Raw genomic sequence first — 115,343 nt, 5'->3', positions numbered from 1 at the left:
CAGTACAGCCTATTACTTCTAATGCTTTTTTAACTTTTTCTGCAGCAGCGGCAAGTCCAGCGTCTGTTGCTGCACCATTTTTAACTGCTTTATCTTTAGCTTCTTTTGCTTTTTTAGCAATATCAGCTGAGTTTGCTGCAAATGCAACAATTTCACCTGCGCTAGGCGCTGGAATTTTTGCAGCGTAAGCGGCTTCTAATGCAGCTTTAATATCGTCTTCACTACCTGTAGCAATCGCAACAAAAACATTTGAAGTGCTTGTCACAGCACTTTGTAACATTGTAGCAATTGCAGCAATACCTTCATCAGTGTTATTTTTGAACTGACCTGATTGAATGCCAGCTTTAATGCTGCTCATTACATCTGCAATTGAAGGCAAGCCTTGGATTGAAGATGAGAGCTGCGCAATAGCTAAAATACCTTCGCTTAGCTCTTCTTCACCGTCTACTTCACTTAAATCAACTGCGCCACCGTTAGATAAATCACCAATAATAGATGATAATAATAGTGCTGCATCAGGGCCTAGTACCTGTATAACAGTATCAAGGCTTGCAGATGCAATTGCACTTTCATCAATAGAAGCACCAGATTCAATAAGAATACTTGCTACTAGTGTTGTTAAGAAAGTTGCATTAGCTTTATAAGAGCTATCAACATTTTCTTCACCAGCTATGCCACTTGCGCCCGATGTATCAGCTTCTACCGCAGGGATGTATTTTACTACAGATAGTTCTAAGTCTGTTTTGTACCATTCACCAAATTCAATTTTAGTGTCACCGTCGTTTACGTCATCAGCCTCTGGAGCTTCATCGTAATCACCACAACCTACATAAGCATCACAGCGTAAAAAGCTATCATCGCCTTCAGCAGATGTTTTTACTGTAATATATACAGGACCAGTAAAGTCACTTTCTAAATAAATGCTGTAACGACCGCTTTCATCGGTAACTACGTCAGGGTTTGAAGCTTGCTTACTTGCTTCTACAGCTGCATCAGCAGCATCTTGAGATAAGCCTTCTTCTGAAAATGTTTCAGCTTCTGCTGAAGCCGCAGAGCGAAAAGCAACAGGAACACTTTGGCCTGAGTCATCTAAAGTAGTAACTGAAACAACTGCACCTTTCATTGCGCCTTTAACTGCTTTACCGGTAACTTCAACACTAAATTGAGCTTCTCCAGTTGCTGAGAAAGATTCAACAGGTGGCACATAGGTGTTTCTATCGTTATCAGTACCACATGCTGTTAAGCCTAAAGTAAGTGCAACTGAAGCTGCAATAGGTGTAAATTTGATCATACGCTTTGCCATTTATTTCTCCTTGATAGCCTGGAATGAGTATCAAAATTAGTTTAGTTGATAATGATATGCATACGCTTTATGTTTACAAAAACAATAAACAAACACACATTCATAACCTTTGTTACTAGAACTTTAAAAATACCATTAAGCTATGTAGTTTTGCTACATATTTATACATTTTAAGTAAGTATTTTTGATTTAACTGGTACATAACTTCTTTATCAGCACCTTTAGGATTCAAATACCTATGGGAACTCATAAAGAACCTACGTCCACTTAAACAATATATTCATATTATTAAACGAATATTACATTTAATTTAGTTTGTTAATAATATTCTTCAAGTAAATGCGGCAGATACACGAAAAAAAATGACACTTTAGCTTTTATTAGTAATAAAGAATTGGTTTTAGAAGATTTATGGATGGTGAAATATAAACAGTGCGTTTATATTTAGTATAATTACGGCTAAACAAGGCGCTTTATAATTGTACTTATATCTAACGATTTAGCTGCTAGATATAAGTAACCTAAGTTTAAAATGCAGTTACCCGGGAACTCTTACAACCCCTTCCATAAGTACACGAGCACTTCGGCTCATACTAGCTTTGGTAACTTGCCAATCTCCAGCTATTTTTTTAGCTTCTGCGCCTACTTTTAACGTGCCCGAGGGGTGACCAAAGTTAACTTCATTTAATGCACCGCCTCGAGCAGCTATATTTACAAGCGTACCTTCTATGGCAGCTGCCGTACCAATAGCAACTGCGGCTGTACCCATCATGGCGTGGTGAAGCTTACCCATTGACATAGCGCGTACTAACAAATTAATACTGTTTGCCCTAATATACTTATTACTTGACGATGTATAGTCTGCGGGACCTGCAACAAATGCTACTTTAGGTGTATGTTGGCGCGCTTGTGCTTCGTTAATATTAGTAATTAACCCCATTTTTACTGCGCCATAGGCACGAATAGTTTCGAGCTTTTCAAGTGCTGCTGTATCGTTATTTATGTCATCTTGTAGCTCAGTGCCGGTATAGCCAATATCGCAAGCATTAATAAATACAGTAGGAATACCTGCGTTGATCATGGTGGCTTTTAAAGTACCAACACCCGGTACTTCTAAGTCATCCACTACATTGCCTGTTGGAAATAACGCGCCATCACCGTCGGCAGGGTCTAAAAACTCAAGCTTTACCTCGGCGGCAGCAAAGGTAACACCGTCGAGCTCAAAATCACCGGTTTCTTGTACTTCACCATTGGTCATAGGCACATGAACTAAAATACTTTTTTTAATATTAGCTTGCCACACACGCACAATAGCAACGCCGTTGTCGGGCACTGTATTTTTATCAACTAAGCCATTCGTTATTGCAAATGCGCCTACAGCCGAAGTTAAATTACCGCAGTTACCGCTCCAATCTACAAACGGCTTATCAATGGCAACTTGCCCAAATAAATAATCAACATCGTGGTTAGATTGCTCACTTTTACTTAAAATAACTGTTTTACTTGTGCTTGATGTAGCACCGCCCATTCCATCGGTTTGTTTGCCGTATGGGTCAGGGCTACCTATAACACGTAGTAATAAATTATCGCGCGCCTCACCTGCCACTTGGGCAGGTTTTGGTAAATCGGTTAATTTAAAAAAAACGCCTTTACTGGTGCCGCCACGCATGTAAGTTGCTGGTACTTTAATTTGTGGTTTAAACATAATGCACGCCCCTTATGCTGATTGCGTTGCTTCTAAAAAGTCTTGTGCAAAACGCTGTAATACACCGCCAGCAGCATAAATAGAAAGCTCCTCTTGCGTATCCAATCTGCATTTCATAGGTACCGTTAGTACCTCACCATTTTTACGCGTAATCACCAAATCAATGGTAGCGCCAGGTGTTGGCTCACCTTTTACATCAAAGCTTTCGCTGCCATCAATGTTAAGCGTTTTGCGGGTAGTGCCTGGTTTAAATTCAAGCGGTAAAACCCCCATACCAATTAAGTTAGTACGGTGTATGCGCTCAAAGCCTTCTGCGGCTATAACTTCAACGCCTGCAAGCCTTACACCTTTTGCAGCCCAATCGCGAGATGAGCCTTGGCCATAATCGGCACCCGCTACAATTATTAGCGGCTGTTTACGCTGCATATAAGCTTCAATTGCTTCCCACATACGGGTATTAGTACCTTGAGGCTCTAAACGCGCGTATGAACCTTGTTTAACTTCGCCGTTTTCATCAAGCACCATTTCGTTTAACAATTTAGGGTTTGCAAACGTGGCACGCTGCGCTGTTAAGTGATCGCCTCGGTGCGTTGCGTACGAGTTAAAGTCCTCTTCTGGGACATTCATTTTAGTTAAGTATTCACCTGCGGCACTGCTTGCCATAATTGCGTTTGATGGCGATAAATGATCCGTTGTAATATTATCGCCAAGTACAGCAAGAGCGCGCATGCCGGTCATGGTACGCTCACCTGCAAGTGCGCCTTCCCAGTATGGCGGGCGGCGAATATAAGTACTTTGCTCGCGCCACTCATAAAGTGGGTCATTGTCTTCACCGTAATCTACGGTTAAATCAAACATAGGCTCGTATACTTTTTTAAATTGCTCTGGCTTTACACTTTGTTTTATTACTTCATCTATTTCTTCATCGCTTGGCCATAAGTCTTTTAGCGTTATATCATTGCCGTTTTGATCTTGCCCTAAACTATCTTTTTCAATATCAAAACGAATAGTGCCAGCAATAGCATAAGCCACAACTAATGGCGGTGACGCTAAAAAGGCTTGCTTAGCATACGGATGTATACGCCCATCAAAGTTACGGTTGCCCGAAAGTACCGCTGTTGCGTATAAGTCGCGATCTATCACTTCTTGTTGAATTACAGGGTCAAGCGCGCCACTCATGCCGTTACAGGTAGTGCAAGCAAAACCCACAATACCAAAGCCAAGTTTTTCAAGTTCAGGGAGTAATTTTGCTTCTTCTAGGTATGATTGCACCGCTTTTGAACCCGGTGCTAATGACGTTTTAACCCAGGGTTTACGCATTAAACCTTTTGCATTTGCGTTACGCGCAAGTAAGCCGGCAGCAATTACGTTGCGCGGATTACTGGTGTTAGTACAACTGGTAATAGCAGCAATAATACAGGCGCCATCTGGCATTAAGCCTTCCTCGTTTTCAACCTTGCCTGATATACCTTCTTTTGCTAAATCGCTGGTTGATACACGGCGATGGGGATTTGAAGGCCCAGCAATATTACGTCCAACGCTAGATAAATCAAAGGTCAAAACACGCTCATACTTTGCGATTTTTAAACTATCGCTCCAAAGGCCTGCCGTTTTAGCGTAGTTTTCTACAAGCGCGATTTGCTCTTCATCACGCCCTGTTAAACGCAAATAATCGATTGTTTTATCGTCTATATAAAACATGGCCGCAGTTGCACCAAATTCTGGCGTCATATTTGAAATGGTAGCTCTGTCACCAAGTGTAAGCGCGTCAGCACCTTCACCATAAAATTCTAAATAGGTCGAAACCACACGCTGAGCGCGTAAAAATTCAGTAATGGCCAGTACTATATCGGTTGCAGTAATGCCAGGCTGACGAGTGCCTGTAAGCTCAACACCTACTATATCAGGCAGGCGCATGTACGAGGCACGGCCAAGCATTACGCTCTCAGCTTCAAGCCCACCTACGCCCACTGCAATTACGCCAAGTGCATCCACATGCGGGGTGTGGCTGTCGGTACCTACTAAGGTATCGGGAAATGCAATGCCATCGCGGTTTTGAATAACAGGCGACATTTTTTCAAGGTTAATTTGATGCATAATGCCGTTACCAGGCGGGATAACATCAATATTTTTAAAGGCGGTTTTAGTCCAGTTTATAAAATGAAAACGGTCATCGTTGCGTCTATCTTCTATTGCACGGTTTTTTTCAAATGCTTCAGGATCAAAGCCTGCGTGCTCAACTGCTAATGAGTGATCAACAATTAGCTGTGTTGGCACAACCGGGTTTACTTTTGCAGGATCACCACCTTTAGCGGCTATAGCGTCGCGCAGGCCTGCTAAATCAACTAATGCAGTTTGGCCTAAAATATCGTGGCACACCACGCGGGCCGGATACCACGGAAAATCTAAATCTTGTTTGCGCTCAATAAGCTGTTCAAGGGCATCGGTTAGCATATCAGGCTCACAGCGGCGTACTAAGTTTTCGGCAAGTACGCGCGATGTGTAAGGCAATGTGGCATAAGCGCCTGGCTTTATTGCATCTACCGCAGCTTGCGTGTCGTAGTAATCTACATTGGAGCCGGGCAATGGTTTTCGGTATTGGGTGTTATTAATTATGGTCATAATACATGTTCGCTAATAGGTGACGGGAAATAAAAAGGCAAGAGGTGAGCGTGTTGCTCACCCTATACCAATCCGCTTAATTAAGTATTGTTACGGATTGGTATTATGCGTAACTAATCAGCCTCTTGATTCAATTGGCGTGTAGCTGCGTGCGTCTGGTCCTGTGTAATCGGCACTTGGGCGAATAATACGGTTATTAGCACGTTGCTCTTTAACATGTGCAGTCCAGCCTGTAACACGGCTCATAACAAATATTGGCGTAAACAATTTGGTTGGAATATCCATAAAGTGATACGCCGATGCATGGAAAAAATCGGCATTACAAAACAGTTTTTTCTCGCGCCACATAACCTCTTCACAACGAACCGAAACCGGGTAAAGCACATCATCGCCCACCTCAGCCGCTAGTTTTTCAGAGAATTTTTTAATAATTACGTTACGCGGATCTGACTCGCGATAAATAGCGTGGCCAAAGCCCATTATTTTATCTTTACGCTCTAACATGCCCATAACTTCTTGCTCGGCGTGCTCTGCACTTGTAAAGTTTTGAATCATATCCATAGCGGCTTCGTTTGCACCACCATGAAGTGGCCCACGTAGCGTGCCAATAGCGCCCGTTACACACGAATGAATATCAGAAAGCGTTGATGCACACACGCGCCCCGTAAAGGTAGAAGCGTTAAACTCATGCTCTGCGTATAAAATTAGTGACACATTCATTACTTGAGCAAAAAGCTCGCTCGGTGCTTTGTCGTGTAATAAATTTAAAAAGTGCGCGCCTACTGAGTCGTCATCAGTTTGGGTTTCAATGCGAACGCCATCGTGTGTAAAGCGGTACCAATAACAAATAATGCTTGGGAACACTGCAACCATACGGTCAATCGCATCGTTTGCTTGGCTAAAATCAAGTTCCATTTCTAGGTTACCCAGCATAGAGCAACCGGTACGCATAACATCCATTGGGTGCGCGTCTTTAGGGATATTTTCAAGCACGGTTTTTAGTGCATCTGGCAGGCCGCGTAAGCTTTTTAATTTAGCTTTATACTCGGCTAGTTCATTGGCTGTTGGTAACTCGCCGCGTGAAAGTAAAAAAGACACTTCCTCAAACTGTGCTTTTTCGGCAAGTTCGCTAATATCGTAACCACAATACGTTAAACCAGAGCCAGTTTGCCCTACTGTACATAATGCTGTTTGCCCTGCAACTTGCCCGCGTAAACCTGCTCCGCCTAATGCTTTATCTACCATGATCTTCTCCTATCTAAATTTGTGTGTGGTATCTATTTTAATAGTTATTATTTGTCAGATTTTGATGAAAAAAGGTTATCAAGTGTGTTTTCGTATGTGTGATAATCTAAAAAGTCGTATAACTCGGCGCGTGTTTGCATGTTCTCAATTTGGCTTTGCTGAGAGCCTTCATTTAAAATCGCAGAGTACACATTAAGAGCGGCTTTATTCATAGCTCTAAACGCACTAAGTGGGTAAAGCACCATTTCAACACCTACCTCGCTTAACTGCTCTTTTGTGTAAATAGGCGTTTGGCCAAACTCTGTAATGTTAGCTAAAATTGGTACATTAATCGCTTTCGAAAATGCTTGGTAATCAGCAAGGTCGTGCACAGCTTCTGCAAAAATCGCGTCTGCGCCAGCTTCAACACACGCAGCTGCGCGGTCAATCGCAGCGCTTAACCCTTCTTTTTGAAACGCATCGGTGCGGGCCATAATATAGAAGTCGCTATCGGTTTTAGCATCAACTGCGGCTTTAATGCGGTCAACCATTTCACCTTGGCTTACAATTTCTTTATTAGGGCGATGACCACAACGCTTTTGCGCTACTTGGTCTTCAATATGAAAACCCGCCGCGCCTGCTTTGGTCATTTCTTTAACGGTACGAGCAATGTTAAACGCGCCGCCCCACCCTGTATCAGCATCTACTAGCAGTGGTAAATCGCTGGCACCGGTTATGCGGCGAATATCTTCAAGTACGTTATCAAGGCTGGTCATGCCTAAATCGGGCATACCGTAAGAGGCATTTGCCACACCTGCACCAGAGAGGTAAATTGCTTGGTGGCCCATTTTTTCAGCCATCATGGCTGTGTAGGCATTAATAGTACCTACTACTTGTAATGGGCGGTTATTCGCAATGGCCTGTTTAAATTTTAATCCTGCTGACATTACTTTCTCCTCACTTTGAACGGTTGCTATATGGAGTAACTTATAGTTTTAGTTTTGATCTTAATTTTGGCTGTTTTTGTTAGCGAAGCAGCTTATGCTCTCTACTTCGCTAATAAATCAAATTTGGTTTGAATATTGGCTTGCGAGGCACTTATGTGTCGCTTCATAAGCATTTCGGCAAGTTCACCATCATGGTTTTCTATTGCGTTAATAATGGCTAAGTGCTCGTCGAACGCTTTAGATACACGCGGCCCCACCATACCCATTTGCACACGGTACATACGAATTAATTGATAAAGTTCGTTACATAACAAATGAATTAAATGAGCGTTTTTACTACCTTTGATGATGCGATAGTGAAAGTCTAAATCGCCTGCTTCTTGATAATACGACTCGCCTTCTTTTACACGCTGAGTTTGCAAATGCTGATTAAGTAATTGCTTTAAACCTTTAACTTCCTCGGGCTCCATATTGTCGGCAGCAAGCCTACAAGCCAACCCTTCAAGGGAGCTACGAACCTGATACACTTCAATTAAACGTTCTGCTGTAAGCGCCACTACACGGCAGCCTACATTGGCTTTACGCTCAACTAAATAACAGCTTTCTAAACGATTTAATGCTTCTCTTAGCGTGGCACGGCTTACGCCGTAACGCTTTGCAAGCTCCGGCTCTGATATTTTGCTGCCTTGCTCTATGCTGCCCTCTACTATTTCGCGGCGCATATCTACAAACACTTGATCAGATGCTGTAGTAATAGGTGTATCGTTTAAAAAAGGTTGCGTCATGGCTTCATAAATAAATTGTCGACAATTGATGGGTTAACTATGTGCTTAATAAAAAAACATGTCAACCCCACCCAGGGTGAAAATGAGTAAAAAACACACTCATTGTCGACACTGTTAATCTAAAGTCTTATAAAATCGCTTTAAAATTAAACTAAAAATACAATATGTCGACATACCAAAAAATTATAAAGCCGCTATTTAACACTGAAATAGTGCGTTAAAAGTGCTAATATCGCGCTTTATTTTTTAATGTACGAGCCAACGCGTGAACGCCAACACTTTTATTCCTGAGCATTTTATTGACGACGTAAAAACCTATTTACCTGCGCACCTCAATTTAGACGACTTTATAAACGCGTGCCGTCGCCCTCTCAGAAAATCTATTCGTGTAAATACATTAAAAATTAGTGTTGCTGAATTTAAACACCGTGCAGAGAGAAAAAACTGGCAACTTACACCCATACCTTGGTGTAATGAGGGTTTTTGGCTAGAACGCCCAAGCGATGAAGAACAAAACTTAGCATTAGGCAATACCGACTTACATTTAAGCGGCGCCATGTACGTGCAAGAGGCAAGCTCAATGCTGCCGCCTATGGCACTAAAACAAAGTATTGAAAACTCAGATTTACAAGATAATTACGTACTTGATATGGCATCAGCGCCTGGCTCTAAAACTTCGCAACTTGCCGCAATAATGAATAACCAAGGCGTACTTGTTGCCAACGAACTTTCGTCATCACGCTTAAAAGTACTTAGCGCTACGCTTAAACGTATGGGCGTAGGTAACTGTGCGCTTTCGCATTTTGATGGCGTCATATTTGGTAACTATATGTTTGAATGCTTTGATAGCATTTTGCTTGATGCACCCTGCTCTGGCGAAGGTACCGTACGTAAAGATGCCGATGCACTTAAAAACTGGTCAATAGAATCAAATATAAAAATTGCTCAAGTTCAAAAAGATTTAATTAAAAGCGCTTTCTACGCATTAAAACCAGGCGGTACGCTGGTGTATTCGACCTGTACGCTTACCCCGCTCGAAAACCAACAAGTATGCGACTACCTACTGAATGAATTTGGTGACTATATTGAGCCGCAATCGCTAAGTGATTTATTTCAAGGGGCAGAAAAAGCCACAACCGCCAAGGGCTATTTACATGTGTGGCCGCAAACATTCGACAGTGAAGGTTTTTTTATCGCTAAGTTTAAAAAACTCGCAAGCAGCAATAACCCAACCCAAAGTGTTAAAAAAGGCGCCTTTCCATTTAACGAGTTTGATAAAAAACAAACCACTTCTTTTATGAGCGAGCTTAAAAAACAGTTTGGCTTAAAAACACTGCCAGGTAAGTTAATGCAGCGCGATAAAGAACTGTGGTTATTCCCTGATGGGTTTGAAGCCGTTCAAAACAAAATAAAATACGCACGTTTAGGTATTCAACTAGGTATTATTCATAAAAACGGAGTAAGGCTCACTCACGAGTTTGCTACCGTGTTTGGTAATGAATGCAAAAGCAATACATATGCTTTAACAAACGAGCAAGCAAACGACTACTTTAATGGTAAAGATATACGCCTAGAAGACGTTACAAAAGCCAGCGGCGAAGTAGTACTAACCTTATGTGGCTGCCCTATTGGACTGGGTAAATGGCAAAAAAATAAGATCAAAAACTCTTTGCCACGCGACCTTGTGCAAAATACTCTGTTAATAAGCTGGGTATAAACAAAAGTATAAAGATGCGCATAATTAATCTAATGATTTGTTATCAAATGTAACCGAATGGCAAAATTAGTTATGCAATTCTAAGTGGCTTGACTAAACTTTTAAGTACTTTCTTCTTCTCCCTAGGAATTACGAAAGTGTATTTAGTTAGCGCAAGGCTCAACTAAGAGCCATTTGTAGCCCAGAGCTTATACAATGGCTCTGGGCGTTTTTTTATAGTACTTTCTATAAAACCTAGCACTTACAATAATATAAATATCCATTGAACAGTTATTATTTAAGCTGAACTCCAGAAATAGACTTATCCTACCTTTATTTATTAACACCAAAATTTAAACTGGTAATAGAAACTTCAATATATTAGAAAGTACACTTTGATTTTACATAGCGACCAATTGAATATAGTATTATAACAGAGTAAAAAATTTAAAATTACAGTAAAGGATTAGTAATTACCTTAGCACTGTTGCCTTAATAATCAAAGGACTAACTTTTGAATAGAAGATTTGAAGCACTTGATGCATTTAGAGGGATTTGTGCGATCTCTGTAGTGATTTTTCATATGCATTTCGTTAACTCAATAACTGAATTAGATTTTTTTAGAGGTAGCGCAGTATTCGTAGAGTTCTTTTTTATTTTAAGTGGTTTTGTATTAGCACATGGTTACGGCGATAAAAAAGATTTAAATTTTAGAAGTTTTATGAAAGCCCGGTTCTTCCGTATCTACCCGTTACATATACTTATGCTAACAGTATTTATAATTTTAGAGCTAGGTAAATTATTTGCTTATAAGTTCGGGGATATTTCATTTAACAATCCACCTTTTACAAACGATACATCAATTAATGAAATTGTTCCTAACCTACTACTGATCCATTCATGGACTTCTTTTACAGACCCTCTCAGTTTCAATTACCCTTCGTGGAGTATAAGTATTGAGTTTTACAGTTATGCATTACTTTTTACTACTATAGCCTTTTTTAAAACTAGTAAATCTATTGTTTGGTTTTGCATCTCTGCTATTGCTTTTAGCTTAATATTTTTAAAATCAGACCTATTAGTAGAAAGTGTACTAAAAGGTTTATCTTGTTTTTTTGGTGGCACAGTAATTTATCTACTATTTAAAAAAATATCGTATTTTAGATTTCCTCTTGCATTAGCCACTCTAATAGAGGTATTACTAATAATTCTGATAATTTTCGTTGTAAGCGTTAACTTTAAATACAAGTCATTAATTGCGCCTTTTTTGTTTCTTTTAACTGTATTATTTTTTGCATTTGAAGCTGGTTTAATATCAAAGTTATTAAAAATAAAAATATTTCAAACCACTGGTAAGTTATCTTATTCAATATATATGACTCATGCTGCAATATTGTTTATCTTTAACTCTATTGGAATAGTTTTACAAAAAGTTACTGGTGAAAGCATAGCACCAATAATAAACTCACAACGCTACCTTGATTTTGGTGGGCAGCTCATAAATAACACTCTGATATTAATTACGCTTTCAATAATCATCTACACATCAAAAATAACTTATTATAAGATTGAATTAAAAGGTCTTGCTTTAAACAAAAAACCAGAAAAGCCATTTATCAAATTAACAGGTAGCACTTTGCGTTAATGAAAACAACAAGCCTTATAAATTTGGCAATTGTTGTTGACTAGCTATACGTAACCTACATTAAAAATGATAAACAATTATTATAAGATTGAGTGGTTTGATAGCATCAGTTAATACTTGCATAGGCGCTAATTTATATAAAACTCATTAACTTAAAATATAAACTCAACTTCTAGTTTACAATGTAAAAATTTTAAAACTTTATAAAAACACAAATATACTCCACTAATGCTATAAAGCCCTATCCTATTCAATGACTTTAACATAAGTAACAGCTAGCTATGTGTTTAAGTAATTTATAAGTGGGAAGCCGAGTGTGTAATTATATTAATTATTAAATAACGAACTAGTTAAACGTTTTGGGTTACCATAAAATAATTCAAGTGCTTTATCTTCGCCCAGTAATTCAGACACTATTTTTTTTGCTTTACTTAAAATTGGAGGTCTTCGTTTAAGTGAGTGTGCGTCAGAGGCAACGTAATTCACTAAATTTTTCTGCAACATATCAAAGCTAATTGTTTTTGCACTGTCTCCCCATCCCCCTTCCAAGCTTGATGCTGTTAACTGAAACTCACACCCTAATTGATTTAATCGCTCAATATAAAAAGGGTTTGCTTGTATATCTCGGTTACGTTCTGGGTGAGGTATTATTACTTTTATATTTTGCTTTGCAAGCCAGTTAATAAATTTATCATAGCCCTGTGGAACATGTGAATGTGGTAGCTCCAATAATATACAATTAAATGAATCAATTTTGCCGATGAACGGGAGCTTATTTGATAAAACTAATGTCATTAGCTCAATATCAAGCCTTACTTCTGCAGCAACAGCAAGATTTATAGTAATACCATTTGCCAAAGCTTGCGCTTTTAAGTTCTCTAAATCGTTGTACAAATGGGTGGTAGAATTATCAAAGCGTCCAATATGTATATGAGGAGTAGCTACCATATGAGTTATTCCATCAGCTTGAGCCATTTTTAAAAGAGCTAATGACTCTTTTATATCTTTAGCGCCATCATCTAGATTAGGCAAAATGTGTGAATGAATATCAAACATAAATTATTACCTACTAAGAATTTGATTGCTCTGGCTTTTGCGAATAATCATGATAATCGTAATAGCCATGACTGTGTTCATCTTTACGCTTATTCATGTCGACTTGATTAAGTACAATACCTGCAACATGCGCTTTAGATTCAAATAAACGTTCAACACCAGCTTTAATAAGTTTAATACGTGTAACATCTGATTTAACAACATAAATGACCGAATCAGCATTTTGTGCAACAACTAAAGCATCACTTACAGCTTGTGTAGGTGGAGTATCAATAACTATGTGATCATATTTTTCTTTCAAAATATCAAGTACCTCACTAAATTGAGTACTCGATAAAAGCTCTAATGGATTTCCTGGAATTTGACCACTTGGCATAACAGCAACTCCCGATTGACCATCAATATGAACGCATTCCGGTAGTTGTTCGGTACCTACTATTAAATTACTTAGTCCAGGATGAAATACCGGAATATCAAATCGTTTTGCAATACTTGGTTTACGCAGATCAGCGTCAATTAACAAAACTTTGCCCATTTGCGCTAATGACATTGCTAAATTAGCAGAAGTAGTTGTCTTACCCTCACCAGGGGAGCTGGAAGTAATCGCAATTACTTTATGTTCACGATCGAGTTGAGTTAACAACAAACTTGTACGAAAAGTTCGCACTGACTCAGCAAACCTTCTAAAGTTATCATCAAGGTATGCATGAATAGGAAAATGGCTTTTCCTTGGTATTTTTACATATGGTAATAATCCAAGCATACGCTGAGCAAGCTTACTCTCAACGTCACTTTTAGTTTTAACGGTATCATTTAATGCATCAAAAACGAAACTCATTACTGCTGCAAACCCAAAGCTAACGACAAAGGCCAGAATAATAATAAGTTTCTTGTTAGGCTTTGACGGACTATTAGGCGCATAGGCTTGATCGGTAAATCGTGCAGCGGCAGAACTAAAATCACTAGTTACTTCTGTTTCTTTAGAGCGAGACAAAAACGTGTTAAAGATATTTCTATTTGTTTCAACTTCACGTTTAAGCTGATTATATTGGGTTTCTTTGCGGGTAATCTCCTGATACTCAGCACGAATCTTAACTAAATCTCGCTCAAGCGCGCTAACAGTTCGCGTTATTCTATTAAGCTCTTTTTCAATACCTGTGATAAGACCTTTGATTTGCTTATTTAAGTTATCTTTCACCGTTTTAAGTTCAGCCTTTGCTGAAATTATTTTAGGGTGCTTCGGTCCGTACACTTCACCTAATTCACTTAATTTTCTCTCAACTACAATAACGTCACGTTTAACGTTTTGTATAACTTGGTGAGAAGTGATTTCAGGCATACTGCCTAACAATTCTAAGTTATTATTCCCGTACTCACTTATTACACGATTGATACTTTGCAAATTATTTTGTTCGTTACGTGCAACAATTAATTGCTGCGATATTTGCTCAAGCTCTTGTGTAGCAAGACCTGCAATACCTTCAATATCTACCAATTTTTGTTGCTCTCGATATGCTTGCAGGCGTACTTCAGAATCATCTAATTGGATGCGTAACTGAGACAATCGAGTATTCAGCCAACTACTAGCCTGTTGAGTGATGCCCATTTTAGCGCGCATTTGACTTTCTATGTAAACTTGTCCAACAGTGTTAGCCACGAGTGCTGCCAATTTAGGATCACTCGATTGAAAGCTTATTCTTACTAATTGCGTATTCCTAATTGGGGTTACATAAAGGCGAGATTTGAAAGCGCCTAATAAATTAAGCATTTCACGTTCAGATTGATCTTCTGGTGAATAAACAATGATTTCTTTTTTATTAAGAGAAGGTATATGTTCTTTCAGTTTATTTTTAACCATTGACTTTAACTGATTTAAAACAGAGGGCTTTCCTATAAAGTCGGGATGCGTTTTTAAGTCAAGTTTAGTAATTACTTCACGCGCAATACTGTCGGACTTCATTACCTCAAACTGTGTTAAATAATATTCTTTCTTGTTTGAATCTAAACCATATATTTCTTCAAAGCTCACAGCTTTGGCCTGCTCAGCCTCTATAAGTAAAGTTGCTGTAGCGATATATTTAGGTACTAACGTAAATGTCGCCATAATAGCAAGTAATGTAACTACTATAGAAAAAGCAAGAATTCGCCATTTAGCTCGCTTAATTACATTAAAATAGACGCCTAAATCAATAATATCTTCACTGTTTATTTTTTCATTTGTATGGTGCATTTACTACTGCCTTGTAAACTGCTTTAAAACAAGCGTTGTTCTATTTTTATGGTGTCGCCCGCTGCAATTTGGCTTTTTAAACTACCTTTATTTTGCTGCTGTTTAGTTTGTTCTTTAAAAATATAAATTTTGTCTATAGACGCACGTTCAGTTAACCCACCAGCAAGTGCAATAGCCTGATTTACCGTCATAGCAGGTTGATAAGGGTATGCACCTGGGTTTTTAACCTCTCCATGTATATAAAAAGGACGATATTCAATTACTTGAACATAAACATTAGGGTTGACTAAATAATCAGGGCGTAAACCATTAGCAATTACTTGCTCAACCTCTGAGGTGTTTAGACCTGAAAGTTTAACTTTACCCAAAAATGGATAGTTAACCTCTCCGCTGTTACCTAACAATGCAGTGACCTCCAAGTCAGGTTGGCCAAATACTTTAATTTCTACTTTATCACCTGCACCTAAAACGTAGCTTTGCTCTGATTGAGCAAAACAAACACTACTAATTATTAATAGTGTAAATATAAAAATAAGCCTCATTAACTAGCCTTTAAAGCAAATGTAAAGTTAATACCAACAACTGTGCGATCAAACTCGATTTCATTTTGAGTAGAGTTTTTATCAATAAAGTCTACATAAGTAGAAACCATACCGAAACTATTTGTTACATAATTGAGACCTAAACGTAAACTTTTAGTTTTATCTTTACGACCAAAATCACCCGTGTATTTTTCATCAGTATAATTAAGGCTGGCGAGCGAACTCAGATAATCATTCCAATTATGAGTCCAATTAACACCATATAAACTTTCTTTGATGTAATCGCCTTGAACCACAGGATCTTTTGCTGCTCGACTCGTTAAAACTTGTAAAGTAGAGTAGCTTAATGGCTTCCAATTAACTTTAGCCTCCCAGCTCAAACCACTAAAGCTTTTACGCGCTGGGTTATCAAAGTCTTTATTTTGATAACCCAGCTTAAAAGAACCTGAAGTTAGTGCCGTAGCTTCCCACTGCATACCTGCTAACATTTTTATGTCATCAGAGTCACGAGATACTCCGCTAATTTCTAGCACGTCATAACGATAGTACTCTTGTTGAATTTCAATAAATACACGTGATAAAGCTTGTGTATTATAATAACCAGTAATGCCGATTGACGATTTATCGTAGTCACGATATTGAGATACTTCTCTAAAATTTAAATATTTTTTATTTAAATAAACAGCATCAAGAGCTATTTGAGCTTTTGAGCTTTGAGCTCCATACTCATAGCGAGCTGTAAAATTTTGTAATTTATATTTAACAAGTTCATCAACGGTATCTCCCAACCCTTCAGTTAAGCCGCGACCTCTAGATTCGTATAGCCAATCAGCATCTCCAGTTACATCTAAACGATGCTGGCTCGTAAACTCTCTATGAATAGCAGTACCAATATTTACTTGAGTATAATTATCGACTGTATCTTTATTATGTAAGGCACTACTCGTACCTAAGTCTAATTTGTAGCTATTAGGTCCATCTTCAATTAATGCTTTGACATTTGGTGTAATAGCCCAAACTAATCGTGACTCCTCTTCATCGGGAGTGCTGAAAAAATTACTATTACTACTGAGACCGGTTTTTAAGGTTGGAGTGATTTCTACTCCACTTTTTGTTATAAAACTACCTGCACTTAAATTACTTGCTGCGGCAGGGGCTACTATAGCTATACTAAGAAACGCACCTAATGAAGTAATTATTTTAGTATGCATTTGCATTTTTGAACCCTTTAAAAATTGTCATGAAAATGATTTGTACATCAAACCAAAGTGACCAATGTTTAATATAATGTAAATCAAATTCTACGCGTTTTTCCATCTTGTTCAAAGTATCAGTTTCACCGCGCCAACCATTTATTTGTGCCCATCCAGTTATCCCTGGCTTTGCTTTATGGCGTAACATATAGAACTCTACCTTTTTACGGTACTCTTCATTATGTGCTACTGCATGTGGCCGAGGCCCAACTATAGACATATCACCCTTTAATACATTAATAAACTGAGGCAACTCATCAAGACTTGTTCGACGTAAGAAACCACCTAAAGGAGTAATTCGTGAGTCATTTTTTGTAGCTTGAGTTACTACTGAACTATTTTCAGTAACGCTCATTGAGCGAAATTTCCATACTTTAATTTTACGACCATCAAGGCCATAGCGGTCTTGCTTGAAAATCACCGGACCTTTTGAAGTAAATTTTACTGCAAATGCAATAGCAATAAGGATTGGGGAAATCAACGCCAAAATAATTGAGGAGACAACTATATCCTCCGTGCGCTTAATAAACTCGCGAGCTCCGATAAAAGGCGATTCAAAGACGCTCAATGTATCAAGCTCACCAACATGTTCGATACGTGCATGTATCAGACTTGACACTAAAAAATCGGGAATTATATGGACATCAACGGTTGTATCGCCAAGTTGCAGCAAAATATCTGCTATGCGTTTGTCTGCTTTCATTGGTAATGCTATATATAGAACACCAATATTACCATTTCGAGCGGCAGTAACTGCATCTTGTATCCTACCGGCTACATCATGTTTGACTGAATTTTCGAATAATCGCTCTGGTTTTCGGTCGTCATAGAAGCCTAAAAATTTAAAACCTAGCTCATCATTTTTATTGATTTCGTTGTATAAATGAACAGCGGACTCAGTTGCACCTACAATCGCTACATTTCGTAAATTAATACCTAACCGTCTTCTATTTCTTTTGAATAGATACGTGGCAAGACGCCAGCCGTACATATATGCAACGCTGAGCAAAAACCACAACCCTAAACCAATACGAGAAAGCGAATCAGAAAATTTAAAAACAAAAGATATCAAAAGTAAAAATGCAAATGAAATAAACAAAGCACCCCAAGCACACATGACCATTGTTCTAAATTTACCGGCCCGCCAAGATCTATAAGCAGATAATATTTCAGCACAATATAAAAAGCTTAATGCAACACTGAGAACTGCCACCATATAAATAGGAGTAAGCTCTAAGCTATAAAATAAAGCTGAACATTGAAAAGCCGTAAATAATGCAAAAATATCGAATAATCGGTAAAAGTTCGCATCAGAAGAACCTGTTGGTTTAAATGTCCTTGAAGATGTCATACTATTAATCCCTATAGTTATCTTACAGTGAAACACGCTTACTAAAAGCAATTTTAATAATATATTAATGTACAGGAAGGTTCAATAATATAATCCTTTATACCTTAAATATTAAGAATGAAAAATAAAACCTATAAATAAATATTGAAACAAATAAATTTAAACAAAAATAAACAAGCTAAACCAATATAAACTCTTTAAATTAAAAACCCAACCTGACACTCAGCCTAAAAAACATATTAACTCCAGTAAAAATAGAATTAAAATAGCACTAAGCTGATGGAAAAGTTAAAAATATGGCTCCCTGCATGGATAATAAACTTTATATAAATAGACTATGTTATACGAATAAAAACCTAAACCCACGCATGCTTATCATTACTAGAAGTTAGTATCTCCCCGTTACAAAGCATTAGCTTTTATAGGAAAAATATAACCCCATTAAGATTCAATTTTTTGATTTAATAAAATAATTTAAAAATCTAAATGGTAATAGAATTAAGGTACGTGGGCTTACTTTATAAATTCTATTTAACAAAACCTTATCTAAACCTTTACCAGTAATAAAGTGCTTTACCATTAAATAAGAAAATTGCTCCTCTAGCCTCGAGTAATTTGATTTAACTTTATTTTTTTCAATTGAATTTAATTCAAAAAAAGAATAAATTTTTCTATAAAATAAAGTTTCATAACCAATTCGCGTTGATGAAGCTAGTTTCCCCCAATCGAAAGAGTCGAAGAATATATTTACACCTCTCCCGCAATAAACCCCTTTATTAAAAGAAAAAACCACTTTACTAGAACTATGTGCAAGTTCGAGCCAAAGAAAATAGTCTTCCCCAGCACTTACTAAAGACTCATCAAAACGATGGTTTTTAAGCTTATCAAAGTTATAAACAACACTAGAGGTTTGGCTTATGTAATAGTTTAAAAATAGACTGAAGCAACTCTTCCCGGTTAACATTGCAAAATCATCTTCCAAATGAATATTATATTTACAGACAGCCTTATCTAGATCTTTAAAACAGCCTGTTTCGTTAAATAAGGAATGTTCAGAATCGAAACGACTATGATCAGAAAAATAAAAATCTACATCTTGAATAGATAGAGCTTTCATAGCATTTGAAATATGAAAGTCCATCCAACAATCGTCGGAGTCTAAAAAAGCTAAAAACTCTATATCCTGTCCATAAAGATAATCTAACGCTTTGTTTCTAGCAGCAGCTGGCCCCTGATTTTTTTGTAAAATTAATTTCAAAGTACAATTTTTAGGTAACTTTATCTCACTAATCTCAGACTTAGCGGAAATAGGAGATCCATCATCGACTATAGTTATTAGAAAATTTATCCCCTGAGCACTCTGTTTAAAAATTGAAGCAAGTGCATTCAATAAGAGCCCGCTCTTCTTTTGATAAAAAGGAATAACAACTCCGACATTAATGCTTTTCATAAAATATTCCGTTATAAATAAACTACATTATTAATTTATATGGCTCAGATTAAACTTTTAAATCGCAATATTCTGACAACTTACTAAGTGCCATATCTGCTTTTAAATTAAAAATTTTATCTTCACTTAATTGACCGCCATTTTTAGCTAACTTCAACAGTTTTTCACCCGCATTCTCAATATAGTATTTATCAGTAAAACTTAGCATCTTTGCGAATTGTCGACTACGTTTGCCAGTACCTAATTTACCAGTAACTTGAGACCATGAGTCTTTAATTGAAGAGCTTGGCATTTGACTAAATTCCAAATCAATATTTAGTGATTCAGCCCAATCAAACCACTTATTATGATGTATCGGTAATATTGGCTTTAGCGATACCCAAGGTACTCTCAAAGTATCAGCCAAAATTGTGCCATGCATTGCTTCTGTGATTAATAGTTCCGTCTTTTTTAACTCAGTTAAAGACTCTAAAACATCTGGATTAGTGGGATCTATAAAATTGATACCCGCGAGTTTACAAACCAACTCCCAATTACCACGCGGAATACTTTCATAATGGGGCATAAAGCTGATTTTATGTTGTTTTTCTTGGTTAGGTAGCTTCATAAAATGAGTTAAGATAGCAGCATCTGTTATTGCTAGGCTTGGATCTAAGTTTAATGCGGCTGCAGTTCTAGGACCTCTAACAAATGCTATATCCCAGCTATCATCATGCACATCAGGTTTCGGTGTATAACCACCATAGCCTGAGCCCATAACTATTTTTTTGGGTTTCTTTGGTAAGTAATCCCATAAAATAGAGCCAATACCTAAAAATAGTTTTGATTCGTCTTCGTCAAAAAAGCCAGGAGAAACTAATGAATCCCACATATATTTATTTAGCTCATCACCGAAGTTAGGCACGTGTCCCGAAAAATAGGTTAATTTCACTTTAAATTTCCTTATAATTTTGTTTATTTGCTAATTTTAAAATAATTTTGTTTTTTGGAAAAATACTTAAGGCGCTTGAGGTCAATTTCCCTCCATCAAAGAGGTACATTAATATGAAATAAATAATTATAAAAAATAACCCAGCAAAGACTACGTTTAAAATTATTAGCTCAAAATAAAAGATGTTACCTAAGCTTAGTGTTAGTAATATACTTATGACGGCACAGATAACAGGTGATATAAAACTTGAAAGATATTCACTAATAGTTATATTTAATAATTTACATGAACGCATCATAGAGGCAGTGCAATAAGTTAGCTTTGCAAGTATGAGGGCAGCTAAAAAACTTTCAACTCCCCAATATACACACAACGTTGTTATTGGCACTATAATAATTGATAACTTTAATTGTAAATGAAACCACCATTTCGCATTATTAGTTAGAAGAATAATATTTTTTTGTGGAATGCCTAATATTACTATCATATATGCAATGCAGAAAGCTTTAAATATTAGAACTGACTCTAGCCACTTTTCTGTAAATAAAATAATAAATATATCTGATGAGTACGCGAATAAAAAAATAAAAATTGGATATAGTAGAACAACTGAAAAGTATACAGAGTTTAAAAATCCCACTTTTAGATTGCCATTTTCTGCCTGAGTTTTAGCTAATATAGGAAAGCTAACCTCAGATACTGTACCAATAAAGACCTCATTAATTATAGTAGATAACCTTTTAGCGACACTATAAAAACCTAACTGCCTATTCCCTAAAACACTCCCTATAATAAGAGATTCATAATTACTTAAGGCAAAAGTAAGGCCATTAGTTAACGTTGTATATATTGAAAATGAGTTTAGCTTTACTATATGTTCAAATTTAAAAACAAAAGAAACTCTATCTCTTGTGGGTATGTATACAACTAAAAAATTGAAAATAGAAAGCACTACCTGAGACCAAATTAGCGCCCATATACCATAATCTAATGTGAGTAGTAATATTATTATAAAAGCAGAGATAATACCTGAAAAAAAAGTCCTCAAAGCTAAGTTTGCATACCTTTGTTCCTTTAAAAGCAGTATATTTAAAGTAGAGTACAATCCATCAAAGATTAATTTAGAGCAAAATACCGCCAATGCATAATTAAATGTTTCAGTTTGAAAATCGAAAGGTGATATCAAGCAAAATACTAGTATTGAAAATACGAGTAAAATTGAAACAAAAAAATTGAGCCAAAAAATACTACTAATCGTGGGAGTATCGCTAATTTGATATTTTATTATAGCTTCTCGCCAACCTACTGGCATTAAGCTACTCGATATATAAATTATTGACAAAGCGAATGCTATCAAACCAAAATCTTCTGGTGCTAAAATTCTAGCCGAATACGTAAATACAGCAAAGTTAATGATTGGTGGGAAAAATTTACTTATAAAAAGCCAGACTATCCCTTTAGATTTACTGTCATTCACTTGTTTAATCTTCTTCTAACGACGCGAATAAAAAATTGTGTCTTTAAATTTTTTAAAATAAAGATAAAAGCAGAAAGAGAATTTGTAATAGATTTTATAGTTGTTTTATAATTTTTATTTTTTATTGAAGAGTAAAAACATATCCATTGCACTTTAATATTAATGCTTTGTGCGTGTCTTAGTAATAACTTTCTTTCATGAGAAGTTAAACTTTCTATCTTAGCTAACTCATAGTCGCAATCTCTCAATTTAATCAGATCTTTTTTACTATGATTACCTGATAGTGAGTTTTGACGAACAACAGCTACATACCCAGAAGCTTCTATTAATTTTAATTTAGCTCCAAATATTAAACACCGACAATAGAGTTCATAATCTTCACCCAATCGCATATTTTCTTGATAAGTTAGGTTATTCTCTAATAAAAAATGACGTTTAATTATAGGTTTAATAAACCCAAGTTCTTTTCTAAACTCGCCTTTTTTAGTAATGTTCGACTCAATAAAATCTGATAAAGATATTAGCGTTGGAAATTTTTGTCTTTTTCCAAGCATTGCCGTTTTTCTGCTAGTTGGATCATTCTCATTTATACGAAATTTGTCATCTGCAATTAGCTCTATGCCTTCACTATGTGCTAATAACTTCTTAAAGCGACCTCTTTCAATATAGTCATCTGAATCAAGTACTGTTACCCATTTAGCTGTACACTTTGTGAGAGCAATATTTCTAGCTTTCGCTGGCCCACTGTTTATATCAGTAGAAAATACAGAGACTTTTGTGAATTGCTTTTGTAAGCCTGCCAACATTTGCATAGTACTATCGGAAGAGCAATCATCTACTACAATCACTTGACTAACAAACTCGTCATCTACTACAGATTCGACTGCTCTTACGATTGTTTTTTCTGCATTATAAGCAGCTATAATAACTGCTATAGTATTGTTATTGAACAAAATATATCCCTATCATTAGTCGTAACAAAGTTACGTTTCTCAACGTGTAGTCACCTAGTCGAATCAGCTTTTTTCCAAGTCACAGTTTTCTTGCCTGAAATGGACTGTAGAATACCAATACCAGCAGCAATATTAGCCATAGTAAAATATTCAGCTATTACCGCTAATTTTGAAACTACAGGTATTTTTGGGAATTTATTTAACCAAGATAAAATAGCCATTACATAAAAAATAACATGTAATATCAGAATTGAAGTGAAAAAATAACCGCTTTCAAAAATAGCTAGATAAAAATTAGACACTAAAGCAGATATCATAAAAAATAGACTATACCAGCGTAATACTTTATGTGAGTAGAGTTTCCATAAATTAAACAGAGACAGCTTATTTAAACATTCAGCCCGCAAATGTTTATAACTATTATATGAGCGGTTACTGATCCTGACTTTTCTAGGAAACTCTTCGGCAGTGGTCTCTGCACCTTTTTCATAGGCTGTAATTGAATCATCAAATTTCAGTTTATAGCCTTGATTTACCACCCCCATTGAAGAACAAAAATCATCCAGAACATGTACAGGTAATTCTCTTAACAGAGATCTTCTTATTGAAAAAATAGACCCATCGGCCCCCATCATCGAACCTGACAACGACTCCGACTTTTTAATCATTTCTTCATATTTCCAATACAACCCATTACTTTGCGCTGCCCCCTCAACATCATCATTGGTATAAATTAACTGCCCTGCTACACCACCAACGTCTTTATCTTCATAACATTTTGCAATTTGTAATAAAGCATCACTTTTTAAATAAACATTAGCGTCAGAAAAAACCAATATATCGCATTCAATATCAACTAAAGCCTTATTAATTGCATTAGTTTTGCCTAGACCATCACTCACTTCAAATAGCTCAACTCTACCAGGGTGTTTATCTATATATTGTTTAGTTATTTCTACTGTTTTATCTGAGGAAGTATCAGATATTACAAGAATTTTATAATTACTTGTGTCGTAATCTAAGGCGAGGTGATTTTCAATTTTTTTACTTATAACAGCTTCTTCGTTATGTGCTGGTACTACAATAACGATAGTTCTATCTGTATTTGAAAAATTAGCTTTAACATTATCTTTTTTAACTAAACCGCACATGTATATACTTAAAGGAAACAAAAAATATATATAAACCAAAAAAAATATTGAAATAAAAAATATTGTCATTACTAACCACCATCCATTGCTATGCCTTATCTAAGGACTTTAAAAATATTAGATTTTCACCAGCATTATAGTTACTGATAAACCCTTACATAATCTATTAAAAACTGCTGTGGGAATATGGCGTCATCAATTCCATGTTTTCCTCCCCAAGAACCACCAATTGCTAAATTAATAATTAAATACATTGGCTCATCAAAAGGCCAATAATCTGCACTGTCGCCTTCTTTTTCATAGCTAAAAACTAACTTATCGTCTATGTAGAACTTAATTATATTGGGATGCTTTTCAACAGCATATGTGTGGTAATCTGTTAATAAATTATCTAATTTAAATTCTTTATTTATACCTTTTTTATTTTGATGATTTCTCTTTGTTGTATGCAAAGCTACATGCACTTTATTTTTTTTGTAGCCAACATACTCCATGAGATCAATCTCTCCTTTAGCAGGCCACCCTTTCCCGCCTTTATCTGCACCGAGCAGCCAAATAGCGGGCCAAACACCTACGCCTTTAGGCAATTTAGCACGCACTTCAATTCTAGCATGTGTCCATGAGTTTAAGTTGCGTGTCGTTAGGCTCGCAGAAGTATAAGGTTGCTTCTTTGCTTCAAATAACTCTTGCCATAAACCTGAATCATTTCCAGCATCTTTTCGAGCCTCTATTATAAGGTTTCCATTTTTTACTCTAGAATTTTCTAGATTAGATACATTATAAAATTGCTTTTCTCCGTTACGAACATATCCTTTTTCGTATCCCCATTTACTTTTATCTGGAAGGCCTTCGTAATTAAATTCATCACTCCAAATTAGTTTTTTAAACTCTTGTGCATATAATGAATGTGAAAATATAAAAAAGAATAAAGCGAAAAAAAATTTTCCCTTCATGCGTAGCTCCTTACTTTACCGCCAGATAAAATTCCATAAAAAAAACCAAAACCATGAGACAAATCACATAAGCTGTCTAAATGTGTACGTTTAGGACTAATCAAGAATGGTAAAAATGATAGTAAGCCCTTAACTATATATGCAGTACCTTTAAAGGCGCATGTACTCAATACCTTAAAAAAAGACTTATTGCAGCTTTCAATTTTAAAGCCTGTGGCTCCCATCCTAAAACAACGTCGTAATGCCCACTTAGTAGTTAAGCGTTCTTGTACTATGTGCTCTTGAACTATCGCACTTTGCACCCAGCTAATTTTACCACCGGATGCTGTAAGTCTTAAGAAAAGCTCTTTATCTTCACCACCGTGGATTAGTGACTCATTAAATTTAAGATTAAATTTTTGCATTGTGTTGACGTCAATTAAAATATTATTAGTTGCCGCCCATTTAACAACTACACCTTCATTTACCTTACGCTCATGATATAAACTTGCTAAATTGAAATATTTAGCTGTATTAGCTGGAAAGATAGCTTTTTGAGGTCCCGCGACAACGTCAAAACCATTCATTTTAGAGCAAAGTGATTGAAGCCAGTTTTGCTGCGCGAAAGCATCGTCATCAATAAAAGCTAGATAATCGTAGCTTTTATTTGTAGCAAACGTTAGAGCATTATTCCGTGCATACGGTATACCTTTTTTTGTTTCGAGAGCATGGATGATCTTTACTTCACTTTCATTTGAAAACTTACTTAAACTATCACCAACTAGCTGATTATGTTTTAGATTATTTTCAACAACCAATATACTCAATTCGATATTATTATTGATCTTTTGCTCAATAATACTCAATAAGCACTGCTCAAAGGTCGTACTTCTACTTCCTGTTGTTAACACGGCAACTAGTACTTTCAAAGAAATCTCCATATTAATTTAATAGTCTTTTTCTAATTGGGAGCCATAACAAACTGCACGCTCTTGGGTTCGCTATTACTATACAGAGTGACTTTAAGACTTTTTTATTTTTAATTGACTCAACAAGTGAAATATAGCTTTTAGTTTTAGATAAGTTTCTACTTCTGAGTTTAAAAGCTTTATATTCCAAAGGTTGAAAAGGGTACATGTCTGCAAACTTTTTATCTCCCCATTGAAACTTATCGATATGCTCCTGATTAAGCTTCCCTGAAATAGAGTCCCCTCTGATGTTATATACATAACCACAAACTTCTACCACCTTAGCTTTCGCTTTCGCTGCTAAACAAGATGCTAAGAAATAGTAGTCTTCACCAATGCGAACCTCAGGCCAATACCGCACCTTATTAGTTATTAAAAAAGACTTTAAAAAAATAGGTTTTACATAACCGGTAGTTTTTTTACCCATAAAATCTGAATTGCCAGCAATAAACTCAGCAAGTGATAAATTGCCCTTTTTAAGTTCATTATTAGTATAAAATGGCTTAAGCTCGTTAGGATCCCCTAAACACATGTAAAAATCATCGATTAAAATATCAGCGGTTCCATCATCTGAATTAATCATTGTATTTAATCTGTTAGGTAAAAAGTAATCATCCGAGTCTAAAACAGCTATCCACTTCCCTTTTGCAGCTGAAAACCCAATATTTCGAGCAGCTCCTGGACCACCATTTTTACTAGAACGAATTAACCTGACACGTTCATCTTTATAGTTTTCAACTACGCTACAAGTGTTATCATTTGAAAAGTCATCTACCACTATTACCTCAAGGTTTATATCTTGCTGCAAAGCCGAGTCTATCGCCTTACTGATAAACTTCTCAGAATTCCATGCTGCGATAATAACTGAAACTTCTAATTCAACTTTCATATGATTCCTTGTTGATATAATCGACTAAACCCTCGATCATTTTAAAGTCCTTAGTACTGAGTTATCTCGTTTTTACCTAAAAGCTTTGCAAGTACTCCAAAATGTAGAGTTCCTCTTAGTAACCATTTATATTTTTTATCACTACCCAGTATTGATATAAGGCACATAAATAAGCAGAACGTAAACTTACAGATTGCTAAAGCACTATATTTTATTTTATTTTTAAAACTAAACTTATGTTTGAGTACCCGGGCACCACATGTTTGTCCAAATCTAAATTTTCGTTTTAATAGCCACATTAAATTTGCTCTCTCTAACGGCACAGCTTCTGTTACTAATGCATCCGACGCAAAAGTGATATTGCCGCCATTAGAATAAACCGATGAAAAATAACTACTATCCTCCCCCCCCGATTTACCCAAAGAAAGGTCAAAACGCAGCTCAGCACAGGCAGGGTGCTTTAAATGAATTAGTGCGTTTGCCGTTGATGTAGTTTGTATTACACCTTTTACATACACTGGATGTTGGGAATGAAAATCACATTCTTTCATCCAAGCTGGTGCATTTTCCTGATAAATAGCTTTAACTGGTCCGCAAACAACAGCAGCTTTTTCTAATTGTGCTTTTTTGTATAAATTTGAAAGCCAGTAAACTGAAGCTATTTCATCATCATCAATTGATGCCATCCAATCGCAATCCACATTATCTAAGCATGCATTCCTTGCAATTGAGATATTTTGAGAAGGTGCATGTACATACCTTAAATTCAAACCAAATTCTTCAGCCCAAGCTTCAATTGTATCTTTTGCTTTATTTGTTTTATCGTTATCAGCAACTAATACCTTTAACGTTATATCCTCTGATAAAGACTGTTTTGCTAAAGACTCTAGTGTATCCCTGAGGCTACTTCGCTGGTATGTACATATTGCAACACAAATTTCCATGTAGTAACCCTATCTAATTAAACTTTCCATTTGTGGCAGATGACCATTTGTTTAATGCAACCTCAACTCCGCCATCAAACTTTTTACCTTTTGATACTAACCAGCCTGGGTAAACATCAGTAGATTTCACTAATTTCATTACTCTATCGGGATGGATCCCAATATTGAACGCATTAAACAAGCGCAAAGTTTTTGCCACTCCAAGAACAAAAGCTTTTGGTAACATGACCGTTTTCACATTTTCAAAATGATTAGACTGAAAAGTTATTATGATATCTTCTAGAGTGTAGCCCTGGTGGTATGCACCATTAAACGTAATCAGTGTTTGGTTTTGTTCTTCAGCAAAATTAATAGCCTCAAGTAGATCATCTACGTATATGCACGCTTTAATGGTATTCTTTCTTCCTGGATAAATAAATATGCCTTTACTAAGTAATGTTGCCAACCTAGTAAAGTTACCACCTTCGCCAGGCCCAAATACAACTGCTGGTCTTACTATTACTAAACGTTTATTTTTTAAATCTTTATTAAGCCATTCTTTATGGATTTTCTCTGCAATCATCTTAGAATAGCCATAAGAGGACTCTGGTTGTAATACGGTTTCTTCAGTTTTTTGCTCTTCGCTGGGCCCATAGACTGAAATCGAACTAGTAAAAACTATATGCTCAATACCTGCTCTTTCTGCATATTTACATACTTCAATTGCACCACATACATTTGTTTCATAGTACTCATGGTGTTCATGCCCTGGAGTAGTATGAATAGCTGCAAAATTATAAATTTTTTCAACACCATCAAACTTCTCTAAAGAAGATAGATCCCTTACATCTGCTAAGATGTAATTTACACTTTCTCGTTTAACCTTAGGCTTTTTAATATCCACTGAAATAATTTTTTTACATCCTTGAGCTATAAGCTTGTCAATAAGGTGAGAACCTATAAAACCTGAGCCGCCAAAAATAACTACACCTTTAAGTACTTCATCACTCATAACTTTCATCTTCCTTTAAATAAACCCAGGATATACACATAAAAAAGTGGATAATCGTAAACTGTTCAAACCAAACAGCTTCTAAAAACGTTTGTAAAAACATGTAACTCAAAATCAATATTGCAAAGAAATGAGAACTACCTAAGTGAATGTGTTCTAAATCGAATATCCTACTTATAAATATTACAATTAAATATAAATATAGAAACAAACCTAATAAACCTAGCTCAACTGCCACATCTACGTACATGTTATGAAAATTAAACCCAGCTCCTGACGGGACGTGGTGCAAAGCCCAAATATCCTCAGCTATATTATTCCCAACGTAAAATAGACTTTGGAAGCCGACTCCTAAAATAGGGCTCTCTTTTATCAGAGATACACCTCTCTCCCATAAGTGGGTTCGACCAGTCAATGTAGGGTCTTTACCTACGCTATACATTAACTCATTAAAACTTCCGTTTATAAGTGAATAAACCAATAAGAACATGCAAAATATAAATACAAAAGTTATAAGCCAATTAAACTTTCCCCTAGTAAATTTATCTAGAGATAAGTTCTGATAAAAAATAATAACTAAACTTATAAATACACTACCTATGACAAAAATAATCGCGCCCAATGACTTTGCTTTAACTAACACTAAAGTTGACGTAAGTAGTAATACAGCCCCTAATAATCGACTAAAAATATCAATTTTATTATTCATCGTTAGTGTAAGTGCTAATGCAATACACATAGATGTATTTGCAGCTAGATAATTTTTACTACCAAAAATACCAATTAAACTTATTTCGCCTGTCATCCCATTTAAAGCAGTTCTGGATGAAAGCAAGCTCATCACCATTGCAATTAACATAATAAAAGCTGAGGCTCTTAAAAATAAATTAAGTGGTAAACGGCTAGCGATAACAACAGCATAAATAGTAGTCAGCAATAATTGTATATTTGCTCTTAATGCTGTAGCGGGAATATCAGACCAAACCACCGAAGCTAAACACAAACCCGGTATTAAAAATAATTCCCAGTTTATTCTGCACACTTTTAATGTATAGGTAATTCCAGATGCAGCATAAACTGTACCAGCTATTAAAAATGTTAAAGCAGCGAGAGCCCCAAACATCGTATTAAACAGTAATGAACCAACAGCTAATGATGCCCAAATTGAAGCGTATAAATAATCTTTTTTTATAAGCATTATAACCTTAGCTACAGCCATTCCATTTAAAAAATAACAATATTAAACAGTGAGTTAGATTAGTTTTCTTATTTGTTCTGTAAATTCTTTACCAAGGTGACTTGATTGCATAGCATATTCAACATTTGCAAGCATATAACCAAGTTTAGATCCGCAATCATGTGATTTGCCTTTTAAATGATATGCCTCTAGCGTTTCTAAATGACGAAGCTGCAGTAATGCATCAGTTAACTGAATCTCTCCACCAGCTCCGGGTGGGGTGTATTCTAATAAATCCCAAATTGCAGTTGAAACAACATAGCGCCCTGTAATCGCTAAATTGCTTGGTGCTTCATCATTATTTGGTTTTTCAACCATATTTTTAATAGCAGCACTTTCGCCTGCTTTAATTTTTTTACCCGCAAGGTCTACAACACCATATTGATGAACTTGCTCATGTGGTACAGCTTCGACCATTACTTGGTTGTGACCTGTTTTATCAAAGCGATCAATCATTTGACTTAAGTTGTCTTTTTTAGCGTCTGATTGGTATTTGTCGATAATTACATCTGGTAGCATAACTGCAAATGGATTTTCGCCAACTATAGGGCGAGCAGCTAATACAGCATGTCCAAGCCCTAAGGGAGCTGACTGCCTTACTGAAATTACAGTTACATCTTTCGGTACTATAGAACGCACTTCTTCTAAAAGACTACGTTTTACTCGTGCCTCAAGCGTAGCCTCTAGCTCGAAGCTAGTATCAAAATGGTTTTCAATCGAGTTTTTGGATGCATGTGTTACAAGTACAATTTCTTTTATTCCTGCAGCTACGGCTTCATTTACTACATATTGAATCAGCGGCTTGTCCACAAGAGGGAGCATTTCTTTAGGGATGGCTTTTGTCGCGGGCAGCATGCGTGTTCCAAGGCCTGCGACTGGCAATACTGCTTTTAATACTTTCACTTTAATTCCTTTTATTTTGCTTTATGAAAGCACAAAAAAGGAATTAAAAAATTTAAAATCCTTATATATGTACTTCACTTACCATGTGAATTTTTATTATACACACCACAAGAATCTACTCAATAAAAAAAAGCATCCTTTTTGATGTTTTTATGTTAATTTTTTGTTGCACCACATTGGGTTTTTTATGCACTGTATTAGTGCGATAAAGCTTGTACTTTAAAAGTTTATTTTACTGTACTAAAAACACTCATAATATCCGTAAAATAACTTAAGAAGGATACACGGTAAAATTTTTTAATCTGTAACTTTAAAGAAACAGCTCTTACAGTTACAAGGGAAGCTCTTTAGAACAAACTACTGCTCTTCTAAATCAAACTCAGTTAAATGGCCGTCGCCGTGGATTAGTTGGTAGCGGGCTAAATTTCCTTGCTCTAATGTAATTAAGCTAATGGCGGAGTCGCTTACTAAATACTTTTGCCCTTCGCCTTTAGTTTGGTGTTTATCTACTTCCATGTGCCAGCGTTTCGTAAAAAAGTTAAGCGGGCTTTTGGGGCTGTATAATATTGAATCGAGCTTATCAAGTACGTTAATTAGCTTACGCGGGAATTCGTTTTTGATACCGCTAGCGGTGAGTTGCCATATTCTGTTGGGATGGTCACCAAAACGCTTTTGCACTGAAAAGCAAAATGAATAATGCACATCGCCCGATAAAATAAGAGTTTCGTTTGGGGTATCGGTTCGTCTAAAGGTATCGAGTAGTTTTTTAGCTGAGCCCTCGTGAGCCATCCAGTTTTCTACATCAACCATAAGCGGTTGGCCGCACATATTAAACGCGGCTTGTATTGCCTCTATTGATTTAACACCAAAAACAGGGGCTGGTGATACGATAATCACTTTATCATGGCTTAGTAAGCTCTCTTCAAGCTCTGTGAGTCTTTCCCAGTCGAGCAACCCTGAAGGCTCATTAAAGTTACTCTCATTACGCCATCGGTGTGTGCGGGTATCTAGCACAACAACTTTAGGTATTGTTGTTAACTCGTAATGCCAATAATTAAAATTGTTTAAAGGTTTATCAAACGCTTGTAGCTGCCAAACATTATTAGCGGATTTACTTTGCTTAAAAGGCGTTAATAGCTCACCTGTTTTTATTAGTGCGTCATTCCCCATTCCTTGAAATAGCCAATAGCTAATTAAGCCATTATTAATAATTCGCTTACTGCACGGGTTTTGATTTATAGCTTGCTCCCACCCTGCAGTAAGGTTCCAATCGTCGGTTACATCATGATCGTCAAATATCATTAAAGTAGATACATTCGCAAATAAACGCTCTACTTCGTTTAGACCTTTCGCATAGTCAATCAGCGCTGTTTTTTCGGCATTAAAAATGGTCTGATTTTTTGAACTTTCACCTAAGTAACTCGCTTCTTTAATATTTACACATTGCCAAGCTAATGCACTAAAATTTAGTAAATATAGAGCAATGTACTCTTCAAAGTGAATTAGGTGGTTGTAGGCTTTTACACTAGAGAAATGCGGCTCGTCTTTTTTAAGCCAATAGCCAACACCTAGTTTAGGACGCTTTTGCCAAGGTGTTTTTGGTAAATATAAATGGCGATTATAAAGCTGATCGTTAATATCATCTGGCAGATTAAGCGCTAAGGTTTGCTCTTTATAAATACCCAAAGCTTCAATTAATTGGTGAATAACTAATAACATAGGGCCCGCTACGTCATCAGCATAAACCTGATCACCGCTTAATAATAAAAGTTGAGCGCCTTGGTTATTATTTTCGCGCCTTGTATTTTGCCACTCGCTTGCAGACACCAAACTATCTTTTGCTGGGTGGTGCGCATTACGGCACGAGCCATGTAGTATATTTGTAAGTTTATTAGGTATTACAAACGCAGGCGCAGATTGGCTTGAATAACACCAAGGGGATAAATCAACTAAGCTGCCATCTATAATAAGTTCATAGCTTAATAAGCTATCAAGAGGGAATATAGTACTTACCGGTTTTATAATTACAAAGTGTAAATATAAGTGCTGACCTAAGGCTACCGTTTGTTGATCGCTATAGCTTTCGAGTTCGAGGAGGTTTATTTGGCAGCTAGCGGGTTTAGAGGTGGCAAACTGAATACACACACCCGTTTGCTCTGCACGGCGCACCATTGGCCCCATTAGTAAAATAGGAAGTAGCGCCGTATCAGTAATCATGTAGTTAGCCTTTAGCTGCTAATTTAAATAAAGAATAGAAGTTATCGGTAGTTGCTTTAGCAAGCTCGTTAAAGTTAATGCCTTTAAGCTCGCTAATGTAATAGGCTACATCTTCAACATAGGCTGGCTGATTTGTTTTGCCTCGGTACGGGACTGGCGCTAAATACGGCGAATCGGTTTCGATAAGTAATCTATCAAGTGGGATTTGTTTTACTACTTCTTTCAGTTCAACTGCATTTTTAAAAGTAACAATACCCGATATTGAAATATAAAAGCCCATATCAATTGCTTTTTTTGCCATATCCCAATCTTCTGTAAAGCAATGCAGTACGCCACCGCAATTTTCTGCTTTATGTTCTCGCATTAAATTAATTGTATCTTCTCGCGCATCGCGAGTATGGATTATTAAAGGCTTTTGTAATTCGTTTGCTACTTCTATGTGGCCAACAAAACTTGCTTGTTGAACTGCATGCGTATCTTTTGAGTAGTAATAATCAAGCCCCGTTTCGCCAATAGCGACTACTTTTTGGTGCGAAGCTAAATCGATTAATTGCTGTTTGTTAAGCGCGTCTTTTTGATCAAGCGGGTGTACACCACATGAAGCTGAAACATCATCGTAGTGTTTTATTTTATCAAGCATGCTTGGGAATTGGTCAAGCGTTACACTCACGCATAAGAAGTGTTCAACTTGCTTTGCACGTGCTTTATCAAGTACTTGGTCAAGGTTTAAATCTAGTTTATCAAAATCAAGACGATCTAAATGGCAATGAGAATCTACAATCACTATATGGCCTGTATTGTTTTATGGTTTTAAGTTACTAATTAAAGAGCACTAATAGCTCAATAAAGTTGAAATGGCATAAACTTATATATGCTTAAAACTACATGGTATACGTAGGATTACCGGAGTTTAACATAGTCCCTAATAGCTTTTCGATTTTAGCATTTAAGTTTGTTTTATCATCTAAGAAACTAATGCCTATGCCTGGTGGATTAGAGCTCTGTGCACCTTGCGGGGTGATCCACGCGACCTTACCCGTTACTACATCGTCCTCTAGGGCATCGGGTAAAGTGACGCGAAGCGCCAAAGAATGCCCTACTTCGTAACGCATGTTAGTACGTACAAATAGGCCGCCTTTTTTTAAATAAGGCATGTAACAACTATACAACTCATCTAAATCATCTATATCTACTAAAAGCTCTTGCATAATAAATCCTATTGATTGCGTAACGTGTGTGCTAATCGCGATACAGCAAGCGGTAAATTAAGGCCCAGTACTTGAATATTATTTTGTAAAAATTCAGCTAATGCATGCTGTGCATTTTGGTAAGAGTCAAAGCTCATACCCTGTAAAAGCTGCTGCTTTAATTGCTCACTTAAAAACAACGTAAATATACGTACTAGCTCTGGCTGCTTATTTATTATATCGACTAACGCATTGAAATTATGGCTTTGTTTAAAGTCAGTTGCAAACTTATAAAGTGTATCAATATTATTTAGTTGTTCTTGCTCTTGCCACTTTTTTATTTGCAGTGGTTGGTTATAAAAAAGAGTGAGCCAACTAAAATGTTGGATTTCTAACGTTTGTAGCCATTGCTCTGCAAGTGCGGTATTTGTTACTTTTACCTCACTTTTAGCGCAGCGGCTTAAAATAGTGGCTGGAAGCTGTGCAGGCTGACTTGTTGTTAAGATTAAAAAGCGGCTATTGGTTGGTTCTTCAAGCGTTTTTAATAATGCATTAGCCGCAGCAACGGTCATTTTTTCACAGTTTTCTATAATGGCGACTTTGTTACCATTTTGCGCAGCTGAATGATTCATAAAATCACTGATACCGCGTATATCATCTACGCCAATACTTTGCCCATCAACTTGCGTTAACCGCTTATCAGGGTGATTACCCGCAAGCGTTAGTGAGCAGCTTTTACAGTGCCCGCAAGGCTTGAGCAAACCATTATCAGACGTTATTTCCTCATTAATATTTTGACATAAAAGTGCATTGGCAAGCTCATCACTAAGTGCGAATTTACCCACGCCTACAGGCCCACAAAATAATTGCGCATGATGAAATCGATTTGCACGAAAGCTTTGTACTAAGCGAACTTGAGTATCATGTAGCCATGGCAATGCCATATTATTTTAAGCCTTCAAAAAACGTGTGTAGTACGTTAGTTATATCGCGATGTACTTTATCAATACTTTGGTTTGCATCGACTGTTTTTATTGTATTATCGTCATTTGCAAGCTCAACATAACGCATACGCGTACGCTGAAAAAATTCAATGGCTTCTTGCTCTATTCTATCAAGCTCACCACGGCCTTTTGCTCGCTCAAGGCCAATAACTGGGTCTATATCAAGATAAATAGTTAAATCGGGTTTTAACCCTTTTAATACCATAGACGAAAGTGAGGCCAATGTATTAGAGCTAATACCACGCCCTCCACCTTGATATGCCTGAGACGATAAATCGTGGCGATCTGCAAGTACCCATTGGCCTTTATCAAGCGCTGGATTAATTACGTTATGCATTAACTGAGAGCGCGCCGCGTACATAATAAGTAGCTCAGTTTCAAAAGCGATTTCTTCTTCGTGTTCAGCTTTTACAAGCGTTCGTAATGATTCAGCTAAAGGCGTACCACCTGGTTCGCGGACATTGATAAAGTCTATTTTTTGCTTGTTTAAAAAGTCTTGGCATAGCGAAATCGCTGTGGATTTACCTGCGCCTTCAAGGCCTTCTATTACTATAAATTTTGGTTTCATAAAAAAGTTAGTTCTTTTTATTTAAAATATAAGTGTTAACTGCCACATTGTGCTGCTTTAATGTGGTTGAAAATTGATGACTACCATCGCCTTTTGAAACAAAGTATACATAGTCACTTTGCGGCGGGTTAACGGCGGCTAAAATAGCAGCTTTAGATGGCATTGCTATCGGTGTTGGTGGCAAGCCATTAATACGATATGTGTTGTATGGTGTGTAATCGCGTAAATCTTTACTTTTAATATCACCATCAAAATCTGCGCCTATTCCGTATATGACGGTAGGATCGGTTTGCAACCGCATATTCGTATTTAATCTATTTACAAAAGCTGAGGCTATTAACGGGCGCTCGCTGGCAAGGCCGGTTTCTTTTTCTATTATTGAAGCCATTATCAACGCTTTATAAGCTGTATCATAAGGTAAATCGTCACTGCGCTCGTGCCATGCATCTTCCAGCACTTGCTGCATTTTAACCGCTGCACGTTTTAATACACTGCTTGCTGTGTCGTTATTATGATAGTGATAGGTATCTGGGAATAACCAGCCTTCTAAGTACATATCGCTGTTGAGAATTTGCATACTTAGCGCATCGTCTTTTAAATCGTTTTGTAAGTTATTTGCTTTTTTTATAGCCTCAAGTACTTCACGTAAGTTTTGTCCTTCAATAATGGTAAAACTAAAACTTACTTGATCCCCTTTATTAATTTTTTTTATATTGGTGATCACACTATCTGAAGTGAGTTCATAAAGCCCTGCTTTTAAATCGGTAAGGGTGGGATCTAACTTAGCCACGACTTGATAGCGCCAACAGCTTTCTAGCCAGCCTTTAGCTTGCCATTGTTTACATAACTGGTTAAAACCTGTGCCTTTTTTTACTTCAAAATGAGTGTTCGTCGAGACTAACAAAGGGCTTGTTATAGTGGCTTGTAACTGCTGATATCCTACAATCGTGGTAATAATCGCTAGTAGTAATACCGATAAAGTAACTTTTAACACTTAGCCTCCTTGGCTAATAATTCTTTTAATAGCAACTGACTTTTTGATACATCAAATATACACGACCCAATGCTTTTAACCGGTATGGCCGCCATTAGGCTATTACATACAAAAACAGCGTCTGCTTGTATTAAATCCTCAACGCTAACCACTTTAAATTCAATAGCTAATTTATCACATAACGATTGCAGATAAACCCCTTTGATCCCGCACTCCTCAAGCTTTGGAGTAAAAACACGGCCCCCTTTAATCGCAAATATATTAGCCGCAGAGGCTTCAATAACATTATTGTTATAATCAAGTACTATAACGTCATCGCAGCTTTCATTCTGCATAGCTTTTTTTATTAAAATTTGCTCTAAACGATTAAGAGTTTTAAGGCCAGCAAGTAAAGGCTGAGCCGCTAATTTAATAGGGCTTATTGCTAGGCTTACACCATCTTGATGCAGGCTCAAATAATTTTGAGGATAGGCAGCAACATTGAGTAGAATCGTTAAATTACACTCAGTAGGTAAGCTATAACCCCGTCCGCCTTCTCCGCGAGTAACAACAATCTTAAGCACATTTAGTTTGTATGATTGAATACAATTGCCTATGCGCTCTTCTAGCTCAGTAAAATTAATATTTGGAAAGCCAAGCCTTTGCGCGCATTCAGTTAAACGTGCTTTATGATATGGCCAATACTGCACTTTTCCATCAACAACTTTAGCTGTAGTAAAAAAGCCATCACCATAATTTAAGCCTCTATCTTGGGTGCTTAAAGTGCTATTTTGATCTGTCGTTATTATTGTTTGCATTTAATTTGGCATATAAAAAAAGCCCAGTTAAACAACTGAGCTTTTATAATTTCGTTCGTTGTTAAAAAGATTATACCTTTTTAAATAGCAACGAGCCATTAGTACCACCAAAACCAAACGAGTTACATAAAGCAAAGTCCAACTTTGCATCACGTGCAGTATGAGCAATGTAATCTAAATCACAGCCTTCATCTGGGTTATCAAGGTTAATGGTTGGCGACACTTTTTGATCAGTTAACGATAAAATAGAAATAATCGATTCAACCGAGCCTGCAGCCCCTAGCAAGTGACCCATCATTGATTTAGATGAGCCTACCATTACATCTTTTGCGGCATTGCCAAAAATAGATTTAACAGCTGCAGTTTCTGCTTTATCGCCAGCATTGGTAGATGTACCGTGCGCGTTAATATAACCAACTTGCTCTGCATTTACTTGAGCATCGCTTAATGCATTTTGCATAGCAAGCGCAGCCCCTGCACCGTCTTCTGGTGGTGAAGTCATATGGTATGCGTCGCCGCTCATACCAAAGCCAACCAGCTCAGCATAAATTTTAGCGCCACGCGCTTTAGCGTGTTCGTACTCTTCAACTACAACAACACCTGCGCCGTCTGAAAGCACAAAACCATCTCGGTCTTTGTCCCACGGGCGAGAAGCTGCTTGTGGGTCGTCATTACGTGTAGATAACGCACGAGCTGCATTAAAGCCGCCCATACCAATTGGTGTACACGCTTTTTCTGCACCACCGGCAACCATTGCATCGGCATCACCGTATGCAATCATGCGCGCTGCATGGCCTATGTTATGCAACCCCGTAGTACAAGCAGTAACAATAGAGATGTTAGGACCACGAAGCCCATGCATCATTGATAAATGACCCGAAATCATATTTATTATGGTAGAAGGCACATAAAATGGAGAAAGCTTTCGAGGGCCACTATTAAGTAGCTTAATGTGGTTCTCTTCAATGAGTGTAAGACCACCAATACCTGAGCCAACTGCTACACCAATACGTGTTGCGTTTTGTTCAGTGATTTCAAGGCCTGAATCTTTAAAGGCTTGAACACCCGCCGCAATACCGTACTGAATAAACAAGTCCATTTTTTTAGTATCTTTCGCTGACATGTATGCAGTTGCATCAAAGTCATTAATTAAACCAGCGAATTTAGTACCAAATTTTGATGTATCAAAGTGTGTTATTGTTTGAATACCACTTTTACCATCTAATAAGCCTTGCCAGGTTGATTGAACATCATTACCTAGCGGCGTCAACATTCCTAAGCCAGTTACGACGACTCGACGTTTAGCCACGGTTTGCCTCCAATAAGGGATATTTTCACCAATTGATTAAAATATTATTATTTTAGTAAGCTTATTAACTTACTAAGTTTAAATCGAATTGGTATTACAAAGGGAATTCATACCCAAGCGACCTCAAAGTGCGAGTCTCAAACTCTACTAAATACGTGCTTTAAAAAACACATGCATTAACGATAAACAAGGGTGAGTTTGAATCATGAACTTTGAGGTGGTTTGGATATAAAAATTAAAGGCAGCGAATGCTGCCTTTAACTTGCGATTAATTACTCAGCGTGAGCTGTAACGTAATCGATAGCAGTTTGTACTGTAGTGATCTTCTCAGCTTCTTCATCTGGGATCTCAGTGTCAAACTCTTCTTCAAGAGCCATAACTAGTTCAACAGTATCAAGAGAATCTGCACCTAGGTCATCTACGAAAGAAGATTCGTTTTTAACTTCTTCTTCTTTAACACCTAGTTGTTCAATGATAATTTTCTTTACGCGTTCTTGGATATCGCTCATTCTTCTTTCCTTTATTAAAAACGCCAATGCGTTATTTTCAGATTGCGGCGTAGTTTACGCCGCATAATTCTCTGATTCAATGATTTGACCATAAATAATTGTCTGGTCAAACCTCTGAGTGTCTATTTTGTCTTTTATCGCTTATTTTCACAGCGATTTCAAGTATGTTTAAAGCAAGATCACAAAAAATTCAATCTTTTTAAGGTAACTTACTTAACTTAATTTAGTGGCAATGTAGGTATAATGGTTATTAAACCATGTACATCGCGCCATTTACGTGCAAAGTTTCGCCTGATACGTACGCAGCTGCGTCAGATGCTAAATAACACACAGCAGCTGCAATCTCATCTGGCTGACCTAAACGACCCGCAGGTACATTAGCAAGCGTAGCTGCTTTTTGATCGTCAGTTAAATCATCTGTCATATCGGTTTGAATAAAGCCAGGCGCAACCACATTTACTGTAATTCCGCGTGATGCAACTTCACGTGCAAGTGACTTAGAAAAACCAATTACGCCAGCCTTTGCCGCAGCGTAATTAGCTTGCCCAGCATTACCCATAGTGCCCACAACTGAGCCTATGTTAATGATACGGCCATTTTTCTTCTTCATCATTGGACGTAAAACTGCTTTTGACAAACGAAAGATAGAGCTTAAGTTAGTATCGATAATATCGTCCCACTCGTTCTCTTTCATACGCATTAATAAATTATCGCGAGTAATACCCGCGTTATTTACTAGTACATCAACATCACCAAAATCGGCCTTAATCGCGGCAAGTGTAGTCTCAATCGAAGCAGGTTCAGTTACGTTTAGCGCATAGCCTTTACCGTTATCAGCTAAATATTCACTAATTTTAGCTGCGCCTGATTCACTCGTCGCAGTACCCGCTACTTTTGCACCTTGCGCTACGAGTGTATTAGCTATTGCTTTACCAATACCACGACTAGCACCTGTAATAAGGACAACTTTGCCCTCTAAAGAAAATAAATTAGTCATTATATATACTCTTATTTAGCAGCATCGATTGATGCGGCATCATTTACTGAGCCACAAACCATTGCCTTATCAATTCGTTTTGCAAGACCAGTTAACACTTTACCTGGGCCAAATTCGTAGCTTTGCGTTATACCTTGTGCAACCAAAGCTTGTACTGTTTCAGTCCAGCGCACTGGGCTATATAATTGACGTACTAATGCATCTTTAATTGCATCCGCTGTACTTTCTGCTTTTACATCAACATTATTAATTACATCACACTTAGGTGTATTAAATGTTAAAGCAGCGAGATCATTAGCCAGTTTTTCTGCTGCTGGTTTCATTAGCTCACAATGCGACGGTACACTTACGCTCAGTGGTAATGCACGTTTTGCACCCGCGTCTTTACATGCTTGCGATGCTCTATCTACAGCCGCTTTGTGCCCTGCAATAACAACTTGACCTGGTGAGTTATAATTTACCGGAGAAACAACTTCGCCCTGCGCTGATTGGTCACATGCAGCTTTAATTTCGTCATCGCCCAAACCTATAATAGCGGCCATAGAGCCTACGCCCGCAGGTACTGCTTCTTGCATGTATAAACCACGGTTTTCAACAAGCTTTACCGCTTCGCTCAAGCTTACAACGTCGCTACATACTAAAGCTGAATATTCACCCAAGCTGTGCCCTGCCATTACAATTTCTGCATGTGGATTTTCTGCTAACCAATGACGGTAAATAGCCACACTTGCAGTTAATAATGCAGGTTGAGTACGGTGAGTTTGGTTAAGGCTTTTTTCTGGGCCATTAAGCACAAGTGCAGCAAGGTCATAACCTAATGCGTTCGACGCCTCTGCAAATGTTGCTTTTACAATATCTGAGCTTTCTAACAGCTCGCTCAACATGCCAACGCTTTGAGAACCTTGACCTGGAAATAGAAGTGCAATTTTTTGTGCCATACTTTGCTCTTTTTAATTAAACAAAAAATAATATGTAATTAATACGGCACCTGAAATTTAATTGGCCGCCGTATCATTAGAATGTGTTTTTTCGAAAATTGCGGCTATTTTATCTGGAAGTTGGCGTTCAACTTCTTTTACCGCTTCATCGATTGCTGCTTGAAATGCTTTAGCTGATGCATTTCCATGGCTTTTAACCACAATACCGCGCAATCCTACCAGAGAAGCACCGTTATACTGGTCGGGGTTCACCCTATTATAGAGTTTTTTTATAACGGGCTTAAGAATAAAGGCCATGCATTTGTAAACTAAGTGCTTTTCAAGGGCTTTTGTAAACTTATTCATAATAAGTTTAGCAATACCTTCACAGGTTTTTAATGCGACGTTGCCAACAAACCCTTCACATACTATTACATCAGCCTTGCCTGAAAAAATATCACTGCCTTCACTATAGCCAGTGTAATTTATATAAGGGCTTTGCTGCATAAGTTGCGCGGCTTGTTTAATACCTTCATGGCCTTTTATGTCTTCTGCACCAATGTTTAGTAAACTTACTTTGGGATTTTCGCAGCCAATAGCTTGCCCAGCAACCACTGAGCCCATAATGCCAAACTGATATAATACTTCAGCATCGCAGTGTACATTTGCGCCTAAATCGAGTAAATAAACAGGGTTTTCACGTTCGGTAGGCACCGCAGATATTAATGCAGGACGCTTAACGCCTGGCAGCATTTTTAGTACGTAATGTGCCATAAAAAATAATGCACCGGTATTACCCGAGCTAACACATGCTTGAGCCTCACCTGATTTAACTAAATCAAGGGCAACACGCATAGAAGAGTCTTTTTTTGAACGCACGGCAATTGCTGGTTCGCAGGCATTAGTAACTATTTCACTACAATGGCGAATAATAAGTCTTGGATGAGATAAAGAATCGAGGGATTCGAGTTCATTTTGTATTACTTGCTCGTTACCACACAATATAAGCGTTAAATTGGCATGAGCATTTACTGCGCAAACGGCAGCGGGGATAGATGAACGGGGGCCATAATCGCCCCCCATCATATCTAACGCTATGGTTAGATTAGTCAGCATAAAAGCAATCTCTTAGTTAGAAATTACTTGAACGCCTTTGTAGTAACCATCTGCAGTCACATGGTGACGACGATGAGTCTCACCAGATGTTTGGTCTACAGTTAAAGTTGGACCACTGATCGCATCGTGTGAACGGCGCATGCCGCGTCTTGCACGAGACTTTTTGCTTTTTTGTACAGCCATAGTCTTCTCCTAAGAATCTTTCTTAAGTTGTTTCAAAATATCAAATGGATTAGGTTTATCATCTTCCGCCTTTAACACACCAAAGCTGGCAGGCTTTGCTGAATAACTGCATGAAGCTTCGTTGTGAGTGGCAACTAATGGAATTGCTAAAATCAGTTCGTCTTCAATTAAATCAAAAACGTTAATTTCACCATTTTCATCAAGCGCTACTTCATCGTAGTCTTCTGGAAAAATATCTAAATCTGTATCTTCACCTACTGGCGAACAAACAAAATCTTGAACCAAATCCAACCCTAAATCACCATTACAACGTTGACAAGTGACAGTTACGTGTGTGGACAAATTGCCGCGAATCACAACTAAACCTTGGTCGTCGTTTTTGCAATGAATTTTTACCGCTATTTCACCTACTTCTTCCTGCACAACTTTCTCTAAACGAGTAAGTTTTTCAAGCGGTACAATTCCGTCATACGATAAACGGTGCTGCGCTGCTTTGCCTGGATGAAGAGTGATGGGAATTTTCACCTTTTGCATAGGGGCTGCATCATATAGATAGTTAGTTGGTTAGTCAAAGTAAAAAACCATTTTCAGGTAGTTTTTCACGTGTTTTACTTACGGATCTGATTTATCCTAACTCAAACTGATTTTCATTAGGAAAATAATCCATGAAGTACCCACTTATATTAGCGTCAAGCTCGCCTTTTAGGCAGTCTTTATTACAAAAATTTAATCTGCCATTTGAATCATTTTCGCCAGAGATTGACGAGTCACCACAAGCAAACGAAACACCTGAGCAGCTAGTAAAACGCTTGAGTGAGTTGAAAGCGCGTGCTGCAACACAACACTTTAACACAGGCCTTGCTATCGGCTCTGATCAGGTTGCTGTATTTAACAATCAAATTTTAGGTAAACCACATAATAAACAAAATGCTATTAAGCAGTTATCTTTATTTAGCGCCAATACTGTAACATTTTTAACTGGCCTTTGTGTTTACGATATTACCAGTAATAAAACAAAAACCTTAATAGAACCATTCGAAGTTGTTTTTAAAGCACTTACCCGTGAACAAATTGAAGCATACTGCGATGCTGAACAACCATATAACTGTGCGGGGAGTTTTAAAAGTGAAGGGCTAGGTATTTGTTTATTTGAAAAATTAAACGGGGACGATCCTAATAGCCTAATAGGCTTACCGCTAATTAAACTCAGCCAATTATTAGCTGAGTTTGGTATTGATGTATTAGCGGCTCAAACACCTCAAGCAAGTTAAATTACTAACCGAGTAATACTTGTTGCAACTGCTGGTAATTATCAACAGTTGCAACAGGTGTTAATTCACTTAACTGCTGGGCATTATGTACACCCATAGTAACCCCTATACGGTCCATATTTGCGGCTTTGCCCATTGCCATATCAATTTTTGTATCACCTATCATTACAGCATCATCGGCGCTTACGCCAATTTCTTGCAATAACTGATAAAGCATATCTGGCGATGGCTTAGACAGTGCGTCATCACTTGTACGCGTTGCACTAAAAAATTGCCTAAGCTGGCTTTGATCAAGTAAGCGCTCTAGTCCATCACGCCCTTTACCTGTGGCAACAGCTAACATTATTCCTTGCTCTTGTAAGGCGCTAAGTACACTTGCAACATCATCAAAAACGGGCGTTGGCGTCATATCAACACGGTATTGATGTTTATAACCTGCAATTAAAGCCTTTTGATGTTTTACCTGCTCAGGAAATAAAACGTCAATAGCACGCTCAAGTGACAAACCAATTATATTCTTAATTGCATCATCACTTGGCGGCGTTAAATTAAGCGACAAAGCACTTTGTCGAATACAGTTAACTATTTTTCCGACTGAATCCATTACAGTGCCATCCCAATCAAAAACAACCAGCTTATACTTTTTAATTGGCGCTGCTTTTATCACTGTTTTGCATCTCGTAATTTTAATAACGTATTTTTAAGTGTTTTATCCAGTGGGGCTTCTATACGCATGGTAGTTTCGTTTTTAGGGTGGTAAAAACTTAAATCGTGTGCGTGTAAAAATAAACGATTTAAGCCAACTTTACGCATAGATTCGTCAAACCCTTGGTCGCCATACTTATCATCACACGCTATAGGGTGACCTTTACATTGAGTATGCACACGAATTTGATGCGTTCTACCTGTAACTGGCGATGCCTGTACAAGTGAGCAATCGTTGAAACGCTCAAGCACTTTAAAGCGAGTATGCGAAGGTTTACCCTCAACATTATCTACTCGCACTACTCGCTCGCCCGATTTAAGCGTATTTTTACGCAAACCCTCTGTCACGTTTTTCGTTTTAGAATCCCACTGACCTTCTACAAGCGCCCAGTAGTTTTTTTCCATTGTTTTTTCGCGTAGCTGCTCATGTAATGCAGTTAATACAGAGCGGCGTTTAGCAATTAGTAAACAACCTGATGTATCACGGTCTAGCCTGTGTACAAGCTCTAAACTACGCTCATCAGGGCGAAGTGCGCGTAACGCTTCTATTAAGCCATAACTTAAACCACTGCCACCATGCACAGCCATGCCCGAAGGTTTGTTGATCACAATAAGGTATTTATCTTCAAATAAAATATCGTCCTCAAGGCGAGTAACTTTATCTAGTTTTGATGGTACAAACTCTTCTCGCTCAGACACTCTAATAGGTGGTATACGCACTACATCGTCTAGTTGTAACTTATAAACAGGTTTAATACGTTTTTTGTTTACACGTACCTCACCTTTACGAAGAATTTTATAAACTGCGCTTTTAGGCACCCCTTTTAAATGGGTAATAAGAAAGTTATCAATTCGTTGACCTAAATGGTCTTCGTTGATTGTGACAAAAGATACTTGTAAGCCGGTTTTTTCTGACATTGCCTAATCACTGATTTAAGTAAAATAATTTAGTTGCTAACACGGTAATAATAGTGGGATAATCAGCAGCGCAAATATTTAGTATTTGCAAATAACAACGGTGCTTTTTAACACATTAAAAGATTCGTGATGCACATTCTGGGTAGCCGATCATACAGATCCGAGTTAAGTTTTCCAAAGCTTTTATGCCTCCTCAGTTAACACGTGCGATCAATTAATAGCAATGCGCGTAATATATTGCTGCTTAAGCTTGAACATGAAGTAACTTTTAACGTACTAGAAAAAGCAATGAACAGATAATTTGTCTGATAGTGACGGCGTAAAAACGCGTCGTTCAGCACTGGCTCAATTATTGTAGTACCGTACAGCAGCTTATTTAGAACTAAAAAAATCTAATAAATAAGCGTTCATTAACATTGGCAGCGACTCTTGCTCGTAAACTGGCTATTAGCTAAGCATCAAATATGTTTAGCTCACCAAACTTATGAGCCCTACGCGCCTAATATGAATGACATTTAGTAAGATTGATATGACAGGCCGACTTCTGGGTAAAACGTGTAACGTAGCTGAAAAGCCGACAGTTTTAGCACCATAAAGAATTTAATAGTGTGATTACACGCTATTGTTTGCCAGCATTTAAAAATACTGCATACGAAATACAGAGCAGTTCCGTTAAAGACCCAGTCGTGAGGCTGTATATTCTAAAAATAGGAACAACTGAACAGGCGATAAAACATCGTCATGTCAGCGACAAAAATTAAGTAGAGTAACAATATGAAACGTATGCTAATCAATGCAACGCAGCAAGAAGAAATGCGCGTAGCACTGGTTGATGGCCAACGCCTTTATGATTTAGATATCGAAAGCCCAGGTCACGAACAGAAAAAAGCCAATATTTACAAAGGCAAAATCACTCGCATTGAACCATCTCTTGAAGCGGCATTTGTTGACTACGGTGCTGACCGCCATGGTTTCCTCCCTTTAAAAGAAATTGCCCGTACATACTTCCCACAAGGTTATACTTTCCATGGTCGTCCGAACATTCGTGACGTGATCAAAGAAGGTCAAGAAGTAATAGTACAAGTTGATAAAGAAGAACGCGGCCAAAAAGGCGCAGCGCTAACTACTTTTATCAGTGTTGCAGGTAGCTATTTAGTCCTTATGCCAAATAACCCTCGTGCTGGCGGTATTTCTCGTCGTATTGAAGGTGATGAGCGTACTGAACTAAAAGAAGCACTTAGCCGCCTAGAACTTCCTAAAGGTATGGGCTTAATAGTTCGTACAGCGGGTGTTGGCAAATCATTTGAAGAACTTAACTACGATTTAAAAGCATTGTTAGTGCATTGGGATGCAATTAAACAAGCAGCCGATAGTGCTAAAGCGCCGTTTTTAATTCACCAAGAAAGCAATGTAATTTTCCGTGCAATACGTGATTATTTACGTCGTGATATTGGCGAAATATTAATCGATAAACCACGTGTTTTTGAAGAAGCTAAAGCGCACATTGAGCGTTTTCGCCCTGACTTTATGAGCCGTGTTAAGCTTTATCAAGGTGACACGCCGTTATTTACGCATTACCAAATTGAAAGCCAAATTGAGTCTGCGTTCCAACGAGAAGTTCGTCTACCGTCTGGTGGTTCAATTGTAATTGACCCAACTGAAGCACTTACTTCAATCGATATCAACTCGTCTAAAGCAACAAAAGGCGGCGATATTGAAGAAACAGCACTAAATACCAACCTAGAAGCTGCAGACGAAATTGCACGCCAATTACGCTTACGTGACTTAGGTGGCTTAATCGTTATCGACTTCATTGATATGACACCTCCACGTCATCAACGCGAAGTTGAAAACCGATTAAAAGATGCTGCTCGACCAGATCGTGCTCGCGTACAAATAGGCAAAATCTCTCGCTTTGGTTTACTAGAAATGTCGCGCCAGCGTTTGCGTCCTTCATTAGGTGAAGCAAGCCAGGGCCCGTGTCCACGTTGTAGCGGCCAAGGTACTATTCGTTCTAACGAATCAATTGCACTTTCTATTCTTCGCTTAATTGAAGAAGAAGCAATTAAAGACAACACAGCACAAGTAAATGCACAAGTGCCTGTTGCTGTTGCTGCTTATTTGTTAAATGAGCAACGTCGCAGCGTTCACCGTATTGAAAAGCACCACAAATGTGATGTTGTGATTATTCCTAATCAACACATGGAAACACCACACTACGAAGTAATGCGTTTACGTAAAGACGAAACACTTGAAACAGTAAGTTACGAGCAAGTTGTTGCACCAGAGCCTGAAGCATTCGAAATGTCTAAGTCTCCTTCTGCACCAGTACGTGAAGAGCCTATGTTAAAAGGCGTTGTAATGCCTTCAACTCCGGCTCCACAAGCTGCGCCTGCAAAGGCAGTAGCACCTGCTGCGCCAGTACAAACTAAAGCTGAAGGTGGCTTATTGGCTGCTATCGGGAATTGGTTTAAGTCTTTATTTGCAAGTGAATCTGAAGAAGAGAAAAAAGCAGCAGTTGAAAAACAGCAGCAAGAAACTCGCAATAATAACAACCGTCGTGGTAACGATAATCGCCGCCGTAATAACAATCAACGTCGTCGTAATAACCCACGTTCAAAACCTCGCAACGAGCGCCAAAGTGCTGAAGAAGGAGTTAAAACAGACTCAACAGCAACTAATGAGACTCCAGAAAGAAACGAAAATCGCAACAAGCGACGTCGTAACCCTAACTCTCGTAAGCGCCCTGAGCATAAAAACGAAGATAAAGATCAAGCAAAAGCAGATACAACTGCAAAAGCTGATACTGATTCTAAGCCTGCACAAGCTGCAGAACTTAAAGAGCAAAAGCCGAAAGTTCGTCGCCAACGTCGTAACGTACGTAAAAAAGTACGTGTACAAGATGAAAGCGCAGAGCAAGCAACTACAACAACAGAGCAAACATCTGAGCAGTCTGTAGTAGCTGATAAGCCGCAAACTAAGGAGCAAACGCCAGTAGTTGAAAAACAAACTCAAGCGCCTGCTGAAACAGTTGAAGCTAAACCAGCTAAGGTTGAAGAGGCACCTGTTAAAGAAGAAAAAGTAGCAACTGTAGAATCTACTGATGAAGCTGTAAATGCTGATGATGAGCAAGGCCAAACACGTACACGTTCACGCCGTTCTCCTCGTCACCTTCGTGCATCGGGTCAACGCCGTCGTCGTCCTGAAGGCGAAGCAGAAGTTAAATCTGATGATGCGCCTGCATTTGTACCCGTTGCTGATCAAGCGGCTGCTGAGTATGAAGCAGAACTAAAAGCTAAATCAGAAGAAACCCCTGTTGATGCTTCACAGCAAGTTGAACAAGCTATTGCAGCTGAAGACTTAGCAAAGGTTGAGGCAGTACAAGATGAACAACCAGCTCAAGCTGAAGAGCCAGAAGTAACTGAGCAACCAGCTAAAGCTGAAGAGCCAGTAGCAACTGAGCAACCAGCTAAAGTTGAAGAGCCTGTAGCAACTGAGCAACCAGCTAAAGTTGAAGAGCCTGTAGCGACTGAGCAACCAGCTAAAGTTGAAGAGCCTGTAGCGACTGAGCAACCAGCTAAAGTTGAAGAGCCGGTAGCAAATGAGCAACCAGCTAAAGTTGAAGAGCCAGTAGCAACTGAGCAACCAGCTAAAGTTGAAGAGCCAGTAGCAACTGAGCAACCAGCTAAAGTTGAAGAGCCAGTAGCAACTGAGCAACCAACTAAAGTTGAAGAGCCTGTAGTATCTGAGAAACCAGCTAAAGTTGAAGAACCAGTAGCAACTGAGAAACCAGCTAAAGTTGAAGCCGTGGCTAACGCTAAAACAGTAATAGTTAAAGGTGCTGCAAGTGCACCGATGGCTCAACCTACTCCGGTTGCTGATAGCGAAGTTAAACACACATCTGTTGCAATGGCTCACGATAAACGTGACCTAGTGCCAGACAGTGGCTTACGTGCAGGGTCAGTTAAGCCTGCAGGTCGTGCGAGTTCTGCAATGACTAAAACAATGAGTGCTGATTAATAACTAACACTCATTAAAAAAGCCCCGCTATATACAAATAGCGGGGCTTTTTTGTTTACAGGCTTTAAATAATTATTAAAGTTTGTTCACGCCGGTAATAAGCGATCTACCCACAAAGAGGTTAAGAGGCGCTGCGCTTTTAGAGGGGGTAATAAAGCTAAATCTAGTTACCTTGAAAAGCTCAGCTTAAAGTCATGGCTTGTGTTTTCTCATATACTCCTCTTTCACTTCTCTTTGTGAAATAAGATCTTTAAGTAGTTTTTAAATTAAATAACAAAAGCGTTGCTTCTCGCGTAAGCAGGCTTCACGCCTTCAACCAAAATTAAATATCCAGTACAATTAACCTCAAGACGCACAACTTATTGGCGCAACGCTTTCAGAACGAGAATAAAACTAATTTATGCAGCCAATAAAAAAGCGCGATGTAAATATCGCGCTCTTAAATCGGCTTTTAATTAGATAAAATAAGTTTATCCGCTTTCATTTTCCATAAAGCGTTGTAACTGATCTTTTAAGTTCGGCGGAATGCCTTTTATAACCAGTGTATCTGTTGCTTCGTTATAAGTTACGCGCTCTCCTAAATGTTTACGCTCAAAGCTTACGCTTACCCCGCCGCCTAAGCCTGAAAACTTAACCATACTGGTAACTGTTTTTTTATCGACAGGAAATGACTCTTCTAAATCATAACTTTGCTCTTTGCAAAAACTATCAAATGGGCTGTCATCGCCTTTCGTAAGTGTAGCCGAAAGCTCGCTCACGTTTGCATCTTCACCGGTAGTTACACAGTCGTTACAGTAATCAAATACTTGTTTACGTAAATCATCTTTTTCTGATTTCTCGAATTGTTGCTCAGATAAATAATCTTCAACAGCGCTCAACATAACTTGGCTTTGCTGCTTAGGATCAATACCTTCTTCACAACCTAAAAAATCTAAAAAGAAATCTGCAACTTTGCGCCCAGCACGGCCTTTAATAAAGGAAATATAGCGATTATCTTCTGCTTGGGTATCCCAGGCTGTTAAATCAATTCGCGCAGCTAATTGCATACGCGATATATCTAAATGGCGAGATGCGGCTAAATCAAGCTCAGAAGTCATTGAGTAATGCTCTTTAATGTTGATCATCGCAATAAGCATGTAATCGGTAGCTACATATTGGTAATGACAAAATACTAAGTAACCTGTTTCACTAAACGCATACTTATCTAACTCTTCTTTTAAAACAGTAGAAGCTTGCTCCGTCATGTGCCAAAAACCTAGTTCATCATTGCGGTAGCTTTGCATTGCAGATGCTACAACACTGTTTTTTTCGCCACTAAAGGCGCAGTAACCTTTACCGGGTTTACCATTGTACGCATGATGTAATTGTTCGATAAAAACGGCTACTTTATCGTTAACAACCATCTCATCATTTCTAAGGTGAATTTGCGTATCGTCGTCTTTTTTGTCTACATAATGAACGACTAGTTTTTTAACGTCTGTTGTCATCTTTGTTTTTCACGCCTCTGGTGTTAAAATACGAAAATATAACTCTTTTATTGAACCAACTGATGCCAATCTTATCAAAATACTCTAATGAAGAAGTAGAACAAATCGTCGATCAGCTCATTGATGTGCTAACTAAACACAATGCGCCGGTTGATTTAAGTCTTATGTGTTTAGGAAATTCTATCACGCATATCTTAAAAGAGCATGTACCAACAGGGAAAAGACAAGCCGTTACCGAGAACTTTGCAAAAGCACTCGCGCAGTCGGTTAAATAAAATCTATGAATTTATCGCAGCACAATCAGTTTTCATCAAAAGCAAGTCAGTTATTAAGTTGGGGGCATTGGTTTACCTTTGCCAACATCGGCTTAGCGCTACTTATTAGCTTAAGCTACTTATTTGCAGACTCGCCACCATCAAGCTTTATAGGCATTACATATATGCTAGTGACATGGCTAAGCCATACTAGCTTTATCGCCTTTTTAGCGTTTGTGCTGACGGTATTTCCGCTTAGTTTAATATTCCCCTACCCTAAACATATACGCGGAATGGCAGCAGTTATAGCAACTGTTGGCGCATCGTTGCTTACTTTAGATGCCTATGTTTATGTTAATTTGGGCTATCATTTAAGTGGCTCCGCTTTACCCGAAATTATTTCTTTACTATGGCACCGCTTAACTAGCTCTCCAGCTTTAACTACCATTTTAGCCGGTGGCATTGTACTACTTATTTTAGGTTTTCAACTTGTAGTAAGTAATTATACGTGGCACCACCTAGCACGTTTAAAACAATATAAATTTGCGCGTTATGCCATATCTTCTTTAATCGTTTGTTTTGCACTTAGTCATAGTATTCATATTTGGGCTGATGCAAATTTAAAATTTGACGTTACAAAACAAGACAATGTGTTGCCTCTTTCTTATCCAACCACGGCTAAAAGTTTACTCGCTAAAAACGACTTACTCGATATAGAAAGCTATAAACAAGCACATAATGTTAAAATAAATAATCAAAATATTAGCTATCAAATGCCAGCCCCGCTGGAAAAATGCGAAGACTTTACGCAAGCCAATGTTGATATTTTTGTATTTGACACTAAAAAAGAATTAGCTGCATTTGTTGCTAACAATAACAACTTGCATAAAACAGAGCAGTTTTTACAACCAACAAATCACGACGACACTTTATTTAGCTTAGTGTATGGTTTACCCGCTTTTTATAAAGCGGCAATACTCAATGAGCAAATATTACCAGCATGGCAAAGCCAGCGCCGCAGTGTACAAGTTGAGGGCGTTAAAGAACTCAATTTTATTAATGATCAAGCTCACAGCACAAGCGCAATACGAATTATAAAAAGTAGCGATGTTAGTACTATAAAAGATGCTAACACCCATGTTTTTGCATTTAGTCTTGCTAATGAAAAAGCAGAGGTAGTTACCACCTCAGCGTTATACAGCTCTGACAAGCGCATTTCTAAAGTTGATGGGCTTATTCAACCCAGTGATTTAATTGCGACAAGTGTTGGTCAATATTTAAATTGTAAAGCAATCGCTAAACAAACAATGCTTGGCGTAAACCTATATAAGAAAAAAGACGATATGGGCGTAAATTACTCACAAGGTGTAGTTATCGCGTATAAAAAAGATAGAATTACTTTAATAGATTCAGACGGTAACTTTAAAAATATATCCGCTGCTGAAGGCTTTTCTATTGAGCAAGGGCTAGATATCCCATTTTTAGTGCAAAGCATTAAAAAGCTTAAAACCTTTACTCAATAACTTTAGTGCGACTGCTCTTACCTAGCTTGCTATAACAGTAAGCTAGGTTATAGTTTTATATTATTTAATTAACGTATAAAACTATCAGGGATTATCGCAATGCTTCGATTAATATATTGCTCTTTATTATTTACTAGCTTTTGCACCCTAGGCAATACAACCTACTATAAATGCGTAACCAAAAATGGAACTACGTTTTCTCAATTCCCCTGCGATGATAAAGCCACTACCTACAAAGTAAGTACTACCGGTAATCAATACTCTGGACCCAAGGTTAATTATACCAAGCAATTAAATGAGCTAGAACGCGAGAGGCTCCTAACAGGTTTAGAAGCCGAGGTAAGAAGTAATAACCATAAATTAGCAATACTTGATAGAGAAAAGCAGCGTGCTGAGTATAAACAACAAGAACGACTTAACCATATTTTAGCTGATGATGATAAAAAGCGAATTACTAAAGATATAACCAAAAAGCTAAAAGTGATCAATCAAAGCTATAAAAAAGATGTTGCAACGATTACAAAACATATAAAAAAGCTCGAAAAAAAGATAGCTCAATACCAATAAAGCGCGTAAACCGTTTGGGGTAATTTTCTATCTCAAGCAGCTATTTTCAATGCTGCCTAAAGAAGAAAAAGTTCAACACGTTCTAGTGTTTAATTTATTAAATACCATTTTACTAGAATGCCGCTTAGGTATAATTTATCTTGGTTTTAAACTTAAAATAACATACCATTAACACAATAGAGTATAAGCTCTACGATGTATTAAGGAGTTGTTATGCAACCACGAGATATTGCTGAACTGATTTTAACGGGCTTTAAAAAGCATTATCAGCTATTTCAAAAAATAACAGCTAAAGCACCGATGGCTTTTGCTCAACAAGATTGGCAAGCAATTAACGATATCGGCCGTTTACGTATAAGCTATTATGATGATCGTGTTAACGAAACCACACACACATTAAAACAGCAAAATCCAACCGAACAACTCGATGAAACACTTTGGCTAGAAGTAAAAAAAACATATCAGCAATTTTTATGTTTTCATCCTCAGGCAGAATTAGCCGAAACATTTTATAACTCTGTATTTTGCAGGCTGTACCATAGGCGCTACTTTCATAATGACTTTATTTTTGTTGAGGCCTCATTAAAGGATGCGCCATCAGTGCCTGTTGAAGCCGAATATAGGACTTATTTCCCAGTTGTTGACGGTTTAAAACCAACAATAAAACACATTATTAATCACTTTGATTTTAAAGCTCCATTTGTAAATTTAGAGCGTGATATACGTTTGCTCGTAAAAGCATTTTATAAACAAGCACCCGATACTCACCACCAACCTTGGCAAATGCGTTTTGATATATTACACACGCCTTTTTATCGTAATAAAGCGGCTTATATAGTTGGCCGTGTGGTGTCACAAAGTGGTGTTCAGCCTTTTATTATTGCCGTATTACATGATGAAGATAACGGTCTTTATTTAGATGCACTTTTAACTAAATCATCTCAAATGCGAGTTATTTTTGGCTTTGCCCGTGCTTATTTTATGGTAGAAACACATGCGCCTTCTGCATTGGTGCGATTTTTAAATCAGCTTATGCCTAATAAAACATTAGCCGAGCTTTACAACGCAATAGGCTTTCATAAACAAGGAAAAACTGAGTTTTATCGCGAATTTTTAAGTCACTTGTCACACTCAAATGACGAGTTTACTATTGCGCCCGGTACACCCGGCATGGTGATGATGGTATTTACCCTCCCCTCCTTTGGTTATGTATTTAAAGTAATAAAAGATAAATTTGGAGAGAGCAAACCTTTTGGTCGTGATACTGTTCTAAAGCGTTATCAGCTCGTAAAGAGTCATGACCGTGTGGGCAGAATGGCCGACACAATAGAGTATTCTAACGTCGTATTTCCTTTAGCACGTTTTGATAGTAATTTACTTGCGCAGTTACACAAAACAATAGGCTCATCTATGGTCATCGAAGGCGATTGGTTGATCATCAAGCACCTTTATATAGAAAGACGCATGACACCCCTTAATTTGTTTTTAGAAAGTGCCAGCGAAGAAAGTGCGGCCGATGCAATAGAAGAATACGGCCAAGCGTTAAAAGAAATGATTGCCGTAAATATTTTTCCAGGTGATATGCTTTTAAAAAACTTTGGCGTTAGTAAGCACAAACGCATTATATTTTATGATTACGATGAAGTTCAGTACCTAACAGATATGAACTTTAGAGCCCTACCAAAGGCCAAGAGCTACGACGATTACTTAACCGATGAGCAAAGCTATTCTGTTGCTCCGCAAGATGTATTTCCTGAGCAACTTTGTACATTTGTAATGCCAAACCCTATGTATAAAAAGTTTTTACTCAGCACTCACCCAGAACTAATAGATGTTAGTTATTGGAAGCAAGCACAACAAAATATAAAAAACGGGCAGGTAAGTCATATTTACCCCTACCCGACAGCACAGCGCTTTATTCACCACTGGTAAGCGCTAAAGGACACACACAATGAATATAAGTAAAATAGATTTAAATTTACTGGTTTACCTCGACACATTACTACGAGAATGCAACGTAACGCGTGCTGCAAATCAGCTAAGCATAACGCAACCCGCAATGAGTAATGGGCTTAAACGTCTGCGTAACTTATTTAACGACCCCATTTTAGTACGTACCAGCGATGGTATGGTACCCACTGAACGCGCTATTGAGCTTCAACCGGTTATTCGTGGCATATTAATGACCCTTGAAGAAACCCTCGCGCCTAATCGCGAGTTTGAAGCAATTCAAAGTAAGCGTGTATTTAGAATAATGGCCAGCGACTATGCAGCAAGCACCCTAGCCCCTAAACTGTTAAGTAAATTACATGAAGAAGCACCCGATACAACATTAGATATACTTACACCCAGTGACGTAACATTTCATGATGTTGAAAACGGTAAAGTGGATATGGCTATTAACCGCTTTGAAAATTTACCTCAATCTTTTCACCATAAACGTATATGGAAAGACAGCTTTTGTTGCCTGGTAAAAGCAGATAACCCAATTATTGAACACTTTAGTCTCGACAGCTATTTAAAAGCTCGCCATATATGGGTAAGTAAAACAGGTTTTGGCGTAGGTGTCGGTATGGACCCCAAAGATGTGCAAAAACTTGGCTGGGTTGATGAAGCACTGGCTCACTTTGGAAAACATCGCAACATTGCTACCTTTACACGTAATTACCATGTAGCTATTCACCTAGCGAAAGAGAAAAACTTAATTGCAACCTTACCTTCAAAAGCTGCCAATATTTATTTAGATGATCCGGGCCTTAAAATATTAGAGCCGCCGTTCCCTATTCCACCTTTTGAGCTGGATATGATCTGGAGCCCACTTTTACATCGTGACGCAAGCCATATTTGGCTACGCCAAAAAGTAGCCGAAGTAGCTGAAGAACTTAAATAACCTTATTACACTATATGATGTAAAAATTGCTAGGTTTAATATATCCGCACAAACCTAGCAAACTCAAAACTACATTTAAAGCACTATTTATCAAAAAGTTAAAATAAAAAATAAACATTGGAACGTGCTTTGCTTTTATTAAATGGAACTATACATTCATTTAATAAAAGAGGTCATTATGAACACCCATCAAGGAACAGAAGTAAATCATATTACTGACATCATTCAAGTTATGAACAGCGGCATCGATTTTTATCAAAAAGCACAAGAGAAAGTTGAAGACCCTGCAATTGGTGCACTTTTTCAACGTATGATAGATGCCCGAAAAGTGAGTGTAGAACGCTTACAACCTTATGCTATTAACGAAAAAGGTGAACGAGAAGACGGCTCATCTTTTGCTGTTGAAGCGAGACGTGCTTACACAGCGCTGCTTACTACATTTAGCTCAAATAACGATAGCACATACGTAAAAGAGCTTGAAGAAGTTGAGGATAAAACCCTTGAAGAAATTAAAGCCGCAATGGATAAGCCACAACCTGCGGACTGTGAAGCAGCTCTCGCTAAAACATTACTAACGATGCAAAGCTGTCATGCTGAAATGAGCCGCATGCAAAAGCACTAAAAGTAATAGCTTATACTACAACCCAGCTTTTTAGCTGGGTTTTTTATTGCTTTAAAATCATTTAACCTGTTTGAGTAACATGCCATAACATAATTCATACAAATATTTAATCTTATTAGAATATTTATTTAACTGTATTACTTTTCAGCTGTGCTAGTTTTGTTAATAGGATCCTAAAAACCTCGCTGTGGCGCCGCAGCTTTAATTAAAATAGTAAGGTCCAATATGAAAAATAAAACAGCTAAACTGCAAAATAACGCCGACGTAGACATGACCCCAATGCTTGATATTGTGTTCATACTGCTCATATTTTTTATTGTTACTACCTCATTTGTTAAACCCGTCGCCATTGAATTAAATCGACCATTAGACAAACCAAGTATTGAAAAACAAAGTAAAAATGCAGTTTTCAGTATTGATGCAAATAACGGCGTTTACTTTTCAGGGAGGTTAATTAACTTGGAGCACGTGTCGAACAACTTAGCCATGTTTGCAGCTAAATATAAAATAAGCTCTGTGCTTATAAAAGCAGATGAAAACAGCGAGCACAACACACTGATGACTGTGATGAACAGCATTAAAGAGTACGACAACTACGCTATTAGCTTGGTTTCGGATTAAAGCCTGTTAGCTAATCAGCGCCCAATGTGTTTTGGTTAGGAGTAATTGAACAGCGGTACAGAGTTTTATGTAAAGTAACGCAATGGGTTAATCACTTCTCAGCCTTAACTACAACCCAAAAAAAGGGCCTTGCGGCCCTTTGAGTTAAATAACGAAAGGGAGTGTTATTAATTAAAAGCGGTATTCTGCGCCTACATAGTAGTACGCACCGTTAAAACCAAATGGCGCTGAGCGACGTGAGTATTCAAATACACCTGAGCTGCTCACTATTGTGTTGCCGTTTGCATCTACAATAGTGCCTGAGCGAGAGTTACCAATTTCGTTTTTATCTGGGTATACGTCAAACAAGTTGTTTGCACCTATATTTACCGATAAATTTTCAGTAACAAAGTAATTAACTTTAACATCAGTTAATATTTCTGCGCTATAAGTTTGGCGACCACCGTCTTCTACTGTGTACTCACCAAAGCGATTGAGTGATAAGTTTACTGTCCAATCATCACGTTGATAAAGCGCACTTAAATTAATACGGTCTTCTGGTTGCCACTCTTCAATAATCGAAATTTCTTGATCAGAGAATACGTCTTCTACTGGCACTGTTTCAAGGCCTGAGCCAGATGGCGTAAATAACGATACAACATCAGTTTCAGTAAAGTTAGCAGCTAGCGTAAAATCAAGCGTGCCACCAAAACCTTCGGTGTTCCATGTTGCAACAAAATCGATACCCGATGTTTCTGTATCTGCCCCATTTAAGAAAAATTGGCCCGCACCCGCACCTGAGCTAAGTAGTGCAGCGTCTAAGCTTGAAGAAAGCCCTTTGCCTAAACGGTTACTAATTACAATACGGTCATCAATATCAATTGAGTAGTAATCTACAGTCACATTAATATTATCAGTTACGTTATAAACAATACCTAAACTGCGGTTTTGCGATTTTTCTTCTTTTAGTTTTGGAATACCTAAACTTTGTGCAAGTGTAGAGTCATTTCTAAATGTACCTACTTCCTCAGCAACTAAAGAACCATCTTCTGCAACTACAAACTGTGTACTGATATTATTAAAGTATAATTGCTGCATTGAAGGAGCTCTAAAACCGGAGCTTAATGCACCACGTAATGAAATATCGTCAGTAACAGCCCAATTACCTGCAAGTTTAAAGTTTACAGTGTCACCAAAGCCTTTGTAGTTATCGTAGCGAAGTGCACCCGATAAAATAACATCTTCGATTATGTAAGTTTCTGCATCTAGGTAAAACGAAATCACATCACGCGACTCATCAACTGACGATGCAGGAGAAGAACCACCAAATCCTTGGGTACCGCCAGATGCATCTTCAGAGCCCACACCACCACTTAAGCCGCTGTAAATACTTACGCCATTACTGGTGTCGTAATCGCGATACGCATATTCGCTGCCTTCTAAAATTCGATACTCATCAGTACGAATTTCAGCACCCATAGCGAGTGAGTAATCATCAAAGTTTTTAGTGAAATCAATATTGATTGTTTGCAGTGATAATTCCATGCCATAAGCGTACGCTTCACGAGGAATAGTGGTACGGATATCTGCAGCGCTTAAGCCTTGGTCATAACGTAAAAAGTTAGCGTAAGAGGCGTTAATTGTGTCGCTTGTTGTGTAGTCAATGCTATTTTCACCGTATGTGTACGATAAATCTAAACTAGCATCGTTATCAAATTCGGTTTTGTAACCAAAGTTGTATGACACATCATCAATCGTTGTATTAATTTTAGGTAAAAAGCCTAGCGGAATAGTTGCATCACCGTCTTGCAATACTGGGTTACCGCCAGCATTTGCATTATGACGGAAAAATGCAGCTGATTCGTTATCACGAGTTGAGTATGTGATAAAACCATAAAGCTCGCCATCACCTAATTCATAACCCGTATTAACGGTTAAGCCAAATTGCTGAGAGTCGGCATCACCAATTCTAAACGTGTCTCTATCAACCGTTAGTTCGCGCGGATCACCGGCAAGTAAAGTGCCATCACTTAACTCAGTACATCCGTAAAACTGACATGAGCCATGCAAACCTGCACGGTTTGTTGGCGAACGGTCGCGATAATTAATTGTTGTGTTTAAATAACCATCATCGCCTAATGCAAAGCCTTTGTTGAAATCAATATTAATTGTTTCGCCATCACCCTCTGAATATTCACCGTAATTAATCGCTGCTTTACCGCCTTCGCTCGCATCTTTAAGTACAATATTAATAACACCCGCAATAGCATCAGAGCCATATTGTGCTGCAGCGCCATCACGAAGTACTTCAATACGTTTAATAGCCGATGCTGGAATAGCGTTCATATCAGTACCCGCAGTACCACGCCCTACCGATGTATTAATATGAATGATACTTGCTTGATGGCGACGTTTACCGTTGATCAATACGAGAGTTTGATCAGGACCTAAACCACGTAATGTTGCAGGTCTTAATGCATCGGTACCGTCACTGATTGACGAACTTGAAAAGTTAAATGAAGGTGCAATAGATTGCAGCATACGGCCAACTTCTGTTTGACCTGTATTTTCAAGTGCTTCGGCACTTAAAATATCTACTGGAACAGGTAAATCCTCTACTGAACGGCCCGCTACGCGGCTACCAACAATAGCAATTTTTTCGATTTTTTCTTGAGCAACTTCTTCTGCTGCATTTACACCTTGCGAATTTGCTGCAAGTAAAGCTGGTAATACTGCTGCACTGACCGCTGAAAGCTTCATCATGTTGTTATCATTCCTGTTGATTTGTTTGAGTTTTATACTCAGTAAACCATTTTGATCAACAACCGCATCGAGCTCTGTCCCACCTAGTAATGCTTCGAGTGCATCTAGCTGAGTGTAAAATCCATAAACCGAATTTGCATTATATTGCTTCGCCAACTCAAAAGAGAAAACCACGGTTTGCTCTGTTTGTTTTGCGTATTCAATTAAGGCTTTGTCTGCTCGCTGCGCTTTTATATCAAATTGCACCATTTGCCCAGTAGTTTGAGTTGCAGCTTGTACACTTAAGCTAAAAATAGCCGGTGCAAGTACACTAAAACCACTCAATAGATGCGTTTGGTTACTGCGCAATTTATATAAACAGCTGACAAACAAAAATCCTCTATTACTTTGCTTCTTTTTTTTAATCTTTTTTTTACTTATCGTATTTATAGATGCAACTTTAGCTAACATTAATTTAATGTGCATAACGTCTACTTATGATTCTGTGTGGTGTTTTAGCGTTACTACATGCTCACCTAAACGCTCATGTTCAATCGAAAAGTTAGTGTGTAAACTTTCTAATAAACCTTCCACATCACCGGCTTTAAACACGCCAGCTACTTTTATACTCGCCAGTGCATCTGACGACAATTCAAAACGAGTCGATGTGTATCTACTTACTTCATTTAGTGCATCACTTAGCTGTTCACCATTAAAAATAAGCATGCCGTTTTGCCAAGCTAAATCACGTTGTACATCGCCCATTGAAAGCTGAGTGATAGGTTTAGTAACACTTTGCTCTATAACTGCTTTTTCGCCAGAGATAACAATATTGGCGTTAATTTGACGAATTTTTTGCGTGCTATTATCTGCAAGCTGATAATCTTTAAAGTCGTTAGCATCAACGGCTACGCTCGGATCAGTGATCATCACTTTACCTTCAGTCACTACCAGCTCTAAGTCTGATGACGTATTGCGCTGCACATTGAATACCGTGCCAAGGGCTGTAAAACTTTTATCACCTGCCATAACACTAAACGGACGTGTTGCGTCTTTTGCTACATTAAAACGCCCCTCCCCTCTGCTGAGTAACAACTGCCTGCGCCCTTTACTGTATGCAACCTCTAATAAACTATTGGTATTAAGCTGCACAATAGTGCCATCTGGCAGAACGTAAGTGGATTGTTCACCTACTTTTGTTTTGTAAATTTTAGTGTAATTAACTTTCGCAAGCTCTTGGTTATAGCCGTTTTCTAAATTAATTAATAAGTAGCTGCATACCATTAACGCAGCAAATAAACTCGCTGCAATTGAATAAGAAAACATCCACTTCTTTTTAGATTCTTTTGCACTATTGTGCTGTGGAAATAAATTACTTAACTCATTTAATACAGATAACTCATCCCATAATTGGGCTAGTTCATAAATAGCGTCTTGATGAGCCGTACTTTGCATCATCCATAATTTAAATTGCTCTTTTTCATCATCGGTCAAACCCCGATCGATGGCACTTATCCAGTCACATGATTTCTCTAAAATGAGATCTTTTGAATTAAATTGATGAACGTTACTCATTCTGCAACCCTCCCTACTGAAATAGGGTGAGCCTGTGCTTTTGGGTGTACTTCATTGCCTTGTTCATACTCACGCATATAAAGCATGGTTTGTAATAACCCTTTTGCAATGTGTTTTTCAACAGTACTTTGACTTAACTGCATTTGTTCTGCTATCTCTTTTTGGCTCATACCGTATACTTTTTTTAATATAAAGCATTTACGAATAGACGAGCTTAGTTGCTCGGTAGCTCTACAAAAAAGTAAAAAGCGCTCTTTAGATGTGTATTCATCTTCAAGCTGCATTGATTTGAGTAATACGGGTAATTCGTTATCATGTTCTAACGAATCATTAAATTTGTTATCCCATTTAGCAATATGGTTAAGTGCTAAGTGCTTTGCTGTTTTGAGCATATAACTGCGGGTAAACTGAATGTCTTGTTTTAAATCAGCTTCATAGCTTTTTATAAACGTTTCTTGCACAATGTCTTCTACATCGTCGGGCTGAACTATACGCGATACAAAGCGCTTTAGTTGCTTCGAAATATCAACAAATGTTGACGTGATTTTTACTTTTTTCGTCATCCTTAACACGCACCTGTTGTTATTTTTATTACCAACAGGTTACGAGTTTTTGGCATAAAAACAAGATTAAATGTTAATTTAGCGTTATTTAAATGGATAAGAAGATAAATGAGTAAATTTTTAGATTATATTCGACTTAGTTTTTTTGCTTGTGGGTTGCTGCTAGGGGTACAAATTCCGGCCTATGTAAGCGATTTTGGTCAAGCGCTCAATGCACAATTAATTGAAGCAAATAACGCAATTTCACCTTTTAAAAATGACGCTGCCACATACTTTAATAACGATTTAAATAAACTAATAAAACACTATAAAAATTTAGGCGATAAAATTGTAGGCAAAGGCGCTGAACATATTCATACCCTTAATATGCGTCAGCAATCGCTCCAGTTAGCGGTTGAGCAATTTAAGCAATCGCCTTATGTTTTTACTCTAACGAGCAACCTAAGCGATATTAAGCAACAGGTATGGCAGCGCTTTGAAGGCCAAATAGTGCTAAAAAAAGACTCTATAATAGCGGCAATTATTAGCGCCATTATAATTGCAGTGCTTGCTGAACTGCTTGGTTTTTTACTTATATCAGGGTTAAAACGCGGCTACAGTAGATTATTTGCAGCTCAAAAATAATGATTTCATAAATTCATAAAACACATCTGTTTTACGCGTTGTTAAACTGTTTTGCGGGCGTAAAAACCACACCGGAGCATCACTTTGCGCCATAACATGCGGCATAACTTCAACAAGCGCACCGCTTTTTAGCTCTTCGCTTATCGCTATTTTAGATTTGATAGCAATACCGTGCCCTGCAATAGCAGCCTGTGTCATGTTATCTGAGTTAGAAATAGTAAAACGCGTTTTTGCATTAAATGTATTTATACCACCGTGCTCATCAAATAACTTAAGTTGCCTTTGCCAAGGTAAGCATACCCAATAATGCTCTTCTAATTGAGCTAGTGTTGTAGGCATACCATGCTTTTTTATATAACTAGGCGCAGCACAAAGTAAACGGCTGTTATTAACTATCTTGCGAGAAAGCAGCCCTGAGTCTGTTAATGTGCCCACTCGTATCGCTACATCTTGCGCGTCATCCACTACATTCACAAAATGGTCAGTTATTAAAAAATCGAGCTTAAGCTGTGGATACTTACTCTCAAACTCAGTCAGTTTTGGCATTACATATTTTGAAAAAATCCAAGGCGGCATAGTAACGCGCAACAAACCACTTACCGATGAGCTACGTGCACCTATACTATGTTCGGCGTCATGTAATGCTTCAATTATGGCACCGACACGGCTGTAAAATAATTCACCAGCAGGCGATAACCTTACTCTTCTGCTATCTCTAAAAACTAAAACAGTGGCTAGTTCTCGTTCTAGTTTACTAAGCCTGTGACTTACAGTTGCGGGTGATAGTCGCTGCTCACGCGCTGCAGCCAATACCCCCTTGTTTTCGACCACCGCAATAAAGGTTTCTAAATCACTTAAATTGTACATTGGCTAGCTTAGATGTGTTTTCAATGTTTAATATTTTCGAATGAAGCTTTCAGTTTTGCAATGTTTATTTAAATAACTAGAACACACATAATCGCAATATGTTTTAATTTGAGATTTAGTAATGAGTTTAAAAGCACAAATAGATGCATACAATGTGCAAAAAGAAGCAAAATTACCTGCTGATGTACTCGCATTAATGGACACAACAAATGAAGAGCTTATAGCTCAGCACATTAAAGATAACGCCTTACAAATTGGTGCAAAGGTAGAAAACTTTAGCTTAGTAAATCATAACGGTGAAAGTATCAAGCTTAATGATTTATTAAATAAAGGCCCAGTAATAGTTAGCTTTTACCGTGGTGGTTGGTGTCCTTATTGTAATTTAGAGTTAAAAGCACTGAACGATTACTTAGCGCAATTTAAAACGCAAAGTGCCCAGTTAATTGCTATTTCACCACAGTTACCCGATGAAACACTCTCAACTACACAAAAAAATGAACTAGATTTCGATGTACTTTCAGATGTGAGTAATAAAGTAGCTGAACAATTTGGCTTATTGTTTACATTAGATGAGCGCATTCAAGCACTTTATACACAGTTTGGAATTGATTTTGAGCACTACTACGGTGATAAAAGCTTTAAATTACCACTACCCGCAACATACGTAATTAACCAAGAAGGCGTTATTACTTACGCATTCTTAAACGAAGACTACACCCTACGTGCAGAGCCTATTGATATTATGGCAGCACTTGAATCGGAGCAAAATTAATGTCTATTTTAAAATCGTTAAAAAACCTTACTCTTTCACTACTTGTCGGCTCAAGCTTAGTTTCTGGCTATGCGATGGCTGATGAAATGAAAACTCAAGAAAAACCTAAAGTACTTATTTTCGATGTTAACGAAACACTCCTTGATTTAACATCAATGCGTACCTCAATTGGTAAAGCGCTAGGTGGTCGAGAAGATTTACTACCTTTATGGTTCTCTACAATGTTGCACCACTCATTAGTAGATACAGTAAGCGGTAGTTACCACGATTTTGGACAAATTGGTGTGGCATCGCTAATGATGGTGGCACAAAATAACAATATAGACATAACAAGTGAACAAGCAAAAACAGCCATTGTCACCCCGCTTTTAACACTCCCACCACATAATGATGTTAAAGAAGGGCTGGCAAAACTTAAAGCACAAGGCTATAAGTTAGTAAGCCTTACTAATTCTTCAAACAAAGGTGTTAAGGCACAGTTTGAAAGCGCTGGTTTAATGTCTTACTTTGATGCGCGTTACAGCATTGAAGATATTAAAATATACAAACCAGATTTACGTGCTTACGAGTGGGTACTTAAAAAGTTAAATGTAGCGCCAAATGAAGCAATGATGGTAGCAGCACATGGTTGGGATGTAGCAGGCGCTAAAGAAGCCGGATTACAAACTACATTTATTGCACGCCCAGGTAAAGCGCTTTACCCACTTGCAAAAAAACCTGATCACGTTGTGAAAGATTTACATGAATTAGTCGCTCTACTTAAGTAAGCACGTTTATACGCTAATTAATCAATACCCAAGCGGCCGATGTTAGGATGACATTGGCCGCTTTTTTATGTTTGATAAATGCTTAATGGATATGGATAACGCCCAAGAACAGAACGCGAATGCTTTGCTCAGTTTTACTTATTTTATATGGGTGTAAGGCCGACAGATTAATAGACCTAGTAATTTCTCCCTTACAACGCTACTATTTAGCTAAACTAAACTTTGGTTGAAAAGTTACTAACATATTGAACTGTAATGATATTTAAATACACTTTCTCGATTCAGTAGGTTTTAGTAAAAACAAAGCAAATTTACCTGTAAATAGTAGCCGTAAATTCTATGTAGATAGCGCCGTAAATAGCTGCTTTGTATGGGTTTACTCGAGTTAGCTAATGCGTAGTGGAGATAGTTATGAAAAGCCAAAGATTAAGCGAATTTGAAGAGTATTTTCAAATAAATGAAAGTATAAGAGTGAATTTATTCGCGGTATCTGACAACCAAGTTCCTAAATCGCAACTTGAACTTGAAGACGACATTCCTCCTCTATTTAGGTTAGCTAATGAGGTCAGTGAGCTTGAGCAAAGTTCTTTACGCCCGCTTAGAAATTTAGGTGATGTTGCGCAAGAACTAGCCGCCTTTTTACAGGCGCAGTCTCGTAAAATTGATTTAATCATGAGCCATATTTTAGCCTCTGAGCAAGCACAAGATAGCGCCATTCAATGTGACAGCTATGGCGGTGGCGGTATTCGCTTTACCTCCCCAGACGTTTATTCAATTGGCCAAGCATTCAGAACGAAGCTATTTTTGCATCACGAAGCTTCTGCAGTATATTGTTATACCGAAGTAGTTGCTGTTGAGAAAAAAGATAATGAACATTATCAATACACTATGCTGTTTACATCAATCAGAACTACCGACCAAGAGCTTGTAGTAAGAGCAAGCTTACACGCCCAAACACGCCAACTAAAAAAACGCCAAGAACTTGAACAAGTTAATGCTGAACCTAACAGTGATAATTAGCTGACATATTTACGTAAAATGCTAAACTAACGGCACCTTAATTTGTATCAAAATTTCATGAACTTTAGACTTTTACCAGAATGGGCTGAGCAAGATGCTGTAATGCTAACTTGGCCGCATATAGACACCGACTGGGCTAATAATTTAGCGCGTGTAGAACCCGTTTATGTTGAGCTTGCAAAGCAAATAACACACAAGCAACAGCTTGTAATAGTAGCCCACAGTGAAGCATTAAAAATTAGTATAACAGCGCTGCTTAAAAACGCCGCTATTGATTTAAGCCGAGTTCATTTTGTAGTTACCCCTACAAACGATACATGGGCACGCGATCATGGCCCTTTAACGTGTGCATCAATAAACAATCCGCTTGAGCTAAATGTGGTTGATTTTACATTTAATGGTTGGGGCAATAAATTTGAAAGCGCGCTTGATAATCAAATTAATAAAAGCTTGGTAAAAGCGCTTGGCGATACAAATAACCAGTATCAAGCAATTGATATGGTGCTTGAAGGCGGTGGTATTGAAATAAACGAACACGGCGTTTTACTTACAACTAGCGAATGTTTACTCAATAAAAACCGTAACCCTGATTTATCAGCTGACGAAATAGAGAGCCTCTTAAAAAGCCATTTAGGCGCTATTGATTTTTTATGGCTAGAGCATGGCTATTTATCGGGTGACGACACCGACAGCCACATTGATACCTTAGTGCGTTTTGCGCCTAATAATACACTGGTATATGTAAAGTGTGATGATGAAAATGATGAACATTTTAGCGCCTTAAGCGCGATGGAAAAACAGCTAAAGAGCTTTAAAACAGCAAATAACACCCCATATACTTTAATTGCATTGCCTTGGCCAAAAGCAGCATACGACAATGAGAATACGCGTTTACCTGCAACCTACGCTAACTATTTAATTATAAATAACGCGGTTTTAGTACCTACTTATAACGATATAAATGACGAACTTGCCCTTTCGCAAATTCAAAAAGCGTATCCAACGCATGAAATTATCGGCATTAATTGCCAACCTATTATTGAACAATTTGGCAGTTTGCACTGTATTACCATGCAACTACCTCGTGGATTTTTAGCTGGAGCAGCACAATGACAAGCCCTGCAAAATTAAATGTAGCCTTAGTACAACAATCTAATAGCAATAACGCAGAGCAAAATATGGCAAAATCAATTGCCGGAATTCGCGATGCAGCCAAGCAAGGCGCACAGCTAGTTGTTTTACAGGAGCTGCACCGCAGCCTTTACTTTTGCCAAACTGAAGACGTAGACGTATTTGATTTAGCTGAAACAATTCCGGGCCCAAGTAGTAATACCTTAGGCGAGCTTGCCAAAGAGCTCGGAATAGTCATTGTTGCCTCTTTATTTGAAAAACGCGCGACAGGCTTATACCACAATACCGCTATAGTCCTTGAAAAAGACGGCAGCATTGCCGGTAAATACCGAAAAATGCATATTCCTGATGACCCTGGTTTTTACGAGAAATTTTATTTTACCCCAGGTGATTTAGGTTTTGAGCCGATTCAAACCTCTGTAGGTAAATTAGGCGTATTAGTTTGTTGGGATCAATGGTTCCCAGAAGCAGCGCGCTTAATGGCAATGGCTGGTGCTGAAATATTAATTTACCCAACTGCAATTGGCTGGGATCCACGTGATGATAACGATGAACAAGCCCGTCAAAAAGATGCATGGGTTATTGTTCAGCGTGCCCACGCTGTTGCCAATGGCGTGCCTGTGATTAGCTGTAACCGAGTAGGCCATGAGAGCGATCCAAGTGCGCAAAGCGAAGGTATTGCATTTTGGGGTAACTCATTTATTGCAGGCCCACAAGGTGAGATATTGGCAGAGGCCAATAACACTGATGAGCAAATTTTAGTGGTAGAACTTGATCAAAAAGCGTCTGAAAACGTAAGACGTATATGGCCGTATTTACGCGACCGTAGAATTGATCATTACCAAGACCTAACAAAAATTTACCGAGACTAAATAATATTATGGCGCTTGCACACAAGCGCCACATTGTAAATGGAGTAATAAATGGCGTTTGAGCAATGGGCAGCCTTGCCTTGGGTAAAATCTCAAAAAGATAAAATTCAATGGGGGCAGCTTAGTGGCAGTGGTTTAAGTATTGCCATTGCTGAGGGCGTAAAACAACAAGATGACTTGGTTTTAATTGTAACGCCTGATACGCCAAGTGCTTTACGCCTTGAAACCGAGCTTGAATACCTGTTACCCGATAATCCGGTAATGGTTTTTCCTGATTGGGAAACTCTGCCCTACGATCACTTCTCCCCTCATCAAGATATAATTTCAGCGCGTTTAGCCACACTTAACACCCTTAAAAACGAAAAACAAAGCGTTTTAATTGTGCCTGTATCTACATTAATGCTCCGTACTGCGCCTGCTTCATTTATTTACGGATCTACACTTAATTTTAAAGTAGGCGATAAGCTCGATACTCATAACTTACGTAGCAACTTAGAGCAAGCTGGTTATTTACACGTGCAACAAGTTATGGAGCACGGCGAGTATGCTATTCGCGGCTCTATAGTTGATTTATATCCTATGGGTAGCCCGCACCCATTTAGGCTCGACTTTTTTGATGACGAGCTTGATACCATTCGCTTATTTGATGTAGAAACCCAGCGTTCTGACGAAAAAGTAGATAAAATTGAATTACTTCCTGCTCACGAGTTTCCTACAAACGAAGCTGACGTAGAACGCTTTAGAATAAATTACCGAGAAAAGTTTGGCGCAAGCTCAGAGCAAGACTCTGTTTACATGCAAGTTAGTAAAGGCACTTGGCCGGCAGGTATTGAATACTACATGCCTTTGTTTTTTGAAAAACTCGCCACTATTTTTGATTACTTACCAGATACAACCACAGTAATGCAACTAGGCGATTTAGAGCATGCTGCAGATAACTTTTGGCACGACGTAAATGTACGCTACGAAAACCGCCGAGTAGATCCACTACGCCCATTATTAGAGCCAACAGAGTTATATCAGCCAATTAATGAGCTATTTTCTAACTTAGGTGAATTTTCTCGTATTCGCTTATCACTTGCCAAGCTTGGCACTAAAGCAGGCAATAAAAATCTAAGCGTTAGTGAATTACCAGCCATTCGTATAGATCATAAGCAACATGAACCATACGGTGCATTTATAAATTACGTTGCCCAGCAAAAAAAGAACAAAGGCCGTATTTTACTAAGCGTTGAATCAGACGGACGACGAGAATCGCTATTAAGTGTATTAAAACCAAGTGGCATTAAATTTAAAGAGTTTGACACGCTAGAGCAATTTACAAAAAGCGACAGCGACGTAGGTTTAATTGTAAGCCCGCTTGAGCAAAGTGTGGTCCTTGGCACTAAGCCAAGCCTTGCTATTATTACCGAGCAAGAATTATTAGGTATTAAAGTATCGCAGCGTAGGCGTCGTAAACACAAATACGAAGCAAGCCAAGATGCACTTATACGAAACTTAGCCGAGCTTAAAGAGGGTCAACCTATTGTTCACCTAGATCATGGTGTTGGCCGCTACCAAGGGCTGCAAACAATAGATGCCGCAGGTGTTATTACCGAGTTTGTAACTATCACCTACGCCAGTGAAGCTAAACTATATGTACCAGTATCAGCGCTGCATATGCTTAGCCGATACTCTGGTGGTGAAGAGGCCAGTGCCCCACTACATAAATTAGGATCAGACGCGTGGGAAAAAGCTAAAAAACGTGCGGCTGAAAAAGTGCGAGACGTAGCTGCAGAGCTTCTTGATATTTATGCTCAGCGACAAGCCAAACCAGGTAACAAATTTACGCTTGATGGACAAACATATCGTCAATTTAGCGACAGTTTCCCTTTTGAAGAAACCGACGATCAGCGTAACGCAATAGAAGCGGTACTTGGCGATATGCAATCAAAACAAGCCATGGACCGATTAGTATGTGGTGATGTGGGGTTTGGTAAAACAGAGGTAGCCATGCGCGCTGCTTTTGTAGCGGTTAACGATAACAAACAAGTTGCTGTATTAGTGCCTACCACCTTGCTAGCTCAACAGCACTATGAAAACTTTAAAGACCGTTTTGCTGACTTTCCAATTGAAGTGGGTGTGCTTTCACGCTTTAACTCAACCAAGCAGCAAAAAGACACTCTTGAAAAAATGGCTGATGGTAAGTTAGATATAGTTATTGGCACCCATAAACTCATCCAGCAAGACATTAATTTTAGCGACTTAGGTTTACTAATTGTAGATGAAGAGCATCGCTTTGGTGTTCGCCAAAAAGAAAAAATTAAAGCACTACGTGCTGATGTAGATATACTCACACTAACTGCAACGCCAATACCACGTACTTTGAATATGGCTATGAGTGGTATGCGTGATTTATCTATTATTGCGACCCCGCCAGCTAAGCGTTTAGCTGTTAAAACGTTTGTACGCCAACGAGATAGTGATTTAATTCGCGAGGCAGTACTTCGTGAAATTAAACGCGGTGGCCAAGTATACTTTTTACACAACAACGTAGAAACCATTGAACGTGTATCTCAAGAAATTAGTGAATGGGTGCCAGAAGCAAGTGTGACCTCAGCTCACGGGCAAATGCGCGAGCAAGAACTTGAGCAAATAATGGCTGATTTTTATCACCAAAAATACAACGTACTGGTGTGTACCACTATTATCGAAACCGGAATAGATGTACCCACTGCAAACACTATTATTATGGATAGAGCCGATAAGCTTGGTCTTGCTCAGTTACACCAATTACGAGGACGTGTAGGACGAAGCCATCACCAAGCGTATGCTTATTTGTTAACTGGCGATCCTAAATCTTTATCTAAAGATGCATCAAAACGCTTGCAAGCCATAGAGTCACTCGAAGATTTAGGCGCAGGCTTTGCTCTTGCAACTCATGATTTAGAGATACGCGGTGCCGGTGAGTTATTAGGTGACGATCAATCAGGGCAAATGCAAACAATTGGTTTTAGTTTGTACATGGAAATGCTTGAACAAGCCGTAAATGCGTTACGCGAAGGCAAAGAGCCAACCCTTGAAAACCTATTACAAAAACAAACAGAAGTAGATTTAAAACTCCCTGCATTACTACCTGATGACTACATTCACGATGTTAATGCGCGTCTTGGCATGTACAAGCGCGTAGCAAGTTGTGCTAGTCTTGCTGATATGGATGAATTACAGGTAGAGCTAATAGACCGCTTTGGCTTACTGCCTGACGCTGCTAAAAATCTATTTAGTTTGCAACAGCTTAAAATGCAGGCGAGTAATTTAGGTATAACAAAAATTGAAGCAAACCCTAAAGGGGGCTACTTTGAGTTTAGTCAAAACACGAAGGTTAACCCTAGCTTCATCATTGGCTTGATACAAAGTGCACCTAAGGTGTACAAAATGGATGGCGCAAATAAACTGCGCTTCGCAATTAGTGAAGCTAACGCTCGCGAACGCTTAAAAATGGTCACTGCAATGATTGCAGATTTCGAAAAAAAGGTTAGCCATTAATGTTGCTAAAAAAATCGCTTATTGTTCTATGTTGCTTATTTAGCAGCACTGTATTTGCAGAACGTTGGTTTGAAGTTGAAGTACTGGTATTTAAGCAGCGCCCTGCGCCATACTTACAAGAAGACTTTACGCTTAAACACGACACTATTGAAGATAAAAACAGCCTAGATTTAATGACACCTATTTATACAGAGCAAGCAATGCAAGCTTGTATAGATGGCGACGCGCGTTTTAAAAAGCACTCTTTTACTGATTCATTAGTTAACTCAAACCCGCAATCTGGTGTATGCGACGACAGCACTGATTACATGCAAAGCTACGATGAATTACCTGTAACGCCACAAGTAGCAGCACAGGATCATATGCAGCAAACCTATTTGTTAGCACCTGAACAATTACAGTTTAAAACTCAATTGCGTCAGCTCGACAGAAAAGGGTTAACACCTATTTTGCATACCGGATGGCGCTTTGAAGGCGCCAGTAAGTCACGTGCACCCAGCATGCATTTAATAGCTGGAAAACATATTAAAAGTGATAATAATGTTATTCCAAGCTATTCAAATCCTGACTTTGTAAGCTTATTAAATACGCAACCTGAGCTTTTCGACGACCCTGACAAGGCAAATGTTGAATGGGAGCTAGATGGTTTATTTAAAATACATTTACGACATTATTTATACATTACAGCTAATTTTGATATTAGCCAAAAGCTAGAAAACGGCAATATAGAATCAGCCCGCTTTTCGCAGTTTAGACGTGTAATAAGTGGCGAAGTACATTACTTTGATCACCCTCGAATGGGCATGATTGTCCAAATTAGAAAATTTAAACATTAATATTTAGCAGGATATAACAATGAAAAAATTCCTTATCATCGCAGCTACCTTGAGCCTTGCAGCGTGTTCTAAAGTAAATCTAGAAAGCTATGAAAAAATTAAAGTAGGCATGGACAAAACTGAAGTAGAAGCCATTTTAGGCAGTGCTGATAACTGTGTTGAAAAAACACTGCACACAAACTGTGTTTGGGGCGACGAATCTAAAAATATCGAAATTACACTTGTTTCAGACAAAGTGACGTTATATAGCAAACATGGTTTAGCTAACTAAGTAACGCTTAAATAATTAAAAAAGGGGGATAGATTTCATCTATCCCCCTTTTTTAATGTATGGCTATAAACCTACTTTTTAGAGTAAATAAGTTCTATATTTATGATTTTACTGCGGTTTAGCGTTATTTTATAGCGCTGGTAAAGCTTTTTATCTTCCTCAGTTAATACAAGTACCATATTTAACTGATAACGCCGCTCTACCCCTTGTTTAGATATTTTATTACTATCTAAATGGTATAACTTACCTTCACCACGTTTTAAATAACGCGCAAATGGCGCTAAATTAAACTGCAATGTTTGCTGTAGCGTATCGTACCCTGGTAAAAACTCTTTTGCGCTTACTCGTGTTTCGCTTGCAAAGTGCAACCACTGCGCCGCTTGCTTATTTTGCTGGCGACGCTTTGAAAATATTGATTTAACTTCTTGCGGAATTTTTTTAAATCGAACATATTCTAGCCAAATAAATTGGCTGGCTATTTTATCTTTGCTAATACTGTTTTTAAAACTAAAACGCCATTTAGGCCGACCGCGAACAATAGCCCGCCAAATTACCCGTGTTATATCTTCTTTAAATATTTCACGTAGCCCGTAAATAACCCCTAAAATTAATATTAGCGTGGCAGTTACCTCCGTAAAGGTTGAGCGTGCGTTTAGTATTACCACCATAACAAATGCCATGATAACCGCAGTCACCGTGCCTTTAACTAAACGTTTAAGGTAGCTATTAAGAAACCGTGTTTGCCGCTGTAAAATAACGCCATGCTCTATTAAACGTTGTAACAGGCGCATTTTATTGGTTATACGGTTTGCATCTTGTAATGTGGTTTCGGAGTTATAGTTTTTTTCTCCGCGGTAACTATTCTCGTTTTTACAAAATTGCAGTAGATCATTACGTTCTTTTGCAAAATCACTACTACGTGGACCTTCATCTAATAGCTTTAAAAATGACTGCTCAACATGCCAGCTTAAGTAGTTATCAGCATTAGTAAAAAATGGGATCAGTTTTTCATCATCAGGTGTGTAACGCCTAAGCTTTTTAAGTAATCCTTCACTTTGGCCAAATAACTCGATAGCTCGCTGGAAAAAATCTTCAACATCTTCAATTTTAAGTGCGTCTCGTATATCAGCATCAAGCGCTAGACGAACCTGATAGCAAAACAAATTAAGGTTTTGGCGGTAATCTTGTTGCTCACCTTTGTTTTTACTAACAAAACGGCTTCTTACTAAGGGTAAGTGAATGTTGTTAGCGTTATACGCTAAGTGCGATTTAAAGTGGTTATTAAAGTAAGATTCTTCAGTGAGAGTTTGTGGGTTAATACCCATTTCATTGGGTATAGAAAAATACAGATCAATACGCTGCTCAGCACGCGGGTTGAGCTCTGGTTCAATGACAAAAGATAAGTTTTCGTCTTGCTTTAACAATCAGTTCTCCTTCTAATAATGGTATTAAGTGTACTTGTCTCCTTTGTTTTGTTCAATAAAAAAGGCCCAGTAAAAACTGAGCCTTAATACGATTAATGTGCTAATTAAAACTTAACGTTTACACCAGCAAATACACGACGACCAAGTACATCGTATGTGTACGGGTCAGTGTTAGAATCGTTGTTACCTGAGTAGTATGGTGGTTGCTTATCAAATAAGTTATTTACACCAGCAGTTAACGATACCATTTCACTGATAAAGTAAGAACCACTTACATCATGGTAAACAACAGATGGTGTTGTTGGTGCATAACATGTAGATTCTTTACCTAGACAGCTGTAGCTATCCATTCCAGCAATGTAACGTGCTTTGTAATTAGCAGACCAAACATCACCTTTAACATCTAACTCAAAGTTTGCTTTAACGTCAGCATAACCACCAATACCAGAAGTGATTAAACCAGCGTAATCAATGCTTGATTCAATAACATCAACAGTGTATTCGTCAAGGTAAGTAACATCTAATGACGTGTTCCAAGCAAGACCAGCTAAATCAAATTTGTAATTTAAGTTTAAGTCATAACCTTTTGTTTGCTCATAACCTACGTTTTGTAGTTGGTTATTAAACGAGATACGACCAGTGCTTTGGTTAAAGTCAATATTTGCTGAACTACAAAGTGCTGTTGATTGATTAGCTAAAGAGCCATCTGATGCAAGACATGAGTCAACAATGTATTGGTTATTTACTGTAGCAATAGCGTTTTCAATTTCAATGTCGTAGTAATCTAACGTCATTGAGAAGCCATCAAACCACTCTGGTTCGTAAACTACACCAACAGTAACTGTATCAGCCAACTCAGGTGTTAATTGGTCATTACCGCCCACTGTAACTTCAGCTTGATCTTGTGCACCTGTAAAGCTAACTTGCTCGTAAGATGGAGAATCACCTGAATATAACTCAGCAACTGTAGGAGCACGGAAAGCTGTAGAGCGAACACCACGAAGCATTAGTTCGTCGTTTACGCGCCAAGTTAAACCAAGTTTCCACGTTTCATCAGAACCAAATGTGCTGTAGTCAAAAGCACGGATCGCAGCGCTTAATTCTACATTCTGTGCTAGGTAAGCATCAGCAACTAAAGGAATAGCAAGTTCAAGGTATGCTTCGTTTACATCAAAACGACCGCTTGTTGCATCAACACGTGGGTCATTCGCAAGACCTTGTGAAGTGATAGAATCTGGTGTGTACCATGCTTTTTCTTCACGACGCTCAAGACCTGCTGCAAAACCTACAAAGCCCGCTGGTACTTCCATTAACTCACCAGAAAGCGCAGCTGTAATCATAAACAATTGACTACCACCTGAGTTTTGCTCGGTGTAAACATAGTCACTAAAGCTGCTGCTTGACCATGAAGCTTGTGAAAGAGGGTTAAAGTTACCAGCTTCAATTTCGCTTTGAATTGAACCCATGTTGTGAAGGTTGCTTAAGCGATCCACTGAGTCATTACGACCAAAAATAACTGATGTATCCCACTCTAAGCCATTATCTAAATAACCTGCAGCACCGATAACAGAACGAACTGTATCAACTACTTGAGATGAATCACGTGTACCAGTGTCTACCATACGGCGGCCGTAAGAAACTTCATCACCGTAGTTAATGTTTTGGTCGATTAAAGAATCACCCATCCATTCAGCGTAGTCAAAGTCGAACCATACTGGTTGAGGCGCTAATTGCTGCTCTGACCAACGTTTTGAGTATGTAAACTCAGAGTATAAACGCGTGTCATCAGTTAAATCAAAGCTACCAATACCTGTAAGGTTTAAACGACGCATTGGCGTATATAAGTAGCTAGATTGCGAATAGTTGTAAGCGTCACTAGTACCAAAGTCGTGCCAGCCATCATCAGCTTGACCTTGCAAAGATTCATCACCTGACCAAACATGGCCATTAGGCGTATAAGAAGAACCAGAACAGTATGGAGCACTGCCATCGCCATCTTCAGTTAATGGACAATCAGAAAAACTACGATCTGCCTGAGAAGCATCGCCACGGTCTGTATACTGTAAACCGATTACAACGTTACCACGACCGAAGTTACCACCCATAGTGATATCAAAAGACGTTTCATCTGCATCACCTTCAGTAGTGATTGCTGATTTAACGTTAAGGTCTAAGCCTTCAAAGTCATCTTTTAAGATAATATTTACAACACCTGCAACAGCATCCGTACCATAAACAGCAGATGCGCCATCTTTAAGTACTTCAATGTGCTTGATCATAGATACCGGAATAGTATTCAAATCAACGGTAGAAGCAGCACCTGTACCTGAGTTGATCATACGACGGCCGTTTACAAGTACTAAAGTACGTTGTGAACCTAAACCACGTAAATCAATTGATGCATTACCACCAGACCCATTATTTATACCTGGGTTAGTCATTGCGCCGCCTGTAGCGGTCATTTTTTGTAGTACAGAGTCTACTGATACAGCGCCTGAAGCAGTGATATCGTCAGCACCGATAATAGTAACTGGGCTAGCGGTTTCCATATCTGCGCGCTTAATGCGAGAACCCGTTACTTGAATTTTTTCGATTGCTTGTGCTGAGTCTTCAGCAGCTAGAACTTGCACACTTGAGAACATTGGGAATGCTGCAATTACAGCTAAACCAAGAGTTGACTTTTTCATGAATAAACCCTACTTGTTGGAAATTTACCTTAATTGGTAATGCTCACTTTTTATTAGAATAGTGAGTCAGGAGGGCAACTTAGGCGCTTTTAACTGAACGAAAACTTAACAGTAGTTCGTTTTATATCACACAACAAAATAGAATAACCATTTTAGGTACATAGGTTACATTATGTTTCAGTGTTAATTAATAAATACACATTAAAAACAATACTATAAATAAATATAGAAACATTATAAATACAGCTGAAACCAAAGTGATTCACTTTGTAATCAAATGTAATTACTTGAGTTTTGTACCAAAAACAGACAAATTAACAACTTGATCACAGCACATTATTAAAAGCGTAAAACTAAATGTTAATTACTAACCATATTTATGCATAGTTACCGGCTAAATAGTCTTAATTAGTTACTTACAAAGGAATTTTGGATTTGTTTTTTGTTCAGCGGCAATTAAAAATTGAACTTTTTAGAGTTACTTTTACAGCGAGTGGGAATTGTAGAGGTTTAATCAGGCACTGAGCTTTAATGATCTGAATAGAATAAAGCTCGTACAGTACAGTGAAGATTAAATTTAGTAAGTGACATAAAAATAATAGTTGAGAGTATCAATTTGTGATGTGGTAGTGTTTTTTACTATTAGCTCTAAATTCCATAGCATTTTTTTTTCTGAGCAAATACCAACCATCGTATTGCTTTGCCATAAGTCATTATGCTTTTTAAAAAATTGCGGAATATAACCCATATACATAGTGATCCCTTTTAGCTTGGCATCTTCAATTTGTATATTTGCAGGTAAGTCACTAAAAATAGTGAATGGAGTTTCTGGTGAAAGGTTTTTCTCACTTAACCATACTTTAACACCGTTTGAAAAAGTACATGGTAAATTAGCTTCACATTTGGCGTTTTTAAGTAATTTGACGTCTGAATTTTTAGAAAAATCACACGCTGTTAATAAAAAAATCAACGCAGTAAATAAACTTAACCTATATATAAGCATAACAATGTCGCAGCAAAGAAAAGCAAATACTAATAATCACGACTATAAATAACAAGTGTGAGTGTTACTATTAGAGCAAATTAGGCACAAACTGTATCAAAAAATAAACAACAAGCTCACAAAGTTTGATTGATGTCATAATTTTATGTAATTGACCTATCTTTTTTAGGCCAAAAAATTTATCATTTCACCCGCAAAAAATAAGGGTTTCTCGAGTTTGTTTTCTGAAGCATTCAGGCTTTGAACGTTTTAGGTAACACGCTTGAGAAAAATAGTAGGCCCCACTTTTTTAAAGTGGGTAATTCATTTCTAAACGCATTTATTGCAGCGGAAGCCAGAAAATGAGCCAAACAGTAGCATCACAAACTGAGTATAACTATAAGGTTGTACGCCAATTCGCTATTATGACAGTGATTTGGGGCATCGTTGGCATGAGTATTGGGGTTCTGATTGCTGCCCAATTAGCTTGGCCAGCACTTAACTTTGATACACCATGGTTAACTTACTCTCGACTACGTCCGTTACACACGAACGCAGTAATTTTCGCATTTGGTACCAGTGCACTTTTTGCGACGTCTTATTACGTCGTTCAACGTACTTGTCAAACGCGTCTTTTCTCAGACAAACTTGCCGCCTTTTCGTTTTGGGGCTGGCAGCTCGTTATTGTACTAGCAGTAATTACATTACCACTTGGTATTACTAGCTCAAAAGAATACGCAGAACTTGAATGGCCAATCGATATTTTAATCGCTGTGGTTTGGATTGTTTACGCAATAGTATTTTTTGGTACTTTAATTAAGCGTAAAGTGTCGCACATCTACGTTGCTAACTGGTTTTACGCTGGCTTTATTATTACTGTTGCAGTGCTACACATTGTAAACAGCATGGCAGTACCAGTATCGTTAACTAAATCATATTCTATCTACGCAGGTGCTGTAGATGCAATGGTTCAGTGGTGGTACGGTCACAACGCTGTAGGTTTCCTACTAACTGCTGGTTTCTTAGGTATGATGTATTACTTTGTACCAAAACAAGCAGGCCGCCCAGTTTACTCATATCGCTTATCGGTAGTTCACTTTTGGGCACTTATCTCATTATACATTTGGGCAGGTCCTCACCACCTTCACTACACTGCACTTCCTGATTGGACGCAAAGTTTAGGTATGGTTATGTCTATTATCTTATTCGTTCCATCTTGGGGTGGTATGATTAACGGCATCATGACCCTGTCTGGCGCTTGGCATAAGCTTCGCACCGACCCAGTATTGCGTTTCTTAGTTGTTTCATTGTCTTTCTACGGTATGTCTACGTTTGAAGGCCCAATGATGGCAATTAAATCTGTAAATGCGTTATCTCACTACACAGATTGGACAATCGGCCACGTACACTCAGGTGCACTAGGTTGGGTTGCTATGATCTCAATTGGTGCTATTTACCACCTTATCCCTGCGTTATTCGCACAAGGTCGTATGTACAGCGTTAAATTGGTTAACACCCATTTCTGGTTACACACGGTAGGTGTTGTACTTTACATTGTTGCAATGTGGATTTCAGGTGTTATGCAAGGTCTAATGTGGCGTGCAGTTAACTCTGACGGTACATTAATGTACAGCTTCGTTCAGTCTTTAGAAGCGTCGCATCCTTTCTACATTATGCGCTTTGTAGGCGGTGTATTCATCGTAACAGGCATGTTAGTTATGGCTTATAACGTTTTCCGTACAATTTCAGCTGAAAAAGAATCACTGAAGTTAGACGCGCAAGCACAATTAGCATAACGGAGTGAGATGATGAGCAATAAAAATTCACAAAACAAACATGAAATAGTAGAAAAGAACGTTGGCCTAATGGCTATTCTGACTGTTTTTGCTATTAGTTTTGGTGCATTAGTTGAAATTACTCCGCTAATGTTCCAAGACGATACGACTAAACCTGTTGAAGGCCTGCGCCCACTTAACGCGCTTGAAATGGAAGGCCGAGACATTTATGTACGTGAAGGTTGTTACAACTGTCACTCACAAATGATCCGCCCTTTTCGCGATGAAGTTGAGCGTTATGGTCACTACTCTGTAGCTGGCGAGTCAGTATGGGATCACCCTTTTCAATGGGGTTCTAAACGTACTGGCCCTGACCTTGCTCGTGTAGGTAAACGTTACTCGGACGATTGGCATTATGCTCACTTAGTTGACCCACGTGCCGTGGTTCCTGAGTCGAACATGCCAGGTTTTCCTTGGTTAGCAGAGACAACGGTTGATACAAGCCTAACTCTGAAAAAACTACAAATTTTCCGTGATACTTTTGCTATCAACCCTGAAAACCCAAAACACCCGGGTTTAGGTTATGGCAGCGACGAAGAGCTTCAAGCAGATGTTGAAAAAGTTAACGCTATGAATAACGGCGAAGGCGCAACAGAAATGCAAGCCTTGATCGCGTATTTACAGCAACTTGGCACCCACTTGAAGTAAAAAATTATGGATTACGGAACATACAGAGGCATTTTGACTCTGGTAATTTTAGTATTGTTTATTGTGATTGTTGTATGGGCATACAGCAAACGTAGCAAAAATCGTTTTGATAACGCTGCTAATGCCATTTTTGAAGATGAAAAAAAACATAACAACACACTCTCTAACGAGGAAAAGGAGTCTGAAAAATGACTAGCTTTTGGAGTATTTGGGTTATTGTTTTAACCCTAGCCTGTTTAATTATCATCTTTAGCTTATTAGTTTGGAACCTTAAAAACTATGCTGGCGTTAAAGAAGGTGAAGATTGTGGGCATGAATATGACGGTATTACAGAGCTAAACAATCCACTACCAAAATGGTGGACGTACATGTTCTTTGCAACATTTGTTTGGTCTGTATATTACCTTGCAGCTTACCCAGGTTTAGGTAACTGGGAAGGTTTAGGTAAATGGACTAGCTCTAATCAGGGTATTACGTCTTTAGCTGAATCTAAAAAAGCAGTTGCGGATGCTAAAGAAGAAGGCCGTTTTGTTAAACTTGATAAAGAGTACGAAGCTGCACAAGAGCGTTTTGGTCCAATTTTCAACAAACTTGCACAAGTACCCGTTTTAGATTTAGTTAATTCTAAATTTGAAGGTGATGCAGCGCAGCAAGTTGCTCTTGAAAATGGTGATAAACACGAGCAAACAGATGGTCAATTAGCACTTGAGATTGGTCAGCGTTTATTTTCGCAAAACTGTGCTCAGTGTCATGGCTCTGATGCCCGTGGTGGAACTGGCTTCCCTAACCTAACTGATAAAGATTGGTTATACGGTGGTTCACCTGACAAAATTAAAGAAACACTTCTTTATGGTCGTATAGCTGCAATGCCTTCTTGGGGTGCTGCACTTGGTGAGCAAGGCGTAAAAGAAATGACGGCTCATGTTCTTAGCTTATCTGGTCGTACTGTTAACCAAAAAGATGCAGCCGCTGGCGCCGCTAAGTTTGCCATGTGTGCAGCGTGTCACGGTGCTGATGGTAAAGGGTCTGTTGCACATAACTTACCGTTTGGTGCACCTAACCTAACAGATAACATTTGGTTATATGGTGGCTCTCAACGCGCTGTTGAAGAAACGCTTAATCATGGCCGCGCCGGTGTTATGCCAGCATGGAAAGACATTTTAGGTGAAGATAAAATTCACTTGTTAACTGCGTATGTTTACAGCTTATCGCAAGATAAATAAACATTGAGTTAACCAATAATTAATCTTTTTATTTCAATAGATTAATCCAGATCAAAAAAGCCTCCAGTCGGAGGCTTTTTTTTAGTCTTTTACAAATATTTGCTATAAAATAACCCCACCTAAACTAATTTTAGAGCAACTATGCAACCTACTCCGTGGTATAAAAATTTTTGGCCTTGGTTTTTAATCTTTTTTCCTCTCGCGGCCATTATTGGGTGCATAACGTTAATTATTACTGCTGTGGGCAACGGCCCAGACATGGTGGTAGATGATTACTACAAAAAAGGTAAAGCTATTAATTTAGAGCTTACTAAGTTTGAAAAAGCCAAAGCACTCTTTTTACACGGCGAGCTTAATGTGACTGATGAACGCGTTAGTTTTAAATTTACTAAAGGCGATTATAGTAATGTACCTGCATTAAAATTATCATTTTATCATCGCACCATCAAAGCCCATGACTTTGCCGCCACATTAACTCCAAATGCTAATAAAGAATTTACAGCCCTACTCGAAAACTATACACCGGGCGCCTACTCTGTGTTTATAGAGCCTATAGATGGCAGCTGGAAGTTAAAAGAAAACATCACACTTCCTACAGAGCAGCCTCTGTTAGTTACGCCTAATTATAAGTAGTAGTAAATATGAGTACTTCTTGCTTTCATTGTCTTGAGAGTGTGCCTAAAGGGTTTAGTGCAACTGTTATTATAGATAACACGTCGCAGCCAATGTGTTGTATTGGCTGCCAAGCGGTTGCACAAAACATTGTTGATCAAGGCATGACCGACTACTACAAATACCGTACTGTTCGAGCCGGTAAAGTAGAGCAATTAGTACCAGAGCAACTCGCGTTTATAAAAAGCTACGACAATGAAGACATACAAGATGAGTTTATAGCCACAAACGACAACATCTCTGAAGTATTATTAAGTGTTGAAGGCATTACCTGTGCCGCGTGTGCCTGGCTTATCGAAAAGCAACTACTAAGCTTAAAAACAGTTAAGCGCGTTGACGTAAACACCTCAACTAACCGCGCTATGATCCAGTGGGATAAAACAAACACACCACTGAGTGAAATCATTACCGCTTTGGCTAAAATTGGCTACAAAGCCTACCCGTTCCAAGCTGATACAGAAGCCCAACAAAAGCAGCAAACAGCTAAAGCTTATATACGTCGTTTAGGTGTTGCTGGGCTGATGACCATGCAAGTAATGATGTTCGCATTTGCCATGTACTTTGGCATGTTCTCAGGGATGGATAGCAACTTTGAGCAATATTTTAGGTGGATAAGCTTAGTGCTTGCCTCGCCGGTTATTTTGTACAGCGCCCTGCCCTTTTTAACTAATGCCATTAATGGTTTGAAAGCCAAGCAACTCAACATGGATTTACCCGTATCGCTTGCTATTTTTGGGGCTTATGGTGCTAGTTGCTATGCTACGTTTATGCAAGTGGGCGAAGTTTATTTTGAATCAGTTTGTATGTTTACCTTTTTGCTATTGCTAGGTAAATACTTAGAATTTAGAGCCCGATTAAAAGCCAGTGAATTTACAGTTAACTTACAAAAACTACTCCCTCTTACTGCCCGCACACTCGATGAAAACGGCAATGAGCACATTATTGCTGCAAAAAAACTAAAACTAAACGATATAGTACTCATAAAAGCTGGCGAAACTATTCCAGCCGACGGTGAGTTAGTTAAAGGTAAAACAACAGTCGATGAGTCAATGATGACCGGCGAGCATCAACCTGTTACTAAATTTATTGGTCACAATGTTTACGCCGGTTGCGTTAATCACGATGGCGTAATAGAAATAAAAATTAATAAAATTGGCCAAAACACGCTTTTAAACCAAATTATTCGCTTGCAACACAATGCATTAACCAAGCGCCCTAAATTAGTGGAGATAACCGATAAAGTAGCTCAGTGGTTTATTGCATCTTTACTTATATTTGCCTCTATAACTGCTATTGGTTGGTATCAAATAGATCCTGAGCACGCCTTTTGGATCACTATTTCGGTACTGGTTGCCACTTGCCCATGTGCTTTGAGTTTAGCTATTCCAACCGCACTTACGTGCGCCGTTGCAACACTTACTCGAAAAGGCATATTGATAAAGCAAGCGCATGTACTTGAAACGCTCTCAAAACTAACATTATTTGCTTTTGATAAAACAGGCACGCTTACCCAAGGAAAATTTACACTCGACGCGGTAGATATACTTGATGAAAACTACAGCAAAGCTGACGTTTTAGAAATAGCGGCTCAGCTTGAGCGTTATTCTGAGCACCCTATAGCAAGTGCATTTAATGGATACCCCCCTGCTAAACATGATTTAAATAATATAGAGGTGCATCCTGGCCTCGGTATTAGCGCACAAAATGCAGCTAACCATTATGCTATTGGTAAAAGCGGCTGGTTTGAGAGTAAAAAAACCAACGCTCAAGCCAGTTTGTATATAAACAAACAAGTAGTTGCGCGTTTTTATTTTGTTGATAAAGTAAAAAGTGATGCAGCAAAACTTATTAGCTCTTTGCAGTCGCAAAATTTAAGCTGCCATATGCTAACGGGTGACGCTTCCGATGCAGGGCAAAAAATTGCTAAGCAGCTAAAACTTGAAAGTGTGCAAACAGGCCTCTCACCTAAAGATAAACAAACTGCTGTAGATCAATGGTCATCGCAAAATGAGGTTGTTGCAATGGTGGGTGATGGCATTAACGACAGCCCCGTATTTGCCAGTGCTCATTTATCTATTGCAATGGAAACCGGCGCTGATATTTCTAAAAATAGCGCTGATGTAGTGCTATTAAATAGTGATTTAGCGTCAATTGATCACCTATTAAATGTGGCTAAACAAACTAGGCGTATTATTAAGCAAAACCTTGCCCTGTCTTTATTGTATAATGCCTCTATCTTGCCGCTCGCAGCCCTTGGTCTTGTTGCTCCATGGATGGCCGTTATTGGAATGTCTGCCAGCTCAATTATTGTTATTAGCAATTCACTAAGGCTTTTAAAGTTATGAGCATAATTTATATTTTGATCCCGATTGCTATATTGTTCGTCATTATTGCCATTGGTGTATTTTTTTGGGCTGTTAAAAGCGAACAATTTTCTGATTTAAACAAACAAGGTCACAGTATTTTGTTTGAAGATGATAAAGAGCAGCACAACAAAAGTAATGATTGACCCTCTTTATATTAGCGCTTTTTTAATGGGCCTAATTGGCAGCGGCCACTGCCTTGCTATGTGCGGAGGTATTGCAAGCTCTTTACAATTAGCCAGCGACAAGCGTAAAACACTTACCTACTCATTCGCTTATAATATTGGGCGAGCATTAAGTTACATGGTTGCAGGCTCACTTGTTGCGGGTATAAGTAGCCAATTTGCTAAACAAAATACATCATTTTCTATAACGCTTTCATTTATTGCAGCAATTTTTATGCTTTTGGTAGGCGTTTATATAATGCGTTTAGGTCCTACATTGCAATGGTTAGAGAAAATCGGCAAAACGCTTATTTGGCAGCATATTGTTAAGCTTAATAAATATTTAATGCCCGTTGACTCAACAGTTAAAGCATTGGGTTATGGCGCGTTATGGGGCTGGCTTCCGTGTGGTTTGGTTTATTCAGCATTAACGTGGGCAATGACGAGCCCTACAGCCTTTGATGGCGCTATTGTAATGTTATGCTTTGCACTAGGTACATTTCCAGCCATGATCACTCTTGGCTTAGCGGCGCAAAAACTTAATAGCATAATAAACCATCCTTGGACCCGTATTGTATTAGGTAGTGTTATAATTTGGTATGGTATCTACTTATTGATTATTGCAACCGACAAGTTAGTACATTAATGTTTATAGTGTATTAACCTTTCGAGGTTTATTTGCCCCAGTATATAAAAACTAAAACGGATTAAATTATGGATTTCTCTCAAAGTCGCGCTAAAAGTAATTGTGCTATTAGCTGTAATAACTGCAGTATAAGCCAATTGTGTTTGCCGTTTTCGTTAAATGGCCAAGAAATGGATAAACTTGACGAAATTATTGAGCGAAAAAAACCACTGCATAAAGGCGACTATTTATTTGAGTCCGGCGCACCTTTGCTGGCTATTTACGCTGTACGCTCTGGCTCATTTAAGTCTTATACACTCTCAGAGCAAGGTGATGAGCAAATTACAGGCTTTCATTTAGCCGGCGATTTAGTCGGGTTTGATGCTATTAGCAAAATGGCCCACCAAAGCTTTTCTCAAGCACTTGAAACCTCTATGGTATGCGAAATTCCATTTGATACCCTTGACGAACTAGCCGGTAAATTACCTAAGCTTCGCCAGCAAATAATGCGTTTAATGAGCAGCGAAATTACCTACGATCAAGAAATGTTGTTACTGCTTAATAAAAAATCAGCAGAAGAGCGCTTAGCCAGCTTTATTTATAACCTTTCAGAGCGTTTTGGTGAACGTGGTTTCTCGCGTAAAGAGTTTAGATTTACCATGACCCGTGGAGAAATCGGTAATTACTTAGGTTTAACCGTTGAAACCATTAGCCGTTTATTAAGTCGTTTTCAAAAAGCCGATTTAATCAAAGTTGAAGGTAAATTTATTACTATTTTAGATAACAGTGCGCTGGCAAAAACTGCGGCAATAGTTAAGCCTTGCTAAGCCAGTACTCCCTGTAACTTTGATTTAGAACAACAATTTGTGTGCTACCCCTTTAACTGTTTTGTATTTACGTTACACTAAATATAGAACTTCAACTAAGGAGTAGCTCATGAACACCATAAAACGCATTTTAGCGGTTATCGATCCTACCAAAGACGACCAGCATGGCTTATCACGCTCAATTGAGCTTGCCAAAAAATCTGGCGCAAGTATTACCGCCTTTATGACGGTTTACGACTTCTCTTACGAAATGACTACCATGCTCTCTGGCGAAGAACGAGAAGCCATGCGAAGCGCTGTTATAAAAGACCGTGAACTTTGGCTAACCGACTTGGTCTCTGTGTATAATGATATCAATATAGAAACGCAAGTGGTTTGGCATAACCGTCCTTACGAAGCCATTATTAATACCGTTATGGAGCACAACTTCGACTTAGTCATTAAAGGCACACATCAGCACGGCGCGCTTAAATCAGTTATATTCACCCCTACCGATTGGCATTTAGTACGAAAGTGCCCTGCCCCGGTGTTGTTTGTAAAAGAAATGGCGTGGCCAGCTAATGGTAATATTTTAGCTGCTATTAACGCAGTAAGCGAAAACGATGAACACGTTGCACTTAACAAACGCATTATTAAAGATGCACAGTTTTTATGTGAACTGGCAAACGCAAAACTCAACTTAGTTAATGCATACCCAGCTACACCTGTAAATATTGCTATCGAAATTCCAGAGTTTAACCCAGGTGTGTATAACGAATCAGTAAAAAAACACCACATTGAATCTACAACACAGCTTGCTAACGACTTTAATTTAACGACAGAGCAATGTTTTATTGAAGAAGGCTTACCTGAGGATGTGATCCCCGATGTAGCTAAACGTTTAAATAGCGAATTAGTGGTTATTGGCACTGTTGGGCGTACTGGTTTAAGCGCGGCTTTAGTGGGTAACACCGCAGAGCATGTAATTGATAGTTTAGATTGCGATGTACTTGCATTAAAACCAGACGGTTATGTCAGCCCTCTTGCCAAAAGTTAAACAAAGCCTTAACTAGCGCTTTAATACCCATAGTACTTGGGTATATAATACGCCCCTTTATTTTTAGCAATTAACTTTGCGTATGTTTATCAAGGGGGCGTAATTGTCACATTCAGATCAAGCTAAAGCTCAATTTAATTTAAATAAGCTTCAAAAGCGTTTACGCCGCCAAACTGGTCAAGCCGTTATGGACTTCAATATGATTGAAGAGGGCGACCGCATTATGGTGTGTTTATCAGGCGGTAAAGATAGCTACACCATGCTTGAAATGCTTCAGCACCTTAAACGTGTTGCGCCAATTAAGTTTGACTTGTTCGTGGTCAACCTCGATCAAAAGCAACCAGGCTTCCCAGAGCATGTATTACCAGAGTATCTTGATAAACTTGATATCGAATACAAAATTGTTGAAGAAGACACCTACAGTATTGTTACCGATATAATCCCTGAAGGTAAAACAACGTGCTCACTTTGCTCGCGCTTACGTCGCGGTATTTTATATCGTACGGCAAAAGAACTTGGCGCGACTAAAATAGCACTTGGCCATCACCGCGATGACATGATCGAAACACTCTTTTTAAATATGTTTTACGGTGGCAAGCTTAAAAGTATGCCGGCTAAATTAATGAGCGATAATGGCGAGCATATGGTTATTCGTCCATTGGCGTATTGCAAAGAGGCCGACATAAGCCAATATGCTTTTGTACAGGGTTATCCTATCATTCCGTGTAACTTATGTGGCTCACAAGAAAACTTACAGCGTAAGCACACCAAAAACATGCTTGCTAAGTGGAATGAAGAACACCCTGGCCGTATAGAAAGTATTTTTACAGCGATGCAAAATGTAGTGCCTTCTCATTTAGCTGATGCTGAATTATTTGATTTTGAAAACCTAAAAACCGGTGAAGTAATAGATGGTGGTGATATTGCGCTAGATAAGCCAGATATTCCAAAAGTGCCTGTAAATACAGACGACGAGCAACCAGCTCAAGCTGATGTAGTTACTATAAATTTAAGCTAAATTACACATTTAAGGGCTTATATTAAGCTCTTTTTAGCCCTTCGCTAACCCCTGTAAAAACTCTAAACTTAGCTTTTCTTGATTATTTGCCTGATACGGTAGTTGTTGTAAGCTATCGTATGCAAAATCGGTGATCTCAAAAATACTAACTTCACTATTACCAAAACTATTGAGCTCACCAGGACTTGGTGACATCCTCTCAATCACAAAGTCACTTAAATGCATATCAGTAATACCTTGGGGTAACACCGACCAATGCGCTTTTAAGGTAACGCTTTGACTCCCTTTTGACAAACGCTCTTTAGCCACTAAATGTGCAAGAGGTGTATTACCACTGTATAAATTAGCCCTTACACGGTAAAGGCCACTCTTTTCTACAGTTAAATTTGCAGGCACAAGCATATTTTCATTTTGGGGGTAAGCATTTTCAAACCCAGTTAACGTGGCACTAGGCGCCATGTATTGAATCTGCGCGACTACTGGTATTTTTTTCCCTGCTATATCGGCATCAACAAATATTTGTAAATTACGTGGGTAGTCTTCTTTAGCTTTAAAAGTAACAATAGCCTCACCTTGTCGCGCTGAGCCATTGTGAGTATTTAGCACTTCTTTGGTATCTGTATTTGATAACTCAACACTTACTTTTGTTAAGTTAGTTGCACTTACACTCAACTCAATTTCTTCTGGGTAAACATACCTATATTGCTTTAAGCTCAAAGTAAGCGCTTCAGTGCCCGATTCATCAATTGGGCTTATTACAGGATAAAATTGGTTTGGTTTTAAACGGTCTTCATCTTGTGGGTTTAAAGGTTGAGAGTAAGGTGGATATTTAAGTGCACTTTCATATTGCATAACCACTTGCTCTGCCGCTTTTGTTAAATCTTCATTAAAGGCAACTTGTTTTTTTGACTCTATTTTTTTATTTTTTGGTAAATCAATGGCTATCACTTTACTAGGAACAGGTGCAGTAGCCATAGTTGATTGATAAACCAACTCTTTTTTTTGCTCATCGATTGGAGCTTCATCACTTTGGTTAACAAACCATAAAGTATATAAAGCTATACTGATAAGTAACGCTACTGCGTAAAATTTCTTCATAAGTATTAAATATTCCTTTAAAGCGTGCAGATCACTGCACGCTATTTATTTTTATGGGATCACATTATAAATAAGTGCTGACGCACTTTTACTATTTGAGTCTTTTATATAACGGTACTGCTTTTTCCAAAACCAAGTTCCTGTTGTTTCATCAAAAGTAGTAAAACCAACATTTTGATCATCAACGCCTATATTATTCATTGCAATAGTCACATTACCTTTGCGCTGCGCGTTATGGATTTCATTATGGCTGTAACTGTCGCTCATCATCATTGGGTAATGGTTTGGCATAAAGCTATTTACAGCATCACCTTGCGACTTTAAACGTCCATCTGTATCAATACTTTGGCTGCAACTGCCAAAAGATTTTGCAGAGCTTGCGCCACATGACGAATGCGATGCCACTACCGAATCATCATTACCTTTTAAAAAACCACCTGTTATACCTAAATATGCATTTCCATCGGCTACAAAACGTAAACGAGGGGTACGTGCATCAGGAAGCGGCGAAATTTTACGCGCATTATTTACTTTTAAGTCGTGTAAAACGCCTACGGCTTCTGTTACATCACTTCCTAGCCACCATTTGAGTGCGGCATCCACTGCAAAGTTCCATGCTGCGCCAGTTAATGCACTTACTGCAACATCTGCAAGCTCGCTACCGCCACCTGCCCCCGCTAAATCAAAGGTCGCCACAATATTTAGTGGCTCAAGCCCTGCATTTTCTAGCCAATTTTCTTGATTATCAATAATATGACGTGCAATTAAATCACCCGTTGAATGTGTTACTAATACACAACCCTGATCGCATAGATTCGAGCGAGAAATTTGTTTTAATTTAGGCCATACCCAATCAGTTGCAATTTTACCTTCTACTCGCTCGTATGCAGGCCAATCAATACGTTCGTCAGCTCTGTTGTTCCAGTACGACTGCCAATAGGTTTCGCCATCATTAACAACGTCACTACCCGACTTGTTTGTTATTTGTGAGACCTGCAAACCATGAATTAATATAATTTTGTAGTCTTTACTTGTTGCAGAAAAGCTCATTAACATAGCAAGGCCTGCACTAAGTAAATAACTTAGCTTTTGTGTGCGTTTTTTGTTGTTCATATAATTCCTTAATGGTGTGTGTTCAATGTGTTTTTGATCATTAAAGGTATTCATGTGGTGTTTTGCGCTGCGCGATACACAGCACAAGCATCAGTATTAGGAACAACGCTCAAAAATGCAACAAGTTATTATCATTTACTTAATTTAAATTTTTACTCAAATTAAATCAATTAATTAATGACCTATCATTGTAAAAAATGAAATTGTTTATAGGTATTATACCAATTAGCTTTATTAAGTGATTTATTTTGAGGCTGGAAAAACATGTTGATAGCTAGGCAAAAAATTTGCTATTTAGTTGTTCTCGCAATTGCTCCTGCATTGCTCTACCTTCTGCATCCATGCAGTCGTAAATGAGAATTTTGTAACGCAGGTAGCGAGACGTTTAGCCTTGCTAAAATGATTAAATATTATTGCGGATTGGCATTATTAGGGCGTGTAGATCTTTTAAGGTTTAATTTTCAGCAGTCTGTTTAGTATTTAGTTAAGCCTTAGGAACTTATATTTTAAATTGAGGGGGTTTAGGTGATATTAATTTTTAGTTAGGTATTGATTAGATCGAGTAATTTTAAAAATTACGCATTAATTTAAATACTTGGCTCTATTAATTAAAGCCAAGTATTTTACAGGTAGATTAGCTGTTCGCTTTTAGCTCGCTAGTAAACTGGCCTATCGCATTTACTACTTCTTGCGCACCGTTTTGTATTTCGCTCATAACATCACCAGATTCTTTAGATAATGCTAAACCGCGTTCTGCTTTTTCCTGGCCTTGCTCTATAACCGAAACCGTATTTTGAGTTTGCGAGCGGTTTCGTTGCACTACTTCTACAATTTCTTCAGTTGCTTTTGATGTACGCGACGCTAAAAGTCTAACCTCATCGGCTACCACAGCAAAGCCTCGTCCTTGCTCTCCAGCGCGTGCGGCTTCTATTGCAGCATTTAAAGCAAGTAAATTTGTTTGCTCAGCTATGCTACTAATACTTTGTACAATACTTGCTATTTGCTGCGACTGCTGATCAAGCGCCGATATTTCGCTGGCTGCTTGCTCCATATTTATTGCAAGTTCAGTCATTACTGCAACAGTGTCTTTAATTACTCCAGCGCCTTGCTCTGCTTTTTTATCTGTTTGAGTAGACGTGTTGTATGCAATTTCCGCGGCTTGCGATATAGCTATTTCTTGATTAACTTGATCAGTAATAACCGTTGCAAACTTCATAACTTTATAAAGTTCATTAGCATCATTAGAAATTGGATTGTAAGAGGCTTCAAGCCACACAATATTTCCGTATTTATCAACGCGTTTAAAACGCTCAGCTATAAACTGCCCTTCACGTAGTTTCTTCCAAAACTGTTGATACTCTTGTGAGTTAGCTTCTGCTGGCTCACAAAATGTTCGGTGGTGTTTACCAATTAATTCTTTTTCTTGGTAACCCATTGCTGCTAAAAATTGATCATTTGCTTTTAATACATGACCTTCTAAATCAAATTCAATCACCGCCATAGAGCGATAAATTGCCTTAATTGTGTCGCTTTGCTCACGAGATGCAGTAATAGTTTTGGTTAAGTCACTGCCAAATATAGAAAAATAAAGAAGCTGATCTTGCTCACCTTTCACTGGGTGTACTATTAAACGTAACCATTCTGCTTTGCCATCAAAGCGGGTAATTTGTAATGTACCACCCCAGTGGCCTTCTGCTTTAATTGCTTTTTGTAAGCTTGCAAAATCTTTTGATTGGCGAGACTGCTCAGTAATAAAATCATTAAATGGGTTATTAGTTAACGTATCTTCATCATAACCAAGCTTTTGTAAAAATAAGTCATTAGCATGGGAAATACGCCCATCGTAAAGAATATTAACAACTAACATCTCACGGTAAAGCCCTTCCCACACTTGCTGCAGTGGATAAAGCTCAGCTTTTAAAGAGGCGATTTCATTTTGTTTATTTTTAGAGAAAAACATTAATATCCTTACTCGGGCGTGTTGTTCTGTATGGATTGAAATTTGTTCAATCTAGGGGCAATTTAACCCGATGCACGGTTTTTAACCTAGTGGGCTCGGTAGCTGTTCCTACGTTACCCTACTGCCTTACATCCATGTAGTTAATAATCCCTAAAAGAACCCTTTAGGCAGCGCATGTTTGATATTTATACTGCCATATTGCCTATTTATGGGGAATAACCACACTACATAGGCTCAGCCTTGCCTAAAACCAAATAGGTTGCTTAAAGTTCAACCACTGAAAACAACATGCCCTGATACAATTAATATAAATTAATTTCAGTATAGAAGGTAATTACCATAACGCGATAAATAATAAGCAGTTAAAAACTAAATTAGCTATTTAGCCTTTCATATAAACCAGATGCTCTGGATACACTTTTATTCATTGCTAGTTGTAGCACTTTTTTATCTGCCACCAGCTCAAACCTATTTTTAGCACGTGTTATGCCGGTATACACTAATTGCCTGTTTATACCCATACGCGCTTGCTTAAGTGCAGGCAGCACCATTGCTGTATAGCTAAATTCAGAGCCTTGAGATTTATGTATAGTCATAACATATACTTTGTCATGAGCGGGTAAGCGCGCGGGTGAAAATGCACGTTCATTACCTTGCTCGTCTATAAATATTGCTTTGAGTTGATTACTTTCATCGTGCATTAAAATACCAATATCACCATTAAAAAGTTTAAGCTGGTAATCGTTTTGGCTCACCATAATAGGCATACCACTATAATGACGCTGATTAGGGCTAACGGTTATTAAACCTTGCTGTTGTAGGGCTCTTTCAATACGCAAATTTAAACTATTTACACCGTAATCACCTTCGCGCACTGCAGCAAGTAATTGGTAATTAGCAAATGCACTGTGTATTTGTGCAACGCTTGCACCTTGAGCAATAAGCTCTAAGTAATTTTTATAATGGCCCGCAGCACTTTTTACGAGCTTTTCGATGGGTTTTGCTACAAAGTCGTAATCTAAAATCACATCGTTAAAGCGCCCTTCAGTACTTTCTTGCTCAACGTAATTTAAAATACCGGTGTTATTGGTGTTCACCGCAAGTGCTAGTTGACCAATGCCACTTTGTGCATCAAATCGATAACTGTGCTGTAAAAATGCAATACAGTCAGCAAGTTTAAATTCACTATGTGTTTGAGTCGCTAATTTATTATTTCCATTAAAACATAACTGATTAAGCTCATCGCACCGCGCTTTTGAGTAATTAGGCGTATGTCCAAGTTCTAATCCTTGGCATAAATCACTCATTACACTGCCGGTATCAACTGAGGCTAGTTGATCTTTATCGCCTAGTAATATTAAGCGTGCATGCGCAGGCAGTGCCTCTATTAATTTGGCCATTAGCGATAAATCGACCATGCTCGCTTCGTCAATAATTAATACATCTAAGTGCAGTGGATTAGCTTTATTATGCCTAAATTTATTAGTAAACGGTTTTACGCCTAATAAACGATGAATAGTTTGAGCACTTTGAGGTATCAGCGTTTTAATATCATCTGGAATCGTTGTAAGCTTATTTTTAGCCCCTAAAATAGACTCACTTAAACGTGCTGCCGCCTTACCTGTTGGTGCCACCAGCTTAATGCTTAGCGGTGCTGTTTTATAAAGTGACTGTAAAATAGCGAGTAACTTAGTCACCGTAGTGGTTTTACCGGTGCCAGGCCCTCCGGTGATCACACTAAACCCTTTGGTTGCAGCAATAGCACACGCTACTTTTTGCCAATCAGTTTCAATTGCTGGGTTTGTCGGAAAATAAGTATTTAAAAGCGCAGCTAACACCTCGGTATTTATATTGAGCTTTCGCTCGCTCATACTTAATAGCCTTGTGGCTAATGTTTGCTCATAACCTGCTAGGCGCGCAAAATAAAGGCGCTCATTAAATAATTGCAGTGGTTTACTCTCGCCAACGCTTTGATGATTTTGTAAGTAGTTATACGCCGTTTGAGCATTAAAGCCCTCTGCAAAGGGAGTTAATGTGTCGGGTATATTTCCTTCAAGTTTATTAAAATCACTTTGGCGCAAATTAAACGGGTTACTCCAATCAACATCGTTTAATGTTAAGCAGCTATGCTGACTTTGCTGCGATAAACACAGTAATAAAATAATATAAAATAATTCATTATCCGATTGTTCAAACTCATTACCGCATAGCAATTGTGCAAGCTTTATATCAACCATACGAACACGGTTTTGCGCTGTTAAATATTCAAGTAACGAAACAGTACTCACATTATTGGCTAACTGTGGCTGTGGTATTAGCTTTGCCGGATCATGTGTAAACGGCTCGTCGATGTGTTCCTCGTCAATATCATCAAACAAACCCGGTTGCTGGCTTAAATCGCTCATAGCATAGCTCCTTGGCTAAACAAGCCATCTAAAATAGTTACTTGCTCTTGCGTTAATTTTTTAAAATACACGCCTTGCCCTGCAGGCATCCCACGTAAAAAGGTGTAATAAACACCACCTAAATGGGTCTCTATTGAGTAATCACTAATGCGTTGTTTTAACAACCGGTGCAAAGCAACGGTATATATTAAATACTGTAAATGATACTGATGGCTACTCATAGCCTGATCTAGTAAGTCACTCTTATAATCAGCAGGGGTATTACCTAAGTAATTAGACTTATAATCTAAAATGTAATACTTACCTTGATAGCAAAAAATTAAATCTATAAAGCCTTTTAAGAGCCCTTTTACATTAGCAAATTCGAGTTTGCTCTGAGTAAAGCCAAAATGTTTAATAAGGATTTCGTTTAATTTGGGTGCACTTAAACTGCTCAGAGGTAAATTAAATTCCATTTCTACAAGGCAATCACTTGGCGCTAATTTACTCAAGCTTAAATCATTTCTGCTGTTAGCATTTAATGGGCATTGCAACGAATCGAGTATCCACTGCTCAGTTACATCTTGCCAGCTTTCGCTAATGTGGTATTTTTCAAGCGCACGCTTTACAACCTCATCTAGGTTTTGCTCTTTATTTGTAGGGTGCTCAAGTGGGCTTGTAAAATCAATTTGCTCAAATATTTCGTGCAAACAACTACCCGGCTTTGCACCTTTAGGAAAACTGTAAGGGGAAGGTAGCTCGTCTTCTTGTGCTGCAAACTCATCCTTTTCATGATCTTCATCACTACGCCCAGGCTCTATATGGTCGGTGTGCTTTTTAAAGCTCAGCGCACTAAAGCTAGTTGCTCGCCAGTCACGCTCAATAGTTGCCGTTACACTATTAATACTTAGCGCTTGTGATGAGTTTTCACTTTGTGCAAAACGTAATGTGCCCTGCTCTAACAACGTTTGTGAGGTAAATTGCTGATAACACATCGCTTTATTAGTATCGCAAAATTCACTTAAATGTGTACGCCATACTTGGCTGCTTGAAAGCTCAAGTCCTGAAAATAAAACATGCCCAAGTGCACTACTTTGAATAGCCAAGCGGCTGCTTTGCCCTTGCCCAATGTTATAAACGCCTAGCGAGCAAAAATGTACTGCGCGGGTAAGCGCTACATATAATAGCCGTAAGTCTTCAGCTAGGCGCTCTTGCTCTGCTTTTTGCAGTGCATCTTCGTTTTTACTTAAATCGTAAACCAATTTACCTTTATCATGATAAAGCGCTTCCTTGGTTTCGCGATAGCCACTAGCAAAAGGCATAAATACCAGTGGGTATTCAAGCCCTTTTGATGCGTGCATTGTTACAATTTTAACTAAGTTAGCATCGCTTTCTAGGCGTACTTGTACGGTTTCACCATCTTGTTGACTTACCTTTTGTGCAAACCAGCGCAGTAAACGTAAGGTGCCCTCAAGCTCAATTTGTTTTTGCTGGAGTATTTCACCTAAGTGCCTAAAGTCGGTTAGCCATCGTTCTACGTTATACCCTAAACCTTGCCATTTAGCGCTTAGCTGATTGTGGCTCATTAAGCGCTCAAGCATGGCCATAGCGCCTTGTTTGTTCCAAATATGACCAAGTTGTGCAAAAAAGTTTAAGTGCTCTTGCCATTTATTTTCATCATCAGCGAGTGCAAATATATCGTTATAACTTAAACAAAATAATGGGCCGGCAAGCACACCACGCAGTAATGACTCGTCGTACTGACCGTGTAAAGCCGTTAAAAAGTTAAGTAAATGATGGGTAAGCTCTTGGCTAAATACACTCTCTCGCGATAAGTAAACGCTAGAAATTTTGGCATCACTCAGCGCTTTTTTCATTATTTGTGCTTCTACACGGTCGCGTACTAATATACAAATGTCGGCAGCGCTTACGGGCTTATTGCCTATGCATGCTGTGCCTTGTTTTGCTTTTTCAAGCAAGGTAACAATTTTATTAGCAAAGTGGGTGGCTAAATGTGCTTGCCCCACTCCTTTGTTTGTTGGTTTGTTTTTTTCATCCGCAGCTTCATCAACAAATACGTTAAATTCAAAGGCCGTGGCTGGTTTACCATCTACTATAAATGTTTCGTCAGCTTTTTTACCTTTAGCATCCACCGCGTTAAACGGTATAGCGTCGTTATAAATAAAGCTATTAGCGTGTTTACCAAATAAGCTATTAACGCTATTTACTATATCAGTGCTTGAGCGAAAGTTTGTACCTAGAGTAAATTGTTGCTCTGTTTGAACCGCTTCTTTTGCACCAATATAGGTAAAAATATCAGCGCCCCTAAAGCCATAAATAGCCTGCTTTGGGTCACCTATCATAGCAAGCGTAGTATTTTCTTGGCCGTATATTTTACTAAAAATACCATACTGAATCGGGTCGGTATCTTGGAACTCATCTATCATGGCAACCGGAAACAACTGCGCTATTTTTTGCGCCAGTGCATCGCCTTGCTCACCATTCAATGCGCTGTGTAAATTGGTGAGTAAATCATCTGGGGTGATCACGCTTTGTTCTTGCTTGCGTTTTACTATGGCGGCTTTAACCCAGCGTGAAGCGTACTGCACTATCGCTATTTTTAAACCTTGATTTATCGTGTTATTAAGCGCAGCGAGTTCGTCAAACTGACTCAGTAATGGATGCGTAAATAATGGCTGATTTTTTTTATAATTTGCTGCATCACTTAAATTTTCGCTGCTCCATACCTCGAACGAATATTTGCTAGTGCCAAACTCAAAAAACAAATCCTCACTTGCACAAAAGGCTTCAAGCGCAGCCAAGCTTCCCTTACGAGCAGGTGTTTTAGAACCACTTAAGCCTGAGCCTTTAATCGCAGCAATAAATTCTTGATCTATTACCGCCCTTTTAAATGCAGGTACTCTATTAATGTATTCATCACGGGCTTGCCATACATCGTCTAAATTTATTTGCGGTGTAATGTGCGCATTAGCTTTATTAAGCACGCTACTTACTTGGCTAAATAACGACTCAGGGGCTGCAAATACATCTAAAATGGCATCGGTGCGTTCTTTATTGAGTGGGTATACAAACGCGCGCCAAAAATCTTTAATGGTTTCGAGCAGTATGTCGCGCTCGTCTAAAATAAACTCAAGGTTAAACGCCACACCCGATTCAAACGCATGCTGTTTTAACATTCGCTGACAAAAACCATGAATGGTAAATATGGCTGCTTCGTCCATCGATTTAGCCGCTGCATCAAGTAAATCAAATGCACGGTGTTTATCATCAACTGCGGCTATTACACCTTCGATTAACTCATCTTTTGGGTCCTGTCCAAGTAGTGCATCGCGCGCAGCAATAATGCGGCTGCGTACCCGGTCTTTAATTTCTTGCGTAGCGGCATCGGTAAATGTCACCACCAATATTTGCTCAACACTGAGTGGCGTATTTAGCTCACCTTCTATTTGCATCCCTAATAAATAGCGCAAATAAAGGCCTGTTATAGTATAGGTTTTACCAGTACCGGCGCTGGCTTCTATTAAGCTTTGCCCTATTAGCGGCATAGTTAGTGGGTTAAGCGCTTGCATGGTCACTCTCCTTTGCGTGTTCAAACAATGGTGCAAGTAACTTATCGCTCCACTTTATAAATTCTTCTTGGCAGTCATTGAGAGATTGCACTGTTAAGCGAATATAGGGGTTTTCGCCCTCGCCTCGCCCTATGTACTGCGGGCTAAACTTACCCATAGCTTTGCCTATATCACCACCGCTTTTTACATACTCGTAGCCACTAACCGGAAAAAACGGTATTGGCTCTTTGCGAAGCGCTTTATATAGCTCAAACCAATCACTTAACAAGGCATCCGCATCGGCTTTGCTAATTGGCGCATAACTAATTTGCTTATCAAGCCCAAGCAGTAAAGTTTCTACATTTTGATCCATACTTTGCGCAGCTAAGTGGTATATAAAGCCTTTAATTAAATCTTTCGCTTTAATGCTGGCGCTTCGATAAAACACTTGTTTTTGCAGATAAATATGATTTAGCCAGCCTTCTATTTTGGTATTTTCTATTTGAAGAGCAACTTCAATGGGCTCACTTTTCCCGCCTTTAATTTGCTCTTTAACTTGCCCTGCAAGTGCATCTACACGATGCTCCATCCCTTCAAAAATTAAACTACCTACATTAGCCTGTGGCAGCTCACCGCGCTGTAATATTTGCTCAGTGCTCAGTGGTTGCTCGTTAATATTAGCGTCGAGTATTTCATCAAGATAAAAGTAACGGCGAAGCGCATCTAGGCTAAAGGGTTCCTCGTCTTTTGCGACTTCGTTAAATTGTGGCAGGCGTAAACCTAACGTTTGGTGATAAAAGCTCTCTTGTGCATTGCATACGCTTCTGATAAAGCTGTCTAAATCGAGTATTTCAGGAGGTGTAACGTCAAGTGCACTAACAGGTTGTACCATAATAGACTCACTCGGCAGCCAAATAGGGTTATAACTGTGATTATTTAGCTCACTACTTAGCTCATTACTTTTTAAATAATAAGCACTATTAAAGGGCTGTAAGTGTTGCTGGTTAATTAAACATGCGGGCAATTGCTTATCGCTTTCATTCGTTAGCGCAAAGCTGCGGCCAATGTATTCTAAAAGCTCACTCACAAGGGTTGATGGCATACGGGGTTGGTTATCAAAACACGAACGGCCTATATAGCTCATATATAAACTATCACGAGCACTGAGTAGCGCCTCTAAAAATAAGTAACGGTCATCTAATTTACGTGAACGGTCACCTTTTTGCTTTTTAGAGTACGGCACTAAATCAAAGCCAATAGGTTGTACGTTACGCGGGTAATCAGCGTCGTTTAAACCTAGCATACACACCACTTTAAACGGTACTGCGCGCATTGGCATTAAGGTACAAAAGTTTACCTGGCCGACTAAAAACCGCTGCCCTACGCCTTTTTCTTGAATGCCTTGTTTGATTAAGTAACTTACAATGCGCTGCGACACAGCTTGGCTGTAATCGCCGTTATCGTGATGCTTTTGTAACTCTTCAAGTACTTTTTGTAGTACTAATAAATCCCAACTATCGTCACTTTCACTTTCGTATATAGCGTTTAATAACTCGCTTAAAATAAGCGCTTTATTAGTCAGAGTGTCGTCAGGTGTTAGTTGCTCTTTAAAGTTTTGCAGCACATCAATAAAATCCACCAGCTTATTAAGCGTATCAAGTGCCATGCCTTCTACTTCATCGGCGCTATAAATACCATTAAACGGGCATTGTTCGTCGCGCTGCGCTATGCCAAGCAATAAGCGGTTAAGCCCGTGCTGCCAAGTATTTAATTCGATTGCCGGTAAGTCAAAGCTACTTTTATGCTCAGCATTTATACCCCATTTTACGCCCACTCGCTCAAGCCAGTATTGAATTTGCTCGTACTCGTGCGCTTCAAGGCCAAATTTTTCGGCAATTTGCGTTACTTGCAGTAAATCAAGAATATCCGACACGCCAAAGCGCGAAAACGGTAAGTTAGCTAAGCTAGCAAACGAGCTAAGCACGGGTTTTTCTTGATCTATGGCTAAATCGGCCAAGGCATACGGGATATATCGGCTGCCTTGTGCGCCACCAAAAACGGCCTCAATATAGGGGCTGTATGTGCCAACATCGGGCATCATTACAATAATGTCTTTTGGAGTAAGCGCCGGGTTTTGATTAAACAAATTAAGTAAGTAGTCGTGCAGACGCTCAACTTCTCTAAGGGGGGTATGGCAATCGCTAAGGGTAATACTGGTATCGTTTGCGCTTATTGGTAGTTTGCCTTCATCATTTATAAACCACTCTTTGTTATCGGTTAGAGACTCCCCCTTAAACGCAAGCTGGTAAATTTCACTTTGAACTTGCCCAAGTAACGTGTCGTCAAATACGTCTATAAAGCCATCTATCCATCGGGCATCCAATTGTACTAGTTGCTCAAAGTAATCACGCCCTAACTTACCCCACGACGATAAAAGCGGGTTACCTATAAAGTAGTATTCTTCGTCAGGGTTAGTTTGTTTTTTTTGCTGAGCTTCTATAAGCGGCATTTTAGCGTACTTTGCTGCTATCTTTGCAGCGGTTTTTTCATCTATTATATCGCCCCAATAATGCTCACTAGGGTTAAAAAAGAATAAAAACACGTCTGTTTTTTTACTCAGCGCTTCAAATACTTCAAGCTGAGAACTGGCAATCGCCGATATACCAAATAAGCTAATGCGCTTAGGTAATAAGCTATCATCCATAGTCTCAAGTGCTGCAAGTAACTGCCCTTGCATATTAGCGCGGTGAAATTGGCTTTGCCCAAGCTCTTTGCTTAGTTTTACAATGCGTCGCCATAAGTCGCTCTGCCATGGCGCAATGTTTACATCTACATCCTCAAGTTCATCTTTGCCGCTATCCCAGGTGGCAATCCAATGTGGGCGGTACATTAAATATTGATCGTACACATCGGCAATTTTTTCGCACAGCGCAAAGGTTTTTTGCCCGTCTATATCGCCCTCTAAATAGGTTTTTAGCGGCAAATAAAGTGGCTCATCAATACAGTTAGGTAGTATTGCAAATAATTTCCAAGCAAGGTTAGGCTTATTAAATGCAGACTCTTTGGGTACATTTGGCAGTAATTGTTGATACAACTGCCAAATAAAACTCGATGGCAGCGGAAAATCAACCTGCGCAGCTATCCCCAAATGTTCACTTAAACCAATTTTTAACCACTGCGACATACCCGGCGATTGCACCAGCACCACTTCTTTATCGAAAGGGCTTTGCAATGGGCTTACTTTTAACAGCTTATGAAACTGCGCTTGCAGCGCTTCCATACGGTTTGATTGGATAATATTGAGCATACGCGACTTACCTTACTTGAGATAAAACCAGTGTAAGATATTTTCAATTATAGGGGTAGCGCAATCAGTAAATTGGCACTAATAAATCAGCGAGTTAGCTATCAGTTTAAACGCACAGTATTAGTTTTAAACACTGTGCGTTTGTTATTTGTATAGTGCTTTTATTTATAAGGGCTAATGCTTGATAAGCTAAATTCATTTTGCATTATAACTTTGCCATCTATCCCTTTAAGTTTAAGTGAAATAGCAGGGTCGGCTTGTTGCCAGTCTATGCTTAAATCGCCGTAATTTACATTATGGGTAAAATTACCCACCCGGTGTTTATTTGGGCTTACGTCTTTCCATTTTTCAGTTAAGCCTGAGCTGGTCATTTCTATTAATGGGTAATCAAGATTTTGCTGATACTTTGATATTTCACCCCAATGCGTATCGCCACTGATGATAACGACGCCATTTACTTTATGCTTTTTAATTAGTGCAAATAAACGGTTGCGATCATCTGGAAAGTTAGCCCACGACTCCCACCCTGTAAAATCAGGTAGTAACTGTAAGCTTGAGGCAATAAGCTTTATAGTCGCTGGCTTTTTTAGCTCTTGCTCAAGCCATTGCCACTGCGCCTCGCCAAGCATTGATGCGCCTTTAACCTCTGTTGGGCTATATGGGCCTTGGTTATTCAATTTACGTTTTGTGTAATATTCAAGCTCGCTTACAGGGTTAAGCGCATCACGGTTCCAGCGTAAGTCAGGCATAATAACATGCACCGTTTGCTTGCCTTCGCCATACATGTAAGAGGTGTAAATACCATCAGCGCGTGTCCGGCGATCAGAATTAGCAGGCTCTTCCCAAAAATTAAGCATGATTTGGCGAGATTGCTCTTTATGCGGGTATTCTTTACCTGCGTCGTTTTGACCAAAATCGTGATCATCCCACATAGCAATTATGGGCGTTTGTTCTTTAAGCGCTTTAAAACCAGGCTTTGCGCCTAATTTTTGATATTTATTGGCAAGCACTGCCATGTCGTTGGTGTCGCCGTAAATGTTGTCACCCAAAAATATAAATAAATCACCCTGCTCTTTATTAATGGTATTAAATATCGGAATGTCTTTATCTTGATGCCCACACGAGCCAAATAAAATTTTAGACGGTGCAGCCATACTGTTAGCGCTAAACACAAAACTTAAGGCAACTGCAGTGCATAAAATAGGTTTTAATAAGTGCTTCATTTTAAAATCTCGTTACAGCCATACATTAGTTTTAACCTATGGCTATTCATAAAAAAGCCCATCAATGATGGGCTTAAACGGGTTTATTGGTTTAAAACGTTGCAGTTAACGTAACCGCAGCTGTACGTGGCGCACCAATAAAGTAAGTAGTGCCATTGCCCGTACCGCCCGCTAAGTAACTTTTATCAGTAATGTTATAAACCACAAAAGCAATATCCACAGCTTTAAATGGCCCTGCATTTACATCAGCTGAGTAACCGGCATTTAAATCAACCACAGTGTAGCCATCAACATCTGCGCGCTCACCAGTGTATTTAGCCGATAGCCCAAAACGAAAATCGCCGCTAAAGTAATCGGTTGATAGCACAAATAAGTCATCTACTGAGTCTATTACTTTTTCACCAGCTTCAAACCCGGGTGCATCGCCTTTGTACTCTGAGTCATTATTCGTGTACGAGCTGTATACGCTCCACTGCGCGTTAAGCATATAACTTGCCGCTAGCTCTAAACCTTGCGATTCAATGCCGCCTACATTTAAGTAAGAGCCATTCGTACCTATGGTGTAATCAATACCGCCAGTATCGCTACCCGGTGCTATAAAAGTTATGCGGTTATCAAATTCGATTGAGTACGCTGTTGCCGTGAGTTTTAGCGCGTCGTTTTGATAGCGTACACCTAGGTCAATGTTTTCAGCGGTTTCTGGCTCAATCGCTGATAAATCGGAGCTATCGCGCTCAAGTACACCGTCTTTTATGGCAGCAAAGTTTTCACTGTAACTGGCAAATAACTCGGTTGAATTATTTAATTGATACAAAATACCGCCACTAAATAACACGTCAGAGTCGCTATTAACTTTAGCTGTTGTCGCATTTTGATAATGGTCATACTTTTCAATATCAACAAGGTACTTTTTAACACCTAAGTTAAGCGTAAAATCGCCAAGCGCCATTGAATCTTGCGCGTACCATTTTAGCGTGTCGGTCTCAAAAGTGTTTTTATACTGTGTCCAGTATGGCGTGCTGTCAAAATGGTGGTAAATGCTAGCATTAATCACTTTATGCCAATCGCGTGATTCATCACGGTCGCTTTGCTCATACCAAAAGCCAGCTTCTATATCGTGCATGCCAAAGGTAGCTTGGTAGTTGGCTGTTACACCTAGGCGGTCTTTTTTGTAATGTGTATGGCGGTACGACATAACAGGAGTCGCGGTATTATCGTAACACGCCGGGTTTAAACCAGGGCCAGACTCCCAAGGCCAACTTAAGCTAGCAGTACAGCCCTCATTTGGCGCAAGTGCATTGCCATCGCTGTCTACAAAACCATAAGAGCCAGCATTAGTGCCGCCCTCAGTAGTTGGGTTGCCGTTTTCATCTACTGGGGTCGTTAAATAAGGGGGGATCCAATCGCCTCGTCCAGAATTTTTATGATAATAAGGACTCACAGTAATAAGCGATGTTGGCGAAAGCGCATATTCAAACTTTAAATACGCTAATGTATTTTCACGAAGTGTACCCCAGCCCTCGGCAAACATTTGGTCGTAATGCGGTACGCCTGTCCAGTTCCACGTTAGCTGATCCCACTCTGGTGTTTGTTCAAATTGCTCAAGGCTTACGCTGTTGTAGTTGGTCTCGCTTACATCATCGTAAGATAAACGCCCTGTAATGGTTAAATCTGTAAGCGTTGTTACAAATTTAAGCTCCGCGTGTTGGTTGTCTTTCCCTCCATTACTACCCGAGCCAATCCAGCGGCTGGTATCAGTTTGCGAGTAACTTACATACGCTTGTGTATTGTCAAAAATAGTGCCGGTTTCGTGCTTAACATAATAACGGGTGGCATCATGGCTGCCTGAGGTATAAGCAAATGTAGTGCTTTTATCAAGGCTTGGCGCTTTACTTACAAAGTTAAATGTACCGCCTAGCGCTTCAAGCGAGGCCGACTTAATATCAGAAGTGCCTTGCCCTACTTCTACAGTCGCAAGATTTTCAGTATCTAGGTAGCGGTTAGCTTTAGCACCCCCGCCGTAATTTGAGCCACCATTAGGAATACCATCAACGGTCATCCCTAATTGCTGCTGGTTTGAGTCAATACTAAAACCGCGCATAGTAATGGTTGTAGACCAATCATCGCCACCAAATGCATCGCCTTCGTTTATGCTAATGCCAGGTAAGTTATCGATTACCGATAACACACTCGAAACTGTTGTTTGTTGATCAAGCATTGCAGGTTCAATCACATTATTTGCGTAACTGGTTGGTTTGGCAGTAACGGTAATTTCTTCTATTTCGTTGTCGTTAGCATAAGCGGCTGATGATACAGCCATGGCAATTGCCATACTCAAAACTGATTTATTTGTTAAAGCGTACATTGTTGTCCCGTTTGGTTTTAATTATGAAAAGTAATTATGAAAGCGGGCACAGTATGGTTTTGAAATATGACAACAAAAATGAAGTTTATTGACAGAGTTGTTAAAAAATTGTGGGAGTTTTATGGCTTAATTATGTCGTGGATATGTCAGCCTAGAACTTAAATCCTAGGCTGTATTATTTAAAACTAAACTATTTTAAATCAGTTTAGCAAGCATTTCGTCGTTATAAGCAACAAGCTCTTCGTTGTTTGCAACTTTGCTAATGTAGTCTGGGTTAGCAATAAGTGGGCGACCAATGGCGATTAAATCAAACTTAGCATCGTTAATCGCCTCTTTTGCAGTTTCAAAGCTATAACTACCTACGCCAACTAACGTACCTTGGTACCCTGCTCTTAAAAATTCAGATGTTGTTTTGCCTTCTAAAGAGTCAAAACGCGTGCTGTCGTCAAATATACCGCCGTGTAAATACGCTAGGTCTCTTTTTTCAAGCTCTGGTAGTAGGTAATCAAATACGGCTTTATCGCGGCTATCTTCGCTCATATTAAAATAAGCGCCTGGAGTTAACCTCAATGCAGTGCGCTCATTACCCACTGCCGCTATAACAGCATCCGTTACTTCTAGGGCAAAACGCGACATATTCTCAGGTGTTTGGCCATATTCATCTTCACGTACATTGGCTGCATAATGTAAAAATTGGTCAATTAAGTAACCATTTGCACCGTGAATTTCTACGCCATCAAAGCCTGCTTCCATTGCGTTTTCGGCCGCTTTAGCAAAATCTGCAACCAGCGATTTAATATCGTCAGTTGTTGCAGCTTTTGGCGTAATATAAGTGAGCTCACGCATACGTGGTACTGAGCCTTCCACGCCAATTGCCGATGGCGCCAATACATCGCCATCAAAAAAGTGAGGATGCGCAACACGGCCAACATGCCAAAGTTGTGCAAACATTTTTCCGCCATTGGCATGCACTGCGTCAGTTACTTTCTTCCAACCTTGTATTTGCTCACTGGTAAATAGCCCCGGTGTATTTGGGTAACCTTGCGCATCTGGGCGAATAATAGTGGCTTCGCTAATAATTAAACCTGTTTGTGCGCGGCGTGCATAATATTCAACCATGTCTTGAGTAGGCACTAAATTATCATCGGCCATACAACGTGTTAAAGGCGCCATAAGTACACGGTTTTGAAGCTCAAGTGTGTCGTTTAATTTAAACGGTGAAAGTAAATCAGTAGTCATTCTTTTCAATCCTTATTTAAAGTATGTGTATGAGATGAGGTCTTTTTAAATACATTCAAGAGTAATTTTGAATGATCGCTCAAATTTATGAGGACTTATACTGATCAATACTAAAATTAGATCTGCGAGGATGAAATTAAATAGTAACTTTTCAACACTCTGTCATATAACTCGATATACTTGTACGCTATACATTAATAATCTATAGCAACTAGAGTGAGCCAATCATGACGAGCGAAAATGCAACCGAACAACAAGCAGTAATTTTAGGCCTTGGGGCAAAAAAGCGACTCGCGTTTATGTTCGAAACCGTGCAGCAATACAAGCAAGTGTGGATTTTAAATGATGACGATGGCTGCGTTATGCTTACCAACGAAGACGACGATTGCGTACCTGTGTGGCCAACGCGCGAATTTGCCCAGGCATGGGCCACAGGTGAATGGGAAGGCTGTACACCAAAAGCAATCCCAACTGTAGATTGGTTTAGCCGCTGGACACCCGGACTTGAAGAGGACGACTTACTTATCGCTGTATTCCCAACCGAGGAAGACGACGGCACTATTTTATTTCCTGATGAATTTGAAAAACAGCTAAAAGCACCAAAGAAAAAGTACTAAGTAACTAGGGCGTGTTGATGTTTGCGGATTGAAATTTGTTCAATCTAGGGGCGATTAAATCGCGGCGCGAGGTTTGTAACCTAGTGGGCTCGGTAACTGCTCCTGCGTTACCCTACTGGCTTACATCCATGTAAGAATAAGTAAAAACCGAGCAACAAAGAGTTTATTGCCCCTAGGAAGAACCCGAAGGGCAGCGCATGTTTAGCATTTATGCTGCGTTATCGCCTATTTGTGTGGAATAACCACACTTCATAGGCTCTGCCTTGCCTAAAAACCAAACACACTGCTGCAAATTCAACCATCAAAGATCAACACGCCCTAGCATAACTTTAATTAGTTTATAAACGCGGCTTTAAAATAGCCACGTTTTTTATATCTGCTTTCTAAAATTTAAATAAGCAAAAGTTATAGCCTTAGCATCTTCTATTTGCGGGTAGTGCCCAAGTTCAACAAACCCTTGTACGCGCGCATTTGGTACTTTCTTTTTATAGTGCTCAAGCATGTGTTTGCCTGATATTGGGTCTTGCTCACCAGCAATAAACGTAACCGGTATATCGCTATTAATAATGGCCCCAACCCAGCGCTGCTCGTTTTGTTTTCGCTGTGTAATATATTTAATTAGCATGGGCATAACACGTAAACCATTGTTATATATTAACAACGCCCAAAGCGTATCAATTACCAAAGGGGCTGGTGGCGTGTTTTTACCAAAAATAGTGGTTAAGTTTTTAACAAACTTTTGTTTGCTCATTAGCTTAGGTACTATCCAGCCAAGTTTTGAAAGTAGCAGCTTTTGTATAAATAAGGGTTTATGTACGTGTGGAAATAGCCCGCCATTTAAAAAGCACACACTGTTAATGCGTATTTCACTTTTGGTAGCAACTTGTCTTGCTAATAGCTCTTGCGCCACGGTATCACCATAATCGTGGGCTAGTATGTGTACATCGGTAATATTTAAACGCTTTAAAAATTGCGTGTATAAATCAGCCTGCTCTGTAATTTTATAAGGTGCGTTTATTGGTTTATCCGAAAGCCCAAAACCCAGCATATCAAGTGTTACTAAAAAATAGTGTTTACTGAGTTCATCCCACATACCTTCCCAGTCCCAGCTAGCACTTGGAAAGCCATGAATTAAAAGTAGCGCGGGGTTATTTGCATCCCCCGCTGTTTTAGTAAAAATTTGATTGGCATTTATATCAATAAACTGCCCGTTTGTTTGCCACTGCGAAAGCGTATACATAGGCTGCTACCCATTAATTTTTATTATTGTAATGGTTAGTTTTATCACAAGAGCTACACACAGAGGTAGGGTGTTTTGATCTTTGCAGGTTGAAATTTGTCCAATTTAGAGGCGATTAAATAGCGGCACAAGGTTTGTAATCTAGTAGGTTCGGTAACTGCTCCTGCGTTACCCTACTGGCTTACATCCCGTAAGAATAAGTAAAAGCCGAGCAAAGCTTCCGCGTCTTGCTCACGCCCTAATATAACTAATTCATAAAATTCGCATTGGTTTGTTAAAAGTAATTTTAAAATTTAATAGTGTAATCCATATATACTCGATGATCGGCCCTGTCACCTTTAACACCATCAACACTGCCTGTTTTTTCGGTTGTGTAATCTACAAACAACCAACGTAAGCTTAAGCCTTTTATTGCCTCAACTCTATAACGAGTATCTACAGCCCAGTATTTTTCATCTGCCGTACCACCGGCTTTTCCAATAGCTGAATTTTCTGCATCACTACCGCTTGTGTAATAAAACTTAGTGGTTAAACCCGATGTAACGGCTTTTAAATTAATACCTATACGCGCCTGCCAGGTTACTTCGTTTTGGTTTGTTAAATCGGCACCAATTAATGATCGTGTAGGAAATGGATTAGTACCGTGATCGCCACTAAAGTTATCTTCTATCCATGCATCGCTTACCTTGGTAAACGCCGCACCCAATGTCCAAATACCTTTTTTCCAGTTAGCATCTAAGTAGTAAGCAAATCCATCATTTTCACTTTGAGTTAAACCAGTAATTGCGTCAGATACATCTTCATCATCTAAATCGCCTCCTTCTGCGCCGGTTACAAATAAATCACCGTCGTCTTTTGAGGTAAACACGCCGCTTGAAAGTGTTAACTTGCTTTGCTCAAGTTTAATATCGTAACTGGCTGTTAAACCCATTTTACTTAGGTAGTCGTGAGAGTTTAAATATTCAGCGTCAATTTTAAGTGCATTTTTTTTGTAACTTGCGCCTACACCCCAAATTACACTTATAGCGCCATTGTGAGATTGATCGGTTGAAAAATCTTCCCATTTGTCATCGTGGCGGCGGCTCCATTTATCATAAGCGTAACCATATACTTTGGTATTGCCCATTTTGTAATCGCCAAATACACCTCTAAAGGTATTTGGGATAGCACGGCTGCCTGAACTTTTTAAAAACATGCTTTTTGTTTTTTGCCCACCTATTTTAACATGGCCTTTGTCACCTAATTTAAAATCAATAAAGTATTGGCCAAATTTAGAAAAGCTATCGTCTACACCGCCTTTTTCATCCCCTGCAGGTAAAATATTATTTTGCGCGCTACCGGTTGAGTTGTAATTGAGCACGGTATAGTTAGACACTCCAAAGCTAATTAAGTCATTAAAATAGCCCGACTGATAATTGAGCTCTATACCTTGTGCAAAGGTTGAATCGTCACTGGCGTCGTTATCGTAATCGCGGTCAAAATAAATTGACCTTAATTTAATATTAAATTCGTCTTGCTCAGTAAGTCCATTAATAGAAGCATACGAAGGAATTGAAACACAAATTAACACCACACCTGTTATTGCAAATATTCTCGAAAACTGTTGAGCCATATTTATCTCCGCTACCTTGTTTTAATTACGGTTTTATATTGCTCTAAAGCAACTAATCTTTTACTCATACGCCAAGCTAGCACCAAAATAACTATAGATTACTTTCTCAAGAATTAGACATTTAACAATGTTTTTTGCATAAATTATCTGTACAAGTTAGAAGATTAGGCTCTACACATACTTTTAAGCGTACGTAATCATCATCAACGTATCCCGAAACATAAGAAAAAATGCGTCTAAAATTACGGGCTTCGTGACTCTTTAAATATCAGAAATATAATTTATAAATAACTTAATACATATAAATTACTTACAGAAATAAATCAGCGCCAAGCTCCTATTAAATATATAGTTATTAATTACGAACAAAGTTGTATCCTCTCTAAAAAGTGCTATATTTATCACGGTATTAAAATAGAAACACACCTACTGCGACTCATAAAAAAGGATTGATTAATGACTCAAGCACGGCCGGTTAATAAAGGGTTATTAATCTCATTGCTTCCTCACGTCATTTTATTAGTTGCGGGCATCATACTTACCTACTTTGCTCATATTAAACATCAAGAAGCTTTAAACAATAAGATAAACAATGCACTTGATAACCGCCTCTCCTCGCTTTCTACAGGTATTAACAGTAGGCTCGATTTGTATCAATATGGGCTATTTGGTTTAAAGGGCTTTGTACATGGTATAGGTGCAAATAACCTAAACTATCAAGCCATATTTAACTATTCTGGTAGTCGTAACTACGCTAAAGAATTCCCTGGAGCTAATGGTATTGGCTTTATAAAAAAAGTTGGCGTTGAGCAATTAAATCAATTTTTAAGCGATGCAAAAAACGATAGACCCGATCAAACATTTAATTTAAATACACTCGTAGCATCTAGTGATGAGCATTTTATAATTCAATATATTTTTCCTGAGCAAAAAAATATACAAGCAATTGGGTTAGATATTGGATCAGAGAGTATGCGCAAACAAGCAGCACTAAATGCTGCCTTAAATAATACAGCTCAATTAACGGCCCCACTAACTTTAGTACAAGCAGATAAACTCTCCCATCAAGGCTTTTTAATATTAGTGCCAATATATAAAACCATTACTATTTCTGATAATAAAAAACAGCGACTTAATGAGCTTTTAGGTTGGGCATATTCTCCGTTATTAATCGATAAAATTTTAGACTCACTTGCACATCTTGATGAAAATCAACTAACGATAAGTGATATAAATAACAATACTGAGACTGATTTTTTTAGTTACGGCATAAAAAGCGAAACTAACCATTATCAATTAACTAAAATAATAAAATTAATGGGTAGAACGTGGAAAATTACCATTAATGCCTCAGATGCCTTTATTTATAATCTTCATCTTCCTAGTCGTTATCAAGCCATTGTTAATGGCTCTTTTGCCACTATTGGCTGTATGTTTATCGCTTTTTTAATGCAATTGTTTATTTTTAGAAGAAGCCAAAGAATTAAAAGAAAAGCGCTTCAGGCTAAAAAAAATAAGCTCGCATTACAGCAAGCCAATTTAAAACTAGAAAGCGAAGTTAAACAACGTACGCAAGAAATAGCCGATATGAGTATGTTACAGCGCAGTATTGTAAACAGCACTAGCTACTCAATTATTGCAACCGACTTACAAGGGGTTATTACTTTATTTAACCCTGCAGCGGAGAAATTATTAGGTTATAAAGCCGATGATATTATTGGCATTCAAAGCCCAAGTATTTTTCATTTAAAAGAAGAAGTTGTAAATAAAGCAACGTTACTCACAAAAGAGTTAAACCACCCCGTTACCCCTGGTATTGAAGTACTAACGATTAAAGCAACATCAACCACTCCAGATATTAACCAATGGACATACGTCACCCAAAATGGCCAACACATACAAGTTAATTTAAGCGTTACTTCTTTATTAAATAACGAAGGCGATACCGTTGGCTATTTAGGTATTGCGTATGATTTAACTGAGCAAATTGACCACGAACAAGCGCTCGGTCACGCAAAAGAACTTGCTGAACAAGCATCGCAGGCTAAGTCTGAATTTTTAGCAAACATGAGCCACGAAATACGAACCCCCATGAACGGTATACTTGGCACATTACAACTATTACAAGAACAACCGCTTAATGAAAAATCAAAAGAGTATTTAAAAAAATCACTGTATTCAACTCGAGCGCTTACCACCATTATTAATGATATTCTTGATTTTTCTAAAATTGAGGCAGGTAAATTATCTCTTGAGCATAAGCCTTTTGATTTATTTGAACTTATTCATCATTTAGAGTCTGATTTAGCCCTACAAGCACACGATAAAAACATATACCTTAAATTTGAAATTAATATTAAACATAAATTCTGGATTGGCGACCCAGTTAGATTAAGACAAATATTTTTAAATTTAATTTCCAACGCAATTAAGTTCACCTCACAAGGCGGTGTAACGATAAGCTTTAACTTAACGGATGAAAAAAGAATATGTTGCAAGGTCTCAGACACAGGTATAGGAATATCAGAGCAAGCAATTGAACGCTTATTTGAGCGCTTTGAACAAGCAGAAAAATCAACCACTCGTGAATATGGCGGCACTGGCCTTGGTTTACCTATCACTAAATCGTTAATCAGTTTAATGCATGGCGAAATAAAAGTATTAAGCCAGTTAGGTTCTGGTAGCCAGTTTTACGTCTACCTACCTTTAGAGCAAGCTAAAGTAGACGAAAGCGAATTAAAAATAAGCAGTGCAGAATTTCCTGACTTATCAGAAAAAATTATTTTATTAGCAGAAGATAATAAAATAAACCAACTAGTAGCCTCAGCCATGCTTGAACCTACTAAAGCAACAGTTGTAATAGCCAACAACGGCTTAGAAGCAATTGCACTGTACAAGTCGCATAAGCCCGACATTATTTTTATGGATATACAAATGCCTAAAATGGACGGACTTGAAGCGTGTAAACAAATTAAAGTACTTGATAGTGAGCAAGTTGTTATTGCATTAACTGCGAATGTGTTTACAGAACAAAAAGAAATATACAAACAATTATTTGATGGCTATGTGTCGAAGCCAATAGAAAAACATGAACTTATTGCCATTTTATCAACTCTTGATTTAGTCGATAGTTAATTTAGGCATTAAAAAACCCAGTTAATACATCTTCCGATATAAATAACTGGGTTCTTAGAATAATGGTGGAGAGAGAGGGATTCGAACCCTCGTTAGGGATTAACCTAAACACACTTTCCAGGCGTGCGCCTTCAGCCACTCAGCCATCTCTCCAAAGTGTTGCACTGCAACAGCGCGTTATAGTATGAAATAGGTTACACAGGTGCAAGGCATTTTTAAGTTTGCACCGTTAAATGCCTATTTATCAACCAGTAATTTATAAAAGGTATAAAAAAACGGCTAAACCAATAGGCTTAGCCGTTTTTATACATTGGGATAATTACTTAGCCATGTTTGCTGTAAAGTCCAACATGCGGTTAAGTGACTTAAGCGCGCCTTCACGTAAGTCCATATCTACAAATATTTCCTTACCTTTAGGGTCGATTAAAGCTTCTTCAATCGCTTTTAAGCCGTTCATTGCCATCCAAGGGCAATGAGCACAACTTTTACAAGAAGCGCCCTCACCGGCTGTTGGAGCTGCAAAAAACTCTTTTTCTGGGCATAACTGCTGCATTTTATAAAATATGCCACGATCAGTGGCTACAATAAACTTTTTGTTGTCCATTGTCTGTGCAGCTTTAATTAATTGGCTTGTAGAACCTACGGCATCAGCCAGCGCTACAATTTCTGCCGGCGATTCTGGATGAACCAATACACCCGCGTCTGGGTGTAGTGCTTTCATGTCTTTAAGTGCTCTTGTTTTAAACTCGTCATGTACGATACATGCTCCGTTCCACATTAGCATATCGGCACCGGTATTTTTTTGAATATAGCTACCAAGGTGCTTATCTGGGCCCCAAATAATTTTTTCGCCTTGCTCATCGAGGTGCTCTACTATCTCAAGTGCACATGATGAGGTTACAATCCAATCTGCACGCGCTTTAACAGCCGTTGAGGTATTTGCATACACAACGACTTTACGATCAGGGTGCTCGTCACAAAACGCTGAAAACTCGTCTATTGGGCAGCCAATATCTAACGAACACGTTGCTTCAAGCGTTGGCATAACAACTGTTTTATTTGGCGTTAAAATTTTAGCTGTTTCGCCCATAAACTTTACGCCCGCTACGATGATCATATCGGCATCGTGGCGTGCACCAAAACGCGCCATTTCTAGCGAGTCGGCAACGCAGCCGCCGGTCTCTTCAGCAAGGGCTTGAATTTCTGGATCGGTATAATAATGCGCTACAAGTACTGCATTTTTATCTTTCAGTAATTGTTTAATACGCGCTTTATATTCGCCTTGCTCGTCTTGTGTTAACGGTGCTGGCTTAGGAGGGAAAATATAACCTTCAGGCATAATAGTTTGAGCTAGACTCATGTTCTCGACCACTTATCTACAGTGCATTAATTACGGCGAATTATACGAGAATATAAACATAAATAACAGCAAACTAGCGGGGCTGTTTATAAAAAATAAAATGGGAATTTAAAAAAGAATATAAAGGAAAGTATTAGAGAGTGGTGGGTCATGATGGATTCGAACCATCGACCAATTGATTAAAAGTCAACTGCTCTACCAACTGAGCTAAT

92 protein-coding genes and 1 tRNA gene (1 of these 93 running past the window's edge) are annotated in these 115,343 nt (G+C 38.5%); 33 read left to right on the top strand and 60 right to left on the bottom strand.

Features of this window, described 5'->3' with window-relative positions:
* The 6 genes from ATS74_RS15355 to ATS74_RS15330 all read right to left on the bottom strand — a co-directional run.
* Positions 1-1,303 carry the start of a hypothetical protein gene (locus ATS74_RS15355; RefSeq protein WP_058549742.1) on the bottom strand. It extends 1,730 nt beyond the left edge of the window, so the window shows 1,303 of its 3,033 coding nt (coding positions 1-1,303); the start codon lies at positions 1,301-1,303; its stop codon lies beyond the left edge, outside the window.
* A gap of 538 nt (positions 1,304-1,841) precedes the next feature.
* The gene (prpF, locus tag ATS74_RS15350; RefSeq protein WP_058549741.1) at positions 1,842-3,008 is read right to left on the bottom strand and encodes a 2-methylaconitate cis-trans isomerase PrpF; all 1,167 of its coding nucleotides are present in this window, start codon (positions 3,006-3,008) and stop codon (positions 1,842-1,844) included.
* A gap of 12 nt (positions 3,009-3,020) precedes the next feature.
* The gene (acnD, locus tag ATS74_RS15345) at positions 3,021-5,630 is read right to left on the bottom strand and encodes a Fe/S-dependent 2-methylisocitrate dehydratase AcnD (protein WP_058549740.1); all 2,610 of its coding nucleotides are present in this window, start codon (positions 5,628-5,630) and stop codon (positions 3,021-3,023) included.
* A gap of 117 nt (positions 5,631-5,747) precedes the next feature.
* Positions 5,748-6,875: a bifunctional 2-methylcitrate synthase/citrate synthase gene (gene prpC / locus ATS74_RS15340; protein WP_058549739.1), complete on the bottom strand. Its 1,128-nt coding sequence runs from the start codon at positions 6,873-6,875 to the stop codon at positions 5,748-5,750.
* Between the two features lie 47 nt (positions 6,876-6,922).
* Positions 6,923-7,801 carry a methylisocitrate lyase gene (gene prpB / locus ATS74_RS15335; protein WP_058549738.1) on the bottom strand — a complete coding sequence of 293 codons (879 nt, stop codon included), beginning with the start codon at positions 7,799-7,801 and terminating at the stop codon, positions 6,923-6,925.
* Positions 7,802-7,902: 101 nt separating this feature from the next.
* Complete coding sequence (locus ATS74_RS15330; protein WP_058549737.1) at positions 7,903-8,586, bottom strand: GntR family transcriptional regulator; 684 nt, start codon at positions 8,584-8,586, stop codon at positions 7,903-7,905.
* Positions 8,587-8,851: 265 nt separating this feature from the next.
* Between ATS74_RS15330 and rsmF the strand changes: the two genes are divergently transcribed.
* Together rsmF and ATS74_RS15320 are read left to right on the top strand one after the other, a co-directional pair.
* Positions 8,852-10,303 carry a 16S rRNA (cytosine(1407)-C(5))-methyltransferase RsmF gene (gene rsmF, locus ATS74_RS15325; protein WP_058549736.1) on the top strand — a complete coding sequence of 484 codons (1,452 nt, stop codon included), beginning with the start codon at positions 8,852-8,854 and terminating at the stop codon, positions 10,301-10,303.
* 493 nt (positions 10,304-10,796) lie between these two features.
* A complete protein-coding gene (locus tag ATS74_RS15320; protein ID WP_058549735.1) occupies positions 10,797-11,927 on the top strand; it encodes an acyltransferase family protein in 1,131 nt (376 codons plus the stop codon).
* Between the two features lie 327 nt (positions 11,928-12,254).
* Here ATS74_RS15320 and ATS74_RS15315 read toward each other — a convergent pair whose 3' ends face one another.
* The 31 genes from ATS74_RS15315 to yceD form a co-directional block, all read right to left on the bottom strand.
* The gene (locus tag ATS74_RS15315) at positions 12,255-12,983 is read right to left on the bottom strand and encodes a tyrosine-protein phosphatase (RefSeq protein WP_058549734.1); all 729 of its coding nucleotides are present in this window, start codon (positions 12,981-12,983) and stop codon (positions 12,255-12,257) included.
* A 13-nt stretch (positions 12,984-12,996) separates the two neighbouring features.
* Positions 12,997-15,213, bottom strand: coding sequence for a GumC family protein (locus ATS74_RS15310; protein WP_058549733.1), 2,217 nt, complete (start codon positions 15,211-15,213; stop codon positions 12,997-12,999).
* A 23-nt stretch (positions 15,214-15,236) separates the two neighbouring features.
* Positions 15,237-15,755, bottom strand: a complete 519-nt coding sequence (locus tag ATS74_RS15305; protein ID WP_058549732.1) for a polysaccharide biosynthesis/export family protein — start codon at positions 15,753-15,755, stop codon at positions 15,237-15,239.
* Positions 15,755-16,972 carry an outer membrane beta-barrel protein gene (locus ATS74_RS15300; RefSeq protein ID WP_058549731.1) on the bottom strand — a complete coding sequence of 406 codons (1,218 nt, stop codon included), beginning with the start codon at positions 16,970-16,972 and terminating at the stop codon, positions 15,755-15,757. The genes ATS74_RS15305 and ATS74_RS15300 overlap by 1 nt, the downstream gene beginning before the upstream one ends.
* Complete coding sequence (locus ATS74_RS15295; protein ID WP_058549730.1) at positions 16,956-18,359, bottom strand: undecaprenyl-phosphate glucose phosphotransferase; 1,404 nt, start codon at positions 18,357-18,359, stop codon at positions 16,956-16,958. The genes ATS74_RS15300 and ATS74_RS15295 overlap by 17 nt, the downstream gene beginning before the upstream one ends.
* Positions 18,360-18,807: 448 nt before the next feature.
* Positions 18,808-19,809: a glycosyltransferase family A protein gene (locus ATS74_RS15290; protein ID WP_058549729.1), complete on the bottom strand. Its 1,002-nt coding sequence runs from the start codon at positions 19,807-19,809 to the stop codon at positions 18,808-18,810.
* Between the two features lie 49 nt (positions 19,810-19,858).
* Positions 19,859-20,740, bottom strand: coding sequence for a polysaccharide pyruvyl transferase family protein (locus ATS74_RS15285; protein WP_058549728.1), 882 nt, complete (start codon positions 20,738-20,740; stop codon positions 19,859-19,861).
* Between the two features lies 1 nt (position 20,741).
* Positions 20,742-22,217, bottom strand: coding sequence for an oligosaccharide flippase family protein (locus ATS74_RS15280; protein ID WP_058549727.1), 1,476 nt, complete (start codon positions 22,215-22,217; stop codon positions 20,742-20,744).
* Positions 22,214-23,170 (bottom strand): glycosyltransferase family 2 protein, encoded by a 957-nt coding sequence (locus tag ATS74_RS15275; protein ID WP_058549726.1) that lies wholly within the window; start codon positions 23,168-23,170, stop codon positions 22,214-22,216. The genes ATS74_RS15280 and ATS74_RS15275 overlap by 4 nt, the downstream gene beginning before the upstream one ends.
* A 50-nt stretch (positions 23,171-23,220) precedes the next feature.
* On the bottom strand, positions 23,221-24,390 hold the full coding sequence (locus ATS74_RS15270) for a glycosyltransferase (RefSeq protein ID WP_082660639.1): 1,170 nt from the start codon (positions 24,388-24,390) through the stop codon (positions 23,221-23,223).
* 71 nt (positions 24,391-24,461) lie between these two features.
* Entirely contained in the window at positions 24,462-25,274 is an 813-nt protein-coding gene (locus ATS74_RS15265) for a glycoside hydrolase family 16 protein (RefSeq protein ID WP_058549724.1), read from the bottom strand.
* Positions 25,271-26,182, bottom strand: coding sequence for a glycosyltransferase family 2 protein (locus ATS74_RS15260; protein WP_197709261.1), 912 nt, complete (start codon positions 26,180-26,182; stop codon positions 25,271-25,273). The genes ATS74_RS15265 and ATS74_RS15260 overlap by 4 nt, the downstream gene beginning before the upstream one ends.
* 13 nt (positions 26,183-26,195) lie before the next feature.
* The gene (locus ATS74_RS15255; protein ID WP_058549722.1) at positions 26,196-27,110 is read right to left on the bottom strand and encodes a glycosyltransferase family 2 protein; all 915 of its coding nucleotides are present in this window, start codon (positions 27,108-27,110) and stop codon (positions 26,196-26,198) included.
* 50 nt (positions 27,111-27,160) lie between these two features.
* Entirely contained in the window at positions 27,161-28,054 is an 894-nt protein-coding gene (locus tag ATS74_RS15250; RefSeq protein WP_058549721.1) for a glycosyltransferase family 2 protein, read from the bottom strand.
* Positions 28,055-28,067: 13 nt separating this feature from the next.
* Entirely contained in the window at positions 28,068-29,045 is a 978-nt protein-coding gene (locus ATS74_RS15245; protein WP_058549802.1) for an NAD-dependent epimerase/dehydratase family protein, read from the bottom strand.
* Positions 29,038-30,243 carry an O-antigen ligase family protein gene (locus ATS74_RS15240; RefSeq protein WP_161936780.1) on the bottom strand — a complete coding sequence of 402 codons (1,206 nt, stop codon included), beginning with the start codon at positions 30,241-30,243 and terminating at the stop codon, positions 29,038-29,040. Before ATS74_RS15240 ends, ATS74_RS15245 begins: the two co-directional genes overlap by 8 nt.
* Positions 30,244-30,297: 54 nt before the next feature.
* Positions 30,298-31,185, bottom strand: coding sequence for a UTP--glucose-1-phosphate uridylyltransferase GalU (galU, locus tag ATS74_RS15235; protein ID WP_058549719.1), 888 nt, complete (start codon positions 31,183-31,185; stop codon positions 30,298-30,300).
* Between the two features lie 357 nt (positions 31,186-31,542).
* A complete protein-coding gene (locus ATS74_RS15230) occupies positions 31,543-33,402 on the bottom strand; it encodes an alkaline phosphatase D family protein (RefSeq protein ID WP_058549718.1) in 1,860 nt (619 codons plus the stop codon).
* Between the two features lie 4 nt (positions 33,403-33,406).
* Entirely contained in the window at positions 33,407-34,186 is a 780-nt protein-coding gene (locus ATS74_RS15225; protein WP_058549717.1) for a TatD family hydrolase, read from the bottom strand.
* 97 nt (positions 34,187-34,283) lie between these two features.
* Positions 34,284-34,610: a PilZ domain-containing protein gene (locus tag ATS74_RS15220; protein ID WP_058549716.1), complete on the bottom strand. Its 327-nt coding sequence runs from the start codon at positions 34,608-34,610 to the stop codon at positions 34,284-34,286.
* 8 nt (positions 34,611-34,618) lie between these two features.
* Entirely contained in the window at positions 34,619-35,533 is a 915-nt protein-coding gene (locus ATS74_RS15215; protein ID WP_058549715.1) for a DNA polymerase III subunit, read from the bottom strand.
* A gap of 1 nt (position 35,534) precedes the next feature.
* Positions 35,535-36,161 (bottom strand): dTMP kinase, encoded by a 627-nt coding sequence (gene tmk, locus ATS74_RS15210; protein WP_058549714.1) that lies wholly within the window; start codon positions 36,159-36,161, stop codon positions 35,535-35,537.
* A 7-nt stretch (positions 36,162-36,168) separates the two neighbouring features.
* The gene (gene mltG / locus ATS74_RS15205) at positions 36,169-37,155 is read right to left on the bottom strand and encodes an endolytic transglycosylase MltG (protein ID WP_058549713.1); all 987 of its coding nucleotides are present in this window, start codon (positions 37,153-37,155) and stop codon (positions 36,169-36,171) included.
* Entirely contained in the window at positions 37,149-37,952 is an 804-nt protein-coding gene (gene pabC / locus ATS74_RS15200) for an aminodeoxychorismate lyase (RefSeq protein WP_058549712.1), read from the bottom strand. Before pabC ends, mltG begins: the two co-directional genes overlap by 7 nt.
* 70 nt (positions 37,953-38,022) lie before the next feature.
* Positions 38,023-39,261, bottom strand: coding sequence for a beta-ketoacyl-ACP synthase II (gene fabF, locus ATS74_RS15195; RefSeq protein WP_058549711.1), 1,239 nt, complete (start codon positions 39,259-39,261; stop codon positions 38,023-38,025).
* A gap of 272 nt (positions 39,262-39,533) precedes the next feature.
* Positions 39,534-39,770, bottom strand: coding sequence for an acyl carrier protein (gene acpP / locus ATS74_RS15190; protein ID WP_002962377.1), 237 nt, complete (start codon positions 39,768-39,770; stop codon positions 39,534-39,536).
* A gap of 250 nt (positions 39,771-40,020) precedes the next feature.
* Complete coding sequence (gene fabG / locus ATS74_RS15185) at positions 40,021-40,767, bottom strand: 3-oxoacyl-ACP reductase FabG (protein ID WP_058549710.1); 747 nt, start codon at positions 40,765-40,767, stop codon at positions 40,021-40,023.
* An 11-nt stretch (positions 40,768-40,778) separates the two neighbouring features.
* A complete protein-coding gene (fabD, locus tag ATS74_RS15180) occupies positions 40,779-41,705 on the bottom strand; it encodes an ACP S-malonyltransferase (protein ID WP_058549709.1) in 927 nt (308 codons plus the stop codon).
* Positions 41,706-41,762: 57 nt separating this feature from the next.
* Complete coding sequence (plsX, locus tag ATS74_RS15175; protein ID WP_058549708.1) at positions 41,763-42,800, bottom strand: phosphate acyltransferase PlsX; 1,038 nt, start codon at positions 42,798-42,800, stop codon at positions 41,763-41,765.
* Between the two features lie 12 nt (positions 42,801-42,812).
* A complete protein-coding gene (rpmF, locus tag ATS74_RS15170; RefSeq protein ID WP_008109865.1) occupies positions 42,813-42,983 on the bottom strand; it encodes a 50S ribosomal protein L32 in 171 nt (56 codons plus the stop codon).
* Positions 42,984-42,992: 9 nt separating this feature from the next.
* On the bottom strand, positions 42,993-43,517 hold the full coding sequence (yceD, locus tag ATS74_RS15165) for a 23S rRNA accumulation protein YceD (RefSeq protein ID WP_058549707.1): 525 nt from the start codon (positions 43,515-43,517) through the stop codon (positions 42,993-42,995).
* Positions 43,518-43,648: 131 nt separating this feature from the next.
* Here yceD and ATS74_RS15160 point away from each other — a divergent pair, with 131 nt between their 5' ends.
* Positions 43,649-44,254, top strand: a complete 606-nt coding sequence (locus tag ATS74_RS15160; RefSeq protein ID WP_058549706.1) for a Maf family protein — start codon at positions 43,649-43,651, stop codon at positions 44,252-44,254.
* A 4-nt stretch (positions 44,255-44,258) separates the two neighbouring features.
* On the opposite strand, the gene ATS74_RS15155 is transcribed toward ATS74_RS15160, so the two are convergent.
* Positions 44,259-44,921 carry an HAD-IA family hydrolase gene (locus tag ATS74_RS15155; protein ID WP_201023031.1) on the bottom strand — a complete coding sequence of 221 codons (663 nt, stop codon included), beginning with the start codon at positions 44,919-44,921 and terminating at the stop codon, positions 44,259-44,261.
* A complete protein-coding gene (gene rluC, locus ATS74_RS15150; RefSeq protein ID WP_058549705.1) occupies positions 44,918-45,877 on the bottom strand; it encodes a 23S rRNA pseudouridine(955/2504/2580) synthase RluC in 960 nt (319 codons plus the stop codon). Before rluC ends, ATS74_RS15155 begins: the two co-directional genes overlap by 4 nt.
* A gap of 774 nt (positions 45,878-46,651) precedes the next feature.
* Here rluC and rne point away from each other — a divergent pair.
* The gene (rne, locus tag ATS74_RS15145; protein WP_058549704.1) at positions 46,652-49,897 is read left to right on the top strand and encodes a ribonuclease E; all 3,246 of its coding nucleotides are present in this window, start codon (positions 46,652-46,654) and stop codon (positions 49,895-49,897) included.
* A gap of 470 nt (positions 49,898-50,367) precedes the next feature.
* Here rne and yejK read toward each other — a convergent pair whose 3' ends face one another.
* Positions 50,368-51,384 (bottom strand): nucleoid-associated protein YejK, encoded by a 1,017-nt coding sequence (yejK, locus tag ATS74_RS15140; protein WP_058549703.1) that lies wholly within the window; start codon positions 51,382-51,384, stop codon positions 50,368-50,370.
* Positions 51,385-51,446: 62 nt separating this feature from the next.
* Between yejK and ATS74_RS15135 the strand changes: the two genes are divergently transcribed.
* The 7 genes from ATS74_RS15135 to ATS74_RS15105 all read left to right on the top strand — a co-directional run bounded on the left by ATS74_RS15135 (position 51,447) and on the right by ATS74_RS15105 (position 57,861).
* Positions 51,447-51,659, top strand: a complete 213-nt coding sequence (locus tag ATS74_RS15135) for a DUF1414 domain-containing protein (protein ID WP_002961475.1) — start codon at positions 51,447-51,449, stop codon at positions 51,657-51,659.
* Positions 51,660-51,664: 5 nt separating this feature from the next.
* Complete coding sequence (locus ATS74_RS15130; protein ID WP_058549702.1) at positions 51,665-53,161, top strand: DUF3413 domain-containing protein; 1,497 nt, start codon at positions 51,665-51,667, stop codon at positions 53,159-53,161.
* Positions 53,162-53,260: 99 nt separating this feature from the next.
* A complete protein-coding gene (locus ATS74_RS15125; RefSeq protein ID WP_058549701.1) occupies positions 53,261-53,728 on the top strand; it encodes a DUF4124 domain-containing protein in 468 nt (155 codons plus the stop codon).
* Between the two features lie 213 nt (positions 53,729-53,941).
* Positions 53,942-55,660, top strand: coding sequence for a bifunctional isocitrate dehydrogenase kinase/phosphatase (aceK, locus tag ATS74_RS15120; protein WP_058549700.1), 1,719 nt, complete (start codon positions 53,942-53,944; stop codon positions 55,658-55,660).
* Between the two features lie 19 nt (positions 55,661-55,679).
* Positions 55,680-56,618, top strand: coding sequence for a LysR family transcriptional regulator (locus tag ATS74_RS15115; RefSeq protein WP_058549699.1), 939 nt, complete (start codon positions 55,680-55,682; stop codon positions 56,616-56,618).
* A 178-nt stretch (positions 56,619-56,796) separates the two neighbouring features.
* Entirely contained in the window at positions 56,797-57,240 is a 444-nt protein-coding gene (locus ATS74_RS15110; RefSeq protein ID WP_058549698.1) for a ferritin-like domain-containing protein, read from the top strand.
* Positions 57,241-57,465: 225 nt separating this feature from the next.
* On the top strand, positions 57,466-57,861 hold the full coding sequence (locus ATS74_RS15105) for an ExbD/TolR family protein (protein WP_058549697.1): 396 nt from the start codon (positions 57,466-57,468) through the stop codon (positions 57,859-57,861).
* 171 nt (positions 57,862-58,032) lie between these two features.
* Here the strand turns inward: ATS74_RS15105 and ATS74_RS15100 are convergent, their stop codons facing one another.
* Genes ATS74_RS15100 through ATS74_RS15090 form a run of 3 tightly spaced genes read right to left on the bottom strand, consistent with a single transcriptional unit; the run spans position 58,033 to position 62,720 of the window.
* The gene (locus tag ATS74_RS15100; RefSeq protein ID WP_058549696.1) at positions 58,033-61,068 is read right to left on the bottom strand and encodes a TonB-dependent receptor plug domain-containing protein; all 3,036 of its coding nucleotides are present in this window, start codon (positions 61,066-61,068) and stop codon (positions 58,033-58,035) included.
* Between the two features lie 9 nt (positions 61,069-61,077).
* Positions 61,078-62,157, bottom strand: a complete 1,080-nt coding sequence (locus ATS74_RS15095) for a FecR family protein (protein ID WP_058549695.1) — start codon at positions 62,155-62,157, stop codon at positions 61,078-61,080.
* On the bottom strand, positions 62,154-62,720 hold the full coding sequence (locus ATS74_RS15090) for an RNA polymerase sigma factor (RefSeq protein WP_058549694.1): 567 nt from the start codon (positions 62,718-62,720) through the stop codon (positions 62,154-62,156). The genes ATS74_RS15095 and ATS74_RS15090 overlap by 4 nt, the downstream gene beginning before the upstream one ends.
* A 108-nt stretch (positions 62,721-62,828) precedes the next feature.
* Between ATS74_RS15090 and ATS74_RS15085 the strand changes: the two genes are divergently transcribed.
* Positions 62,829-63,344 carry a DUF2937 family protein gene (locus ATS74_RS15085; protein ID WP_058549693.1) on the top strand — a complete coding sequence of 172 codons (516 nt, stop codon included), beginning with the start codon at positions 62,829-62,831 and terminating at the stop codon, positions 63,342-63,344.
* Here ATS74_RS15085 and ATS74_RS15080 read toward each other — a convergent pair.
* Complete coding sequence (locus tag ATS74_RS15080) at positions 63,324-64,211, bottom strand: LysR family transcriptional regulator (RefSeq protein WP_058549692.1); 888 nt, start codon at positions 64,209-64,211, stop codon at positions 63,324-63,326. The two genes, ATS74_RS15085 and ATS74_RS15080, sit on opposite strands and share 21 nt — an antisense overlap.
* A gap of 121 nt (positions 64,212-64,332) precedes the next feature.
* Between ATS74_RS15080 and ATS74_RS15075 the strand changes: the two genes are divergently transcribed.
* The 8 genes from ATS74_RS15075 (at position 64,333) to ATS74_RS15040 (ending at position 73,405) form a co-directional block, all read left to right on the top strand.
* Positions 64,333-64,983 (top strand): peroxiredoxin-like family protein, encoded by a 651-nt coding sequence (locus tag ATS74_RS15075; protein ID WP_058549691.1) that lies wholly within the window; start codon positions 64,333-64,335, stop codon positions 64,981-64,983.
* Entirely contained in the window at positions 64,983-65,750 is a 768-nt protein-coding gene (locus tag ATS74_RS15070; protein ID WP_058549690.1) for a haloacid dehalogenase type II, read from the top strand. Before ATS74_RS15075 ends, ATS74_RS15070 begins: the two co-directional genes overlap by 1 nt.
* Positions 65,751-66,161: 411 nt before the next feature.
* Positions 66,162-66,770, top strand: a complete 609-nt coding sequence (locus ATS74_RS15065; protein WP_058549689.1) for a PilZ domain-containing protein — start codon at positions 66,162-66,164, stop codon at positions 66,768-66,770.
* A 57-nt stretch (positions 66,771-66,827) separates the two neighbouring features.
* Positions 66,828-67,883 carry an agmatine deiminase family protein gene (locus ATS74_RS15060; RefSeq protein WP_058549688.1) on the top strand — a complete coding sequence of 352 codons (1,056 nt, stop codon included), beginning with the start codon at positions 66,828-66,830 and terminating at the stop codon, positions 67,881-67,883.
* Positions 67,880-68,773: a carbon-nitrogen hydrolase gene (locus tag ATS74_RS15055; protein ID WP_058549687.1), complete on the top strand. Its 894-nt coding sequence runs from the start codon at positions 67,880-67,882 to the stop codon at positions 68,771-68,773. Before ATS74_RS15060 ends, ATS74_RS15055 begins: the two co-directional genes overlap by 4 nt.
* Positions 68,774-68,824: 51 nt before the next feature.
* The gene (mfd, locus tag ATS74_RS15050; protein ID WP_058549686.1) at positions 68,825-72,298 is read left to right on the top strand and encodes a transcription-repair coupling factor; all 3,474 of its coding nucleotides are present in this window, start codon (positions 68,825-68,827) and stop codon (positions 72,296-72,298) included.
* Positions 72,298-73,134 (top strand): peptidoglycan binding protein CsiV, encoded by an 837-nt coding sequence (locus ATS74_RS15045; protein ID WP_058549685.1) that lies wholly within the window; start codon positions 72,298-72,300, stop codon positions 73,132-73,134. The genes mfd and ATS74_RS15045 overlap by 1 nt, the downstream gene beginning before the upstream one ends.
* A 19-nt stretch (positions 73,135-73,153) precedes the next feature.
* Positions 73,154-73,405: a hypothetical protein gene (locus ATS74_RS15040; RefSeq protein ID WP_058549684.1), complete on the top strand. Its 252-nt coding sequence runs from the start codon at positions 73,154-73,156 to the stop codon at positions 73,403-73,405.
* Between the two features lie 71 nt (positions 73,406-73,476).
* On the opposite strand, the gene ATS74_RS15035 is transcribed toward ATS74_RS15040, so the two are convergent.
* From ATS74_RS15035 to ATS74_RS15025, 3 genes are all read right to left on the bottom strand, one after another.
* On the bottom strand, positions 73,477-74,829 hold the full coding sequence (locus ATS74_RS15035) for a hypothetical protein (RefSeq protein WP_058549683.1): 1,353 nt from the start codon (positions 74,827-74,829) through the stop codon (positions 73,477-73,479).
* A gap of 104 nt (positions 74,830-74,933) precedes the next feature.
* Positions 74,934-77,516 carry a TonB-dependent receptor gene (locus ATS74_RS15030; protein WP_058549682.1) on the bottom strand — a complete coding sequence of 861 codons (2,583 nt, stop codon included), beginning with the start codon at positions 77,514-77,516 and terminating at the stop codon, positions 74,934-74,936.
* Between the two features lie 577 nt (positions 77,517-78,093).
* The gene (locus tag ATS74_RS15025; protein ID WP_058549681.1) at positions 78,094-78,519 is read right to left on the bottom strand and encodes a hypothetical protein; all 426 of its coding nucleotides are present in this window, start codon (positions 78,517-78,519) and stop codon (positions 78,094-78,096) included.
* Between the two features lie 341 nt (positions 78,520-78,860).
* On the opposite strand from ATS74_RS15025, the gene ccoN reads away from it, so the two are divergent.
* From ccoN to ttcA, 11 genes are all read left to right on the top strand, one after another.
* Complete coding sequence (ccoN, locus tag ATS74_RS15020; protein ID WP_058549680.1) at positions 78,861-80,294, top strand: cytochrome-c oxidase, cbb3-type subunit I; 1,434 nt, start codon at positions 78,861-78,863, stop codon at positions 80,292-80,294.
* A 12-nt stretch (positions 80,295-80,306) separates the two neighbouring features.
* A complete protein-coding gene (gene ccoO, locus ATS74_RS15015) occupies positions 80,307-80,981 on the top strand; it encodes a cytochrome-c oxidase, cbb3-type subunit II (RefSeq protein ID WP_058549800.1) in 675 nt (224 codons plus the stop codon).
* 6 nt (positions 80,982-80,987) lie between these two features.
* Positions 80,988-81,173, top strand: a complete 186-nt coding sequence (locus tag ATS74_RS15010) for a CcoQ/FixQ family Cbb3-type cytochrome c oxidase assembly chaperone (RefSeq protein ID WP_058549679.1) — start codon at positions 80,988-80,990, stop codon at positions 81,171-81,173.
* Positions 81,170-82,204, top strand: a complete 1,035-nt coding sequence (gene ccoP, locus ATS74_RS15005; RefSeq protein ID WP_058549678.1) for a cytochrome-c oxidase, cbb3-type subunit III — start codon at positions 81,170-81,172, stop codon at positions 82,202-82,204. Before ATS74_RS15010 ends, ccoP begins: the two co-directional genes overlap by 4 nt.
* Before the next feature lie 141 nt (positions 82,205-82,345).
* On the top strand, positions 82,346-82,837 hold the full coding sequence (locus ATS74_RS15000) for a FixH family protein (RefSeq protein WP_058549677.1): 492 nt from the start codon (positions 82,346-82,348) through the stop codon (positions 82,835-82,837).
* Between the two features lie 8 nt (positions 82,838-82,845).
* Positions 82,846-85,221 (top strand): heavy metal translocating P-type ATPase, encoded by a 2,376-nt coding sequence (locus ATS74_RS14995; RefSeq protein ID WP_058549676.1) that lies wholly within the window; start codon positions 82,846-82,848, stop codon positions 85,219-85,221.
* Positions 85,218-85,385, top strand: a complete 168-nt coding sequence (ccoS, locus tag ATS74_RS14990; protein ID WP_002963071.1) for a cbb3-type cytochrome oxidase assembly protein CcoS — start codon at positions 85,218-85,220, stop codon at positions 85,383-85,385. Before ATS74_RS14995 ends, ccoS begins: the two co-directional genes overlap by 4 nt.
* On the top strand, positions 85,378-86,049 hold the full coding sequence (locus tag ATS74_RS14985; protein WP_058549675.1) for a sulfite exporter TauE/SafE family protein: 672 nt from the start codon (positions 85,378-85,380) through the stop codon (positions 86,047-86,049). Before ccoS ends, ATS74_RS14985 begins: the two co-directional genes overlap by 8 nt.
* A 68-nt stretch (positions 86,050-86,117) precedes the next feature.
* The gene (locus ATS74_RS14980; protein WP_058549674.1) at positions 86,118-86,855 is read left to right on the top strand and encodes an FNR family transcription factor; all 738 of its coding nucleotides are present in this window, start codon (positions 86,118-86,120) and stop codon (positions 86,853-86,855) included.
* Between the two features lie 109 nt (positions 86,856-86,964).
* On the top strand, positions 86,965-87,891 hold the full coding sequence (uspE, locus tag ATS74_RS14975) for a universal stress protein UspE (protein ID WP_058549673.1): 927 nt from the start codon (positions 86,965-86,967) through the stop codon (positions 87,889-87,891).
* Between the two features lie 103 nt (positions 87,892-87,994).
* On the top strand, positions 87,995-88,909 hold the full coding sequence (gene ttcA, locus ATS74_RS14970; RefSeq protein WP_058549672.1) for a tRNA 2-thiocytidine(32) synthetase TtcA: 915 nt from the start codon (positions 87,995-87,997) through the stop codon (positions 88,907-88,909).
* A 33-nt stretch (positions 88,910-88,942) separates the two neighbouring features.
* Here the strand turns inward: ttcA and ATS74_RS14965 are convergent, their stop codons facing one another.
* From ATS74_RS14965 to ATS74_RS14925, 9 genes are all read right to left on the bottom strand, one after another.
* Entirely contained in the window at positions 88,943-90,007 is a 1,065-nt protein-coding gene (locus tag ATS74_RS14965) for a hypothetical protein (protein WP_058549671.1), read from the bottom strand.
* Positions 90,008-90,058: 51 nt separating this feature from the next.
* Complete coding sequence (locus tag ATS74_RS14960) at positions 90,059-91,120, bottom strand: hypothetical protein (RefSeq protein WP_058549670.1); 1,062 nt, start codon at positions 91,118-91,120, stop codon at positions 90,059-90,061.
* A 634-nt stretch (positions 91,121-91,754) separates the two neighbouring features.
* A complete protein-coding gene (locus tag ATS74_RS20210) occupies positions 91,755-93,080 on the bottom strand; it encodes a methyl-accepting chemotaxis protein (RefSeq protein WP_058549669.1) in 1,326 nt (441 codons plus the stop codon).
* A gap of 374 nt (positions 93,081-93,454) precedes the next feature.
* Positions 93,455-95,317, bottom strand: coding sequence for an exodeoxyribonuclease V subunit alpha (gene recD, locus ATS74_RS14950; protein WP_442960110.1), 1,863 nt, complete (start codon positions 95,315-95,317; stop codon positions 93,455-93,457).
* 164 nt (positions 95,318-95,481) lie between these two features.
* On the bottom strand, positions 95,482-99,054 hold the full coding sequence (gene recB / locus ATS74_RS14945; RefSeq protein ID WP_058549667.1) for an exodeoxyribonuclease V subunit beta: 3,573 nt from the start codon (positions 99,052-99,054) through the stop codon (positions 95,482-95,484).
* Entirely contained in the window at positions 99,041-102,340 is a 3,300-nt protein-coding gene (gene recC / locus ATS74_RS14940) for an exodeoxyribonuclease V subunit gamma (RefSeq protein WP_058549666.1), read from the bottom strand. Before recC ends, recB begins: the two co-directional genes overlap by 14 nt.
* 161 nt (positions 102,341-102,501) lie before the next feature.
* Positions 102,502-103,563: an alkaline phosphatase D family protein gene (locus ATS74_RS14935; protein WP_058549665.1), complete on the bottom strand. Its 1,062-nt coding sequence runs from the start codon at positions 103,561-103,563 to the stop codon at positions 102,502-102,504.
* A 91-nt stretch (positions 103,564-103,654) separates the two neighbouring features.
* The gene (locus ATS74_RS14930) at positions 103,655-105,928 is read right to left on the bottom strand and encodes a TonB-dependent receptor domain-containing protein (RefSeq protein ID WP_058549664.1); all 2,274 of its coding nucleotides are present in this window, start codon (positions 105,926-105,928) and stop codon (positions 103,655-103,657) included.
* Between the two features lie 195 nt (positions 105,929-106,123).
* Positions 106,124-107,167, bottom strand: coding sequence for an alkene reductase (locus tag ATS74_RS14925; RefSeq protein ID WP_058549663.1), 1,044 nt, complete (start codon positions 107,165-107,167; stop codon positions 106,124-106,126).
* A 227-nt stretch (positions 107,168-107,394) separates the two neighbouring features.
* Here ATS74_RS14925 and ATS74_RS14920 point away from each other — a divergent pair, with 227 nt between their 5' ends.
* Positions 107,395-107,784, top strand: coding sequence for a DUF2750 domain-containing protein (locus tag ATS74_RS14920; RefSeq protein ID WP_058549662.1), 390 nt, complete (start codon positions 107,395-107,397; stop codon positions 107,782-107,784).
* Between the two features lie 370 nt (positions 107,785-108,154).
* Here the strand turns inward: ATS74_RS14920 and ATS74_RS14915 are convergent, their stop codons facing one another.
* Positions 108,155-109,024 carry an alpha/beta fold hydrolase gene (locus tag ATS74_RS14915; protein ID WP_058549661.1) on the bottom strand — a complete coding sequence of 290 codons (870 nt, stop codon included), beginning with the start codon at positions 109,022-109,024 and terminating at the stop codon, positions 108,155-108,157.
* Positions 109,025-109,310: 286 nt separating this feature from the next.
* Positions 109,311-110,636, bottom strand: a complete 1,326-nt coding sequence (locus ATS74_RS14910) for an OprD family outer membrane porin (protein WP_058549660.1) — start codon at positions 110,634-110,636, stop codon at positions 109,311-109,313.
* Between the two features lie 456 nt (positions 110,637-111,092).
* Here ATS74_RS14910 and ATS74_RS14905 point away from each other — a divergent pair, with 456 nt between their 5' ends.
* Positions 111,093-113,771, top strand: coding sequence for a CHASE domain-containing protein (locus tag ATS74_RS14905; RefSeq protein ID WP_058549659.1), 2,679 nt, complete (start codon positions 111,093-111,095; stop codon positions 113,769-113,771).
* Positions 113,772-113,834: 63 nt separating this feature from the next.
* Here the strand turns inward: ATS74_RS14905 and ATS74_RS14900 are convergent.
* Together ATS74_RS14900 and nadA are read right to left on the bottom strand one after the other, a co-directional pair.
* Positions 113,835-113,924: transfer RNA gene (locus ATS74_RS14900), tRNA-Ser, on the bottom strand.
* Positions 113,925-114,090: 166 nt separating this feature from the next.
* Complete coding sequence (gene nadA, locus ATS74_RS14895) at positions 114,091-115,131, bottom strand: quinolinate synthase NadA (RefSeq protein WP_058549658.1); 1,041 nt, start codon at positions 115,129-115,131, stop codon at positions 114,091-114,093.
* Positions 115,132-115,343: the final 212 nt, after the last annotated feature.

The sequence above is a fragment of the Pseudoalteromonas sp. H103 genome, assembly GCF_001469205.1.
GTDB lineage: Bacteria > Pseudomonadota > Gammaproteobacteria > Enterobacterales > Alteromonadaceae > Pseudoalteromonas > Pseudoalteromonas carrageenovora.
Note: the sequence above shows the minus strand (reverse complement) of the source record. Positions and strands in the feature narration are given on the sequence as shown.

Coding starts and splice junctions, on each gene's coding strand:
- ATS74_RS14925 (WP_058549663.1), bottom strand. CDS start 107,167: ATGACTACTGATTTACTTTCACCGTTTAAATTAAACGACACACTTGAG.
- ATS74_RS14980 (WP_058549674.1), top strand. CDS start 86,118: ATGGATTTCTCTCAAAGTCGCGCTAAAAGTAATTGTGCTATTAGCTGT.
- ccoS (WP_002963071.1), top strand. CDS start 85,218: ATGAGCATAATTTATATTTTGATCCCGATTGCTATATTGTTCGTCATT.
- ATS74_RS14930 (WP_058549664.1), bottom strand. CDS start 105,928: ATGTACGCTTTAACAAATAAATCAGTTTTGAGTATGGCAATTGCCATG.
- ATS74_RS15105 (WP_058549697.1), top strand. CDS start 57,466: ATGAAAAATAAAACAGCTAAACTGCAAAATAACGCCGACGTAGACATG.
- plsX (WP_058549708.1), bottom strand. CDS start 42,800: ATGCTGACTAATCTAACCATAGCGTTAGATATGATGGGGGGCGATTAT.
- ATS74_RS15295 (WP_058549730.1), bottom strand. CDS start 18,359: ATGACATCTTCAAGGACATTTAAACCAACAGGTTCTTCTGATGCGAAC.
- acnD (WP_058549740.1), bottom strand. CDS start 5,630: ATGACCATAATTAATAACACCCAATACCGAAAACCATTGCCCGGCTCC.
- ATS74_RS15095 (WP_058549695.1), bottom strand. CDS start 62,157: ATGAGTAACGTTCATCAATTTAATTCAAAAGATCTCATTTTAGAGAAA.
- ATS74_RS15065 (WP_058549689.1), top strand. CDS start 66,162: ATGAAAAGCCAAAGATTAAGCGAATTTGAAGAGTATTTTCAAATAAAT.
- ATS74_RS15305 (WP_058549732.1), bottom strand. CDS start 15,755: ATGAGGCTTATTTTTATATTTACACTATTAATAATTAGTAGTGTTTGT.
- ATS74_RS15085 (WP_058549693.1), top strand. CDS start 62,829: ATGAGTAAATTTTTAGATTATATTCGACTTAGTTTTTTTGCTTGTGGG.
- ATS74_RS15330 (WP_058549737.1), bottom strand. CDS start 8,586: ATGACGCAACCTTTTTTAAACGATACACCTATTACTACAGCATCTGAT.
- ATS74_RS15010 (WP_058549679.1), top strand. CDS start 80,988: ATGGATTACGGAACATACAGAGGCATTTTGACTCTGGTAATTTTAGTA.
- ATS74_RS14965 (WP_058549671.1), bottom strand. CDS start 90,007: ATGAAGAAATTTTACGCAGTAGCGTTACTTATCAGTATAGCTTTATAT.
- ATS74_RS15250 (WP_058549721.1), bottom strand. CDS start 28,054: ATGGAAATTTGTGTTGCAATATGTACATACCAGCGAAGTAGCCTCAGG.
- ATS74_RS15315 (WP_058549734.1), bottom strand. CDS start 12,983: ATGTTTGATATTCATTCACACATTTTGCCTAATCTAGATGATGGCGCT.
- recB (WP_058549667.1), bottom strand. CDS start 99,054: ATGCAAGCGCTTAACCCACTAACTATGCCGCTAATAGGGCAAAGCTTA.
- ATS74_RS14985 (WP_058549675.1), top strand. CDS start 85,378: ATGATTGACCCTCTTTATATTAGCGCTTTTTTAATGGGCCTAATTGGC.
- prpF (WP_058549741.1), bottom strand. CDS start 3,008: ATGTTTAAACCACAAATTAAAGTACCAGCAACTTACATGCGTGGCGGC.
- tmk (WP_058549714.1), bottom strand. CDS start 36,161: ATGAAACCAAAATTTATAGTAATAGAAGGCCTTGAAGGCGCAGGTAAA.
- ATS74_RS15130 (WP_058549702.1), top strand. CDS start 51,665: ATGAATTTATCGCAGCACAATCAGTTTTCATCAAAAGCAAGTCAGTTA.
- ATS74_RS15100 (WP_058549696.1), bottom strand. CDS start 61,068: ATGCACATTAAATTAATGTTAGCTAAAGTTGCATCTATAAATACGATA.
- mfd (WP_058549686.1), top strand. CDS start 68,825: ATGGCGTTTGAGCAATGGGCAGCCTTGCCTTGGGTAAAATCTCAAAAA.
- rne (WP_058549704.1), top strand. CDS start 46,652: ATGAAACGTATGCTAATCAATGCAACGCAGCAAGAAGAAATGCGCGTA.
- ATS74_RS15110 (WP_058549698.1), top strand. CDS start 56,797: ATGAACACCCATCAAGGAACAGAAGTAAATCATATTACTGACATCATT.
- ATS74_RS14960 (WP_058549670.1), bottom strand. CDS start 91,120: ATGAACAACAAAAAACGCACACAAAAGCTAAGTTATTTACTTAGTGCA.
- ATS74_RS15125 (WP_058549701.1), top strand. CDS start 53,261: ATGCTTCGATTAATATATTGCTCTTTATTATTTACTAGCTTTTGCACC.
- ccoP (WP_058549678.1), top strand. CDS start 81,170: ATGACTAGCTTTTGGAGTATTTGGGTTATTGTTTTAACCCTAGCCTGT.
- pabC (WP_058549712.1), bottom strand. CDS start 37,952: ATGCAAACAATAATAACGACAGATCAAAATAGCACTTTAAGCACCCAA.
- uspE (WP_058549673.1), top strand. CDS start 86,965: ATGAACACCATAAAACGCATTTTAGCGGTTATCGATCCTACCAAAGAC.
- ATS74_RS15055 (WP_058549687.1), top strand. CDS start 67,880: ATGACAAGCCCTGCAAAATTAAATGTAGCCTTAGTACAACAATCTAAT.
- ATS74_RS15245 (WP_058549802.1), bottom strand. CDS start 29,045: ATGAGTGATGAAGTACTTAAAGGTGTAGTTATTTTTGGCGGCTCAGGT.
- yejK (WP_058549703.1), bottom strand. CDS start 51,384: ATGACAACAGACGTTAAAAAACTAGTCGTTCATTATGTAGACAAAAAA.
- ATS74_RS15075 (WP_058549691.1), top strand. CDS start 64,333: ATGAGTTTAAAAGCACAAATAGATGCATACAATGTGCAAAAAGAAGCA.
- ATS74_RS15230 (WP_058549718.1), bottom strand. CDS start 33,402: ATGATTACTGATACGGCGCTACTTCCTATTTTACTAATGGGGCCAATG.
- ATS74_RS15300 (WP_058549731.1), bottom strand. CDS start 16,972: ATGCAAATGCATACTAAAATAATTACTTCATTAGGTGCGTTTCTTAGT.
- ATS74_RS15215 (WP_058549715.1), bottom strand. CDS start 35,533: ATGGCATTGCCATGGCTACATGATACTCAAGTTCGCTTAGTACAAAGC.
- rpmF (WP_008109865.1), bottom strand. CDS start 42,983: ATGGCTGTACAAAAAAGCAAAAAGTCTCGTGCAAGACGCGGCATGCGC.
- ATS74_RS14915 (WP_058549661.1), bottom strand. CDS start 109,024: ATGTATACGCTTTCGCAGTGGCAAACAAACGGGCAGTTTATTGATATA.
- ATS74_RS15080 (WP_058549692.1), bottom strand. CDS start 64,211: ATGTACAATTTAAGTGATTTAGAAACCTTTATTGCGGTGGTCGAAAAC.
- prpC (WP_058549739.1), bottom strand. CDS start 6,875: ATGGTAGATAAAGCATTAGGCGGAGCAGGTTTACGCGGGCAAGTTGCA.
- ATS74_RS14905 (WP_058549659.1), top strand. CDS start 111,093: ATGACTCAAGCACGGCCGGTTAATAAAGGGTTATTAATCTCATTGCTT.
- ATS74_RS15240 (WP_161936780.1), bottom strand. CDS start 30,243: ATGCTTATAAAAAAAGATTATTTATACGCTTCAATTTGGGCATCATTA.
- ATS74_RS14910 (WP_058549660.1), bottom strand. CDS start 110,636: ATGGCTCAACAGTTTTCGAGAATATTTGCAATAACAGGTGTGGTGTTA.
- acpP (WP_002962377.1), bottom strand. CDS start 39,770: ATGAGCGATATCCAAGAACGCGTAAAGAAAATTATCATTGAACAACTA.
- recD (WP_442960110.1), bottom strand. CDS start 95,317: ATGGTTGATATAAAGCTTGCACAATTGCTATGCGGTAATGAGTTTGAA.
- ATS74_RS15290 (WP_058549729.1), bottom strand. CDS start 19,809: ATGAAAAGCATTAATGTCGGAGTTGTTATTCCTTTTTATCAAAAGAAG.
- prpB (WP_058549738.1), bottom strand. CDS start 7,801: ATGTCAGCAGGATTAAAATTTAAACAGGCCATTGCGAATAACCGCCCA.
- rluC (WP_058549705.1), bottom strand. CDS start 45,877: ATGTCAGAAAAAACCGGCTTACAAGTATCTTTTGTCACAATCAACGAA.
- ATS74_RS15310 (WP_058549733.1), bottom strand. CDS start 15,213: ATGCACCATACAAATGAAAAAATAAACAGTGAAGATATTATTGATTTA.
- ATS74_RS15160 (WP_058549706.1), top strand. CDS start 43,649: ATGAAGTACCCACTTATATTAGCGTCAAGCTCGCCTTTTAGGCAGTCT.
- ATS74_RS14935 (WP_058549665.1), bottom strand. CDS start 103,563: ATGAAGCACTTATTAAAACCTATTTTATGCACTGCAGTTGCCTTAAGT.
- recC (WP_058549666.1), bottom strand. CDS start 102,340: ATGCTCAATATTATCCAATCAAACCGTATGGAAGCGCTGCAAGCGCAG.
- ATS74_RS15135 (WP_002961475.1), top strand. CDS start 51,447: ATGCCAATCTTATCAAAATACTCTAATGAAGAAGTAGAACAAATCGTC.
- ATS74_RS15070 (WP_058549690.1), top strand. CDS start 64,983: ATGTCTATTTTAAAATCGTTAAAAAACCTTACTCTTTCACTACTTGTC.
- ATS74_RS15255 (WP_058549722.1), bottom strand. CDS start 27,110: ATGAAAGTTGAATTAGAAGTTTCAGTTATTATCGCAGCATGGAATTCT.
- ccoN (WP_058549680.1), top strand. CDS start 78,861: ATGAGCCAAACAGTAGCATCACAAACTGAGTATAACTATAAGGTTGTA.
- ATS74_RS15220 (WP_058549716.1), bottom strand. CDS start 34,610: ATGCAAGAGCTTTTAGTAGATATAGATGATTTAGATGAGTTGTATAGT.
- ATS74_RS15090 (WP_058549694.1), bottom strand. CDS start 62,720: ATGACGAAAAAAGTAAAAATCACGTCAACATTTGTTGATATTTCGAAG.
- ATS74_RS15060 (WP_058549688.1), top strand. CDS start 66,828: ATGAACTTTAGACTTTTACCAGAATGGGCTGAGCAAGATGCTGTAATG.
- ATS74_RS14920 (WP_058549662.1), top strand. CDS start 107,395: ATGACGAGCGAAAATGCAACCGAACAACAAGCAGTAATTTTAGGCCTT.
- nadA (WP_058549658.1), bottom strand. CDS start 115,131: ATGAGTCTAGCTCAAACTATTATGCCTGAAGGTTATATTTTCCCTCCT.
- ccoO (WP_058549800.1), top strand. CDS start 80,307: ATGAGCAATAAAAATTCACAAAACAAACATGAAATAGTAGAAAAGAAC.
- ATS74_RS15045 (WP_058549685.1), top strand. CDS start 72,298: ATGTTGCTAAAAAAATCGCTTATTGTTCTATGTTGCTTATTTAGCAGC.
- ATS74_RS15040 (WP_058549684.1), top strand. CDS start 73,154: ATGAAAAAATTCCTTATCATCGCAGCTACCTTGAGCCTTGCAGCGTGT.
- ATS74_RS15000 (WP_058549677.1), top strand. CDS start 82,346: ATGCAACCTACTCCGTGGTATAAAAATTTTTGGCCTTGGTTTTTAATC.
- ATS74_RS15025 (WP_058549681.1), bottom strand. CDS start 78,519: ATGCTTATATATAGGTTAAGTTTATTTACTGCGTTGATTTTTTTATTA.
- fabG (WP_058549710.1), bottom strand. CDS start 40,767: ATGACTAATTTATTTTCTTTAGAGGGCAAAGTTGTCCTTATTACAGGT.
- aceK (WP_058549700.1), top strand. CDS start 53,942: ATGCAACCACGAGATATTGCTGAACTGATTTTAACGGGCTTTAAAAAG.
- ATS74_RS14995 (WP_058549676.1), top strand. CDS start 82,846: ATGAGTACTTCTTGCTTTCATTGTCTTGAGAGTGTGCCTAAAGGGTTT.
- ATS74_RS15265 (WP_058549724.1), bottom strand. CDS start 25,274: ATGAAGGGAAAATTTTTTTTCGCTTTATTCTTTTTTATATTTTCACAT.
- ATS74_RS15270 (WP_082660639.1), bottom strand. CDS start 24,390: ATGACAATATTTTTTATTTCAATATTTTTTTTGGTTTATATATATTTT.
- yceD (WP_058549707.1), bottom strand. CDS start 43,517: ATGCAAAAGGTGAAAATTCCCATCACTCTTCATCCAGGCAAAGCAGCG.
- ATS74_RS20210 (WP_058549669.1), bottom strand. CDS start 93,080: ATGTTTTTCTCTAAAAATAAACAAAATGAAATCGCCTCTTTAAAAGCT.
- ATS74_RS15115 (WP_058549699.1), top strand. CDS start 55,680: ATGAATATAAGTAAAATAGATTTAAATTTACTGGTTTACCTCGACACA.
- ATS74_RS15030 (WP_058549682.1), bottom strand. CDS start 77,516: ATGAAAAAGTCAACTCTTGGTTTAGCTGTAATTGCAGCATTCCCAATG.
- fabD (WP_058549709.1), bottom strand. CDS start 41,705: ATGGCACAAAAAATTGCACTTCTATTTCCAGGTCAAGGTTCTCAAAGC.